Raw genomic sequence first — 100,093 nt, forward strand, 5'->3', positions numbered from 1 at the left:
TCAGTCGTTGTGGCGCTCCCATGGAGTATCTGTCCCATAGCGCATCCTTCCATTGCTGGCTGAATAATGCACCATCAAAGCCTGGGATCAAACAACTAGAGACCGGCGACTATTTTGGCTCGACCGTTGCGCTGAGCGGCATAGGCGACAGAATGGCCGTAGGTGCGCTCAGCGACGATGGTGCGGACAACAGCACTTCGACCGTCGGCGCGGTCTATCTGTTTACGTTCGATAGCGAAGATTTCGAAGGCGGTACGCTCGCAGGCATCATCGGCAAGGGTTACAGCGGCGGCAACAGCCGCGACATCACGGGGCTGGAGGCAGCCGACCTGTTCGGCCGCTCGCTGGCCCTTACAAACGACGGCAAATATCTCGTTGCGGGCGCACCGGGCGACGATGGCGCGGGAAACGCTCTTGTCGGCGCAGGCGCACTTTATCTCTTCACCTTCGCCGACACCAGTTTCACGGGAGGCGAGCACAAGGGGACGATCGGCAGCGGATACACAGGAACATTCGACACTGCTCTTGCACTGGGCGCGAGTGATCAGTTCGGCTTTTCAGCTGCGCTCAGCGCAAACGGCTACCGCCTCGCGGCGGGGACAATCGGCGACGATAGTGCAGGCGACGGCATCAGAAACGCCGGCGCCGTCTATCTGTTCGCGACCGACCTCACCGCCGCCGGCGGACTGGCCTATGCCGACCATCCGGGCGCAACCATCAACGTGTCGGCGACCTCGCTTGCGGCACTGCTCGCGGCGGGGACGAACCTGACGCTCCAGGCCTCCAACGACATCACCGTTGCCGCCGCGATCACGGTCGACAATGCATCGGGCGACGGCGGCGACCTGACGCTGCAGGCCGGGCGCAGCGTGCTCGTGAACGCGGACATCACCACCGACAACGGCGACCTCACGATCATCGCCAACGACACGCTCGCGAACGGCGTCGTCGATGCCTACCGCGATGCGGGCAGCGCCGTCGTTACGATGACGGGGGCAGCCATCGATGCGGGCGAGGGCAAGGTCACCGTCCATCTGCGCGACGATCCGGGCAAGACCAACAACGGCATCGGTCACATCACGCTTCGGGACATCACCGCCGGATCCGTGGAGGTCAGCCATGCCGGGGGCGGCGGAGATCTCAGGCTCTTCGGCGCGATCACCACCACCGGCGCGCAATCCTATGAAGCGCTGCGAAAGATCGAGGTCGCTGCGCCCGGCCACCTCACCGTTACCGGAAAGGCGACGATGCACCTAAAGGCCGGGGAGCAGATCAGCATCCTCAACGGCATTCTGGAGAACACCTATTCCGGCGACGACGAGGCGTTCGACGCCATCATCCTCGACGCGAACAGGGACGATACGCCCTTTGCGCAGCTGAACCCGTCAACCAGCAACTCGGCCCTTTATCTGGAGAACAATGCGGTCATTCGAACCGCGCTCGGCGGGCACGGCGACATCTCGCTGTGGGGCCGCGGCGGAGACGGTGCACTGAACGGCATCGGCATCCAGATCACCAAGGCCGTCATTGAATCCCTTGGCGCAGGAACGGTCACGCTGACCGGCTTCGGCGGGGACGGCACCGAAGGCGGGATCAAGTACGGCGTGCTCATCCAGGATGCCGCGACATCCACCGGATCACGCATCACCGGCAACCTCGGCGACATCAGCATCACCGGCACCGGCGGCGGCTTCACGGAAGCAGGCAGCAACAGCGGTGTTGCGCTCATCCAGGGCTCGGTCGTTGAATCGGTCGGCACCGGCGCCAACGCCGCGAAAATCACGATCACCGGCACCGGCGGCGGCACCGGCGCATCGCTCGGCAACAACGGCGTCTTTCTGGCCAATACAGGAACCGCCATCGAAAGCATCGATGGCGATATTCTTATCGAGGGCAACGGCGGCCAGCATGCCGAGGGCCACACCAACCCGGGAATACAGATCGGCGGCGGCGCACGGATCGAATCCACCGGCACCGGCGAGCATGCCGCGAGCATCGGGCTCGAAGGCACCGGCGGCGGGACGGGGGCCTCCGCCACCAACTACGGCGTCTTCATCACAGGTGCAGGCACGCAGGTTCTCAGCAACGCTGGCGACATCGCCATCACCGGATCGGGCGGAACCGACGCGGAAGGCATCAATAACCACGGCATCACGCTCACCGGGTCGGCAATCATCGAATCGAGCGGCGCCGGCGCAGACACCGGCAACATCTCGCTTTGGGGGCTGGGCGGCGGAAAGTCCGACGCGGCATCCGACAGCAATTACGGGATCTATTTCGCGGGCGGCATCCCGGTTCTGGAAACCGTCGCGGGTGATATCTTCATCACCGGGGAAGGCGGCGCAACCGCCGGCACCGCCAATCATGGCTTTATTCTGCTGACCGCAGGCACGGAGATGGCAAGCGACAGCGGTGATGTGGTCGTTGACGCCAGGAGCGGAACCGGGATGGTGGGGTCCACCAACCGGGATTTCTTCAATCAGGGCGGCGACGCGGCGATCAGCACAGGCGGGCGCTGGCTGATCTATCTGCCCACGCACACCAACAGTGTTTTCGGCGAACTCGACAGCGAGAGCCTGCCGACGTGGGGAGAGACTCTGTCGACCCTTGCGCCCGCGTCGGTGCCCGCCGGAAACCGGTATATCTTCGCCAACCAACCGACGCTTTCGGTTGCGTCCACATTCAGCGACAGCAAGACCTATGGCAGCGCCTACACGTTCGGCGCGCTCACCCTCGGCACCGACTACACGGTTTCAGGCTTCGTCACTGCGCTCACCTACGGCAGCGTCTGGACGCAGGAAACCGACGCGAACATCGGCCTCGCCGGTGCGCTCACGCTCACATCCGCAGGCACGGCAGCGGGCGCGAACGTCGCCGGGTCGCCCTATGATATCGACGCCGCCATCGGCACGCTCAGCAACACGGCAGGCTATCAGTTCACAGCACCGACATCGACGGGCACACTGACCGTCGACGCCAAGGCCCTTACGCTCTCAGGCATCAGCGCAGCGGGCCGCGCCTATGACGGCAGCACGAATGCCGCCCTCTCCGGCGGCACACTTGTCGGCATCGTCGGTAGCGACGACGTCGAATTCTCGGCGGGCACCGGCAGCTTCGGCAGCAAGAACGTCGGAACATGGACGATCACCGCCAGCGGCTACACGCTCAGCGGTAACGGCATCGGAAACTACACGCTCGTCCAGCCGACCGTCGCCGACGCGACGATCTCCGCCAAGGCGCTCACCCTCACCGGCGTCAGCGCGGCGGGCCGCGCCTATGACGGCAGCACCGATGCCGATCTCTCCGGCGGCAGCCTCGTCGGCATCGTCGGCAGCGAGGATGTTTCATTCAGCGCAGGCGCCGGCAGCTTCGGCAGCAAGAATGTCGGAACGTGGACGATCACCGCCAGCGGCTACACGCTCAGCGGTGACGACATCGGAAACTACACGCTGACCCAACCGATTGTGACGGATGCCGCGATCACGGCGAAAACACTCACACTCAGCGGTGTCCTGGCCTCCGGGAAGGACTATGACGGCAACACCAGCGCGGTATTGCACGGCGGCGCCCTGGTCGGTGTCGTCGGCAGCGATCATGTAGAGTTCACGGTCGGCACGGGCAGCTTTTCTAGCAGGAATGCCGGGACATGGGCCGTCAGCGCCTCAGGCTACGGGCTGACGGGCGGCGATGCCGGAAACTATGTGATTACGCAGCCGACGGTGGCAAATGCAACGATCGCGCCGCGCGTCCTGAATGTGGGCGTCACCGCGCTGGACAAGATCTACGACGCCACGCGCGATGCCACCCTCTCCTTCTCGGCCGATGACGTCGTGACCGGCGATGTCGTGGCGTTCAACTACGAGGCGAAGTTCGAGAACAGGAATGCCGGAACGAACAAGGCCGTCAGCCTCATCGGAGGCATAACGCTGACCGGAGCCGAGGCGGAAAACTATACGCTTGCGATCGAACCGGACGTCCTGTCCGGCCTCGCGGCGGACATTTTCGCGCGAACGCTGACGGTGGACGCGGTTGAAACGCGCGACAAGACATATGACGGCAGCACGTCTGCGGACCTTTCGTTCGCGACTGCAGACATCTTGACCGGCGACGTCGTCACATTCTCCTACGCGGCAGACTTCGACGACAAGAATGCCGGAACGGGCAAGGCGGTGTCTGCATCCGACATCTCGCTTTCCGGTATGGACGGAGGAAATTACGTTCTTGTCGTCGATCCGGCACTGCTCAGCGGACTCAGCGGCAACATTTCAAAGAAGGGCCTCGTCGTCACCGACGTGTCCACCATCGCGAAAACCTACGATGGCAGCCGCAACGCCGAACTCGATTTCGGTACGGACGATATCATCGCGGGCGATCGCATCGGCTTCGACTACGCGGCGCTGGCGGCCGATCGCAACGCCGGAACAGGCAAGGCCGTTACGGTCGGTGCCGTGTCCCTGTCCGGCGCGGACGCGGACAACTACGACCTCGTGCTGGACGACGGCCTGCTTGGCGACCTGACCGTCGATGTCGCCGCAAAGCAGCTGACCGTTGCGGTCGATGATCAGTCTCGCGCGCGTTTCCAGCCCGGCGCGGCATTCACCTATCACCTCGTCGGTCTCGCCGAGGGCGACGACGCTTCGGTGGTAAGCGGTGTGACATTCCTTACGGATGCGACGGAAAGCTCGCTCGCCGGACATTATACGATCGAAGCGACCGGGGGATCGGCGGCAAATTACAGCCTCTCCTACACGCCGGGCACGCTGACCATCACCGGTCATCTGATCCCGCCGTACGATCTGGATCGGATCCAGCATGTGCCCGGCAGCCTCAGCGGCAGCGACGGCTTCGGCGGGCTGGTGTCTATCGCGCCTCCGGCAACGCTGCACACACTCAGCGGCTACGCAGAAAGCGGGGCATCCGATGACCGAGGCCCCTTCTGTTCCGATCCCGGAAGCCGCAGGCGCGGCGCGCGCCTGCTCCCGCATCTGCAGCTCAATATGAGCGGCGGATCGCTCTATTGCCTCGGCAGCCCCTCAAAGTTTGCGCAATAGCTGTCGTAAATTGACAGTCTTAGTGTCATATTGTTGACGGCCGGGCGAAAGGGTGCTTCGGAACCAGGGGTTATCGAAACAGGAGGGGGTTGATGCGGCTGAGCAGGCTGCGGCGTTGGCTTTGGGCGGGCCTTGCTGCAATCGCAGCGACCTGCGCACCTGCTCGCGCCCAATCCGAAGCCGTTCGCCCCAATTTCGTGCTCATTCTCGTCGACGACGCGGCGCTGATGGATTTCGGCGCGTATGGGGGCGAAGCGCGCACGCCCAATATCGATCGTCTTGCCGGGGCCGGGACGCTTTTTACGCATTATCGCACCTCGCCGCTCTGCGCGCCCTCCCGCGCCATGCTGCTGACGGGGATCGACAATCACAGAAACGGCGTCGCCACCATCCCGGAGGTGCTGCCGCCGCAGCACGCGGGCAAGCCCGGCTACGCGCTGCGGCTTGCACCCGATGCGATCACGGTCGCCGAGCAGCTGCGGCGCGCGGGTTACCGCACCTACATGACAGGCAAGTGGCATCTGGGCAGCGGCAAGGGCGATCTGCCGCCCTCGCATGGTTTCGAAAGATCCTTCGCGCTCGACGCCTCGGGCGCCGACAACTGGGAACAGAAGCCCTATATCCCGTATTACGACACGGCGCCCTGGTTCGAGGACGGCAAACCGGCCACGCTTCCCGCCGATTTCTACTCGTCCGAGTTCATCGTCGATCGCATGATCGCTTATCTGGACGCCGACCGAGAGGGCGATCCGTTCTTCGCCTATGTTGCGTTTCAGGCGATCCATATTCCTGTTCAGGCCCCGCGCGCCTACACGGCGCACTACGAAAAGGTGTACGATCGCGGCTGGGACAGCGTGCGCGAAACCCGGTGGAAGCGCGCGCAGGCGATGGGCCTGATCCCGCGCGGCGCACCGCTCGCGGCCAGGCCCCCCGGCCTGCGGCAATGGGAAACACTCGCCGAGCCCGAGCGGCGCCTGCTCGCGAAGAGCATGGCCGTGAGCGCGGGCATGATCGAAGCGATGGATCACCATGTCGGCCGCCTCATCGCCTATCTCGAAAAGAGCGGCCGCCTCGCGAACACCGTCTTCGTCGTCACCTCCGACAATGGGCCGGAGCCCAACGAGCCCGTCAGTCAGCGCGGCTTTCCGCTATGGATGCGGCTGAACGGCTACGATCAGGATCTGGACCGGCTCGGCGAGAAAGGTTCCTTCGTCTCGATCGGCCCGGAATGGGCGGTGGCTGCGGCAGCGCCGCACAGCCTGTTCAAGTTCTACGCCTCCGAAGGCGGATTGCGCGTGCCGTTCATCATGTCGGGCCCCGGCATTGCCGTGCAGCCGCGTGTGTCCGCAGCCGCGTTCGTCACCGATGTCGCGCCGACGCTGCTCGACATCGCCGGTGTCGGCGGCGGCGGCGGCATGGCGATGACCGGCCGCAGCCTGCGCCCCGTCCTCAGCGGGGCTGCCGATGCTATCTATCCGCCCGATACCCCGATCGGGATGGAGGTTGCGGGAAATGCCGCGCTCTATCGCGGCGATTACAAGCTCCTGCGCAATCTGCCTCCCCACGGCGACGGCACATGGAAGCTGTACGACCTCAGCCGCGACCCCGGCGAGACGCGCGATCTCAGCGCCGCCGATCCGGCACGGGTCCGGTCGATGCTCGCGGATTACCGCGCGTACGCGAAGACCATGGGCGTGCTCGATAGTCCCGAAGGCTACGATCCGTTCCGGCAGATCACGCTCAACACCCGCATCAAGATCCTGAAGCATCATGGCTGGGCACTCGGCGGCGCCCTGCTTTCGCTCGTGGCTATCCTCGCCGTTGCCGGGCGGCTTTACATCAAACGTAAACGGAGACCCGCTTGACCGAACCACTCAGACTGCTGGGGGCGCCGGGCTCGCCCTACACGCGCAAACTGATCGCGCTGCTCCGCTACAGGCGCATTCCCTACGCGATCCTCTGGGGCAGCCACGTGCAGCCGCCCGCAGACCTTCCCGCGCCGAAGGTGAAATTGCTGCCGACGGCGTATTTCCCCCTGCCCGACGGCACGCTCGATCCTGTCGTGGATTCCTCACCGATCATCCGGCGGCTCGAAGCGGAGCACAGCGGACGGGAGGCTGTTCCCGCAAATGCCGTGTTGGCGTTCCTCAATCATCTGATCGAGGATTATGCGGACGAGTGGCTGACCAAGGCCATGTTCCACTATCGCTGGGCCTTCGCGGAGGATGCTGCAAATGCCGCCCCGCTGCTCGTCTTCTGGATGGCGCCCACGATGCCGACGGAGGCTGCGGCGCAGGCGGCGGACATGTTCGCCGACCGCCAGATCAGACGCCTCTACGTCGTCGGCTCGAACGAGGCGACCGGGGAAACGATCGAACACAGCTATCGCCGTTTCCTTGGCATCCTGGATGCGCTGATTGCGGGGCGCGGTTATGTGCTCGGCGCGCGGCCGTCTTCAGCCGATTTCGCCATCCACGGCCAGCTCGCGCAGCTTGCCGTGATCGAGCCGACCTCCACCGCGATCGCGGCGCAGACAGCGCCGCGCGTGCGCGCATGGCTCGACCGCGTCGAAGATCTTTCGGGCGTCGAGCCGGGGCCGTCGGACTGGTTTTCGCGCGCTGAAATGTCCGCGCTGCGGCCCCTGCTCAGCGAGATCGGGCGCGTCTATGCCCCGTTTCTGATGGCCAACGAAAAGGCCGTGATGGCGGGCGCCGAGACCGTGCAGACCGAAATCGACGGGCGGCCCTGGGCGCAGCCGGTTTTCCCGTATCAGGCGAAGTGCCTGCAATGGATTCGCGAGGCCTTCGCGGCGCTCGTCCCGGATGACCAGACCTTCGTGCGAAGCCTTCTCGACGGCACGGGATGCGAGCGTCTGCTGCCGTGAAACGGGGCGCGATCCTCGTCGGCGTCGCAGCCCTGGTCGTGCTCGGCACGCTCGGCTGGGTGAACCGCAAGGACGTGATCCTCTGGGTCGTCACGACGCTCGCGAAAGATCGTGACATCGCGGCGTACTCGCCGATCACGTGGCAACAGGGTCCGGCCACCGCGCCGGAGGGAGACCGGCCGCCCAACATCATCTTCATCCTCGCGGACGACCTCGGCATCAACGACATCACCGCGTTCGGCGGCGGCGTCGCGGGCGGGCGGGTACCGACACCCAGTATCGATCGACTCGCCGCCGAAGGCGCGCTGTTCACGCAGGCCTATGCCGGAACGGCCAGTTGCGCGCCCTCGCGCGCCATGATCCTCACCGGCCGTTATCCCACACGGACCGGCTTTGAATTCACGCCCACGCCCGACGGTATGGGGCGGATGGTGTCGATGTTTTCCGAAGGCGCCTCGGGCCTGCCGCCGACCGAGTGGAACAGCGATGCGGCGGGCAAAGTCCCGAGCTTCGATGAACAGGGCCTGCCGGGTTCGGAAGTGACCATTGCCGAAGTCCTGAAGACCGCAGGCTATCACACCGCCCATATCGGCAAATGGCATCTGGGCAGCGGGCCGGAATTCGGGGCGAACGCACAGGGCTTCGACGAGAGCCTGCTGATGGCGAGCGCGCTCTATTTGCCGGAGGATGACCCCGGCGTCGTCAATGCGAAGCTCGATTTCGATCCGATCGACCGCTTCCTGTGGGCGCGGATGCAGTATGCGGCGTCCTTCAACGAAGGGCCGAAGTTTGCGCCCGGCGGCTATCTCACGGATTACTGGACCGACGAAGCGGTGAAGGTGATCCGCGCCAACCGCAACCGGCCCTTCTTCCTTTATCTCGCGCACTGGGGCGTTCACACGCCGCTCCAGGCCACGCGCGCGGATTATGAAGCGGTGGGAGACATCAGGCCGCACCGGCTGCGCGTTTACGCCGCGATGGTCCGCGCGCTCGATCGCAGCGTCGGGCGCGTGCTCGCCGCGCTGAAGGACGAAGGCCTCGACGAGAACACGATCGTCGTGTTTTCAAGCGACAACGGCGGCGCCGGCTATGTCGGCCTGTCCGACATCAACGCGCCTTACCGGGGCTGGAAACTCACCATGTTCGAAGGCGGCCTGCGCGTGCCGCTGTTCATGCGCTGGCCTGCCGGGATCGCGGCGGGGACGCGCATCGAGCGACCGGCCGCGCATATCGACCTGATGCCGACATTCGCGGCGGCGGCGGGCGCGGCGCTTCCCGCCGGGGTCGCGATCGACGGCATCGACCTGCTCGCGGCCGAACCCCCGGCCCGCGCCCACGACGCGCTGTTCTGGCAGAGCGACCATTACCGGGTCGTGCGGCAGGGCGACTGGAAACTGCAGGTGACGGAGCGGCCGAAGAAGACGTGGCTGTTCAACCTTGCGCTGGACCCGACCGAGAAGACCAATCTTGCAGGCAAGGCGCCCGCGAAGGTCGCGGCGCTGACGGCGCTGCTCGACGCGCACCGCAAGGGCGGGCGGGGGCCGCTTTATCCGCATACGATCGAGGCGCCGGTGGCGATCGACAGGACACTTGCGCAGCGGGTTCGCCCGGGGGATGAATTTATCTACTGGTCCAACTGATACGGTGCGTCCTTGATGATGCGGAAGCCGACGTGGCTTGCCGAGAAGCGATCCTCCTGCGGCTGTCGCGCGGCGGGGCGGTAGCGGCGGCAGAAGTTTTCCGAACAGAGATAGGAGCCGCCCTTGATCGTGCGCGCGCCCTCGCCGTAGGGCGTGTCGGTGATTTCCCACACATTGCCGATCATGTCGTAAAGGCCGATCCGGCTCGGCGGAAAGCAGCCGACCGGCGCGCGCGCCGCGAAACCGTCTGCGGCTTTCTGCTCCTCGGGAAACAGACCCTGCCATGTGTTGGCGACGGGCCGCGCTTCCGGCCCGTAGGCGCCCGCTTCCTGATCGCCGCCCTTCGGCAGACCGAGCGAGGCGGCATATTCCCATTCGACCTCGGTGGGCAGCCGACCGCCCGCCCACGCGGCATAGGCGGCCGCATCGGCGGGAGAGACATGCACCACGGGATCGCGGCCCCGCCCGGCGATATCCGAACCCGGTCCTTCGGGCGCGCGCCATGTCGCGCCGCGCACCAGCTTCCACGGACGCGACTCCCCGCCCTCCGGCGCCGTGAACACAGCCGATCCGCCATCGGCATCGCCCGCCGTGCGCTCCGCATCGGTGACGTAACCCGCCGCCTTCACGAACGCCGCGAACTGATCGTTTGTCACCTCGTGCGCCTGAATGCGGAACGCGCCGACATGCAGCGAGAGTTCGGGGCTCTCTTCGGGGTAGCGCGGCGCCGCGCCCTTGATGAAACGCCCCTCCGGCACCTCCACGAACGTGCCGAGCGCGCCTGCGGGGATCCCGCACGCCGTCTCGTCGCTGCGCGCATCGCACGCGCCGAGCAAAGCAAGCACGAGAACAGCGCGCTTCACAGGCCGAGCACCCGTTCGACGGCGAGGCGCATCGCCGCTTCCGCTTCCTCCGGCGGCAGCTTCTGATCGTGCCGCAGACGTTGCCAGGACTGGAACCCCGTGACCATTTCGATCGCCGCAAACAGCGCCGGGTTCGACTGGACCTCCGGCGGCAGAATCGCCTGCAAGGCCGCACGTTCCATCGTGACAAAGCGCCGGTGCGCATCCATCAGATATTCGGACTGGAACCGGCGCGCGTACGCGGCAACCTTGAACGGCAACAACCGCTCGTAAATGCGCGCCCGGCGTACCACGACCTCGCGCGCCCGGCCCTGCCAGTCCAGTGCTTCGAAGGGCGTCATCACCATCGGCAGGATTTCCGCTTCGAGCGTCGCGTTCAGCTCGCGGTAGAGGCTGTCCATCTCCTCGAAATGCCGAAACACGGTACGGATCGATACACCCGCAGCTTCGGCCACGCTGGGTGCATTGGGATCCATGTCGCCGCCCTCGATCACGGCGTGCATCGCGGCGACGATCTGCGCGCGGCTGCGTTCGCTGCGCAGCCGTCGGCCATCGACCGTTTCCTCGCCGCGCGGCACCAGCCGGGAGACGTTCGCCGTGCCGTCGGTCATGCGGGCACCGCCGTGCCCCAGCTCGCGAAGCCCGCGATGCGCGGCGTCGAGGGCAGATACATGGTTTCGATCCGTTCCACGCGAAATCCCCCCGCAGCCAGCATGTCCGCAGGGCTCCGTGTGAGATGGCAGCCGCCCAGCAGGCGCTTCCACACCGGCTCGAAGCGATGCTGCCGGCGCGCGACATCGGCATCGGGCGCGAGGCCGTGTTCCGAGAAGAGCACGCGCCCACCGGGTTTCAGAACGCGGCGCACCTCGCGAAGTGCACCGCGCCAATCGGGAATCGTGCAGAGCACGAAGGTGATGACCGCAGTATCGATGCTGGCGTCTTCCATCGGCAGGTTTTCCGCACCCGTCTGGTGAAACCGCACGCGGTCCGCAACCGCGGTCTGCGCCGCCGCCGCGCGTGCGCGCGTCACCATGCCGGGCGCAGGCTCCACGGCATGAAGCCGCGTGACGCGCGAAGGGTCGTAGAAAGCGAAGTTCGTTCCCGATCCGCAACCGAGTTCAAGCACCTCTCCGGCCGCAGCGGGCACGATTTTCGCGCGCTGCCGCATGGCAGGCTTCGTCGCGCAGGCGCACGAGACGATCGCCGGTACGGCATAGCGGTTCCAAAGCCCCATTCTGATCCTCCCCGGTCCGATATTCGAACACTGCGCGTGCGGGGGCAAGTGGCATATTTCCGCAGGTCCGCAGTCCGGTTTGGGGTTTTCGCCCCCGGCCCGCTCCTGTAACCCGTTCGGACGCAGAAGAAAAAAACAACGGACGAAGCGGAATGATAAACGACCTGCAGAGGATGATGATCGAACGCCCGCGTTCCGCGCTTCGCGCGTTTCTGCGCGCCGAATCCGCAGGCGGCATCGTGCTGATGATTGCAGCCGTCGCCGCGCTCATCGTCGCCAATTCGCCGCTGTCCGACGCCTACTTCAGCGCACTGAAAACCTATATCGGGCCGCTGTCGGTCAGCCACTGGATCAACGACGGGCTGATGGCGATCTTCTTCCTGCTCGTGGGACTGGAAGTGAAGCGCGAGCTTCTCGACGGCCAGCTTTCGACGTGGGAACGGCGCATTCTTCCCGGCGCGGCGGCGGCGGGCGGCATGATCGTGCCGGCGCTTATCTTCGTCGCCTTCAATATCGGCGATGCCGAAACGGTGCGCGGCTGGGCGATCCCTTCGGCCACCGACATCGCCTTCGCGCTCGGCGTGCTGACGCTGCTGGGTTCGCGCGTGCCGGTTTCGCTCAAGGTGTTCCTCACCGCGGTCGCCATCATCGACGACCTCGGCGCCATCATCATCATCGCGCTGTTCTATACCGCCCAGCTCAATCTGGTCGCGCTTGCCGCAGCCGCAGCGCTGATCGCGGTGCTTTACGGCTTCAACCGCTTCGGCATCCGGTCGCTGTGGCCCTACATGATCGTGGGTGCGGGCGTGTGGACGGCGATGCTGCTGTCGGGCATTCATGCGACGCTCGCGGGTGTCGCTGTGGCGCTCACCATCCCGCTGACACAGACCGCCACCCATATCGACGACGAACATTCGCCGCTGCACCGGCTCGAACATGCCATCGTGGGGTGGGTCGCCTTCGCGATCGTGCCCATTTTCGGCTTCGCCAACGCCGGTCTGTCGTTTGAAAACGTCACCGCCGAAATGCTCGTGAGCCCGATCGTTCTCGGCATCGTGCTCGGCCTGTTCGTCGGCAAGCAGGTCGGCGTTTTCGGCGTGATCTGGGTGCTGAAAAAGCTCGGCCTCGCCGATTATCCGGTTCACGCCTCGGGCGCGCAGATCTACGGCGTTGCGCTGCTCTGCGGCATCGGCTTCACGATGAGCCTGTTCATCGGCGGCCTTTCATATGTCTCCGACATCTATCTCGACGAGGTGAAACTCGGCGTGCTCGGCGGATCGCTGCTGTCCGGCGCTCTTGGTGCGCTGGTGCTGACATTCGCGCGCCGCGAGCCGGTTGAAGACGCGAAAACCGAATAGCCTCAGGCGAGATCGCGCTTCCGGATCAGCCCTTCCTGCGCGACCGAGGCGACGAGAACCCCGTCCCGGTTGTAGATCAGCCCGCGATTCATGCCGCGCGCGCCCGATGCGCGCGGGCTGTCCTGCGCGTAGAGCAGCCAGTCGTCGATCCGGAACGGCGCATGAAACCACAGCGCGTGGTCGAGGCTGGCGACCTGAATCCGGTCATCCCACCCGGCGTCGTTGTGCGGCAGCAGCGAAGTCGAAAGCAGCGTCATGTCGGACGCATAGGCCAGCATGCAGGCGTGCAGCGCGGAATCGTCCGGCACCGGCGCCATCGCCTTGAACCAGATGTTCTGGCGCGGCGGACGCGGCGCGCTATTCCCCGAAACCGAAGACTCGACCCGGCGGAATTCGATCGGGCGCTCCTGCAGGAAGCGTTCGAGATGCGCTTCGGGCACCTGATCGATGAATTGACGGCGCCACTCGGCGTCGCTCATCAGCGTTTCGGGGTCCGGAACGTCGGGCATGTCGAACTGGTGCTCCAGGCCCTTTTCCTCGATCTGGAACGACGCCGCCATGTTGAAGATCGGCCGCCCGTGCTGGATCGCGATCACGCGCCGCGTCGAGAAGCTCTTGCCGTCGCGGTCGCGCTCGACCTGATAAACCACCGGAACGCTCGCATCGCCTTCGCGCATGAAATAGGCGTGCAGGCTGTGCGCCGGACGGTCCGCCGCCACGGTTCGGCTGGCCGCCACCAGCGCCTGCGCGATCACCTGCCCGCCGAACAGACGCCGAAAGCCTTCGGGCATGTTGCTGCCGCGAAACAGGTTTTCCTCGATCCGTTCGAGATCGAGCGCCGAGACGAGATCGGCGACCATCTCTTCCGGGCGCATCAGTGCGCGTCCTTCGGGGTTTCCATCAGCTCGACAAGGACACCGCCCATGTCCTTCGGGTGAATGAAGATCACCGGCGTGCCGTGCGCGCCGATGCGCGGCTCGCCGGTGCCGAGCACGGTCGCGCCCTTCGCGCGCATGTCGTCGCGCGCGGCGATGATGTCGGGCACTTCGAAGCAGACGTGATGCTGCCCGCCCGCCGGGTTCTTTTTCAGGAAACCGTGGATCGGCGAATCCTCGCCGTAGGGCTCGATCAGTTCGATCTGGCTGTTGGGGGTATCCACGAAGCAGACCCACACGCCCTGCGCGGGCAGCGCGAATTTTTCGCCGATCTTCGTGGCGCCCAGCAGATCACGGTAGACGGCGACGGCCTTGTCGATCGACGGGGTTGCGATCCCGACATGGTTCAAGCGTCCGATCATCTGGGCCTCCTTCGCCGCATGTTGCATCTGCGAAGAAGGCCCTTAGCCCTGCGTGACCGCCGGACGCAACCGGCTAGAAGCTGAAGCTGAGCGTCGCCCGCACGTCGCGGCCCGCAAGCGGCACGTAATCCTTGGTGAAGCTGGCGTGGCGGCGCGCATCGACATCGAAGATGTTGTTCGCCGAAAGCTGCAGCGTCGCGGGGCCTTCCGCGCCCAGCACGCGCCACGACACCGCGGCGTTGACGAGCGTGTGTGATCCCGTGGACGTTTCGAACGCGGCAACGCGCGTCTGCTTGTCGCTCCATTCCACCTCGACCCGGCCGGTGACGAGATCCGACTGCGCCTCGATCCCGCCGAGCACCCGCAGCGGCGGGATGCGCGGCGCCGCGCCGACCGAATCGATCTTGGCGCGCACATAATCGGCAACGCCGTCGGCAACGACGCGGAAATTGCCCGCATCGAACAGCGGCGCGGTGATTTCCGCTTCAAGCCCATAATACGTGGCGTCGCCCTGCGCGTACTGGAAGACCGGCAGTTCCTCTTCCTCGAGGCCGGTGTCGATCTCGTAGATGTAGTTCTTGAACCAGCTGGCGAACGCGCCGAGCGAGAAGCTGAACCCGCCCGACTTGCCGCGCAGGAACGCCTCCAGCCCCCAGCTCTTTTCCTTTTCGAGCGTGGGATCGCCGATCTCGAACGCCTGCGTCGCGATATGCGGCCCGTTCGAGAAGAGTTCCTCGGCGGACGGCGCGCGCACGGCGCGCGAACCGTTGATGCCGATGCTGATGTCGTCCGTCAGCTTGTAACGCGCGCCGAGCGCGGCGGAGAGCGCGTTGAACCGGCGGCTGATGCCCACGGCGTTCGAACTCACGTTCGTGCGCTCGTAGCGGCCCGACGCTTCGACGCCGAGCGCGCCGAGATCGAGTTCCTGCACGGTGAAGAGGCCAAGCTGCTCGGTTTCGTTCGGCGGCAGGAACGCCTCGGCGCCCACGGCGGAGAAATCGCGGATGTAGAACTGGCCGCCGAACGCGCCGTTCCATACGCCGCGCTTCGCCTGCACCATCTCCACGCGGCCTTCGACGCCGGTGTTGTCGAACACGGTGCCGACCTCGTCGCCTTCGAATTCGGTGTGCGTGTAATCGGCGTAGCCGACGCGCACGCGGAGCATGTCAAGGAAGCCTTCGCCGAGCTCGACCTCGCCGCGCACATCGGCGCGCCACTGCTTCAGCCCGATGCTGACATCGCCGTGGTCATGGTGCCCTTCCTCGTCGTCGTGATCGTCGTGATCGTCGTCATGGTCGTCGTCGTCGTCGTGATCGTCATGTCCGCCGACCGAGGGGCGCGAGGGCACGCCGTAGCGGCTCTCGAAATAGCCGACGGAGAAGCCGAGCATGCCGCGATCGGTAATCACCGACAATCCGCCGCCCGCCGTCTTGGTGCGCGTGAAGCTGTTCGGCAGGCGCCCGCGAATGCCGGCGGCCTCGGCCGCTTCCTCGTCGCCTTCCGCAGCCTCCTCAAGCGCATGCTCGCGCAGATCGGGGGAAAGCGCGTAGCCGCCGATGCGCAGGTTGTTCGTATCGCGCCAGCTGCCGTCCAGATGGACGACGATCTTGTCGGTGAGCGCGGCGTCGATGCCCGCCGCGACGCTCACCTCATTGGCCGCGCTCGCGACGCTGCCGATCGCATCGACGTGCACGCCGTGTTCGGGAACCGCACGCGGTATGCGCTTGTCGAGCACGTTGACGACGCCGCCGATCGCCGAGGAGCCGTAAAGCAGCGAGGCCGGGCCGCGAATGATCTCGACGCGCTGCGCGGTGATCGGATCGATCGTCACGGCGTGGTCGGCCGATGTGTTGGAAACGTCGATCGAGCCGATGCCGTCGGTCAGCACGCGGATGCGCTCGCCCTGCATGCCGCGCAGTACGGGGCGCGAGGCGCCGGGCGAGAAGCTGGTTGCGGAAACGCCGGGCTGGCGCGCGATCACCTCGCCGATCTGCGGCTGCAGCGCCTGGCGCAGGTCGCTCTCGGTCATCACCGATGTGCCCGACAGCAGGTCGGCGCGCGAGCGGGCGTAAGGTGCAGTGACGACGATATCGTCGCCGATCGCATGCAGATCGTCGCGCCTCTGCTCGCCGGACGTCTGCGCAAGCGCCGGAAGCGCAAGAACCTGAACCGCACACGCGGCGAGAAGCATCGAACGCATGACCACGAACTCCCTTTTATCTGTTGGGAGGCCGTTTAGAATGTAATGTTATATCTTGTCAATTACTGTGCAGCGATGCTTTCTGCAAAGGCGATCAGATCGCGCGCCTGCGCGGCGTGGAGGACTTCGACGAGCTTGCCGTCGAGCGTCGCGACGCCCTTCCCCTCCGCCTTCGCCGCCTCGAACGCCGCGACGATGCGGCGGGCCTGCTCGACCTCGGCAGCGGAGGGCGAGAAGACGCGATTCGCGGTTTCGATCTGCGCGGGATGGATGAGCGTCTTGCCGTCGAAGCCGAGCGCACGGCCCTGCAGCGTCACCGTCTCCAGCCCCTCCATGTCCTTGATGTCGGGATACATCGCGTCGAAAGCCCGGATGCCGGCGGCGCGCGCCGCAATGACGACGCGCTGCAGCGTATACTGGATTTCCCCGCGCGCGGGCCCGACACGGCAGCCGAGATCCTTTTCGAGATCGGCGGCGCCGACGACGAGCGCGGCGACGCCCGGCGTATCGGCGATCGCATCGACCGCCTGCACGCCGCGCGGGGTCTCGATCATCGCCCACACCGGCACACCGCCCGCAAGGCGAACCGCCTCCGCCGCCTCTGCGGCGCTGTTCACCTTGGGCACGACGACGGCGTCGGGCCGCGCGGCGGCGACCGCCTGGAAATCCGCCTCGCACCACTGCGTGCCGATGCCGTTCACGCGGATCGCGAGGGTGCGGCTTCCCCATCCGCCCGCCGTCACCGCCTCGGCGGCGGCGGCGCGGGCGCCTGCCTTCGCATCGGCCGCGACGGCGTCTTCGAGATCGAGAATCACCGCATCGGCAGCAAGCGTCCGCGCCTTCTCGACAGCGCGCGCGTTGGCGGCGGGAAGATAGAGAACGCTGCGGTAAGCACGAAAATCGGTCATGGCATTAAGATTCCCTGTGGAATTCGTGCTATGGCGGTCCAATATCGCTGTGGGCAAACGATTTATGGGGGATGGATATGGGCGGCGGGCTTTTCGTGATCTTTCTGGCGGCGCTTGCCGTCGTGTTCGTCTGGAGCGCGGTCGTCGTCGTCCGCCAGGGCTATGAGTACACGATCGAGCGCTTCGGCCGCTTCACGCAGACGGCGAAACCGGGCTTCACGCTGATCCTGCCGTTCATCGACAGGATCGGCCGCAAGGTCAACATGATGGAGCAGGTGCTCGATATCCCGGGGCAGGAGATCATCACCAAGGACAACGCCATGGTCTCGGTGGACGGCGTGGTGTTCTTCCAGGTGCTCGATGCCGCGAAGGCGGCATATGAAGTGTCCGACGTCTATGTCGCCATCCTGCAGCTCACGACGACCAATCTGCGGACCGTCATGGGCTCGATGGATCTCGACGAAACCCTGTCGCGCCGCGACGAGATCAACGCGCGACTGCTGCATGTCGTCGACGACGCGACGACATCGTGGGGCGTGAAGATCACGCGCGTCGAGGTGAAGGACATCCGCCCGCCGCAGGACATCGTGAACGCGATGGGACGGCAGATGAAGGCCGAGCGCGAGAAGCGCGCCGCGATTCTCGAAGCCGAAGGCCTGCGCGCCTCGGAAATCCTGAAGGCCGAGGGCCAGAAGCAATCGCAGATCCTGGAGGCCGAAGGCCGCCGCGAAGCCGCCTTCCGCGACGCCGAGGCGCGCGAGCGCGAGGCCGAGGCCGAAGCCAAGGCGACCGAGATGGTGTCGAACGCCATCGCCGGGGGCAACGCGCAGGCGATCAACTATTTCGTCGCGCAGAAGTACGTGGAGGCGATGCACGCCTTCGCGAACTCGCCGAACGCCAAGACGATCTTCATGCCGCTGGAAACGACGAGCCTTGTGGGCACGATCGGCGGCATCGGCGAACTGGTGAAGGCCGTGCGCGACGGCGGCGATACGCCGCCGCCGCCCGCACCAGCGCCCCGCCCGCGCCGTCCGGGTCCGTTCGAACAGGCGTGAGGAGGCGGCCATGCCGGATTTCCAGAACTTCGAGATGACCTACTGGGTCTGGTTCGCCGCCGCTGCGGTGCTCGCGATCATGGAGATCGTCGCCCCCGGCATCTTCATGATCTGGCTCGCGCTCGCCGCCGTCGCGACCGGCGTGATAACGCTCGCGATCGGCTTCGGCTGGGAATTGCAGCTTGCGGTCTTCGCCATCCTTTCGGTCGTCGCCGTGTTCGCGGGGCGGAATTTCCTGAAGCGCAATCCGGTGGAAACGACCGACAGCGGGCTCAACCGGCGCGGCGAACGCATGGTGGGGCAGAATGTGCAGGTGGTGGAAGCCATCGCAAACGGACGCGGCCGCGTGCAGGTGGGCGATTCGCCCTGGCTCGCAACCGGCCCCGACGCGCCCGCAGGCAGCATGGTCCGCATCACCGGCATCGACGGCGCGACGCTCCGCGTCGAACCCGTATAAACGGTCAGAGGGTCTGTAAGCCGGGTTCTGTACTGCCCGCAAAGGCAGCGACGACCATTCCTCTAGGACGACGCTTGCGCGCCGCCTCCAGCAACCTACCCGGGCGGTCCGGCCGGATAAGCCATGCGCCGCCCCTATTCGGTTTTGCTCCCGGTGGGGTTTGCCGTGCCGCTTCCGTTGCCGGTCGCGCGGTGCGCTCTTGCCGCACCCTTTCACCCTTGCCGTCCGGCGCAAGGCCATCGGGCGGTCTGCTCTCTGTGGCACTTTCCCTGGGGTCGCCCCCGCCGGGCGTTACCCGGCACCGTCTATCCGTGGAGCCCGGACTTTCCTCCCCGCCGTTCTTTCGAACCCTGGCGCGGCGGCCGTCCGACCCTCTGACCGCCCCGGGAGATAGGACGGCTTCGAACCATTGACAAGATCACGCCATACAGAAGACCGATACTTCAATGCAGGTCGCGCTCGACTACATCGACAACATCAACCCCGCCGGGCAGCGCTTCGTTCGTAAATTCTGCGTTCAGATGAAAGCAGCGAGTTGTCTTCCCCGTGATGCGGGGCTAGCTGCATTGCATCGCCGTGATCACAGGGATTTCGGCAGGCAGGGTTTCAGGAGGCGGTATGCGTTACGTAATGGTGGCTGCGGTGCTGCTGCTTGCAGCGTGCAATACGATCGGCGGCGTGGGCAAGGATTTGCAATCGGCCGGCGAAACGGTTTCCGACGCCGCAAACTAGGTGTTCGCGGCGCCCGAGTGCGGTAGGGCACCTGTCGTCATTTCAGGATACCGGGATGCTCGGCAAGCTGCGCCCTGACACCTTTACGATCGCGCTGGTGGCGACGGTGCTCGTCGCGACCGTGCTGCCGTGCCGTGGCGACGCCGCGATCGCCTTCGCCTGGGCGGCGAAGGCGGCGATCATGCTGCTGTTCTTCCTGCACGGCGCCAAGCTCTCGCGCGAAGCAATCGTGCGCGGCGCAGGCGCGGTGAAACTGCATGTCGCAGGGCTCAGCCTCACCTATCTCGCGTTTCCCGGTATCGGCCTGCTGATCGCGCTTTTGCCGGAAAGCCTGGTGAGCGCCGATATCAAGGCGGGGATCATGTTCCTCGCCGTGCTGCCGTCCACGGTCCAGTCGGCGATCGCCTTCACCTCGATCAGTCACGGCAATGTCGCAGGCGCGATATGCAGCGCCTCGCTTTCCAACCTTTTAGGCGTGTTTCTGACCCCCGTTCTCGCCGGGCTTCTGATCCACGCCCAGGGGACGACGGGCGCGATCGACACGCTCGCGGCGATCCGTTCGGTCGTGGTCACGGTCCTCATTCCCTTTGTCGTCGGGCACATGTCGCGGCCGCTGACCGCCGGGCTGATCGCGCGCCATGGGGCGATCATCGGCAAGGTTGACCGGGGCGCGATCCTGCTTGTGGTTTATACTGCGTTCAGCGCGGCGGTCGTGGACGGGCTCTGGTCGCGCGTATCCGGCTTCGACCTTGCCGTCGTCGCGGGTCTCAGCGTCGTGATGCTCGGCGCGATTCTGGCGCTTTCGCTGTGGATGGCACACATCACCGGCATGTCCCGCGCCGACAAGGTCGCCTTGCTGTTCTGCGGTTCGACGAAGAGCCTCGCGAGCGGGGTTCCCATCGCCGCAGCGCTTTTCGCAGCGCCGGTCGTCGGCATGCTCATGCTGCCGCTGCTCATCTACCACCAGATCCAGCTGATCGCCTGCGCCGTGATCGCACGCGTCTATGCCGATCACGAAGGTTACAAAGGTTAGACCGGGACGGCGGTCGTGTATTTGATCCGCTTGAGCGCGAAATGCGAGGCGGTTGAGGCGACAGCCGCGTGGTTCAAGAGCTTGCGCATCAGGAACGCCTCGTAGGCGCCGACGTCCGCGACGGCGACGCGCAGCTGATAGTCCCACTCGCCGGACATGGAGAGGCACTCCATGATCTCCTCGCGCGCCAGCACCCACGCCTCGAACTCCTCGCGGGCGCCGCGTTCGTGCGACTTGATGCGGACCTGGCAGACGACATCGAGCCCCTTGCCGACCGCGTCGCGGTTCACAAGGCGCACGACCGGCCCCAGCACGCCCCCGCTTTCTAGGTTGCGGATACGGCGCCAGCATGACGCCGCGGACGCGCCGACGCGTTCACCGAGCGCGGCGCTGCTGATGCCGCCGTCTTCCTGCATGATTCGGACGATCTGGCGGTCGACTTCATCCATGTGACACGTTCATTTCACAATCACCGGCAAATTCGCGATAACTCATCACATATACACGAAAACGGTTGAATATTGAAAGAAGTATTCGCCGTTTTACGCTTATCCTGTTCACACACCGTATTGGGGATGATGGGATGAGCGAAACACCGACAGCACACCAAACCGGATCGATCCTGGATGGACTTTGCGCCCAGCCCGCCGACCCGCTGCTCGCGCTAATCGGCATGTTCCGCGACGACCCCCGGCCCGGCAAAATCGATATGGGCGTCGGCGTCTACCGCGATGCGGACGGCAAGACGCCGGTGATGGCCGCCGTGAAGGCCGCCGAGGCCATCCTGCTGAAGGACCAGCAGACGAAATCGTACCTTGGCCCGGAAGGCGATGCGCGCTTTGCCGAACTGCTGACGCCCATCATTTTCGGCGACGTGGACGCCGCGCGGCTTTGCGGCGTGCAGACACCGGGCGGCACGGGCGCGCTGCGGCTGGGGGCGGAGCTTTTGGCGCGCGGCCGCGCGGGGACGCGTGTCCTCGTCGGCACGCCGACGTGGCCGAACCACGTGCCGTTGATGGAGGCGGCCGGGCTGAAGCTCGTGCCGTTCAAGCACTTCGATGTCGCCACGCAGGCGCTTTGCTTCGACGAGACGCTGGCCGCGATCAATGCCGCCGAACGGGGTGACGTGATCCTGCTGCACGGCTGCTGCCACAACCCCACGGGCGCCGACTACACGGTGGAGCAGTGGAACACGCTTGCGCCGCTGATCGCAGAACGGGGGCTGCTGCCTTTTGTCGACCTCGCCTATCAGGGCCTCGGACACGGGCTTGATGCCGATGCGGCCGGGCTGCGCGCGGTCGTTGCGCACAATCCCGAAGTGCTCGTCGCGTATAGCTGCGACAAGAATTTCGGCCTGTACAGGGAGCGTGTCGGCGCCCTGTTCGTGGTCTCGGACAGAGCGGAACTGATCCAGTCCAACCTGCTGGCGCTCGCGCGCGCCAACTGGTCGATGCCGCCCGATCACGGCGCCGCCATCGTGCGCACCATTCTCGACAGCCCCGAACTGACGGCAAGCTGGCGCGCGGAACTCGATGCGATGCGGCTGCGTATCCTCGGCGTTCGCGAAGCTGTCGCAGCGCATGACCCGGCGATCGATCTGACTCGGCAATCGGGAATGTTTTCAATGTTGTCGTTGAGCACCGAACAGATCCGCGCGCTGCGCGAAGTTCACGCTGTTTACATGGCCGGATCTGGCCGGATCAACGTGGCGGGACTGACGCCGGACGCCATCCCCGCGTTCGCCGCCGCCGTTGCTGCCGTTCGCTGAGAGGAAAACATCATGGGCCAGGCAACCGCACTCAAGGCGCCGCTCCGCAACGCACCCGACGAACGTGTCGATTGGCGGCGCGTCACCTATCTGCTGAACCTGTCGCGCGCGCTCGACGCGATGGAGGAGCAGCGGCTCGTGCCCGAGAAGAAGGTGCTCTACCAATTCTCCGCGCGCGGGCACGACATGGCGCAGATCCTGCTCGGCAGCCAACTGGAAAATCCCCGCGACGCGACCTGCGGCTACTACCGCTCGCGGCCCCTGCTGCTGGCGCTCGGCGTCGATGTGGCCGACGCGCTCGGATCGTCGATGGGCCGCGCGGGCGGCTATTCGGACGGGCGCGACATCGGCGTGGTGTTCAACTACCCGAACCCGGACGGCGCCTCGGCGCTGCCGATGTGCGGCGGCGTCGGCGCGCAGTACACACCGACCGCAGGCTGGGCGCAGGCGATCGAATACTACCGCGATGTCATCAAGGATCCCGCCTATGACGACGCGCTCGCCGTCGTGCTCGGCGGCGACGGCTCGGTCGCCTCGAACGGTTTCTGGGCAGCGCTGACCATCGCCACCACGCAGAAGCTGCCGATGCTGTTCTACATCGAGGACAACGGCTACGGCATCTCCGTGCCCTCGTCGTTTCAGACGCCGGGCGGCAACATCGCCGCCAATCTCGCGTCGTGGCAGGATCTGCGCATCATCGACGGCGACGGCACCGATCCGGCGGAAGCCGCGCGGCTGACCGAGGAAGCCGTTCGCTATGTGCGGGAAGAACGTGCCCCCGCGCTACTCCGCCTTACCGTGCCCCGCCTGCAGGGCCACAGCTTCCAGGACACGCAGACCTACAAGGATGAGAATTTCGTCGCTTCGGAATGGGCGCGCGATCCGCTGCCGAAGCTGAAGTCGTACCTCGTTCCGGCTCTGCTTTCCGAAAGCGAGTGGGCGGCGATCGAGGACGAGGCGCAGGCCGATGCCGAAGCCGCGCGCGAGCGCGCCGAGGCGCGGCCGGTGGCGGACCCGGAAACCGTGATGCGCAACGTCTTCTTCGAAGGCGACATCCAGACCGTCGGCGGACAGTGGGCACACGGCTACACGCCGCCTGCCTCCACCGACCAGCCCAGACCCGAAGGCCAGCGCATCAACATGGTGACGGCGATCCGCCGCACGCTGGAGCGCGAGCTGGAGATCAACGCGCGCGTCGTGCTGTTCGGCGAGGACATCGGCCCCAAGGGCGGCGTCCATGCCGTGACGCTGGGCCTGCAGGACCGCTTCGGCGAGGCGCGCGTGTTCGACACCAGCCTTTCGGAAGAAGGTATCATCGGCCGCGCCGTCGGCATGGCGCTCGCCGGGCTGATGCCCGTGCCGGAAATCCAGTTCCGCAAATATGCCGAGCCCGCCACCGAGCAGATCAACGACTGCGGCACGATGCGCTGGCGCACCAACAACCGCTTCGCCGCGCCGATGGTGCTGCGCATTCCCGGCGGCTTCTTCAAATGCGGCGATCCGTGGCACAGCCAGACGAACGAAGTGGCGTTCATCCACAACCCCGGCTGGAAGGTCGCGGTGCCTTCGAATGCCGAGGATGCCGTGGGGCTGCTGCGCGGCGCGCTGCGCGGCAACGACCCGGTGATCTTCTTCGAACACCGCGCGATGCTGGACCATGCGTGGGCGCGGCGGCCATATCCGGGCGACGATTTCGTGCTGGAGTTCGGCAAGGCGAAACACACGCGCGAAGGCAGCGACATCACGATCATCACGTGGGGCGCGATGGTGCAGCGCTGCGAGGAGGCAGCCGAGGGCCGCTCCGCCGACGTGATCGACCTGCGCACGTTGATGCCGTGGGACAAGGCCGCAGTGCTTGCCTCCGTGCGCCGCACCGGACGCTGCCTGATCGTGCATGAAGACCTGCAAACGGCGGGCTTCGGCGCGGAAATCGCCGCCGTGGTGGCCGACGAAGCCTTCACGCACCTCGACGCGCCGGTCGCGCGGCTGACGATGCCGGACATCCCCAGCCCGCACAATCCGGTGCTGCTCAACTGGGCGGTGCCCTCGGTCGAGCGCATCCGCGCGAAGATCGACGACATCATCGGCTTCTGAAGGACAGACCCATGATCGATATTCTCGTTCCCTACGAACAGGAGGGGACCAAGGCCATCGTACGGAGCTGGCTGAAAGCGGTCGGTGACGCCGTGAAGGAAAACGAGCCGCTCGTCGAACTCGAAACCGACAAGGTGACGCAGGAGGTGCCTGCGCCCGCCGACGGCATTCTCGGCGAAATCATGCTCGATACCGACGCGGAGGCGACGCCCGGCGCGCTGCTCGGGCGACTGCGCCCGGCGGATGAAGCCGCGCCGCCGGCGCCGGAGCCGGAGCCGGAGGTGAAAGCCGCCGAGGCGCCGAAGACCGCAGCGGATGACAATGCGCGCCCTGCCCCCGCCAACTGGCTTTCGCCATCCGTGCGCCGCGCGGTTCAGGAACATGATGTCGATCCCGTCAACGTGACCGGAACCGGGCGCGGCGGTCGCATCACACGCAACGACGTGGAGCGCCATGTCGAGGCGCGCGCCAAGGCCCCGGCGAAGACCGAAACACCCAAACCCGCCGCACCACCGCCGCCACCGGCAAAGAGCGGCGGCGTCACCAGCGTGCCGCACGACCGGATGCGTCTCGCGATCGCGCGCAACATGCTCGGCTCCGTCACCACCGCGCCGCACGTCACCGCCGTGTTCGAGTGCGACTTTTCGGCAATCATGGCGCACCGCAAGCGGAACAAGGATGCGTTCGCCGCTTCGGGCGCGAGCCTGACCTTCACCGCCTATTTCATCGCCGCGTGCGTGGAGGCGATGCGCGCCGCGCCCGCGATCAACAGCCGCTGGTTCGACGACCGGCTGGAGATCTACGACGACATCAACATCGGTGTCGGGACAGCGCTTGGCGACAAGGGCCTGATCGTGCCGGTCGTGCAGGGCGCGCAGGCGCTCTCGCTGCTCGGGATCGCACAGCGCCTCACCGACATGATCGCGCGCGCGCGTGACGGCAAGCTGACCGGCGGCGACGTTTCAGGCGGCACCTTCACGATTTCCAACCACGGCGTCTCGGGCTCGCTGCTCGCCGCGCCGATCATCATCAGCCAGCCGCAATCCGCGATCCTGGGCATCGGCAAGACCGAGAAGCGCGTCGTGGTGCGCGAGGTCGGCGGCGTGGACACGATCCAGATCCGCCCGATGGCTTACGTGTCGCTCACCATCGACCACCGCGTCGTCGACGGGCATCAGACGAACACGTGGCTGAGCAAATTCGTCGAGGTGCTGGAGAATTGGCCGCTCGCCTGAGCGTTCTCAGCCGTTCGCGAGTCGCCGCCGTGCAGCGCGCGGGCCGGAGGTTGCCGAGGGCGCGGTTGCGCAGCTGAGTTGCGGGATGCTGATCGTGCGGTTGCCGGAGAGGTCGTTGCGGCTGACGATGAGGCCGGTGCTTTCCATGTAGCCGAGAAGACGGCGGACGCGGCCGAGTGAGCTTGTGCCGTAGACGGCGGCGATCGCCGTGTCTTCGGGGCACGGCAGGCGTTCGCGGGCCGCATGCGCGATGAGCAGGAACGCACCGACCATTTCGGCGGGGAGCGTGTCGGCGAGCGCCATTGCATCGCGCCAGTCTTCATGTTCGGGGTTCGCGATGCCCGCGCGGGCACACGAGAGCCGGCGGCTGAAACCGTCGAGATCGAGCGGGGGCGAGGCGAGGCCCGCCATGCGGCAGCGGACCTGAAAATCCTGAAACAGAACGCTCGGGGTGCGGTGCTCGCTGCCCTCTTCCTCTAGCATGGCCGCGAGCACGTCCGCGATGATGGCGCCCACGGCTTGCGGGTCAGGCGGCGGGCCCTCGGGGACGGGCGCGGCCGGGCGAAGCTCCTGCGCGACGCGGCGCAGCAGCGTTTCTGCGGGAACCGGCGTGCGCGGCGGGGGCGCGGGGAGCGGCGCATCCTCGGGCACCGGCGCGAAAATGAGCCCGCGCACCTCCGCCGCATCGGTGGGCAGCGGCGCCAGAGACGGCCCGCTGCCGCGCGCCTGCGTGCGCACCGCGCCGATCTTTACGGGCACCGGACGCCGCGAAATCGCAGGGCCGAGCGCAAGGAACGAACCCCGATCGAGATCGCGGATCGCTTCGGCCTGACGCCGCTCCATACCGAGCAGATCGGCGGCGCGCGCCATGTCGATATCGAGGAAGGTGCGGCCCATCAGGAAGTTCGAGGCTTCGGCGGCGACGTTCTTGGCGAGCTTGGCCAGGCGCTGCGTCGCGATGACGCCCGCAAGACCGCGCTTGCGGCCCCGGCACATCAGGTTGGTCATGGCGGCGAGCGAGGCGCGGCGGACATCGTCGGACACGTCGCCTGCTCCTGCGGGCGCGAAGAGCTGCGCCTCATCGACGACGACGAGCACCGGATACCACTGCTCGCGCGGGGCATCGAACAGGCCCGAGAGGAAGGTGGCGGCGCAGCGCATCTGCGCCTCAACGTCCAGGTCTTCGAGATTGAGCACGACCGACGCGCGGTGCTCGCGCACGCGCGCGGCGAAATGGCCGATCTCGCGCTCGCCGTAGTCCGCCGCCTCGATCACCGAATGGCCAAACGGTTCGGCGAGCGTGACGAAATCGCCCTCGGGATCGATCACCACCTGCTGCACGCTGCCGGCGCTTTCTTCGAGCAGGCGGCGCAGCAGGTGCGACTTGCCCGAGCCCGAGTTGCCCTGAACGAGCAGGCGGGTTGCAAGCAATTCCTGGAGGTCGATCGGCACGGACTGTCCGGACCGATCGTTACCGATATCAATGGTGACCGTCATACCCTCTCTTTGGGAGAGGACACGCACCGCGTGCAAGCCCCCAAAGTCAGGAACCGCCGCCCTCGACCAGACCGCCGCCGAGCGCGACGTAGAGCGTGACGCGATTGTCGAGCACGGCGCGGCTTGCGGTGATGAGCGCCTGTTCGGCATCGAACAGGTTGCGCTCCGCGTCCAGCACTTCGAGATAGCCGACGACGCCCTCGCGGTAGCGGGTGCGGGCGAGCTGCGCGATATGGCGCTGCGCTTCGGTCGCGCGCATCTGCGCGAGCATCTGCTCGGCAAGGAAGCGGCGCCCGGCGAGCGCGTCGGCAACCTCGCGGAAGGCAAGCTGCACCGTCTGTTCGTATTGCGCAACGGCGATGTCCTCGCGCGCCTCGGCGACGGTGAGGTTGCCCTTGCGACGGCCGAAATCGAAGATCGGCAGGTTCAGTGCCGGGCCGACGCTCCAGTTGAAGCTGCCGTCATCGAAGAGCGAATCGAGCTCGTTCGACGCGAAACCAAGCGTGCCGGTGAGCGAGATCGTCGGGAAGAACGCGGCGCGCGCCGCACCGATGTTGGCGCGCGCGGCGCGGAGTGTTTCTTCGGCACCGAGGATATCGGGCCGCAGCGTCAGCAGATCCGACGGCAGGCCAGCCGCCAGACGCGGGAAGCCGTCCTGCTCGGCGAGGGCGAGCGGCGGCGGGGTTTCCGGAAGCGAACCGCCGACGAGCACGGCGAGGAAATTGGCGTTGCGGCTGCGCGACAGGCGGAGGCCTGCAAGCTCTGTTTCGGCCTGCGTGAGGAGCGATTCGGCCTGCCGGAAATCGAGCGCGGAGGTGACGCCCGCGTCGAGTCGGCGCTCTGCGATGCGGACGCCGTCCTGGCGGCTTTTCACGGTCGCCTCGGCAAGCGTGATGCGTTCTTCGGTTTCGCGCAGCGCGAACCATGTCGTTGCGACATCGCGGATCAGGCTGAGCCGGAAGGACCGTTCGGCCTGCACGGTGGCGAGATACTGCAACCGCGCCGCTTCGGAGAGGTTGCGGATACGGCCCCAGAAATCCAGCTCGAACGCCGAAACGCCGACGCCCACGGAAAAGCGGTCCTGCTCCCCCACCGCCACGCCCGCAGGCGTGACGATCTGGCCCCGGCTTCGCGTCGTATCGCCGCTCGCGGCGATCGTGGGCAGCCGGTCGGCGCGCTGGATGCGATAGAGGCCGCGCGCTTCCTCGATCCGGCCGATAGAGACGGCGAGATCCCGGTTTCGCTCGAGCGCCGTACCGATCAGCGTGCGCAGCGCGGGATCCGCGAAGAAATCACGCCAACCCACGGCCTGCGCGCGCGCGCCGTCTTCCGGGTCCGGCGACAGCGGATAGGCCGCCGCGGTCGGAAGTGCGGGGCGTTCGTGCGTGGGTGCCATCTGGCACGCGGAAACGAGAAGCGCGGACAGGATCAGCAGCTTACGCATCGGCGGCACCCCGATCGCGAAGCTCGCCGGGGGCGGGCGGGCGCCGGCGGCTGACCCAGCGGCGCACCACGTAATAGAACAGCGGGATCAGGAAGATGCCGATCAGCGTCGCCGAGATCATGCCGCCCATCACGCCGGTGCCGACCGCACGGCGGCTCGCCGCGCCTGCGCCGCTGGCGATGAACAGCGGGAACATGCCGCCGATGAACGCCAGCGAGGTCATGATGATCGGGCGCAGGCGAAGTTTCACCGCCTCCATCGTCGCATCGAGCGGCGACTTGCCCTTCGCTTCCTCCTCGATCGCGAACTCGACGATCAGAATGGCGTTCTTCGCGGCAAGGCCGATGATCGTGACGAGGCCGACGTTGAAATAGATATCCGCCGAAAGCCCGCGCATCGCCGTCAGCAGCACCGAGCCGAGGACACCGAGCGGCACGATGAGCAGAACCGACAGCGGCACCGCCCAGCTTTCATAAAGCGCCGCCAGAAGCAGGAACACGACGACGAGCGACAGGCCGAGGAGCATGCCGATCTGGCCTGCGGACTGCTTCTCCTCGTAGGAGATGCCGGTCCATTCGTAGGCGAAACCTTCGGGAAGCTGCTCGGCAAGCCTCTCCATTTCGGCCATCGCTTCGCCGGTCGAGCGGCCGGGAGCACCTGCGCCCGATATCGTCATCGACGGGTAGCCGTTGTAGCGCTGAAGCTGCTGGGGCCCTGCGGTCCATTCCACCTGCGTGAAGGCGCCGAACGGCACCATGTCGCCCGAGGCGCTGCGGACCTTGAGATCGAGTATGTCCTGCGGGGTCATCCGGAACGGTGCATCGGCCTGCAGCAACACCTGCAGCACGCGGCCGTCGCGCGTGAAGTCGTTCGCATAAGCGCTGCCGAACGAGATCGCGAGCGTATCGTTCACGTCGCCGATCGAGAGCCCGAGCGCGCGCGCCTGAATGCGATCGATGAGGACGCGAAGCTGCGGCGCTTCGGGCTGCCCATCGGGCCGCACGCCCGCCAGAATCGGGCTCTGCGCCGCGAGCCCGAGAAGCTGGCCCTGCGCGGCGGTAAGCGCCTTGTGCCCGTTGCCGCCGCGATCCTGCAGCATGAAGGTGAAACCACCCGCCGTGCCGAGTTCCTGGATCGAAGGCGGATTGAGCGCGAACACCATCGCCTGCTTGATCTGCATGAACGCGCCCATGGCGCGCCCGACAATGGCATCCGCCTTGTTCTCGACACCCTTGCGCTCGCCCCATGGTTTCAGGGTCACGAACACGATGGCGTTGCCCTGCCCCTGCCCGAAGAAGCTGAACCCGCGAACGACGAACACGTTCTGCACCTGCGGCTGCGAGGCATAGAAGGCCTTTACCTGAACAATCGCTTCCTCGGTGCGCTCGCGTGTCGCGCCCGCAGGCGCCTGAACCACGGTGATGATGCTGCCTTGATCCTCGGTGGGCAGAAATCCGCCGGGAAGCCGCGTGAACATGATCGCAGTGAGACCGAAGAGCAGCACGAACACCGCGAGCCAGCGCAGCGGCCGCGACAGAACCTTTCCGACCACGCCCTGATAGCGATCCGTCGAGCGAGCGAACCAGCGGTTGAACCGATCGAAGAATCCGTTCGTCGCCCGGGCGAACCGGCCCTGCCGATCGGCAACGTCGGTATGCGGTTTCAGGAACGTGGCGCAAAGCGCAGGCGTCAGCGTCAGCGCGAGCAGCGCGGAAAAGCCGATCGACACGATGAGCGTAACCGAGAACTGGCGATAGATCTGCCCGGTCGAACCCGGAAAGAACGCCATCGGAATGAACACCGCCATCAGCACCAGCGTGATGCCGACGATCGCCGATGTGATCTGGCTCATTGCCTTGACCGTCGCGTCGTAGGGCGACAGTTTTTCCTCGGCCATGATGCGTTCGACATTCTCGATGACGACGATGGCATCATCGACGAGAATGCCGATGGCGAGCACCATGCCGAACAGCGACAGCACGTTGATCGAAAACCCGAAGAGCCAGAGGCCGAGACACGCGCCCGCCAGCGCGATGGGAACGACAATCGTGGGAATGAGCGTCGCACGCCAGTTCTGCAGGAACAGGAACATCACGAGGAAGACGAGCACCATCGCCTCGCCGAGCGCTTTCACCACCTCCTCGATCGAGACATTGATGAACGGCGTCGTGTCGTAGGGAATCGACCAGGTGATGTCGGAAGGGAAGCTGCGCTCCAGCGCCTCCATCCGCTCGTTGATACCGCGCGCCGTGGCGAGCGCGTTCGCACCGGTCGTCATCTGCACGGCGATGCCCGCCACCGGATTTCCGTTGAGTTCGGAATCGAACAGATAGTTCTGGGCGCCGAGTTCGACACGCGCCACATCGCGCAGACGCACGGCGGACCCGTCCGGATTGGCGCGCAGGATGATCGCCGCGAACTGTTCCGGGCTCGTGAAGCGGCTTTGCGTGACGATCGTGGCGTTCAGCTCGCTGCCGTTCGCAAGCGGCCGGTCGCCGAGCGCGCCGCCGGGCGACTGGCTGTTCTGCTCCCGAACCGCAGCAAGCGCCTCCGCCGCCGAAAGGCGGTAGTTCGCGAGCTTCTGCGGATCGAGCCAGATGCGCATGGCGTAGGGCGGCGTGAACACCTGCACCTCGCCCACACCCGGTACGCGGCGCAGCTCGTCGACGACGCGGCTGTTCGCGAAATTGCCGAGATCAAGGGCCGCCGTTTCGCCGCTTTTCGATTGGAGCCCGACGATCAGCAGGAAGCCTGCGTTGGCCTCCGCAACGGATATGCCTTGCCTGCGAACCTCCTCGGGAAGCCGCTGCTCGACGCGGCGCAGACGGTTCTGCACCTCCATCTGTGCTTCGTTGATGTCGGTGCCGGTGCTGAACGTAACGGTGATCGAGGCCGTGCCGTTCGAAAGGCTCGTCGACGACATGTAGAGGAAGCCTTCGACGCCGTTCAGCTGCTGCTCGATGATCTGCGTGACGTTCTGTTCGAGCACCGCTGCATCGGCGCCGGGGTACGTCAGGCTTATGCTGAGCGAAGGCGGTGCAACCGACGGATACTGCTCGATCGGCAGCGCCCGAAGCGCGAGCACGCCCGCAAGCGTGATGCACAGCGCCAGAACCCACGAAAAGACGGGGCGATCAATGAAGAAACGCGGGGTCATTTCGAGCCGGAAGCCTTCTCGGCCGCCTTCGCGGACGCGGCGCCGGCAATGCGCACCGGCTGGCCGGGGCGAACAGCCTGCAGGCCGCTCACCACCACGCGGTCTCCCGCGCGCAGCCCGTCCTCGATCACCCAGTTTCCGCCCTGAAGACGCCCGAGCTTCACCGCGCGCACCGCAGCGGTATCCTTGGCACCCACGACGAAAACGCTGCCGCCGGCTTCGGTGACGGATACCGCCCGCTGCGGCACGAGAATTCCATCCGCGCGCGTTCCGGCACCGATCTTTGCGCGGACAAACTGACCGGGCAGCAAGGCCTGTTTCGGATTGGGAAATTCGGCGCGAAGCGCAGCGGTGCCGGTTGCCTCGTCGATCGAAAGGTCGAGGAAATCGATATGGCCGACCTGATCATACGGCGTGCCGTCCTCCAGGATCAGTTCGACATCCAGACGGCCGATATCGGGGATTTTCAGTTCGCCGCTCTCGACACCGCGGCGGACCGCGAGGAGATCGGAACTCGACTGCGCGAAGTTCACATAGATCGAATCGATCTGCTCGATCGTGGTGAGCAGCGTCCCCTGCGACGCACTGACGAGCGCGCCTTCGGTGACCTGCGCCCGGCCCGCGCGGCCCGCGATGGGCGCACGCACCGTCGCGTAGCCGAGGCTGAGACGCGCCGATTCGACCTGCGCGCGCGCCTGAGCCACATCAGCCTGCGCCGTGCCGAGCCGCGCGACGGCCGCATCATATTCCTGCTTGCTGATCGCCTGGTCCGCGATCAGCCCCTGGTAGCGTTGCAGATCCTGCGCAGCGTTCGCCGAGGTCGCCTGCGCGCGGGCGAGTGCGGCCTGCGCGGCGTTCAGCGATGCGGTCATCTCGCGCGGATCGATGGCGAACAAGGCCTGCCCGGCTTTCACATCCGTGCCTTCGCTGAAAAGGCGGCGTTCGATGATGCCGTTGACGCGCGCCCGCACCTCCGCCGTGCGAATGGCCTGCACCCGGCCCGGCAATTCGATGACGTTTGCGATCGGCTGGGGTCGGACCGTGACAACCTCGACTTCGGGCGGCGGCGGCGGCGGGGGCGCTCCGTCCGAACAGGCCGCGAGCCCTATGCAGGCGGCCAGTGCCGCTGCCGCCAGCCATCGGTTGTTACGCATGAAAACTCCGTCGCGGGGATGAAACCGGGATACCGATCTTGCCAAGGCGTGTAGTGTAACGTACATTACAGGTCAACCACCAAAGAATAGGGTCGGTACGGGGATCGTCAGGATAGCATGAATGTTGAACCAGAGCAGCTGGATGCGCCGCGCATGACGCAGGACGAACGCCGCACGATCCGGCGGCAAGCCATCCTTGACGCAGCGGAGGCGCTGTTTCTTGAAAACGGCTACCCGTTCGTCAGCCTCAGCGCGATCGTGCAGCAATCCGGGGGTTCGCTCGCCACCATCTACCAGATGTTCGGAAACAAGCAGGGCCTGCTCCGCGCCGTCGTGGATCGCAGCAGCGACGAGAGCCTGAAGGAACTCGAAACGCTCTTCACGAGCAAACAGTCGCCGCGCCGGATCCTGGAGGCGTTCGCGGTTGGTTACCTCGCGTTCGTGGCTTCGCCGCGCGCCATTGCATTCCTGCGTCTGGTGATCGCCGAAAGCCTGACGGACCCCGCGTTCGGCGCGGCCTTCGACCGTGATATGCAGACTCGCTTTGTTGCGCGCATGGCGACGCTGTTCGAACGCTGGAATACCGAGCGCCGGGCGCGCATCGACCGTCCATGGCAGGCGGCAGAACTGTATTTCGCCATCCTTATGTGCAACGTGCCGGTACGCTCTCTGCTCGGCAAGCCGCCCGGGGGAACGTCGCGAGAAGACATTATCTGGCGCCTTGCGTGTTTTCTCGATCATTTCGGCTTCGAAGATGACGCGCCCTCTGTCGGCGCTCAGTCGGCACGGTCCCAGACACGCGCGTAAAGCGCGGCCATTTCGGCTTCATCGGGAACGCGCGGATTGTTCGCGGGCGACCCCGATGCCAGCGCCTGCGCGCACATCAGCGGCACGAGATCGTTCCAGCGCGCTTCGTCGATGCCCCAGGCCGCGGGCGAGGGCACATCAAGATCGCGGTTGAGCGCGGCGAGTTCATCGAGCAGCCGCGCAACCGCAGACTGATCCCCTTCCCCCTCCCGGGCGACACCCATCGCACGCGCGCACTCGGCATAGCGGCCCATCGCGGCGGGCGCGCTCCAGGCCGTGACGGCCGGGAGCAGCATGGCGTTCGAAAGCCCGTGCGGAACGTGGAAATGCGCGCCGACGGGGCGGCTCATGCCGTGAACGAGAGCAACGGAACTGTTCGAGAACGCGATGCCGCCCTGCATGGCGCCGAGCATCATCGCCTCGCGCGCGGGCCGATCGCCGGGGTCGGCGCAGACGCGGCGAATATTGGGCGCAAGCAGGCGCATGGCGGAAAGCGCCATGCCGTCGCTGAACACGTTGGCCTTGCGCGACACATAGGCCTCTATGGCGTGCGTGAGCGAGTCGATCCCCGTGTCGGCGGTGAGCCGCCGAGGCTTGCCGAGCGTGAGTTCATAATCCACGAGCGCTGCGACCGGCAGATAGGCAAGGCCCGCGCAGAGCATCTTCTCGTCGGTCTCGGCGTCCGTGATGATGGTGAAGCGCGTCGCCTCCGACCCCGTGCCTGCGGTCGTCGGGATCGCGATCACCGGCAGGCCCGGCGCGTCCTGCAGGTGCGGCACCTTGTAATCCGCCATCGCGCCGCCGTGGACCGCGAGCATCGCGATCGCCTTGGCGCTGTCGAGCGGGCTGCCGCCCCCGAAGCCGACGACACAGTCGTGGTCGCCTTCCTGCAGGAAGGCGAGGCCCGCGTCGATCGAGGCGACAGTCGGGTCCGGCACCGTGCCGGTGAATACGCGCGCCGCTATGCCCGCTGCGACCAGCCCGCCGAGCACCTGATCGACCATGCCCTGCCCGGCCAGAAACGCGTCCGTCACGATGAGCGGCCGCGATACGCCGAGAACGCCGAGCACCTCGGCAAGCTGCTGCGAGGCGCCGCCGCCGATTCGCAGCACGCGCGGAAGCGCTATCCCCGCAATGCTCAAACTACCCTCTCCTCGCGTATCGCGGCGACAGACTCAGTCCGCCGGAAAGCCCTGGCGCTTGCCGCCCGCCTTGTGAACGACGCCGCGGCGCATGACGAACTCCACGTTTTCCATGCGGGTCACGTCTTCGATCGGGCTGCCTGCAACCGCGATGATATCGGCGTCCTTGCCCGGCGTGATCGAGCCGATGGCCGCTGACCGGCCGAGCGCCTCGGCGGCGTTCACGGTCGCGGTTTGGAGCGCAGCGGCGGGAGACATGCCTGCCTTCACCAGCAGCGCGAACTCGCGGGCGTTTTCGCCATGCTTCGAAACGCCGCTGTCGGTGCCGAACGCGACCTTCACGCCCGCCGCGAACGCCTTCTTGTGGCTGTTGAACGCAGCGGTGACGGCCTCTTCTGCCTTCGGAACCACGGCAGGAGGCAGCGCGCCCGCACGCGCCTGCTCCACGGCAGTGTTCGCCGCGAGCATCGTGGGCACGAGCCAGGTGCCGTGCGTCTTCATCAGCTTGATCGCCTCGTCGTCGAGGAACGTGCCGTGATCGACCGTATCGACACCCGCCGGAGCCGCCGCCTTGGTGCCTGCGGCATGGTGGCTGTGCGTGGCGACCTTGCGGCCGAGGCCGTGCGCCGTATCGATCACCGCCTTGATCTCCGCGTCGGTCATCGAGCGGCCGAGACCGCCCGAGACGTTGGAGAGCACGCCGCCGGTCGACATGAACTTGATGACCTGCGCGCCGAGCGCGACCTGCTGGCGCACCGCGCGGCGGCAATCGTCCGGGCCGTCGCAGGTGTTGATCTGATGCTGGTGAACAGCGTCGAAGAACGTCGCGGCAAGGCCGTTGGACGGATCGCCGTGGCCGCCCGAAACGGAGATGGGCGCGCCTGCGTTCACGATCGTCGGCCCGGCGATATCGCCGCGCTCCACGCCGTCGCGAAGCGCGCGGATGCCGCGTGCGTCGCCGCCGAGGTCGCGCACCGTGGTGAAGCCCGCATCAAGCGTGACGCGCGCGTTCGATACGGCGTACATCATGTCATCGCCGTCATCATTGGTCATTCCGGCAAGCCGTGCGCGCAGCGGATCGGCGCCGATGCCCCAGAAATGCACGTGAAGATCGATGAGGCCCGGCATCACGAAGCGATCCTTCAGATCCACCACATTCGCGCCCGCCTGCGGCTGCGCATAACCATCCCGCACCTCGGCGATCTTGCCGTCGCGGATGACGATGGTGCTCGGCCCGCGCGGCGCCTTGCCCGGCTCGGCAAGCAGGGTTCCGGCATAAACGAACGTCACGGCCCCGCCGGTGGGCGCGGGCTGCGCGGCGAGCAGCGTGGACGAGAGCATGGCGAGGGTGACGGCAGCAATACGGCGCATAAGGAAAAAGCCCCTAAATCTTGAACATGGACGATGTCATAGTCACGCTTCTTTCAGAGGATCAAGGCCGGTCCTCAGTTTGCCGGCGGCACCTTCGTCGAATGATGGAATTCGAAACGTCGATACCGAAGGCGAGCGACGTGCCGCTGCGCCGCGCGCCCTCGATCATCGCGAACAGTTCAGGCCCGGCAGTCGTGAGCATATCGGGCGCGCGGAAGCACGAGGCCGTTGCCGCGCTGCTATTCGTCCAGAAGACTTCGCACGGCCCGCGCTGCGTCGGTGTCGCCCAACGCGCTCACCGTCGCGAGCGCCATCGCGCGATAGGCCGGAAGCACCTCGGGGCAATCGATCGCGAGCGCCGCCAGATGATCGCGGATCGTGTTCGCGTCTCCGCGCAGTATCGGCCCCGAAAGCGCGCCGAACCCCTGTGCGATGCTGTTGTCGAGCGCCGCGCGCGCAAGCGGCGCGAGAACGGCTGAGGGTTCCTCGACGCCCGCAGCGCGCAGCATGCGAGACGCCCCGTCGAACATCGTGACGAGGTGGTTCGCCGCGTGACAGAGCGCCGCGTGATAAAGCGCGCGCTGCGTTTCCGCGATCTCGATGGGAGTGCCGCCCAGCGCCTCGACGATAAGTCGGGCCCGCCGGGTGGCTTCGGGGCTGGAACCGGTGATCGCGAAGCAGGCGCCCGCCATGCGCGCGACTTCAAGCTGCGGATCGCCCGTGAACGTCATCGCGGGATGGATTGCAGCCGTAAGCGCCCCGCCATTGCGCAACGGATCGAGGACGCCGGTGCCGGTGCCGCCGCTGACGTGGAAGACGAGCGAACCTTCCGCCATCCCCGCCTCCGCGATCTGCCCCGCGATCTCCGCGATCGCGTCGTCTGCAACGGCGACCGCGACGACGTCGCAGGCCTCGACCATCGCTTCAAGAGACTCGGCCGCGCTGCACCCGCCGCGTTCCGCCGCCTCCTGGCGTTTCAGCCGCGCGCGACCCCAGATCAGCGCAGGCGCCTGCGAACGAACGCCGAGACCGCGCGCAAGCGCGCGGGCAACTCTGCCTGTCCCGACAATGCCGAGTTGCCTGATAACGGGATTTTCGATCACGTTTCCCCGTTAGCGCACCCTGCCGAGCCCCTCAACGGTCAAACCGGCGCCGTGCGGCCCGGAGTCTTCGGCCGCATGCCTGCGGTCGACTGATCCGGGCCACGGGAAACGCGCTGATGCCCGCCCCCCTCGCAGCGACGCGGGGTTTGACGTGCCGCTTCAGAAGCTCGCGTTTATGCCGAATGTCACCGTGCGGCCCGTGTAGCTGGCGCCTTCGAGATAGGGCGACCCGGCACCGTAGCGTTCGTCGAGGATCGGATCCTTGCCGCTGTTCAGGATATCGACCGCGTTCACGAACAGCTTGAAGCGCCCCGCGAACTGATAGCTGAACTGGCCGTCGAGCGAGCCGTGCGCTTCCTCCACGATGCGCGTGTTGTAGCTTGAGAAGCGCGCGGTCTGCCGGTCTCGCCAACTGTAGGCGAGCGAGGCCTCGACGCCGTATTTCTGATACGTCAGCGCGCCGGTGACGATGGCTTCGGGCGCGTTGAAGAAGTCCCCCTTCGGCACGCCGTCGAGGCCCGTGTCCGCCTTGCTCTTCTGGAACGTCGCATTGGCATAAAGCCCGAGCCCGCCGAGCGCCCCCGGAAGTTCCGGGAACTGACGCACGAGGTTGAATTCGACGCCGTAGATCTCCGCACTCTTGCCGTTCGTGTAGGTGATGACGTCGTCGATCACCTTGCCGGCCAGCCTAGGATCGTTCTCGAAGCGCGCCCGGTCGGCTTCGGTTTCAGGCGCGATCTCGCTGAAGATGAAGCGGTCGATCTTCTTGTAATAGACGCCGGCCGAAAGAATGCCGATCGAGCCGAAGTAACGCTCGATGCTGAGATCGAAATTATAGGCATAAGCGGGTTTCAGACCGGGATTGCCGATCGTGACGTCCACCTCGCCGTCTTCCTCGGAAATCTCCGTGGCGCCGGAAATGTAGAGCGGCTCCGGCCGCGCGATCGAGGTGTAGAACGCGCCGCGCACGACGAAATTATCCGAGGGCCGGTAATTGATCTGGAGGCGGGGCAGCACGCTCGTGTAATCGGCTTTGCCCTTCACGCGGTTGTAGACGGGGTCTTCATCCTCCAGCTCGACGAGTTCCCAGTTCGTGGAGGAAACGCGCGTGTGGTCGATGCGCACGCCGCCCACGACGTCCCAGTTCCCCCACACGCCCTTTGCCATCACGTATCCGGCGTAGGTATCCTCGTCGCTCGTGTAACTGTCCTCGTCGATCGCGATGCCGCCATCCTCGACATATTCGTTCACGAAGTCGGGATTGCCGTCGATGAGTTCCTGCGAATATTGCCGCCAGCGCATCAGATTGCCGATGTCGAGCGACAGCCACGGCGCATAGGGCGCGCCGACCACGGACGGATCGATGAACCCACCGACCCCGAATTCCTCCATCGTCAGCGGCCCCGTCAGCTCCATGACGTTCGCCTCGAACAGCGTCCGGCGCGAGCGTTCGACCTTCACGCCTGCCTTCACCGTGCGCAGCCATGAACCCGCAGGCTCCCAGGTCACGTCGAAATTCGCGGCCCAGCGCGTGTTCTTCGAATCATCCTGATCGATATCGTTGTAGCCGAGCACATAGCCGTCCGGATCGGCGATCGCGGCGACATCGGCGGGCGTCAGGTTCGGGATCGGGAAGCGGCCGGAATAGTCGTAGCCGAGCAGGTTGCTTTGCAGTTCCTTCGTGAACGCGACCTCGTTGTCGAACGGCTCCTCGCGCTTGCCGGTCGAATAGCCGACGCCATAATCAAAGGTCACTGCGCCCGCGCGTGATTTTCCGTTCAGAACATAGGACTGCTGCGTCAGCTCCGTCTCTTCGTACTGGTTGAAGATGTTCGCGGTGCCGGGCTCCGACAGAACGAGATTGCCGTCGTCGTCATATTCGTCGGTGCCCGCCTCGAAATAGAGCGCGTGGCTCAGTTCCTTGTCGAACAGCCGGTTGTAGCTGCCCTTGAAGGTCAGTTCGGTCGCATCGCTCACCGCCCAGTTGAGCGCGAGGTTCGCGGAGATGTTCTCGCGTTCATTGTCGTATTCGGTGAGGTGGTACTGCAGCGGCGTCACACCGCTCGCGGGATCGTCTTCCACGAAGCTCAGATAGTCCTCGTCCTGATAAAAGACGAAACCGCGCGTCTTGCGCTTCGACCATGCGCCGGACACGAGGATACCGAAGCGGTCGTCCGTGCCGAAGCGCGTGGCGAGCGTGCCTTCCACCATCGGCTGCAGCCTGTCGGCAAGGTCGTGATAGAAACCGCTTGCGGTGAAATCGATCACCGGGCCGCGATAATCGAAGGCCGTCGCCGTCTCCAGCACGACGGCACCGCCGATGCCGTCGGCATCCTGATCGGGTGCCAGCGTCTTGTGGACGGTGATGCTGGACAGCGCGCTCGTCTGGATCATGTCGAGCGGGACGCGGCGGTTCTCCTTCTCCGGCTGCGCCGCGTTCATGCCGTTGATCTTGGTGTTGTTGAGCCCGCTGTCGAGGCCCCGGATCGAGACGTAACGCCCCTCGCCCGCATCGACCTCGCGCTGCACAGAAACGCCGGGCACGCGGCGCAGCGATTCGGCGGCGTTGAAATCCGGGAAGCGCCCGGCCTGATCGGCAGACACCACGTTGCGCACGTTGTCGGCGGCGCGCTGCCTGGAGAGCGCCTGCGCCTGCGCGCCGCGCTGGCCGACGACGAGGATGGTGCTTTCGTCCTCACCGAGCACGACATCGTGCGCCGCGATCATTCCGGGTGCGATCCGCACGCTTTCGGTGCGCGCGGGGTAGCCGAGATAGTCGAAGCGCAGCGTGTAAGTGCCCGCACGGAGGCCCCCGAAGCGGTAGGCGCCCTGCGCGTCGGTGGTGACGGATTGGCCGGTTTCGGCGATGCGTACGATCACGCCCGAAAGCGCCGCATCGCCGCCCGCCTGCCAGACACGTCCCGAAAGCCCCGCATCCGCTGTTTCTGCGGTCGGGGAGGTCTGGGCAAGCGCCATGGATGGCAAGGTTACGAAGGTTACGCCGCCGCAGAGCAGGCTGGTCGCTAAACGGGTGACGGAACAGAATTTTGACATGACTTCCCCCTCATGCCGACATGTGCCGGCATGGCTGATGCGGACCCTCCGCGATTGGCGATGGGCAGCCTCTAAGCCCTGGTTCGCGTTCGGTCCGGGCCCTTGGAACAGGAACCCTGAGGGTTGGACCGTGCACCGAAAGTTGCCGGCAGTCTGCGCCGTGGTCGGTAGCAATCGAGTGTTACACTTCTAGGACGACTTGACGAAGGTTCGGATCATCCCTCGGTGCCTTGGCGCTGGGGCTGCTTGCCGTTAAAGGGCTCGCCCATGCTGCGCCTTTCCGGACTCTCCTTGCCGCTCGACCATGCGGATGACGCGATGGCGCCCGCGATCTGTTCGCGGCTCGGCATCGCGCCGGAGCGGCTGCGCGGGTTCACGGTGTTTCGCCGCGGCAACGATGCGCGCCGCAAAAGTGCGATCCTGCTGACCTATACGGTCGATGCGGACGTCGCGGACGAGGCGGAGGTGCTCGCGCGCTTTGCGAAGGACCATGATGTCCGCCCGACGCCGGACATGGCCTACCGCTTTCCCGTGCGCGCGCCCGAGGGGTGGTCGGGGCTGCGGCCCGTCGTCGTCGGGGCGGGGCCTTGCGGGCTATTTGCAGGACTGATCCTGGCGCAGATGGGCTTCCGGCCGATCATCCTCGATCGCGGCAAGGTGGTCCGCGAACGCACGAAGGATACGTGGGACTTGTGGCGCCGCGCGCAGCTGCATCCGGAATCCAACGTCCAGTTCGGCGAAGGCGGCGCGGGCACGTTTTCGGACGGGAAGCTTTACTGCCGCGTGAAAGACCCGCGATTCCTCGGCCGCAAGGTGCTCGAGGAATTCGTGAAGGCCGGGGCGCCGGACGACATATTGTTCGAGGCGCATCCGCACATCGGTACGTTCCGCCTCGTCACGATGGTCGAAAGCCTGCGGAGCACGATCGAGGCGCTGGGCGGCGAATACCGATGGCAGACGCGCGTGGAGGATCTGGAACTGGATCGCGCGCCCGATGGTCGCCTGCGGATGCGCGGGCTTCACCTTGAGGACGGCGACTTCCTGGAGGCCGACCACGTCGTTCTCGCCGTGGGCCACAGCGCGCGGACGACCTTCGAGATGCTGCATCGTCGCGGCGTCCATATCGAAGCCAAGCCCTTTTCGATCGGCGTGCGTATCGAGCATCCGCAAGCGTGGATCGACGAGGCCCGCCACGGAAAGTTCGCGCGCCATCCGATCCTCGGTACGGCGGCTTACAGCCTTGCGCATCACTGCGCGAACGAACGCACCGTCTACAGCTTCTGCATGTGCCCCGGCGGGCGGGTTGTGGCGGCGGCGTCCGAGGAAGGGCGCGTCGTCACCAACGGCATGAGCCAGTATTCGCGCGCCGAGTTCAACGCCAATGCGGGGCTCGTGGTCGCCATCGATCCGGCGCGGGATTACCCGGACGGGCCGCTCGCAGGGATCGATTTTCAGCGGCACTGGGAATCGCTCGCCTATACCGCAGGCGGCTCGAACTATCATGCTCCCGGCCAGACCGTCGGCGACTTTCTGGCCCGGCGGCCCTCCACCGCGCTCGGAAGCGTGACGCCCTCCTACAAGCCGGGCGTCACCATGACGGATCTTTCCGCCTGCCTGCCCGGCTTCGCGGTGGACGCGATGCGCGAGGCGCTGCCCGTGTTCGGGCGCCAGCTCGCGCGCTACGATCATCCCGACGCGGTGATGACAGGTGTCGAGACGCGGACATCCTCGCCCGTGCGCATCACGCGCGGCAAGGACGTCCAGAGCCTGAACACCGCGCGGCTGTTCCCGGCCGGCGAAGGCGCGGGCTACGCGGGCGGCATCCTTTCCGCCGCCATCGACGGGATCAAGGCTGCGGAGGCTGTCGCCGCCAGCATCACCCGTGAACGCTGAAAGCGACGCGATCGTCCTCGGCGCGGGCGCGGCGGGGCTGATGTGCGCCGCGACGGCGGGCGCGCGGGGCAAAAAAATGCTCCTCGTCGATCATGCCGACGAACCGGGCAAGAAGATCCTGATTTCGGGCGGCGGGCGCTGCAACTTCACGAACATTCACACCGCCGCCGACCGCTATCTTTCCGGCAATCCGCATTTCGCCAAGTCGGCGCTCGGGCGCTACACGCCGCAGGATTTTCTGGGGCTCGTCGAACGCTATGGCATCGCGTGGCATGAAAAGACCTTGGGCCAGCTCTTTTGCGACGGCTCCGCGCGGCAGATTGTCGATATGCTGGTGCAGGAATGCGCAAAGGCGGGCGTCACGATGATGACGGATCACGCTGCGACCGCCATCGAACACCGTGACGGGCGGTTCGTCGCCACGATCGGAGGGCGCGAATATACGGCGCCCGCGCTTGTGCTCGCCACCGGCGGGCCTTCCATTCCGAAACTCGGCGCAACCGGCTTTGCCTACGACGTCGCGCGCCGGTTCGGGCTTTCGATCGTGCATCCGCGCCCGGCGCTGGTGCCGCTGACGCTAGGGCCCGACGATACGCTGTTCCGGTCGCTCTCCGGCGTGTCGGCGGAGGTCGAGGTGCGCTGGGAGAAGGTGCGCTTCCGCGAGGCCGCGCTGTTCACGCATCGCGGGCTTTCCGGCCCGGCCATGCTGCAGATTTCTTCGTACTGGCAGCACCGCACGCCCATCGGCGTGAACTTCCTGCCCGATGCCGCGCCGGACTGGCTGATCCGGCGGAAGCAGGAACAGCCGCGCACAGCGCTGAAACGGACCCTCGCCTCTCTTTTGCCCGCGCGTCTCGCCGACGCTCTCACCGAGCGTCTCGGACTTGAAGGCGATCTCGGCAACCTCTCCGACAAGGTGCTTCGCGCAGCGGAGGCCCGCCTTGCGGACTGGAGCTTCGCGCCCACCGGCACGGAAGGTTTCGCCAAGGCCGAGGTGACGGCAGGCGGCATATCGACGGACGGCCTCTCGTCACGCACGATGATGGCGACGCGCGTTCCCGGCCTCTACGTGATCGGCGAGGCGGTGGACGTCACCGGCTGGCTCGGCGGCTACAACTTCCAGTGGGCGTGGGCGAGCGGCAAGGCCGCAGGCGAGGCGATCTGATCCTTTCTCACCGCCTTTGAAGGGGCAGAGCGGAGGGCTTTATCCTTCAATGCCGTGCCTGGCGGAAACGCCCCTCCCCAACCCCTCCCCTGAAGGGGCGGGGCTTTTACGGGTTGCTCAATGCAGGCCGGAGCGTTCTGAAGGGGCCTCGGCAGGTTCGGCCAGGAAGGCGTGGAGGTCGCGCGCGTCGGCTTCGCTGAGCACATCGGCGAAGCCTGCCATGCCTGCGTCCGCGAACACGCCTTCGAGGACGATCGCGTTGAAGGCGTCGTGTGTTTCGGGGGCCATTTTCCAAAGGTTCGGATAGCCGCCCATCCCGTCCCTGCCGCCGTGGCAGCGGCCGCAGTAAGCGCCGTAGAGCGCGCCGCCGCGCGCGACCGCCTCGGCATCGCCGCGATACTGGGCGGGCGCATCGGTGAAGGCGATCTCCTCGCGTAGCGGCGGCAGTTCGGGCGCCTTGCCGCCGATCTTGAACACGATCAGCCGCTCGAGATTTTCGCGCTCGGCAGCGACCGCACCGGGCGGATACGCGACGTTGAGCGCGCCGCCGAAGCCCGCGTTCACGGCCACGTATTGCTCGCCGTCGATCTCGTAGGACATGGGCGCGGCCATGATGCCGGTGCCCACGTTGATCCGGTGGAGCACCTTTCCGGTAACGCCCTCGTAGACGGTGAGATAGCCGTCGGCCGAACCCTGCATGACGAGCCCGCTCGCCGTCGCCATCACGCCGCCGCTCCAGAACGGCAGTTCGCTGCTGGTCCACGCGATCTTGCCGGTCTTGGGGTTCCAGGCCGTCAGCACCGCATCGAAGCGGGGCTTGGGCTGACCGGGAAACGCGTCTTCCGAATCGGCGCCGCCCTTGCCAAACGCACCGAACGCCGGGAACGAGGCGATCGAGCCCTGAATTCCGGTGTAGGGCTTGTAGGGCTGATCGTACATCTGGAAGGTCATCGGCGCCTGCAGCACCGGGATATAAACGAGGCCGGTCTTTTCGCTGTACGCCATCGGCGGCCAGTTGTGCCCGCCCGCCTCCGACGGCCAGACGAGCTTCGTTTCCTTCGAATAGTCGGACTGCGCGGTGATGACCGGTCGCCCGGTTTTGAGATCGACGCGTTCCGCCCATGTGACGGTCGTGAACTTCTCGGCCGAAAGCAGCTCTCCGGTGACGCGGTCGAGCACATAGAAGAATCCGTTCTTCGGCGCCTGCATGATGACCTTGCGGGGCTTGCCGCCGAATTCGATGTCGGCGAGCACCATGTTCTGCGTCGCCGTATAATCCCAGCTATCCTGCGGCGTCGTCTGATAGTGCCAGACCTTGCGGCCGGTATCGGCATTCACCGCGACGATCGACGAGAGATACAGATTGTCGCCGCCGCCGGGGCTGCGCGACCACAGCGGATGCGGCATGCCGTTGCCGGTGCCGAGATAGACGATGTTCGTGTCGGGATCGTACACGATCGAATCCCACACGGTGCCGCCGCCGCCGAGATCCCAGCGCGAGTCCGGGCTCCATGTCTTGCGGGCCTCGGTGACTTCGGGATGCTCGTCCGGCCCTGCGCCGGGGACGATGAAGAAACGCCACGCGAGCTTGCCTGTCTTGCGATCGAAGGCGCTCGCATAGCCGCGCACGCCCATCTCCGCGCCGCCGTTGCCGATGACGACATTTCTGCCTGAAATGCGGGGGGCGCCTGTGATGGCGTAGCTGCGCGTGCGGTCGGTGATCGTGTCGGTCTTCCAGAGTTCCTTGCCGGTCGCGGCATCGACGGCGGCGAGATAGCCGTCGAGCGTGGCGACGTAGACGACACCGTCCGCGACATCGACGCCGCGGTTCACGGCATCGCAGCAGGTGCGGCGGGCGAACTGGCCGTCGACCTGCGGATCATACTGCCACTTCTGCGCGCCGGTCTTCGCGTCGAGCGCGTAGACGACGCTCCAGGGGCCGGTGAAATACATGGTGCCGTCCACGACGATGGGCGTCGATTCCACGCCGCGGTGCGTGCGGCCGCGCACCACGAAATCGTTGAATTCCCACGCAACACCGAGCTGGGCGGCGTTTTCGGCCGTGATCTTCGTGCCCGTGTAATAATAGGCGGTGGCGCGCTTCCAGTCGGGCGTCGAGGCTTCACCACCCGATTTCTGCGTCCCGCAGGCCGCAGCGAGGGACAGGACGGCGATCGCAGCCATCCGAACGGCAGAATTCATCATCCCGGCCGAACGAACCCATGCGGACCCGGCACGCGTGGCAATCATCACCCTGTCCCCCCCTGCAATCGCCCTCAGAACTTCTGGCGAACCTCGACCCCGATCGTGCGCGGACGCAGCGTCGTTGCCGCATCATTGCCCGCGCCGAGGTTGACGTCGAGCCAGGGCTGCGCATCCAGGAGATTATTGACGTAGAGCCGCAGCACGGTCGCGCCGTTATCCGCCGAGATCGAAGCGTTCACAACGTCGTAGCTTTCGCGGAACTCCGCCAGGTTGGGGACGAGGCCGCCCTCTGCATCCGAGAAGGTGACGGCCTGCACGCGATCGAACATCCGACGCGCGCTGCTTTGATACTGATACTCGGCGCGGACCTGCGCCCGCCAATCGGCGCCGACGTCGAAGCCGTAGCTTGCGAACGCGCTCGCCATCCATTTCGGCACGGCGAGCACCTGATCGTCGTCCTGCACGGCGGTGCCGACCGCGGCATCGGTGATCTTCGCGCTCGTGTAGGTCGCGTTGCCGCCGATCTGGAAGCCGCCCGCCACATTGACGCGCCCTTCGATCTCGGCGCCCTTCACCTCGGCGCTGCCGGCATTGCCGGTGAAGGAAAAGCCGCAGTTGATGAGATTGAGCTGCTGCTGGATCTTCTTCCAGTCCGTGAAGAACAGTGCGCCGTTCAGCGTCACGCGGCCGTCGGCGAACTGGTTCTTGGTGCCGAGTTCGTAGCTCCAGAGATTGTCGGAATCGAAGCTGTCCGGCGCGGCGGTGAGGCCGAGTCGATCGAGATCGGCCGCGCAGAGCACCGGGTTCACCTGAAAGCGGTTCGGGCCGCCCGGCCGGAAGCCCTTCGCCGCCGACGCGAAGATCATGTTTTCGGGGGTCGCCTTGTAGGAGATGCCGACCTTGGGGTTGACGCCCTTCTCGTTGCTCTTGCGGCCTTCGACGAGCGTCAGCCCGCCGTTGAAGGGGCCGTCGCCCAGGATATCGACAACCTGCTTTATCTGGAACAGGCGGACGCCGGCGGTGACATCGAGCCGGTCGGTGATCGAGAACGTCGCCTCGCCGAACGCCGCATACTGCTTCGCCTTGGTCGTCGTATCGCCGACATAGCCGACCTCGGTGCCGATGATCGGCGTTGCGCCCGGCGTACTCGCGATCTGGTAGAGGTTATCGTCCTGATGGGAATAATAGAGGCCCGCCACCCACTTGAAGCGGTCGCCGGGGCCGCCGGAAGACAGACGCAGTTCCTGACTGAACTGCGTGGTGCGGCTGCGCGACAGATTGGGGCTGGTGAAGGAATAAAGCGGCGGCACGAGCCCGCCGATGAAGAAGCTGTAATCACGCTCCCAGTTGAGCGTGCGGTCGAAATAGGCGGTCAGCGAGGCGAAATCCACGTTGCCGAGCGATTTGCCGACGTCGAGGCTGTAGATGCCCGCCTTGTCCACCGTCGACTGCGGAAGCCGGAACGACGACGTCAATTCCTCCCGGTCGCCCAGGAAGAACTGCGACGGGTTTTTCTGCTCGTAACGCTGATAGAACAGCGCCGGGCGGATCGACCATGTCGCGTCCGGTTCCCACTGAAACGACAGGCGGCCGACGAAACTGTCCGCCTTGTTGTGATTGGATACGGTGCGGCTTGAAAGCGCATCCTGCACGAGCGGCGTGTAATCGGGCGACGGCGTGCTCGAATAGTTCGAGTTCCGCACGGTGCCGGGCGCATTGTCGATGTAGCCGCCTTCGCGCCGATAGAGAAAGCCGGTCCGCATCGCCAGCGTGTCGGTGACGAGCGGGAGATTGAGGATGCCCTCGACATTGTAGGAGGGCGCGCCGTGCGCCGTCGCGGCGAAGCCGGCGGCGGCGCTGCCCGAGAGGAGCGCGGTGTCCGGGCGGGCGCTTACGTATTTGATCGCGCCGCCCATCGCACTGCCGCCGTAGAGCGTGCCCTGCGGGCCTTTCAGCACTTCGAGGCGCTCCATATCGAAGAAGATCGGATCGAAGGCGCCGCTGAACCCTGTTGCGACGGTGACCAGCGAGATGTCGTCGAGATAGATGCCGACCGTGGGCGAGGACGCGACAGTGCTGACGCCGCGAATGTTGTAGTTGCCGAGCCCGCGCTCGACGTTCGAGAACGACAGACCCGGCACATTGCGCAGGACATCCTTCACATCGACCGCGCCGTTTTCGCGAAGCTGATCGCCCGAGAGCGCGCTCACCGAGATGGGCACGTCCTGAAGCCGCTCGTTCGTCTTGCGCGCGGTCACGACGATCTCGCCCGCATCCACGAGCGGCGCGGTCGCGGCCTCCTGCGCAAGCGCCGGCGCGCCGAGCGCTACGGACGAGACACCGAGCGCGAGCATGCTGCGGCGAACGGTGATGGAAAATGCTCTGGCGTTCATATGCTTACCCCTTTTTTCTTCGCCGCCGGGCCTTTTGCCTCTGATGGGCGGAATTGAGCCGGCACCATGCAACGGGGGCGCAGCAACGTCCTTTCCATTTTCCCGAACTTTGTTTGCGCCGCCCCGAACCCGGCCTGCCGCAATGCAGATTGCCGCGCGCTCACAGATTTTTCGCGGTGCCGCAAAAGCGCGGAAACGCAACATCTTTCATGCTCGGGGAAACAGCACAAAGAGCAGGACGCCATGACCACGCCCCCTATCGACTGGCACGCCCGCGCCGCCGCGCTCAGCGTGCCCGTCCGCCCCTTCATCGACGGCCGTTTCGTCGATTCCGCCGCAGACGCGCATTTTGAATCGATCAATCCCGCGACGAACGGCGCGGTCTGCACGCTTTCCGTGGGCGCAGACGACGATGTCGACCGCGCGGTTGCCGCCGCACGCCGCGCCTTCGAGGACGGGCGCTGGGCGAAATCGACGCCGCTGCAGCGCAAGGCTGTGCTGCTGCGCATCGCCGAGCTGATCGAGGCGAACGCCGACGATCTGGCGCTGATGGACTCGCTGGAAATGGGCAAGGCGATTTCCGCCGCGCGCGCCGAGATCGCCTTCGCGTCCGGCTTCTTCCGCTATTACGGGGAAGCGACCGACAAACTTTACGGCGCGGTCGCCCCTTCGGACAGCATCACGCTGTCGCTCGGGCTGCTGGAGCCGCGCGGCGTCGTCGGCGCCATCGTGCCCTGGAACTTCCCGCTCATCAACGCGGCGCTGAAGGCCGCGCCCGCGCTCGCGGCGGGCAACAGCGTCGTCCTGAAACCCTCCGAGATCGCCTCGACCTCGGCGCTGCGGCTCGCCGAGATCGCATCGGAAGCAGACCTGCCGGGCGGCGTGTTCAATGTGGTGCCGGGACTTGGGCCTACAGTCGGGCAGGCGATCGGACGCCACGGCGACATCGACTTCATCAGCTTCACCGGCTCCACCGCGACCGGCCGCCTGTTCATGACCTACGCAGGGCAATCGAACGGCAAGCCGCTGCTGCTCGAATGCGGGGGCAAGTCGCCGCAGCTGGTCTGCGCGGACATGGCGGACGATCTGGACGCCGTCGCCGCGCGGGTCGCGCACGACGCCTTCTGGAACCAGGGCCAGTGGTGCGCCGCGAAAACGCGCCTGATCGTGGAGGACAGCTTCCACGACCGGCTGGTCGACGCCGTGATCGCGGCGGCCGCGCGGCTTGTGCCCGGCGATCCGCTCGATCCCGCGACCAATTTCGGGACGATCGCCACGCGCGGGCAACTCGAGAAGATCCGCAATTTCGTCGCCCACGCCCGCACCGAAGGCGCGACCGTCGCGTTCAACGGCGGGCCGTGGGGCGAGACATCGACCGCGCCCACGATCCTGACGGACGTGCGCGCCGACATGACCGTCGCGTGCGAGGAAGTGTTCGGGCCCGTGCTTTCGGTGATGCGTTTCCGCGATTTTGGCGAAGCGCTCGCGATCGCCAACGACACCCGCTACGGCCTTGCCGCCAGCATCTGGACGCGCGACGCCCGGCGCTCGCACGAGGCGGCGCGAGCGCTCCGCGCCGGGCGCGTGACCGTGCGCGCCAGTGCCGCGGCGGGAGAGCACTCGGGCTTTGCGCTGAGCGCCGAGCCGTGGGGCGCCTCCGGCTTCGGCGTGGAGGGCGGCATGGAAGGGCTGCGATCGTACTGCCGTTTCAAATCCGTCGAGTTCGTAAGCTGATGCTCGCGCGACACGCGCTTGCGGAAAAGGGCGGCTCTCTGGACACGCCGACGGGCAAACGTATAGTCGGGAACCTGCATTTTTCGGGGACGCGCGCGTTGAACAACAGCCTCGACACCGCCGGGACCGGCTTCGATCCCACGCTCCAGTCCGTCGTCGAAGCCATGAAGGCTCGTATCGAAAGCAGGCCGGGGCCGGTCGGCAAGGCGTTCCTGCTGCAGCCCGAAACCGAAACCGTGCGCGGCTGGTACAACGGCTTGACGATCCGGCCGGGGTTCTCGCTGGTGCTTTCAGACCTCCGCTATGCCGAGCAGTGCGTCTACCATCACGAGTGCGGCGAATACCTCAAGCTGCACTTCAAGCTGGACGGCACGAGCGTCATCGGCAGCGAGCAGGAAGAAGATGTGCCGGTGCTGCCGGGGCTGATGTCGTTTCTGGTGCAGCCCACCGACAGCGTGAAATACGAACGCATCGTGGGGGAGAGCCACGAGCGTTCGATCACGATGATCTGCAGCAAGGACTTCGTATCGGGGCTGCTTTCGCCCGGTACGCCGGACCTGCCCGCTTCGATCGCCGATTTCCTGCGCGCCCGGGCTTCGCACTTCACCTACGACAGCCTGCCGATGCACCCGCAGATGCGGCCCATCGTGGAGGACATCCTGAGCCCGCCCGATACCGGGGCGCTGGGCAATCTGATGATGGAAGCGAAAGCGCTGGAGCTGCTGTGTTTCGCGATCAAGCAGATTCTGGGCAGCTCGCGAACGACCGAGACGGTGCGTCCGCGCGACCGGCGCAAGATCGAGGAGCTTTGCCGGATCCTGGGCGACGACACGCAGGCATCTTACTCGATCGCCGACCTGTGCCGCCATCTGGCGTGGAACGAAACGCAGATGATGGAATGCTTCAAGCAGGTGACGGGCACGACCATCTCGACCTACCGCCAGCGCGTGCGCATGGACAATGCGCGGCGGCAGCTCTGCGATACCGACGCCTCGATCACCGAGGTGGCGTTCAACGCAGGCTACGAGCATCCCAGCAACTTCGCCACCGCCTTCAAACGCACGTTCGGCTATTCGCCGCGTCTGGCACGCGCGCGGCTGAACTGATGAATTCCGCCGACAGTTTCAGCGCCGATTATCGCGGCGCGCGCGCCAAATTTCTTGAGGACGCCCAGGCGGCAGGCGGATCGCTTGAAACCATCACGCACCCCGAGCGCGGACCGGACGGCGGCGAGGTTTTCACCGACGTCGCGGCGTTCGGCGTCGAGGGCGCCGAGCGCGTGCTGGTGCTGATTTCCGGCACGCACGGCGTCGAGGGTTTCTGCGGCTCGGGCGCGCAGGTCGATCTGCTGCGGCGCGGCGAGACTGCGCGCCGCCCCGAGGGCGTCGGCATCCTGATGATCCATGCGGTGAACCCCTACGGGTTCGCCTGGCTGCGCCGCGTGACGCACGAGAACATCGACCTCAACCGCAACTGGATCGATTTTTCGAAGCCCCTGCCCGCCAACCCCGGCTACGACCTGCTGCATTCCGCGATCTGCCCGCCGGTGTGGGACGACGCCGCGCAGGCGGCATCGGCGCTTGCGACCACGCGCTACGCCGACGCGCACGGCGCGCTCGCCATGCGCGCGGCGATGATGGGCGGACAATATACGCACGCCGACGGGCTGTTCTACGGCGGCACCGCGCCGAGCTGGTCGCGCACCACGCAGAGCGCGATCCTGACGCACTATCTGGCGAACGCCGCCAAGATCGGCATCATCGATTACCACACGGGCCTCGGCCCCTGGGGCTTTGCCGAGCAGATCATCGTGAGCGCGCGGGAGAGCGACGGTTTCCGCCGCGCGGCGCGCTGGTACGGCGCCGCGCTCGCTTCGGTCGCGGACGGCCAGTCCGCATCCGTGCGGATCGAAGGCGACGGGCTGAGCGCCGCCCCCGCGCTGCTGCCCGGCGCGGACGTGACGAGCATGGCGATCGAGGTCGGCACGCATCCCACCGACCATATCCTTGCCGCGCTGCAGGCGGATTGCCGTCTCCACGCGCACGGCGACCCGGCCTCCCCCGACGCGAAACCGATCAAGGACGCGATCCGGAACGCCTTCTACGGTGACGCCGACGACTGGAAGGGCATGGTCGCGGGCCAGTCGCTGCTTGCCGTACGGCAGGCGCTCGCCGGACTGTCCGCCGACTGACCCCTTTTCTGCCTCTGGCGCAGCGCGCGCAAAGATGAGATGCACGCGCAAACAGAGTGTGGCGGGGAGGTAAGATGCGTCATTTGCCGTGGATCGTATTTGCGCTGACGGGCGCGTTTGCACTGGCAGTGATCGCGACGCAGCGGGGGGAGCCGATCAACGCGCTGTGGATCGTGACGGCGGCGGTCTGCCTGTTCATCGTCGCCTACCGCTATTACGCGCTCTACATCGCCAAGCATGTGATGCGGCTCGACCCCGGCCGGCCAACGCCTGCGGTGCGCCGCGCCGACGGGCTCGACTATGTGGCGACCGAAAAGACCGTTCTCTTCGGGCATCACTTCGCCGCGATCGCGGGCGCGGGGCCGCTCGTGGGGCCGGTGCTCGCCGCGCAGATGGGCTATCTGCCCGGCACGCTGTGGATTCTCGCGGGCGTCGTCGTGGCGGGCGCGGTGCAGGACTTCATGGTGCTGTTCATCTCGATGCGCCGCGACGGGCGTTCGCTCGGCGAACTCGTGCGCATGGAAATGGGCGCGGTTGCAGGCACGATCGCGCTGTTCGGCACGCTGATGATCATGATCATCCTGCTCGCCGTGCTGGCGCTGATCGTCGTGAAGGCGCTCGCCGAAAGCCCGTGGGGCATGTTCACCGTGGCCGCGACCGTGCCGCTTGCGATGGCGATGGGCGTCTATACGCGCTGGATCCGGCCGGGGCGCGTGGGCGAGGTGTCGCTGATCGGCTTCGTGGGGCTTATCCTCGCGATCATCTACGGTCAGCAGATCGCGGCATCGCCAGTGTGGGGCCCGTTTTTCACCTTCACGCCCGAGCAGCTCTGCTGGCTGCTGATCGGCTACGGCGCGGTCGCGTCCGTGCTGCCGGTGTGGCTGCTGCTCGCGCCGCGCGACTATCTTTCCACCTTCCTGAAGATCGGCGCGATCGCCGCGCTCGCCGTCTGCATCGTCATCATGGCGCCGCCGCTGCGCATGCCCGCGCTGACGCAGTTCGTGGACGGCAGCGGGCCGGTGTGGTCGGGAACGCTGTTTCCGTTCCTGTTCATCACCATCGCCTGCGGCGCGGTTTCCGGCTTCCACGCACTGATCGCCAGCGGCACGACGCCGAAACTGATCGCAAACGAAGCGCACGCGCCGCTGATCGGCTACGGCGCGATGCTGATGGAGGCGTTCGTTGCGATCATGGCGCTCGTGGGCGCATCCATCCTCGATCCGGGCATCTACTTTGCCATGAACAGCCCCGCCGCCGTGCTCGGCCCGGACGCGGCAAGCGCCGCCGCCGCCGTGACCAACATGGGCTTCCCGATCACGGCCGACGCGCTGACGCAGGCCGCGAAGGACGTTGGCGAAACGACGATCATCTCGCGCACGGGCGGCGCACCGACGCTTGCCGTCGCGATGGCGGAAATCTTCAGCCACGTGATCGGCGGGCCGGGCATGAAGGCCTTCTGGTATCATTTCGCGATCCTGTTCGAGGCGCTGTTCATCCTCACCGCCGTCGATGCCGGAACGCGCGCCGGGCGCTTCATGATCCAGGATCTGATCGGCCTTGCCGCGCCGCGCTTTCGCGACACGAAGGCGCTGCTGCCGGGCCTTATCGCCACGGGGCTCTGCGTTTCGGGCTGGGGCTTCTTCCTCTATCAGGGCGTCACCGATCCGCTCGGCGGCGTCAACACGCTGTGGCCGGTGTTCGGCATATCGAACCAGATGCTGGCGGCGATGGCGCTGATGTTCTGCACCGCCGTGCTGTTCCGCATGAAGCGGGAGCGCTATGCGTGGGTGACGGCGGTGCCCACCGCATGGCTGCTGATCTGCACGATCAGCGCGGGTTCGCTGAAGCTGTTCTCACCCGATCCCAAAATCGGCTTCCTGTCGCACGCCGCGGTATTTTCGGAAGCCGCCGCACGCGGCGAGGTGCTTGCGCCCGCGAAATCCATGGCGGAGATGAACCGCATCATCTTCAACGACCGCATCGATGCCGCGCTCTGCGCGCTGTTCCTCGCGGTGGTCCTCGCGCTGCTCTACTTCGCGGTGAAGACGTGCATCGCGGCGCGGCGCAGCAACGAACCCACCGCGCGCGAAATCCCTCCATCTGCGGTGCCCGCCGAATGACCGGCTTCCTCGCACGCCTGCGCGAGACCGCGCACCTGATGGTCGGCCTGCCCAGCTATGACGCCTATCTGAGCCACATGACCGCGCGTCACCCGGATCAGAAACCGATGAACGAGGCCGAGTTCTTCCGCAACCGACAGGAAGCCCGGTACGGAGGCAGGAACGGCGGCCGCTGCTGCTGAACGCGCCGCCGGCATCACCATCACATGGCCCGGTCGCGTTCCCTGACCCCCGACGCGACAAGGCGCGGCAGGACATCGCGCGCAAGCCGGTGCAGGGCATCGACATAGTCGATCGCGCTGAAAATAACGCCATCGATACCGGCGGCGGCCATGCTCGCGAGTTTTGCGGCAACTGCCTCCGCATCACCGACAACGGGCATCCCCGAGCCGAGCGCCACCGTGCGGCGCATGAAGCGCATCTGATCCGAATCCTCCGCCACGTTGTTTTCGCGTGCCAACGTGGAAATGAACCCGTCGATCGCCGCGTGATCGGCGCGGTCTTCGGAATAGTGGCGCAGATAGTCCGCGGCTTCCCTGTCCGTATCTTTCAGCACGAGCTGAGCATTCGTCCAGACCTGAATATCCCGCCCGAATTCATCGCGCGCGAGCGCCTTGTATTTCGCGACCTGAGCCTGCCACTGATCCGTACTTTCACCGAAAATGCCGATGAGGCCCATGTTCGAATGGCGCGCGGCAAAACGCATGCCCGTGTCGGAAAAACCGGCGTTCATGATCGGCACGCCGTCGCCCCGGATCGGCTGCGGGCGCGAGAGCGCGCCCTTCATGGAGAACCAGCGGCTTTCGAAATCGAACTCACGCGTTTCAGACCAGAGGCGACGGATCAGCGCCAACCATTCGGCGAGATATTGATAACGCTCCTCATGGCCGAGCATTTCGATTCCGAACATCTCGAATTCGCGGCGGTTCCAGCCGCCGACCACGTTCATGCCGAAGCGCCCGCCGGAAATGGCGTCGATCGTCGCGGCCTGTTTCGCGACGATCAGCGGGTGCACGGTGGGCGCATGCGTGGTGGCGAAAACGCCGATACGGCGCGTGGCCTGCGCGATCGCGGCGGCATAGGTGAACGGTTCGATGACATCGTGCGAGGCATGGTGAAAGTCGCCATCGACATAGCCCTTCCACCGCGCGATGGGCACGATCGCTTCAAGCCCGGCGTCGTCCGCCATCTGCGCGATCCGCAGACATTCGGTCCAGTTCGGGGAGAAAAGCTCCGGCACCGTCGTCAGCGCCGGCATGGTGTTGGCGCAGAAGACACCGAGCTTGAGGCGGTTTGCCGAATAGACGGGATGCGCTGTGTGCGCGGTCATTGCGTCAGAGACTCGCGGCGAACGCGCATGCCCGCCTTTTCGCGATCCCAGGTGTCCACCGTCACGCCCTCTTTCCGGAGATCCCCCTTCAGGACTTTCGCTGACGGCGTCTTGGGCAACTCGCTCATCACCCGTATGTAGCGCGGCACCATGAAATAGGGCATGCGGGCGACAAGAAATTCTGTCAGCGCGACCATATCGAGGGTGGCGCCGGGAACGGGCGCCACAACCACCATGACCTCGTCTTCGGAATATTCGCTCGGCACGCCGATGGCCGCGCACTCGCGCACGGCAGCATAGGCGCAGACCTCTGCCTCGACCTCGAAAGACGAGATGTTTTCGCCGCGGCGGCGGATGGCATCCTTCATCCGGTCGACGAAATAGAAATAGCCGTCCTCGTCCATGCGGAAGGCATCGCCGGTATGGAACCAGCCGTTGCGCCACGCCTCCGCCGTTGCGACCGGATTGGCATTGTAGCCGCTGTTCATGCCCCAGGGCCGATCGGTACGCACGATCATCTCGCCGACTTCGCCGACGGGAACCTCGCAATCGTTGCGATCGACAAGGCGGACATCGACGCCGGGGCGCGGGCGGCCGCAGGTGCCCCGCTTCACCGGGTTTGCTTCCGACACGATCGGAGAGGAAATCTCCGTCATGTTGAAAATCGTGTAGATATCGATGCCGAAGCGCGCCTTGAACGCCGGCGCATCATCGGTGAACGGCACCATGAAGGCCAGCTTCACCTTGTGATCGCGGTCGCGGTCCGAAGGGGGCTGTTTGATGAGAAACGTCGCCATCACGCCGAGCAGGAAAACCACGGTCGTTTCCGTTTTGCGCACGACATCCCAGAACGTGTCCGTCGAATAGCTGTTCACCACCGCGACCGACGCGCCGCGCGCGAGCATGACGAACGGCGGGCCCATGCCGCCGATGTGGAAGATGGGCGCGACGGTCATGTAGCGGTCGTCCTGCGTCACCATCGGCCAGCTTTCGGGCCCGGCGTTGGAGAACATGTGGAGATACGACGACAGCACGCCCTTCGAAGGGCCGGTGGTACCCGAGGTGTAGATGATAGACTGGATATCCCACGGATCGATCGGCCGATCGAGCGGAAGCAGTTCGGCCTCGGTGCCCGAGAGATCCTCGAAACGCGACGTGGAAAGACCGAAATCCGGCACTTCAAGCCGGGTCGTGAGCACCGCGTGCGTGAGACCCGCGTTTTCGATTTCCGAAAGCCTCGGCGCGAGTTCTGGGTGAACGATAATAACCCGGGCGCCGGAATTCGCGACGACATGCGCCAGCAGGGCGCCCCGGTAGGCCGTGTTGAACGGCACGAAAACGGCGCCGATATAATTGATCGCGTAGAACGCCAGCAAGGCATCCGGCCCGTTTGGAAGCCACAGCGCGACATGATCGCCCTGCCGGATGCCGAGCTTCTGTAGACCGGCCGCCTTCTCGATCACGCGCCTGCGCAGATCGAGGAAGCTCCATTCCTCTCCGTCCTCGAAGATCACATGGGTTTTTGCCGGGCGCTCCACCGCCCACCGATCAACCAGATAACGCAGGACACACTGGTTCCTGTCGGGAATGCGCGGATCGTGAAAATCGCGCGCGGCGCCCTTGCCGTCAGCCATCGCAAAAACTCCCCTCGTACAATGCTCGTCGTTGCGGCCCGAGACAGCTCCGGCCGATGTGCACGCATCACCCGCGCGGGCCCTGACCTCAGTCGAGGCCGATCAAGCGCATGCAGGCATGGACCACCTGCTCGATGACATCGCTCCTCCGGCGACGGCTCCCGCGCCAGTAGCAGTTCGGAATCCAGGACAGCAGGCCGCCCATCCACACCGACATCGCTGCGGCATCGTGCAGGGTGACGAGCCCGTCGGCGCGGCACTGCTCGACCAGGCGCGCGATCCTGAGATCGAACTCATGCCTCAGGCGCAGGATCTGCTGGGCATCGATATTTGTGAGGTTCTTCATCTCGCGCTGGTAGACGACGATATATTCCATGCGATCGATGATGATCGCAGCCACTTCCCTCAGCGCGACCCGAAGCTGCTCGACCGAATTGCCCGGCGCCGCCGCAGCGCGGTCGAGCGCATCCAGCGATTCCGTGACACCGACAGCGCAGACCGACGCCAGTATCTCCGCCTTGTTCTTGTAGTAGGTATAGAGATACGGCTTGGTGACGTTAAGCTCGTCGGCCACCATGTCGAGCGTCGCGATCTCGTAACCCTTTTCGTGGAACAGGCGGCTCGCAACCTCAAGGATGCCCTGCCGCTTCAGGGCGACGACATCGGGTTTCGACATGCGCCGACCGCGCGGCCGCGTCTGACGCGAGACGGTCGCCGGAACGGCTTCGGTCGGTTTGCTTCGCGTTGCTTTCTTCATGCAGCCCTTCTCAGGATCTCCAGTATATCGGCTGGCGACCGTACCGGACGTGGATTGGTCCGCCCCCAGATATCAAGCATGGTATATTCAGCAACCTGTTGGAAGCGGTCTTCACCGACACCGACTTCAGAGAGCGTGCGCGGCATGCCGAGCTTGCGGATGAACCTGTCGAGCGCGTCCGAGGCCGTGCTGTCGGGTTCGCCGAGGCAGGCGCTGATACGCTTTTGCCGAGCGGCATCATATTCAGCATTCCACGCCAGAACATACGGAGACATGACGCAAGACGTGTAGCCGTGCGGCACATCGCAGGTGCCGCCGAGGATGTGCCCGATCGCGTGGCTCGCCCCCATCGGCACCCCGCCGATGATCGAGATCATCGACTGCCAGGCGCCGACTTGACACTTCAGGCGCCCCTCGATGTCCCCGAAATCCTGCCTCACGCGGCTCAGCCCCTCGACAAGGAGACGCAGCGCGCTGTCTGCAAGGCCATCGGCGAAATCATTGGACTCGTAGGACGCCAGCGTTTCGACGGCGTGATCGACCGACCGCACGCCGGTCGAGAACCACAGCCATTCGGGTGTGTGCAGGGTCAGTTCGGGATCCAGAACAACCGCGACGGGGGCCATGTTACGGTGCTCGTACCCCTGCTTGTGCATCAGCGCCTCGTCGGTCGCGCCTGACAGAGCGTTGAACTCGCCGCCCGAAAGCGTCGTCGGTACGCAGATCACCCGAACATCAGGGCCTACGGTGATGGGATTGATGACCTGGCCGTCGTCGGTGACATAGGTTCTGAGTGGCTCGAACGCCTCGACGGTCCGCACGTCGTGCTTCAGCAGCAGCGCGATGATCTTGCCCGCGTCGGTGACCGATCCGCCGCCGATCGTGACGATAAGATCGGCGCCTGCAGCGCGCGCCGCGTTCGCACCCGCCAGCACGCCCGACCTGGGCGCGTGCGGCTGGATGCCGGTCCACGTCGCCGCATGACGGTTCCCGAGCGCCGCCTCGACGTTCCGCACGGCGTCGGTTGTATCGGCAAGCGTCGTTCCGGCCAGGATGAACACACGCTCCGCGCCCAGAAGCGCGGCCTGCTCGGCGATCGCCTCCGCAGCGGGCCGACCGATAATCACGCGCTCGGTCGACGTGAACCCCATTGTCGTTCCAGCCATGTCATCCTCCATATTTCCGCTGATGCTGACACAACAAATTTCTACTGTCCAGTATATTCAAGCCCCACGCGCGCGTCGGCGACGATCCGGACCTTGACTAATATTATACTCATGAGTAGGCGTGGACGAGCAGCCTTTCGGATCCTTTTGGGGAGTACGCAGTCGTGGATGTGCGGAACGACAAGCGCGATGCAGGGCCCCTGTCCGGCATCCGCATCGTGGAATTTGCCGGCCTCGGCCCGACACCCTTTGCCGCAATGCTGCTCGCCGATTATGGCGCGGACGTACTTCGCATCGATCGAAAAGGCCAGCCCGGCCTCTCTCCGGGCGATGGCCGCCAGGACTTTCTGTGCCGCAGCCGAAGCTCGATCGCGCTCGATATAAAATCGCCCGAGGGACTTGCGCTCGCGAAACAGTTGATCGGCGAGGCGGACATCCTGCTCGAAGGCTATCGGCCCGGTGTCATGGAACGGCTCCAGCTCGGTCCGGACGTGGCTTTCGCGCTCAACCCCCGGCTGATCTATGCGCGGATGACGGGATGGGGGCAAACCGGCCCGCTGGCGCACAAGGCCGGACACGACATCAATTATGTCGCGCTGACCGGCGGGCTGCACATGATGGGCAGCGCGGACGCACCGCCGCCGCCGCCGCTCAACGTCGTGGGCGATTTCGGCGGCGGCGGCATGCTGATGGTTTCCGGCATTCTGGCGGCACTCGTGGAGCGGCAATCCAGTGGACGCGGCCAGATCGTCGACGCTGCCATGATCGACGGCGCGGCCCTGCTGCTGACCCAGCTTTACGCCTGGCGGGCCATGGGGTTCTGGTCCTCCGAGCGATCCGCAAACCTTCTCGACGGCGGCGCCTATTTCTACAGATGCTATGAAACTGCGGCCGGCTATGTGGCTGTCGGTGCGATCGAACCCCAGTTCCACGCCGCGCTGATCGCGGGGCTGGGCCTCGACCTCGAAGACTTCCCCGACCACATGAACAGGGCATTCTGGCCCGCACGAACAAAGCAACTGGAAACCCTGTTCAAAACGCGGACGCGCGACGACTGGGTTGCTGCATTCGAGCCGTTCGACGCCTGTGTTTCACCCGTGCTGACGCAGGACGAGGCCATCACCCACCCCGCGAACACCGCGCGCGATGTCTTTACGCACAGCGGCGACGCGCAGCCCAACCCTGCGCCGCGCTTCTCGCGCACACCCGCGCAGATCAGGCGCCCGCCGACATTGCCGGGCGAAGGCGGCCGCGACGCGCTGAGCGCATGGGGCATCGCGGAGGCGGAAATCGAGGCTCTCGTGTCTCGCGGTGTCCTTGTGGTTGAATGATTGCCGGCAAGCAAGCCGAGCGGGGACATCTTTTTCGCGCAGAAACCGGCCCTCACTTTTCCGCGGGATACCCTACCAGCTGAGCTGAAGCTCGGTCAGCCCCCGGAAGTGAACCCCGCGCCAGTGCGGATCGCGTGTTTCCACGCGCACATTCGGCAGGCGCCGCGCAAGCGTTGCGAGCCCGATTTCGCCTTCAAGCCGCGCCAGCTCCGCGCCCACGCAGAAATGAATACCGCCGCCGAAGGTCAGATGCCGGGGCCCATCGCGTGTAATATCGAACACATCGGGATCGGAAAAAACTCGGGGATCGCGATTGCCCGCGCCAAGCATCGCCATGACGCGCTGGCCCGCGGCGATCGTGTGCCCGCCGAGCACCGTATCGGCAAAGGCCTTGCGATAGGTCATGGTCAGCGAACTTTCGAAACGCAGAATTTCTTCCGACGCCGAAAGCGCGAGCGCCGGATCGTTCACAAGCTTTTCCCACTGTTCGGGATGCCGGTGCAGAGTGAAAAGCCCGTTTCCGAGCATGTGAGCCGTGGTTTCGAACCCCGCGCCGAACAAGGCGATCGCGACCGTGGTCATTTCCCACTCGGTGAGCCCGCTTCCGCCGTCGCGCGCATTGAGCAGCGCCGTTGCGAGATCATCGCGAGGCGCGCTGCGCCTGCGATCGAATATGGTTTTGAAGAAGCGTTCGAGGAACAGGATCTGATCGTTGGCACGTTTCAGATCGGCTTCAGGAAGCGGCCGCATTTCCAGAACGAGGAAACTGTCTTGTATCGCCTTGTTGAGCGCGGCGAGCAGATCGTCGTCGGCTTCATCCGCATCGATACCAAGCATGTCGCACATGACCGCAGTGGGCAGCTTGTAGGCGAATTCATGGATGAACTCCATGCGCCCGTTTGCGATGACATTGTCGATCAGGCGATCGGTGATTTCCTGGATTCGCGGGCGCATGGACTGGACGCGGCGCGCCGTGAGCGCCTGCGTGACCAGCCCGCGAAGCCGCGTATGCCTGGGGGGATCCTGAAACACGAAGACGTCGGCAAGCCACCGATAGGCGGGATGCGAGAGAACATCGAAATCATCACCGTAGAGAAGCCGGATGTTGCGTTCGAAATCGCCCTGGCCGAAATTCTGACGGTCCATAACGATCGCGCGGATATCATCGTAGCGCGTGACCACCCAGTAACCATGCCCCGACCAATGCACGGGATCGCGCTCGCGCAAGATGGCGAAGGCGCGATAGGGATCGGCAAGCAGATCAGCATCGCCGGGATCCATCGCGAAATCGCGAAGCCAGCGCTCGGGTGCGGCATCCGCCGTCATGAAAGTCTTTCCGGGTGATAAATGGGCCTGAACCTTCCTGCTTCCCGAGCGATGCGAACGGCATGAACGCCGCCGAAATGCGCGGGCACCAGAAGCGCGCCGCGCTGCGCCGCTTCCTGCAACACCGAATAACGGCTTTCACGCGCCGTATCCTGATCCTCGCAGAACTGGCTGTTCCAATCCGGGTTGTGAATCTGAATGGGGTGGTGAAGCACATCGCCAACGAACAACGCCGCATCATCCTTCGCCAGAACGCGCATGGCGAGGTGCCCCGGCGTGTGCCCAGCCACCGCGAACAGATCGATACCGGGCCGGACTTCGAAGCCGCTCTCCGCCCACACGACACGATCCTGATCGATCAGCGGCCGGACACTGTCTTCAAACACGCCGGCATTCACCGCCTTGCCCACGGCGGAAGGTTCGGCGGTCTCATCTTCGGGATCCCAGCAGGCGCGATCGCCGAGCGGCAGGACATAGCGCGCATTGGGGAACGTCGCCTTCCAGCCTCCCTCGTCGCGAACCGTGTTCCAGCCAACGTGATCGATATGCAGATGCGAACACACAACCGTGTCGATATCGCCCGGTTCAAAACCCGCCGCCCGAAGCCGGCTCAGGAAATCGGTCTGCAGCCCCCCGAAGATCGGAATGCCCGGCCGTTCCTTGTCATTGCCCGCGCCGGTATCGAACAGGATTTTTTCGGTTCCCGTATCGATCAGCCAGCTTTGCAGGAAGCCGTAGATCAACCCGGTTTCGGCCTGGTGATAATCCGGCACGAGTTCATGTTCATGCGGTTGCCAGCGCGACTCCTCGAAGCCCCGAAACATCTTCGAGGGCGGCGCGAAACCGCCCTGCCACTCCTCGATGCGGTGGAGCGTCATGTCCCCTACGCGAAACCTGTCCATTCCCTGCACCTCAGATGCTTTCCGGGTGCCGGGAGCCGGAGCCTCCGGCACCCGGACCACGCTGACGCGATCAGAACGTGTAGCCGAGCGTGAACCCGTAAGTGCGCGGCGGGATCACCGAACCGACGCGCACCAGCGCGAATGTCGGCGCTGTCACGATATTGTTCGAAATGGCGAACTTGTCGGTAAGGTTGCGCGCCCACAGGCTCGCGGACAGCCCGCTTTCGTGCTTGTAGGTGAGGTTTGCGTTGATGAGCGCGTATCCGCTCTGCTCGGCATCGCTGTTGTTGAACTCGGTGAAGTAGACCTTGCTTTGATAGCTCATGTCTGCCCCGAGCGTCAGGTCGCCCGAACCGACCTCGACGGTATAATCGAATCCGGCACCGAACGAGAACTTCGGCGCGTTCGGCAGGCGCTTGCCGTCGAGATCCGCAAGCGCAGGATCGGACGGACATGCATCGTAGGAAATGCCCGGACGGCTGACCGCAGCGCCGTAGTAGCCGTTGCAGAAATCCTGGAACTTGGCATTCAGATAGGCGGCATAGGCATTGAGCGTGAGATTTTCGTTCACGCGGCCGCTCAGTTCAAGCTCCGCGCCATAGTTCTTCGCCGCACCGGCATTGATCGTTTCGACAATGCTCTGCGCATTCACGAAGCCGACCTGCAGATCGGTGTAATCGTAATAGAACACGGCGCCGCTGAGCAGAAGCCGATTGTCTGCAAGCTGCTGCTTGAAGCCCGCCTCGTAATTCCACACGAATTCGGGATCGATGACCGAGTTCGCGCTGCCCACATTGATGACGCCGGATTTGAAGCCGCGGGTGACGGTGCCGTAGATCAGCGTCTCATCGCCCGGACGCCATTCCACGAGCAGTTTTGGTGTGATCGCTCCCCAACCCTTTGACCTATCAGTGGGAATGTCGATTCCGGCGGCTTCGAAGCTGAATCGCCCGACACCCTTGCGCCGCTCGTAGCTGTAGCGCGCGCCGGCCGTGACGCGCAGCTGCGGGGTCAGGTCGAACGCGGCCTGCGCGAAGACGCCGTAGGACTTTGTATCCACCGTGCCGCGCTGGAAATAATTGCCGTCGTTAAACGTATCAGCGGGCAGGCCGAACAGAAGGCCGAGATTGATGGTGGGAACCTTGACCTCGCCGTACAACTCTTCTTCGAAATACATGGCGCCGGCAAGGATATCGAGCCCGCCGCTCTTGTAGTTCAGAAGCACTTCCTGGCTGAACGAGCTGGCGTCTTCGATATAATTGTTCTGGCCGAACATCCAGACATCGGACACATCGAGGTCGGTCCTGTTGAACCGGTAGAAATCGCGGTAGGCGGTGATCGACTTGAAATTGAAATTGCCCGAATCCCATTCGACGAGGGCCGTGTAATTCTCGCCATTGCGGATGTTTATGGGGTCTTCATCGGAATATACGTTGCGCAGGTTCGGCTTTTCGCCGCGCGCGGTATAATAATCGAAGATCGTTTCGCCGCCCAGCAGCTTGTGCGGAAGCCCCTCGGCCGGAACGATCGTCGGGCCGAAATAATGGAAGGCATAATTGTTGTCGTCTTCCTCATAATGCTCGACGATCAGCGAGGCGGTGAGTTCGGAAGACAGGCGCGCTTCGAGGATACCGCGCACGGCAAAGGCATCGCGGTCATCGACGTCGGAGCCCGTGAACAGGTTTTTGCCGAAGCCGTTGCGCGTTTCCTTTTTGCCCGCGACCCTGAAGAGCAGCTTGTCCGCCACGATCGGTCCGCCGACGGCACCTTCCAGCGTTACGGCATCGTAATTTGCGTATGTGCCACGAATGTAGCCCGAGAAGTCTTCCGTCGGCTTCGCGGTTACGAGATTGATCGCACCGCCGGTGGCGCCGCGCCCGTAGAGCGTGCCCTGCGGGCCGCGCAGCACCTCGATCTGCGCAAGGTCATAGAAGCCCGCCAGCTGCGCCGCCGGCCGCGAGATCATGGCGCCGTCCTGAAGGAACGCGACGGCACCGTCGGCACCAAGATCGATGCTTGTCATGCCGATGCCGCGAATGAAGGTGCGGTTCACGCCGAACTGGTCGCCGATCGAGACATTGGGAACCGACGACTGCAGGTCGCCGATATCCTGGATGCCGCCCGGGCCGAGATCCTGCGAGGAAATGGCGGATACGGCCGCAGCAGTGTCGGCAAGCGACGTGTTCTGGCGTGTGGCGGTGATAACGATTTCGGCGCCCTGCGCGGCGTCTGCGCCGTCCGTGTCGGCAGCTTGCTGCGCCCAGGCCATGCCGGAAAACGATGCCGTCGCCAGAAGGCCGACCCCAAACGCAAAAACACAAGAGTTCCGTCGCATTTCAGCACCTCCCCGATTGTTTATGACTTATTCCGCAATGAATATACTTGCGAGTAGTTTTTTAAGCAAGAAACTTTCGATCTGCCATACTGACTGGTACGCACTTGTTGGTCAGGAATTTACAGTGTGCTTGAACAGAAAGTCGGCGGGATCGGCCTTTCGCGTCATGCGCCAGAAGGCATCGTTCCGCCACGGTGTGATCGCAACGATGCGCCCGCGCGTGTTGCGATACCAGTTTTCCGTGCCGGGATGCGTCCACACCAGCTTTTCGTGGGCCGCGTCCACCCGATCCGAATAGTCCGCGTAGACCTGCTCCTTCACTTCAACTGCGGCCGCGTTCTGCCGGATCATCTCCTCGACGATGCGCAGCGCATAATGTGTCTGGTTTTCGATCGACCGGATCATGCTGCCGCCGTGACCCGCCCCGACATTGGGGCCGAGCAGAATGAAGAAGTTCGGAAAGCCGGCGACAACCGTACCAAGATAGGCGGCGGCATTGTCGCCGTCCCAAAAATCGCTGAGCACGCGCCCGCCGCGCCCCACAACCTCGTAGGAGCCGAGGACGTTCGCGGCCTGGAATCCCGTTGCAAGGATCAGGATATCTGCTGAAACACCTTCGCCGCTGTCTGCGACGAGCCTGTCTCCCTGAATTTCGGCAAGCCGCTCGGGGATCAGACGGACATTGTCCCGCCGAAGCGTGCGATACCAGCCGTTGTCGAGCAGCATGCGCTTCGCGAACGGTGGATAATCGGGCAGAACATGCGGGAGCAGATCCTGCCGGTCGCCAAGCTCATCCATCACATAGCGGGTGAAATACTCGCGGTGACCGTCGTTGATCGCGTTCACCGCACGCGCGGGATCGTGCCAATCGGGGTCTCTGAACAGCGTTCCGTGCACCCTGTCGTTGAACGTCCACGACAGCCGCTGTTCGTACCACGCCCTGTAGAGCGGCACGACCTGAAGGAGATAGCGCACCCCCTCCGGAACCGGCTTCCTGAACTGCGGAAACGGCGCGGCCCACTGCTTCGAGCGCGCAAAAATCGTGAGTTCCGCGACGCTCCCGGCGATGGCGGGGACCACCTGCATGGCCGACGCGCCATTGCCGACCACCGCGACGCGCTTGCCCGATACATCCAGATCTTCCGGCCAGTCCGACGTGTGAACCACGCGGCCCGTGAACCCCTCCAGCCCCGGAATCTTCGGAACGAGCGGCGTGTTCAGAATGCCCACGGCGCTGAAGATGATGTCCGCGTGGTGATATTCGGTCTGCCCGCCCTTGTTGGTGACGGTGACCTTCCAGCGGTTCTCGCTTTCGATCCATTCAGCTTTCTGCACCGACGTTTCGAAACTGACGCGGCCTTCGAGGCCGTGCTCCCGCGCCGTATCGACGAGATAGGACGAAATCTCGTCGCGAAGCGGAAAATACTTGGACCAGTCGGCGCCGCGAAATGAAAATGTGTAAGTGAGGTTCGGCGTGTCGACGCCGCAGCCGGGATACCGGTTTTCCCACCATGTGCCGCCGAACTGCGTGTTTTTTTCGAAGATCCGGCAGTCTATGCCCATCGCAGCGAGATTGATCGCCGCGCATATTCCCGATACGCCCGCGCCGATGACAATCGCGCTCAGCGGCCTCGGCGGCACGGGCGCCGGCATTTCGTCTTCCAGCCGCATCGCCGAAGCGACGACGTCACCATATTCGGGCGGAACATCTTCGACCATCGCAATGCTCAGCATGCGCGCGAGTTCGGCATTTCCCGGACGCGGCAAGACGAAGTCCCGCCCGTTCAACCACCCGACTATCGCATCGTAGGCGGCATCCCGAATCTGCTGTTGAATGTCTTCAGGCAGCCCGGCCGAATCATTATCGTCGAGACCCTTGCCACGCCTCGGCACAAACGGCTCAGCCAGCCACTTCGCCTCTCCTGTCATCTGGTAAAGGCACATGAGGAGCGACGGAATATTGCCTTGATCGACGCCCGCGCGAAGCCGGACGAGATCGACGGCTGTGTCCGCTGAAGGCCTGTCGGTGATCTTTTCCAATCTCGCGTTCTCCCACTGCACGGCACCACGATCCCGCACATGATTTTATCTACTCTTGAGTATAACAATGTGTCAATGCTGAACACGAGGCGGACGGCCGCACGTGTAAAATTATATACTTTACAGTATAATCTTGCCCCGAATGAACCGGGTGCGCCGCGCACCTTCAAGGCGTCGGCAACCGTCGATTGTTGGAGAACTTGCCTACCGGCCCGGGGCGAGCATCGTTTCGGGGCGGACGAGGGCGCGGAAGCGTTTTTCGTCGATGAGGCCGAGCGCTGTTGCGGCTTCCAGCAGGGTCAGCCCGTGCGTGTGCGCGTGCTTGGCGATGGCGGCGGCATTGTCGTAGCCGATCTCCGGCGCGAGCGCCGTCACCAGCATCAGCGAGCGATCGACGAGATCGGCGATGCGGTCGCGGTTCGGTTCGATCCCGGCCACGCAGCGATCGGCGAAGCTGACGGACGCGTCGGCGATGAGGCGAATGGACTGCAGCACGTTGTACGCGATCACGGGCTTGAAGACGTTCAGCTCCAGATGCCCCTGCGCGCCGCCCACCGTGACGGCGACGTGATTGCCCATCACCTGCGCGGCAACCATCGTCAGCGCCTCGGCCTGCGTGGGGTTGACCTTTCCCGGCATGATCGAGCTGCCGGGCTCGTTTTCCGGGAGTGCAAGCTCGCCGAGCCCCGAACGCGGGCCCGAGCCGAGCAGGCGGATGTCGCTGGCGATCTTGTTGAGGCTGACCGCAAGCACGTTGAGCGCGCCCGACAGCTCCACCATCGTATCGTGCGTGGCGAGCGCTTCGAACCTGTTGGGCGCAGGCTCGAAGGGCAGCCCCGAAAGCCGCGCGAGTTCCTTTGCAACGGCCTGCGCGAACCCTTCCGGGCTGTTGAGCCCGGTGCCGACCGCCGTGCCGCCCTGCGCCAGCCGGTAGAGCCGCGGCAGCACCGCCTCCACGCGCGCGATGCCGTCTGTCAGCTGCTGCGCGTAGCCGGAAAATTCCTGCCCCAGCGTGACCGGTGTCGCATCCTGAAGATGCGTGCGGCCGATCTTCACGATATCGGCGAACGCCTCCGCCTTCGCCGCGAGCGCCGCCTGCAGGTGCGCAAGCGCCGGGATCAGGCGTTCGTTCACCTCGCGCGCGGCGGCAACGTGCATCGCGGTGGGGAACGTGTCGTTGGAGCTTTGCGAGGCGTTGACGTGATCGTTGGGGTGGATCGGCACCTTGCCGCCGCGCGTGCCCGTGAGAATCTCGTTGGCGCGGCCGGCAATGACCTCGTTGGCGTTCATGTTGCTCTGCGTGCCGGAGCCGGTCTGCCAGACGACGAGCGGAAACTGATCGTCGCGCGTGCCTGCCGCGACCTCGGCGGCGGCCTCCATGATCGCGGGGGCGAGATTGTTGTCGAGCGCGCCGAGTTCGGCGTTCACGAAGGCTGCGGCCTGCTTGATGAGCCCGAGTGCGCGCACCAGCGGCACGGGCATGCGCTCGCCGCCGATGGGGAAATTGCCGATGGAGCGCTGCGTCTGCGCGCCCCAGTAGGCGGACGCGGGCACCTCGATCGGCCCGAAACTGTCTGTTTCCAGGCGCGTGCCGGTCATTTCTTCCGGAAGGCGTCGAGCGTCACCACGTTCGAACCGTCGCCGCTCTCGGGCGGCGCCGCGTCGGGTTCGGGCTCCGGCGCGGGCGGCGTGACGCCGTCGGGCGTCGGGAACTGCAGCGCGAACTCGACGGAGGGATCGTGAAAGCCGGTGATCGCCGAATAGGGTATCGAAAGTTTGGTCGGCACCTGGTTGAACGAGAGGCCGATTTCGAAGTGCTCGCGGCCGATGTTCAGATCCCAGTAGCGGTGCTGGATGACGATCGTCATCTCGTCGGGATAACGCTGGCGAAGGTGCGCAGGGATTTCCACCCCCGGCGCAGTCGTTTTGAAGGCGATGTAGAAGTGATGGTTGCCGGGCAGGCCGCCATCGGCCTCCACCCGCTTCAGAACGCCGTACACCACGCCGCGCAGGGCATCCTGCACGATCTCGTCGTACGGGATCAGGCTTTCGGGAGTTTCGGCGTTCATGCGGCCCTCTTCGTCACAAGGGCACTTGGTGGCGCGGCGCCGCGGCGCGGTCAAGCCCGAGCTTGCGGGAACGTGAAAGTGGGGAGCTTCTGTTGCCCGGCGCTCCCCGTGCCGCTGGTGTCCGCTTCTGTTGCCCGGTGCGGCCCGAACCGCGCTAAGCCTTGTAACCTGTTCCCCGAAGGGCTTCAGTTACGCAGCGATCGCGAATGCCTCGTTATCGTTGGCATTTGTAGGTTTTGAACGGTTTTGCGGCGCATTCAGGCCGGGCAAAGAAAACCGTCTTTCAGCACACGTCGATCCTAGTTCGGCCCCATGTCCGGACAGGCTGGTTATGCCTGCCCGGTGAATTGGTGGAGCCGCCGGGTACCGCCCCCGGGTCCGCTGTACCTATTTCACGGCATCATTTATCGCCATAGCCGTCCGAAGACGGCAACACCCATATAGACGCTATCGCCGCGCTTTTGAAGAGTGCCGTGCAACAATCGTGCGATAGCGCTGCAAAAGGGCACCGTTGATCGTGTCCCAGTCGAAACGTCTGCTGATTTCCCGCCCCGCATTTCCGGCAGCGATGCGCGCCTGCGGGTGCGCGATGTAGTGGGCAAGCGCATCCGCCGATTCGTGCACGTCGTCGGGCGTGGTGAGGCGTCCGTTGAGGCCGTGCGTGACGAGGCTGAGGCTTCCGGTCGCGCGCGCGGCGACGACGGGAAGCCCGCTCGCCATCGCTTCGAGCGTCACATTGCCGAAGGTCTCGGTGGACGACGGGTTGAACATGACGTCCGCCGAGGCATAAGCGCGCGCGAGCGCCTCGCCCGCCTGAAACCCGAGAAAAATGCCCTGCGGCGCCTGCACCTCGATCCAGGGCCGCGCAGGGCCGTCTCCGACGAACAGCGCCTTGTAGGGCACGCCGCGCGCATCGAGTTCCGAAAGCGTCGCCGCGAACGTGTCGAGGCCTTTTTCAAGCACCAGACGGCCCACGAACAGAATCACCGCCTCTTCGTCGGCGATGCCGAGACTGCGGCGCCAGTCCGTATCGCGGCGGTCCGGGCGGTAGATTTCGCCGTCGATGCCCCGGCTCCAGATATGCACATTGCGGCTCATGCGCTGGTCCGTCAGCACCGCCGCCATGCTTTCCGAAGGCGCGTAGATTTCGACGCAGCGACGGTAGAGACGGCGGAGCAGCGTTTCGATCACCGTCTGCATCCAGTGCATGCGGTAGTACCGGAAATAAGTCTCGAAGCGTGTGTGGACCGACGCCACCGCCGGCTTGCCGCGCGCGCGCGCCCACGCAACCGCGCGATGCCCGATGATATCGGGTGAGGCGATGTGAACGATGTGCGGATCGAAGGCCTTCAGATCCGCCTTCACGCCGCCGATGCCGAAACCCAGCCGATATTCGCCGCGCCCCGGAATCGGCACGGACGGAATCGAAACCAGATCGCCGGTGGGCTCGAACGCCGGGTTTTCGATGGTCGGCGCATAGATTCGCACCGCGACCCCCTGCCGCAGCAGATAGCCGACCAGGCGGTTCAGCGCCTGATTGGCGCCGTCCCTCACATAATTGTAGTTGCCCGAAAACAGGGCGACCCTGAGATCGCTGCTAGGCAATATGTCGCTCCGCATCGTGAACGTGCCGGACGTTAGTCGATCCGCGGAGCAAATTCCAACAAAGGCACATGAATTTCAGCAGGCTCCGTGTTCGCCCGCCTTTCAGCCCTTGGGCGCCGTGATGCAACCCCGAAAGTCACATCGGACCGGCAGGTGAGGGATGCAGGCAACAGTGCGCCGTTCAATCCCTGCGGTCGCTGTTCTCGTCGCTGTCTTGGGCGTCTTCACTGAAATCGATACGGTTCAGCGAGCGCTTGCCCGGCGCCGGCGGGGCCAGCAAGGCGACGAAGAGCAGCGCGCCGACTGCGCCCGCGACCCACCAGAGCATAGCCCGACCTCCAAATCCCCGTGTCCCATGATGAGACACGCACGGATCGTGCCATCCTGACCGCAGGGCGGAAATCCGACCTTCCCGCTCCGCCCGGCCAGGCGTTGCCGGAGGCGGTGTAAAGCACGCCGACGTATCCGCCCTGAAACGACAAGGGCCCCGCCGGTTTCCCGGCGAGGCCCTTGTTCATCAAACAGGCTTCAGGCCCTAGACGGTCGCCGCCTCGGCAGCAGCGGCCGCAGCCTCTGCGGACTGCGCCGCATCGAGCGCCCGCTTCTGCCGCGCCCGGATCTGCGCATCGCGGCTCGATGCCGCAATGCGGGCACGGGAGAGCGCCGCGCCGGTTCCGGCCGGGATCAGGCGGCCCACGATCACGTTCTCCTTGAGACCGATCAGCGTATCCGACTTGCCCTGCACCGAAGCCTCGGTGAGCACGCGCGTCGTTTCCTGGAACGAGGCTGCCGAGATGAACGAACGCGTCTGCAGCGACGCCTTGGTGATGCCGAGCAGGATGGGCTTGCCCACCGCCGGATCACGACGTTCCTTCGTCGCCTTGATGTTCTCCTCGTTCAGCTCCTCGATGTCGATCTGTTCGCCGACGAGCAGCGTGGTGCCGCCCGAATCGGTGATTTCGACCTTCTGCAGCATCTGGCGGACAATCACCTCGATGTGCTTGTCGTTGATCTTCACGCCCTGGAGACGATAGACCTCCTGAATCTCCCAGACGAGATATTCGGCCAGCGCTTCCACGCCGAGCACGTCGAGAATGTCGTGCGGATCGGGATTGCCGTCGAGCAGATAGTCGCCGCGCCGCACGAAGTCGCCTTCCTGCACCGAGATGTGCTTGCCCTTCGGGATCATGTACTCGGCCGGATCCGAACCATCTTCCGGGTGGATGATGATGCGGCGCTTGGTCTTGTAGTCCTTGCCGAACTCGATGCGACCGTCGCAGCGCGCGATGACGGCATTGTCCTTCGGCTTGCGCGCCTCGAACAGCTCGGCGACACGCGGCAGACCGCCGGTGATGTCGCGGGTCTTCGCCGCCTCGCGCGGAATACGCGCGATGACGTCGCCGGCCTCGACCTTCTGCCCCTCGTTCACCGAGAGAATGGCATCGACCGACAGCATGTAGCGGCCGGCCTCTCCCGAGGTCTCGTCGAGCAGCGTGATGCGCGGACGCAGATCGCCGGACTTCGGCTGGCTGCGCCAGTCGACCACCATCTTGTTGGTGATGCCGGTGGCCTCGTCGACGTTCTCGGTCAGCGAGATGCCCTCGATCAGATCCTGGTACTTCACCGTACCCGTTTTGTCGGTGATGACCGGCAGCGTGTAGGGATCCCACTCGGCCAGACGATCGCCCTTCGACACGATGTGCCCCGGCGCGTTCGCGAGGATCGAGCCGTACGGGATGCGGTGCGTCGAACGCTCGCGTCCGTCCATGTCCATGATCGCGAGTTCACCGTTGCGGCTCATCGCGATGTGACGGCCACGGCTGTCGGTGATCGTGTCGAGGTTGCGGTGCTCGATCGTGCCGTCGAAGCTGGATTCCAGCGTCGACTGCTCGGAGACCTGCGCCGCGCCACCGATGTGGAAGGTCCGCATCGTAAGCTGCGTGCCCGGCTCGCCGATCGACTGCGCCGCGATGACACCCACGGCCTCGCCGATGTTGACCGGTGTACCGCGCGCGAGATCGCGGCCGTAGCAGGCGCCGCAGACGCCCTGGCGCGTCTCGCAGACCAGCGGCGAACGGATCAGCACCGACTGCGGCGCCGCCGCCTCGACGATCGCCGTTTCGGCTTCGGTCAGCAGCGTGCCGGACGGCATGACGACTTCGTTCGTCTTGTGATCGACGACATCCGCAGCCAGCGTGCGGCCGAGGATGCGTTCGCCGAGCGAGACGATGGTGGTGCCGCCCTCGACGATGGCCTTGATGGTCAGCGCGTTCTCGGTGCCGCAATCGTCCTCGATCACCACGCAATCCTGGCTGACGTCGACGAGACGGCGGGTCAGGTAGCCCGAGTTCGCCGTCTTGAGCGCGGTGTCGGCCAGACCCTTGCGGGCGCCGTGCGTGGAGTTGAAGTATTCAAGGACGGTGAGGCCTTCCTTGAAGTTCGAGATGATCGGCGTTTCGATGATCTCGCCCGACGGCTTGGCCATCAGGCCGCGCATGCCCGCGAGCTGCTTCATCTGCGCCTGCGAACCACGCGCGCCGGAGTGCGCCATCATGTAGATCGAGTTGATCTGCATTTCACGGCCGTTCTCGTCGACCGGACGCGCGGAAATGCGCGCCATCATCGCGTCGGCGACACGGTCTCCGCAACGTGCCCACGCATCGACGACCTTGTTGTACTTCTCGCCCTGCGTGATCAGACCGTCCTGATACTGCTGCTCGAAGTCCTTCACGAGGCCGCGCGTCTCATCGACCATCGCTTCCTTCTCGTCGGGGATGACCATGTCGTCCTTGCCGAAGCTGATGCCGGCCATGCAGGCGTGGCGGAAGCCGAGCCCCATGATCGCATCGGCGAACAGCACCGTCTCCTTCTGACCGCACTCGCGGTAGACGGTGTCGATGACGTCCGCGATCTCCTTCTTGGTGAGGAGGCGGTTGACGATTTCGAACGGCGCCTTGTGGTTTTTCGGCAGACACTCGCCGAGCAGCATGCGGCCCGCCGTGGTTTCGACCCGCTTCATGTAGGTCTTGCCGTCCTCGGAGGTCTGCGGAACGCGGCTGATGATCTTCGAGTGCAGCGTGACCGCCTTGGCGTTCAGCGCCTGGTGCACTTCCGACATGTCGGAGATCAGCATGCCCTCGCCCGGCTCGCCCTTGCGCTCCATCGACAGGTAGTAAAGGCCGAGAATCATGTCCTGCGAAGGCACGATGATCGGCTTGCCGTTGGCAGGCGACAGGATGTTGTTCGTGGACATCATCAGGACGCGGCATTCCAGCTGCGCCTCGAGGCTCAGCGGAACGTGCACGGCCATCTGATCGCCGTCGAAGTCGGCGTTGAACGCGGAGCAGACCAGCGGGTGAAGCTGGATCGCCTTGCCCTCGATGAGCACGGGTTCGAACGCCTGGATGCCGAGACGGTGAAGCGTCGGCGCGCGGTTCAGGAGGACGGGGTGCTCGCGGATGACTTCATCCAGAATGTCCCAGACTTCCTTGCGTTCCTTCTCGACCCACTTCTTCGCCTGCTTCAGGGTCATGGACAGACCCTTGGCGTCGAGGCGCGAGTAGATGAAGGGCTTGAACAGTTCGAGCGCCATCTTCTTGGGCAGGCCGCACTGATGCAGCTTCAGCTCCGGACCCGTGACGATGACCGAACGGCCCGAATAGTCGACGCGCTTGCCGAGCAGGTTCTGGCGGAAGCGGCCCTGCTTGCCCTTCAGCATGTCGGACAGCGACTTCAGCGGACGCTTGTTGGCGCCGGTGATGACACGGCCGCGGCGGCCGTTGTCGAACAGCGCATCGACGGCTTCCTGAAGCATGCGCTTTTCGTTGCGGACGATGATGTCCGGCGCGCGCAGTTCGATGAGCCGCTTGAGGCGGTTGTTGCGGTTGATGACGCGGCGATAGAGATCGTTCAGATCCGACGTCGCGAAGCGGCCGCCGTCCAGCGGGACGAGCGGACGCAGCTCGGGCGGGATCACCGGAACGACGTTCAGGATCATCCACTCCGGGCGGTTGCCGGATTCCAGGAAGCTCTCGATGACCTTCAGGCGCTTGATGATCTTCTTGGGCTTCAGCTCGGACTTCGTAACCGCGAGCTCTTCGAGAAGGATCTTCTTCTCGCCTTCGAGATCGAGGCTTTCGAGCAGCTTCTGGATAGCCTCTGCGCCGATGCCGGCGGTGAAGGCGTCTTCGCCGTGCTCGTCCTGCGCGGCGAGAAGCTCATCCTCGGTGAGGAGCTGATACTTCTCGAGCGGCGTGAGGCCGGGCTCGATGACGATGAACTGTTCGAAATAAAGCACGCGCTCCAGCTGCTTGAGCTGGATGTCGAGCAGCATGCCGATGCGGCTCGGCAGCGACTTCAGGAACCAGATGTGCGCGACCGGCGCGGCCAGCTCGATGTGGCCCATGCGCTCGCGGCGCACCTTGGAGACGGTGACCTCGACGCCGCACTTCTCGCAGACGATGCCCTTGTACTTCATGCGCTTGTACTTGCCGCACAGGCACTCGTAGTCCTTGATCGGACCGAAGATGCGGGCGCAGAACAGGCCGTCGCGCTCCGGCTTGAAGGTCCGGTAGTTGATCGTCTCCGGCTTCTTGATCTCGCCGAACGACCACGAGCGGATGCGCTCCGGGCTCGCGAGCCCGATGCGGATCTGGTCGAAAGTCTCCGGCTTCGCCGCCGGGTTGTAGAAGTTCATCAGTTCGTGGTTCATACCGCCTCCGAATTTCTGCCCCGCGCCAATCGGCGCAGGCGGATGAGGAAACCGCTTCCGGCCCTCACGACCCTCCCCCGCAAGCGGGAGAGGGAGAGATCATTCATTCCGCCGCGATGGCTTTCGCCTCGGCTTCGTCGTCCTCGCTGTTGCGCAGCTCGACGTTGAGGCCGAGCGAACGCATTTCCTTAACGAGCACGTTGAAGCTTTCGGGGATGCCGGCCTCGAACGTGTCGTCACCCTTGACGATCGACTCGTAGACCTTGGTGCGGCCGGCAACGTCGTCCGACTTCACCGTCAGCATTTCCTGAAGCGTGTACGCAGCGCCGTAAGCCTGCAGCGCCCATACTTCCATCTCACCGAAGCGCTGACCGCCGAACTGCGCCTTGCCGCCCAGCGGCTGCTGGGTGACGAGGCTGTACGGCCCGATCGAACGCGCGTGGATCTTGTCGTCCACAAGGTGATGCAGCTTCAGCATGTAGATGTAGCCGACCGTGACCTTGCGATCGAACATCTCGCCGGTGCGGCCGTCGTACAGCTCCACCTGGCCCGACCGGTCGAGACCGGCGAGTTCCAGCATGTCCGACACGTCCGCTTCGCGGGCGCCGTCGAACACCGGCGTCGCCATCGGCACGCCCGACGCGAGGTTGGAGGCAAGCTCCAGGATCTCGGGATCGGACTGGCCGTCGATTTCCGTGTTGTACTGCTGGCCGTAGATGGCTTTCAGCTTCTCGCGGATATGTTTGGCATCGCCGCCGCCGAGCCCCTTTGCCTGAATGTCGTCGAGCAGCGCGCCGATCTGCTTGCCGAGACCGCGTGCGGCCCAGCCCAGATGCGTCTCGAAGATCTGACCGACGTTCATGCGCGAAGGCACGCCGAGCGGGTTGAGCACGATGTCCGCATGCGTGCCGTCGTCGAGGAACGGCATGTCCTCGATCGGCAGGATGCGGCTGATGACGCCCTTGTTGCCGTGACGGCCGGCCATCTTGTCGCCCGGCTGCAGCTTGCGCTTCACCGCCACGAAGACCTTCACCATCTTCAGCACGCCCGGCAGCATCTCGTCGCCGCGCTGCAGCTTGTCGACCTTCTCGGCGAAGCGGCGGTCGAGACTCTTGAGCGCCTCTTCCCAGGTTGCCTTCATCGCTTCGAGATCGGCCTGCCGCTTGTCGTCCTCGACAGCGAACTTCCACCATTCGCGGCGCGGCTGCTCGGCGAGAATCGCGTCGTCGATCACGGTGCCCTTCTTGAGGCCCTTGGGCGCCGCAGTCACGGCCTGGCCGATCAGCATGTCCTTCAGACGCGTGTAGGTCGCGCGGTCGAGAATGGCGCGTTCGTCGTCGCGATCCTTCTCGAGACGCTCGATCTCCTCGCGTTCGATCTGGAGCGCGCGCTCGTCCTTGTCGATGCCGTGGCGGTTGAAGACGCGGACCTCGACCACCGTACCGGCAACGCCCGGCGGCAGCTTCAGCGAGGTGTCGCGAACGTCGCTGGCCTTCTCGCCGAAGATGGCGCGAAGCAGCTTTTCTTCCGGCGTCATCGGGCTTTCGCCCTTCGGCGTGATCTTGCCGACCAGGATGTCACCCGGCTCGACCTCTGCGCCGATGTAGACGATCCCCGCCTCGTCGAGGTTGCGCAGGGCTTCCTCGCCGACATTGGGGATGTCGCGCGTGATGTCCTCCGGCCCGAGCTTGGTGTCGCGGGCCATCACCTCGAACTCTTCAATGTGGATCGAGGTGAAGACGTCGTCCTTCACGATCCGCTCGGAGATGAGGATCGAGTCCTCGTAGTTGTAGCCGTTCCAGGGCATGAACGCGACGAGCACGTTGCGCCCGAGAGCGAGTTCGCCCAGCTGCGTCGAGGGACCGTCGGCGATGATGTCGCCGCGGCCGACGATGTCGCCGACCTTCACCAGCGGGCGCTGGTTGATGCAGGTGTTCTGGTTCGAACGCTGGAACTTGTGCAGCGTGTAGATGTCGACGCCGGACTTGCCGGCATCTTCCTCTTCCGTGGCGCGGATGACGATACGGGTCGCATCGACCTGATCGATGATACCCGTGCGCCGCGCGGCGATCGCAGCGCCCGAATCGCGCGCCACGGTGCCTTCCATGCCGGTGCCGACGAACGGCGCCTCGGCGCGGAGCAGCGGCACCGCCTGACGCTGCATGTTCGATCCCATGAGCGCGCGGTTCGCGTCATCGTTTTCAAGGAACGGAATGAGCGACGCGGCGACCGACACGAGCTGCTTGGGGCTGACGTCCATCAGCGTGATGTGCGCCTTGGGCGCCATCAGGAACTCGCCCGCTTCACGCGCGGAGACGAGATCTTCGGCCAGGCGGCCTTCGCCGTCGAGCCCTGCGTTCGCCTGCGCGATCGTGTGCTTGGCCTCTTCCATCGCCGACAGATAGATGACGTCGTTCGTCACCTTGCAGTCGAGAACCTTGCGGTACGGCGTTTCGATGAAGCCGTACTTGTTGATGCGGCTGAAGGTCGCGAGGCTGTTGATGAGACCGATGTTCGGGCCTTCCGGCGTCTCGATCGGGCAGATACGGCCGTAGTGCGTCGGGTGAACGTCGCGGACTTCGAAACCCGCGCGCTCGCGGGTGAGACCGCCCGGTCCGAGTGCCGAAACGCGGCGCTTGTGCGTCACTTCGGACAGCGGATTCGTCTGGTCCATGAACTGCGAGAGCTGCGAGGAGCCGAAGAACTCACGCACCGCCGCAACAGCCGGCTTCGCGTTGATGAGGTCGTTGGGCATCGTCGTTTCGATATCGACCGACGACATGCGCTCCTTCACGGCGCGCTCCATGCGGAGCAGGCCGACGCGGTACTGGTTTTCCAGCAGCTCGCCGACCGAACGCACGCGGCGGTTGCCGAGATTGTCGATGTCGTCGATGTCGCCCTTGCCGTCCTTCAGCTCCACGAGCGTCTTCACCACCGCAAGAATGTCTTCGTTGCGGAGCGTCGTCACCGTGTCTTCGGCATCGAGATCGAGGCGCATGTTCATCTTCACGCGGCCCACGGCCGAGAGGTCATAGCGCTCCGGATCGAAGAACAGACCGGCGAACATGCCTTCGGCGGTTTCGCGCGTCGGCGGCTCGCCGGGGCGCATGACGCGATAGATTTCGGCAAGCGCGTGATCGCGCTCCTCGACCTTGTCGGCCATCAGCGTGTTGCGCATCCATGCGCCGATATTGACGTGGTCAATGTCGAGCAGGGCGATGTCCGTGATGTTCGCGCCGTCGAGCTTGGCGAGATTCTCTTCCGTCACTTCGTCGCCGGCTTCGATATAAATCTCGCCGGTCTTGTCGTTGACGAGATCGAACGCCGAATAACGGCCGAAAATCTCCTCGGTGGGGATCAGCAGCTCGGAGAGACCATCGTTTTCCGCCTTCTTGGCGGCGCGCGGGGTGATCTTCTTGCCCTGCTCGAACACGATTTCGCCGGACTTGCCGTCGACGATGTCGAACATCGGCTTGTTGCCGCGCCACTGGTCGGCGAGGAACGGAACCTTCCAGCCGCCTTCGGCGCGCTTGTAGGTCACGCGGCCATAGAACTGGTTGAGGATGTCCTCGCTGTTCATGCCGAGCGCATAAAGCAGCGTCGTCACCGGCAGCTTGCGCTTGCGGTCGATACGGACGTTGACGATATCCTTGGCGTCGAACTCGAAATCGAGCCACGAACCGCGGTACGGGATCACCCGCGCGGCGAACAGGAACTTCCCCGAAGAGTGCGTCTTGCCGCGATCGTGATCGAAGAACACGCCCGGCGAACGGTGCATCTGCGAAACGATGACGCGCTCGGTGCCGTTCACGATGAACGTGCCGTTCTCGGTCATGAGCGGCATGTCGCCCATGTAGACGTCCTGCTCCTTGATATCGAGCACCGAGCGGCTTTCCGTATCGGGATCGATTTCGAACACGATCAGGCGCAGCGTCACGCGCATCGGCGCCGCGTAGGTCATCCCGCGCTGGCGGCACTCGTCGGTGTCGTACTTCGGCGCTTCAAGCTCGTAGTTGACGAAATCCAGCTCGGCGGTGCCGGCGAAGTCGCGGATCGGAAACACCGACCGCAGCGTCTTTTCAAGGCCCGAGACGTAACCGCGCGACGGATCGGAGCGCAGGAACTGCTCATACGATTCGCGCTGCACCTCGATGAGGTTCGGCATCTGCACGACTTCGGTAATATGCCCGAAGACCTTGCGGATACGCTTTTTACCGGTGAAGGATTTCGCCTGGGTGGCCATGCTGTTTGTCGCCCTTGCTCTTCAAATGTCGTCAGGCGCTGACACGAAAAAAGCCGCAGGCTCTCCCACATTCGAGAGAACCGCAGCTTTCCGCATCAAGCCGCAGCCGATCCATTCGTACGATGCGCTGCGCGAAGGCACATCATTTCCCGAAAGGCTGTGGAAGGAAGCGGGATATAGGAGCCGCAGGCGGCGCTGTCAAACCCTGTCGTGCGAACCCGCTTCGTCAGGCAGACGTCCAGCCCGACCTGCGGCCCGCCGCGACGATTTCCCACACGGCCATGAACAGCGCGGCGATCACCGGGCCGATGACGATGCCGTTGAGCCCGAACAGCTCGATGCCGCCGAGCGTCGAGATCAGCACGATATAGTCGGGCATCCGCGCATCGCGCCCGACAAGGATGGGGCGCAGGATATTGTCGATGAGGCCGATGACGAAAATGCCGCAGAACACAAGCACGACGCCCTGCCAGACCGCCCCGGTGACGAACAGATAGATCGCCACCGGCACCCAGACGAGCCCCGTTCCGACCGCCGGCAGCAGCGACAGGAAGCCCATCAGCACGCCCCAGAGAACTGCCGCCTGGATGCCCAGGCTCCAGAAGACCACGCCGCCCACCGCGCCCTGCACGATCGCGACGATGATGCTGCCCTTCACCGTCGCGCGGATGACGGTGACGAACTTGGTCATCAGCGCATTGCGCTGCGCGGGGTGCAGCGGCATCGAACCCCGCAGCTTTTCAACGATGGCATCGCCGTCGCGCAGCAGGAAGAAGGTCAGGTACAGCATCACGCCGAGCCCGACGAGGAAACCGAACGTGCGCTGGCCGATCACCACGGTTTGCGCGGCCAGCACCTGAAAGCTGTCGGCGATGCCGTCGGCCGCCTTTTCGCGAATGGCGCTGATATTGCCGAGGCCGAGGCGGCGGAGCATGGAGATCGCCCAATCCGGCAGCAGCGCCTGCACCTGCCGGAAATAGCCGCTCACGTCGATCTGCCCGCTTTCGATGTGGGTGTAGATCGCCGTGGCTTCCTGCAGCAGGAAAATGCCGAGCGTGATCGCGGGCAGGATGACCATGGCCAGGATCACGAGCAGCGTAAGCAGCGCGGTGAAGTTCGGACGCCCCGGAAACTTCGCCAGCAGCCGCCGGTTCAGCGGCTCGAAGAGAATGGCGGCGATGAGCGCCCACAAAATCGCGCCGAAGAACGGCAGCAGCACCCAGGCGAACGCCAGCGATACGATAACGATGAGAGCGAGAAATGTTCTGTCTTCGATCTTGCGCATGGCTGCCCGCCCGGTCCCTGTTATCCCAACATACATTAAACGCGCCGTTTGGGAATCGGACGCCTCCGCCGCACGAAAAAGGGCGGCCCCTTTCGGAACCGCCCCTTTTTGTTCGAAAAGCCTTGAGGCTTACTTGATCTCGACGGTCGCGCCGGCTTCTTCAAGCTGCTTCTTGATCTTCTCGGCTTCTTCCTTGTTCACGCCTTCCTTCACCGGCTTCGGAGCGCCTTCGACAAGCGCCTTGGCTTCGCCGAGGCCGAGGTTGGTGATGACGCGGACTTCCTTGATGACGTTGATCTTCTTGCCACCGTCGCCGGTGAGGATCACGTCGAACTCGGTCTTCTCTTCGACCGCCGGGCCGGCGTCGCCGCCGCCGGGGGCTGCCGCAACCGCAACAGCGGCGGCCGCCGAAACGCCCCACTTCTCTTCGAGGAGCTTCGCGAGATCCGCGGCTTCGAGAACGGTGAGGGCCGAAAGGTCGTCTACAATCTTCTGAAGGTCTGCCATTTTAAGTCTCCATGCGGGCCACGCGGCCCAATGTTTCTGTATTGGTCGAGAACAGCTGTCCGGATTGGCTTACGCAGCGTCTTTCACGGCGTAGGCACCCATGACACGCGCAAGCTGAGCAGCAGGCGCCTGAACGATCTGAACAACCTTGGTCGCCGGCGCATTGAGAAGGCCGATGATCTTGGCGCGCAGTTCGTCAAGCGACGGCAGCGATGCCAGTTGCTTGATGCCATTTGCATCGAGGATGGTATCCCCCATGGCACCGCCGACGATTTCCAACTTCTCGTTGGTCTTCGCGAAATCGACGGCAGCCTTGGCGGCGGCAACGGGATCACTCGACGTTGCCATCGCCGTCGGACCGACCAGCATGTCGCTGATCGCTGCGTACGGCGTACCTTCCAGTGCAATCCGGGCGAGCTTGTTTTTCGCGACTTTATAGCCCGCGCCCGCCTCGCGCATCTTGCCGCGGAGAGCCGTCACCTGGGCGACGGTAAGGCCGTGGTTGCGCGTAATGACGACAACCCCGGTCTCCGAGAAGACACGGTTGAGCGATGCGACGAGCGCCTTTTTTTCAGCGCGATCCATGCTTCACTCCTGGTTTGTCCCTCAGGCGATCACTCGCCTTCGGAACGGTTGAGCCGAAATCCCGGACCATTCCGGGGGTCTCGGCCCGTCCGCGGGGTCGTCGACTGCGTGCCGGGCATGGAGCCCTTCGGCAGACCCGGTTCGCCATCGCACAGCGGAAGCCGGTAAAACTTGTCCCCGTCTCATGCAGGCTGGCGTTTTGAGTTCCCTCTCAGGAACGCCTGCAATCTCGGACGGTATCTTGAGGCGGCCCGTTTCCGGCCCGCCCCGCGATGCTGTTCAGGCGGCCGCGCCTGCGGTCGCCGTATCGATCTTCACGCCCGGCCCCATCGTGGAGCTGATGGCGATCTTGCGAACATACTTGCCCTTGGCGCCCGACGGCTTCGCCTTGACGATGGCATCGACGAAAGCGTCGAAGTTCGCCCGGAGCGCCGCGTCGTCAAAGCTCGCCTTGCCGATGCCGCTGTGGATGATGCCGGCCTTTTCGACGCGGAATTCCACCTGGCCGCCCTTGGCCGCTTCCACGGCTTCGGCGACGTTCGGCGTGACGGTGCCGAGCTTCGGGTTCGGCATCAGGCCCTTGGGGCCGAGCACCTTGCCGAGGCGTCCGACGACACCCATCATGTCGGGGGTCGCGATGACGCGGTCGAAATCGCTGCGACCGTTCTGGATTTCTTCCATCAGGTCTTCGGCGCCCACGACTTCGGCGCCCGCCTTGCGCGCATCCTCGGCCTTGTCGCCGCGCGCGAACACCGCGACGCGAACGTCCTTGCCCGTGCCGCTCGGCAGGCGGACGACGCCGCGCACCATCTGGTCGGCATGGCGGGGATCGACGCCGAGATTGAGCGCGACTTCGACGGTCTCGTCGAACTTGGAGCTTGCGAGGCTCTTCACCAGCGCGATGGCTTCGTCGATGCCGTAGAGCTTCTCACGGTCGACCTTGCCGGCCAGCGCCTTGGCCTTTTTCGTCAGCTTGGCCATGTTCAGCCCTCCACCACTTCGAGGCCCATCGAGCGCGCGGAGCCCTCGATGATCTTCATTGCCGCGTCGATGTCGTTCGCCGACAGATCGACCATCTTCACCTGTGCGATCTCGCGGACGGCGGAACGCTTGATGGTTCCCGCGCTGTCCTTGCCCGGCGTCTTGGAGCCGGACTTGAGGTTCGCAGCCTTCTTCAGAAGGAAGGTGGCAGGCGGCGTCTTGGTGACGAAGGAGAAGCTGCGGTCGGCATAGACGGTGATGACCGTCGGCACCGGAGCACCCTTTTCCATTTCCTGCGTCTGGGCGTTGAACGCCTTGCAGAATTCCATGATGTTGACGCCGCGCTGACCGAGCGCCGGCCCGAGGGGCGGCGACGGGGTGGCGGCGGCAGCCGGCACCTGCAGCTTGATATAGCCCGTAATCTTCTTGGCCATCGTTCTCACTCTCTTTCAAGTTTAGCGGTTCAGACGGCCACCCGAAGGCAGCCTCCCGCAGGCAACGCCCCTCCCCTTAACAGCGAGGGGTAAAAAACTACTTCGTGCGCTCGACCTGCTCGAAATCGAGTTCCACGGGCGTCGCGCGCCCGAAGATCGACACCGAAACCTTCACGCGGGCGCGATCGTAATCGATCTCTTCCACGAGGCCGTTGAAGCTGGCGAACGGACCGTCGAGCACGCGAACCTCGTCGCCGATCTCGAAGTTCACCTTCATCTTCGCCTTCGGCGCCTCGATGTGGTGACCCTTCGTCGAAAGGATGCGCGCGGCTTCCGCCTCGCTGATCGGCGAGGGCTTGCCGCTCGCGCCGAGGAAACCCGTCACCTTCGGCGTGTTCTTCACGAGGTGGAACACGTCGTCGGTCATGTGCAGCTTCGCCAGCACATAGCCGGGGAAATACTTCCGCTCGGCCTGCACCTTCTTGCCGCGGCGGATTTCCGTGACGGTCTCGGTCGGAACCTCGACCTCCTCGACAAGCGCCTCAAGACCCAGGCGCTTCGCTTCGTCGAGGATCGAATCGCGGACCTTGTTCTCGAAGTTCGAGTAGGCGTGAATGATGTACCAGCGCGCGGCCATGCCCGTTTCGAACCTTCCCGTTATTTCGCGAAGTCGAGCAGGAACTGGACGATTCGGCCCAGCACCTGATCAACGCCCAGGAAGAACAGCGACAGAATGGTGGTCATAATGAGCACCATGATGGTGGTCACGATCGTCTCGCGGCGCGTCGGCCAGGTGACCTTGGCGGTCTCCTGACGCACCTGCCGCACCAACGTACCCGGATTGGTCATCTTAGCCATCTAACGCGCTCAATTCCCAAACAAAAACAGCCGACCGGCCGCGCCCTTTTCTTCCGGGCGGCGCCGGTTGACTGGTGAACCTCTACTCGCTCCCGAGCCTCCAAATCCGCCCTTTTCAGGAGAAACTGGCAGGAGTGGAGGGACTCGAACCCACGGCCCTCGGTTTTGGAGACCGATGCTCTACCAACTGAGCTACACTCCTAGAGCCCGGGAGCCGCGTCTATAATCGGCGGGCTTTGGCGGTGCAAGTCCTATCGTTCGGGGGACGCGCGGGGTTGATCCGACCTCCCGCATGTGGGCACAAGGCGCGGAACCAGAGGCAGGCAGGAGACGTTCTTATCGGACATCGCATGGGCACCGGCTCTCTCCGAAACGCGAATCCTTCGCATGCGGCGTCGCTGCCGCCACCGCTGGCGGCGATCGAACGCCCCGCGCTCTTTCTCGATTTCGACGGAACACTCGTCGATCTGGCGCCGCAGCCCGGCGCCATACGCCTTGCCCCGCACCTCATGCCGCTGCTGGAAGCCCTCGGCCGGCGCCTTGAAGGGCGCCTTGCCATCGTGAGCGGGCGCGCACTTGCCGATCTCGCCGGCCATCTCCCCGCCCCCGCGCTCACGCTCTCCGGCTCTCATGGCGGGGAACTCCGCCTCGCGGCGGTTCCGGCGGACGCGGCGGGATCAGCCTTCCCCGAGGCCGCTCATCTGGAAGCGCTTGCCTTCGCCGCCGCGCACGGCCTCTTCGTCGAAGCCAAACCGCTCGGTTTCGCAATGCACTATCGGCAAGCGCCGGACGCCGAACGTGCGGTGCAGGTTTTTGCCGACGCACTCGGCGGACGCCACGGCCTCGCCGTCAAGGCCGGCAAGATGGTGACCGAACTGATGCCGCCGGGCATCGACAAAGGAAAGATCGTCGCAACGCTTATGGCCATGCCCGCATTCCGCAGTTCCACCCCCGTTTTCATCGGCGACGACGTGACCGACGAAGACGGCTTCAGTGCCGCCGCCGCCGCGCGAGGTTTCGGCGTGCTCGTCGGCGCGCCCCGCCCCACCGCCGCCGCCGCCCGCCTTGCCGATGTCGAGGCGGTGCATGCCTGGCTGGGCGCGCTGTGAGTTCGCTCGAACTCTGGCCGATCGGCAACTGTCAGGTGAGCGGCCTTGTCGATGCCGACGCCCGCCTCGTCTGGGGCTGCGCGCCGCGTGTCGACGGCGATCCCGTGTTCTGCGCGCTGCTGAACAACGACGACGGCGGCGCGGCGCCCGGCGCGTGGATGTTCTCGCTCGAAGGCCAGATCTCGGCGCGTCAGGCCTATCGCCGCAACACGCCCATCCTCGTCACCCGGCTGGAGGACGCGGAGGGCGGCGCTGTCGATGTCATCGACTTCTGCCCGCGCTTCGAGCGGTCCGGCCGCATGTATCGCCCGGTGGCGTGGGTGCGCATCGTGCAGCCCGTCTCCGGCTCGCCGCGCCTGCGCGTCCGCCTCGCGCCGATGCGCGGTTACGGCCGCGAGGCCGCGCCGCGCACGAGCGGCACCAACCACATCCGCTTCCTGCTCGGCGACCAGACGCTGCGGCTCACCACCGATGCGCCCGTCGGCAATATCCTCGACAGCCGCCCGTTCCGGCTGGAGCGCCCCGCGCATTTCTTCCTCGGCCCCGACGAGCCCTTTGCCGGCAACGTCTCGCGCGAGGTCGCCACCATGCTCGAACGCACGGAGAGCTATTGGCAGCACTGGGTGCGCGGGCTTGCGACGCCGCTCGAATGGCAGGACCATGTGATCCGCGCGGCCATCACATTGAAGCTCTGCCAGCACGAGGAAACCGGCGCCATCGTCGCGGCGCTCACCACCTCGATCCCCGAGTCCGCCGGTTCGGGACGGAACTGGGACTATCGCTACTGCTGGATCCGCGACGCCTATTACACCGTGCAGGCACTGAACCGGCTCGGCGCGCTCGACGTGCTCGAAAAATATCTCTCATACCTGCGCAATATCGTCGATGACGCGCAGGGCAGCCTGCAGCCGCTCTATGCCGTTTCGGGAGAGCGCGTCCTTGAGGAATCCGTGGCGGACGGGCTCGCGGGGTATCGCGGCATGGGCCCCGTGCGCGTCGGCAACGCCGCCTACCTTCAGGTGCAGCACGACGTCTACGGCCAGATCGTGCTGCCGAACATCCAGGCGTTTATCGACCGGCGCCTGCTTCGCATGGCCAACCTCGACGACTTCCACAGCCTGGAAGCGATCGGCGAGATGGCGTGGCGCATGCACGATACGCCCGACGCGGGGCTGTGGGAGTTCCGCACCCGCACCGCCGTCCACACCTACAGCGCGGTCATGAGTTGGGCCGCGTGCGACCGTCTGGAAAACGCCGCCCGCATCCTCGGCCTGGAAGCGCGCGAGCGCTACTGGGCCGGACGCGCCGCAGCCATCCGCGAGGCGATCGAAACCCGCGCGTGGTCGGAGGACGCCGGCCATTTCGGCGCGTCCTTCGGCGGGCAGGAGCTGGACGCCAGCCTGCTCCAGCTCGTCGACCTGCGCTTCCTGCCCGCAGACGACCCGCGCATGGTCGCCACCTTCGCGGCCGTGGAGAAGGCGCTGCGGCGCGGCGAGCACATGCTGCGCTACGCCAGCGAAGACGATTTCGGACGGCCCGAAACCGCCTTCAACATCTGCACCTTCTGGCTGATCGAGGCGCTGCACGTCGCCGGGCGCGGCGAGGAAGCCCGCGCGCTGTTCGAACGCATGCTCGGCCACGCGACGCAGGCGGGGCTGCTTTCGGAGGACATGGATTTCGAAACGGGCGAGCTGTGGGGCAATTACCCGCAAACCTACTCGCTCGTCGGGATCATTAACTGTGCCGGTTTGTTATCCCGTTCGTGGAGCACGATTCGATGAGCCGGCTGATTGTTATCTCGAACCGGGTTTCGGTTCCGAAGACGGAAAATGCAAGCGGGGCGCAGGGCGGACTTGCCGTTGCGCTCGGTGCCGCGCTGCGCGAGCATCGCGGCATCTGGTTCGGCTGGTCGGGACAGGAAACCGACAGCTTCACCGGCCATCTCGATCTGCAGCGACAGCACGGTGTGACCACCGCAACGATCGATCTGGAATCGCAGGACATCGACGAATATTACAACGGCTACGCCAACCGCACGCTGTGGCCGCTGTTCCACCACCGCGTCGATCTCACCGAATACGAACGCAGCTTCGGCGAAGGTTATGAGCGCGTGAACGGGCGTTTCGCCGACAGCGTCGCGCCGCTGATCGAGCCGGGCGACCTTGTCTGGGTTCACGATTACCACCTGCTGCCGCTCGGCAAGTTCCTGCAGGATCGGGGCATCCGCAACCGCATCGGCCTGTTTCTGCACATCCCCTGGCCGCCGACGCGGCTGTTCGTGTCGCTGCCCTTCCACGAGCGGCTGGTCGAGCACATGCTCCACTACGACGTCATCGGCTTCCAGTCGGAGGAGTGGCACGAATCCTTCTGTCATTATGTCGAAAAGGAGCTTGGCGGTCGGGTCGCGGCGGACGGCGGCACCATCGAATGGCAGGGCCGCAGCATCGTCACGCGCGCCTTTCCCATCGGTATCGATTATGCGGAGTTCGTGGAGGCCGGAGCCACCGAGGTGGCGCACCGCGCGCACGACCGCCTCCGCGCAAGCGCCGACGGCAAGAAGGTCATCATCGGCGTCGACCGCCTCGATTATTCGAAAGGCCTTGTCGAGCGTTTCGATTCCTATCACCGCTTCCTCACCGACCATCCCGAGGCGGCGAAAGACGTCGTGCTGCTTCAGATCGCGCCGCCCTCGCGCGAGGACGTGCATACCTATCAGGATATCCGAAACACGCTGGAACGATCGGCCGGGCACATCAACGGCGCCCACGCGGACATCGACTGGGTGCCGATCCGCTATGTGAACCAGGGCTATTCGCGCGCCGAGCTGGCGGGCTTCTACCGCGCCGCGCGCGTGGGCCTCGTCACCCCGCTGCGGGACGGCATGAACCTCGTCGCCAAGGAGTATGTCGCGGCGCAGGATCCAGACGATCCGGGCGTTCTCATCCTGTCGCGCTTCGCGGGCGCGGCGCTGCAGCTGCCCGATGCGCTGCTCGTCAACCCGCACAGCAGCGAGGAGGTCGGCGAAGCGATCGCCACCGCGCTCGCCATGCCGAAGGAAGAACGCATCCGCCGCTGGCAGGGCATGATCGGCTCCGTCCGCGACGAAGACGTCATCGCCTGGCGCGACGATTTCGTCGCGGCGCTGAGCGGCCCGGCAGCGCGCGCCGCCGCATGAAAAAAGGGCCGGAGGCGAACCTCCGGCCCTTCGTTTTCAGTCCTCCGGTTCAGGCGGCGTTGCGCACGCCCTCGATGACCGGCTGAGAGTCGTCGGCGCCGATCACGACCTTGCGCGGCTTCTTCGCTTCGGGGATTTCGCGAACGAGATCGATATTCAGAAGCCCGTTCGCATAGCTCGCGCCCGTCACCTTGATGATGTCGGCAAGCTGGAAGCGGCGTTCGAAGGCGCGCTTGGCGATGCCGCGATGAATGAATTCGCGGCCTTCGCCGTCCGTCTCGGCGCTCTTGCCGATCACGGTCAGGGTGTTTTCCTGTACCGTGATGTCAAGCTCGTCCTCGGCGAAGCCTGCGACCGCCATCGCGATGCGATACGCGTTTTCGCCGGTCTTCTCGATATTATAAGGGGGGTATCCGCCGCCTTCATCGCCGCGCGCGGCGAATTCCGCCAGTCGGCTGAGGTTCTCGAAGCCGATCGACGAGCGAAGCAGCGGGGAAAGATCGAAAGTACGCATAGCCATATCCTTCTCTGTTCAAAGCAATATGTGGTTCCTCGGCCCACCATGTGGCTGGACCTTGCCGGACAATCGGACCCCGAAACCGGGCATCCCTTCGCCGACGACGGTGAGGTGGTTGTTAACCCCTCTTGTTTCAAGATGGGCGTTGACCGGGGACCAATGAGGCGCGATGCAGTCGCGACCATGACGATGAACGAACACACGCTGATAACGCCCAAGCTGGTGGCCGCGCTGTATACGGAAGCGATGCTGCTGGCCGACGAGGCCCGCGGCTATTTCGATACCGAAGGCCAGATGGAGCGCGCCGCGCTCGATCCGGTGCTGCGCGTCGCCTATTCGTGCGAGTCGCTGCGCGTCACGACGCGGTTGATGCACGTCGTTTCATGGCTGCTGGTCCGCAAGGCCGTGGCGGCGGGCGAAATGACCGAAGCTGAAGGCGAGGCGCCGGAACGCCGCCTCGGCCGCGCGGGGGATACGGAACTCGATTCGCTGCGTCTGGGCCAGCTTCCGCCGCGCGCCCGCGAAATCATCGATGCAAGCCGCGACCTCTACGAGCGCGTCAAGCGCCTCGACGACCAGTTCGCCACCGAAGTCCCCCTCTCCCCCGCTCGCGCGCTCCTCGGCAGGCTGGAGCGCTCGTTCTAGGGGTCCAGAACGACCAGCCGACCGGCTGGCAAGATATCACTGAAGCCTTAGCGGCGCGTCGCCCGGTCGCCACGGATCGAAGCGAAGCATGATCGCGGCGAACAGTGCCGATGCGAGATGACCGCGGAGCCATGCCTGAAGGCGGGGAAGCGGCTGCGCGTCGAACCAGGCGCGATCGGTTTCGGCAAACTGCCGCACGAAGGGGAAGATCGCAACATCGGTCATGCCGCGCGCGTCTCCACAGAGATGAGCCTGCCCGGCGAGCCGCGCTTCGAGCACCCCGAGCAGCGCCAATCCCGCCGCGCGATGCTCGGCCGGGTCCGAGATGTGGCGATCGGGATATTTGTAGCGATCGAGGTGGTGCTTGAACGGGCCGTCATTGGCTTCGATCAGCGCGCGGTCCTCGCGCTCCAGCCAGCCTTCGGGATCGTTGCGTTCCAGCGACCAGCGCATGATTTCGATGCTTTCCTCGATCACGCCATCGGCGTGCACGATCACCGGGACGGTCGCCTTGGGCGACGCGGCGATCAGTGCCTCGGGCTTGCGCGAGAGCTTCACTTCGCGGATTTCGCAGACGGTGCCGCTGACCAGCAGCGCCATGCGGGCGCGCATGGCGTAGGGGCAGCGCCGGAAGCTGTAGAGGATCGGACTATCGCTCACGCTGATCGGCCAGGCGGGCGCCGATATGCGCGGTGCCGCGCAGTTTGGCGAGCTGCTCCTGCCGGTCGCGTTCGGCATAACCGGCGCGCTGAGCGTCACTTCGCGCCGCGTGGCAGGCAGAACAGCTCACGCCGACAGTGTAAAGCGGTGAAGCGCGATCCAGGGAGCTGACCGGCCGTCGACAACCATGACACAGCACGTGGGTGCCGGCTTCGAGGCCATGGCCGACCGCGACGCGCTGGTCGAACACGAAGCATTCCCCTTCCCAAAGGCTCTCGTCGGCCGGAACAGTCTCCAGATATTTGAGGATGCCGCCCTGGAGGTGATAGACATCCTCGATGCCTTCGGCCTTCAGGAAGGCGGTCGATTTCTCGCAGCGAATGCCGCCGGTGCAGAACATCGCGACCTTCGGTCGATCGACGGTGCCGAGCAACCGTTCACGTTCGGCGCGGAACCAGGCAGGAAAATCGCGGAAGCTGGCGGTCTTCGGATCGATAGCACCGGCAAAACTGCCGATCGCGACCTCGTAGTCGTTGCGCGTATCGATCACGATGGTGCCGGGCTCGCTGATCAGCGCGTTCCAGTCCTGCGGCGAGACATAGTGCCCCGTCCCGGCGAGCGGATCAACGTGTTCTTGCCCCATCGTGACGATCTCGCGCTTCACGCGCACTTTCATGCGGCGGAACGGCATCGTCTCGGCGGCCGAATACTTCACCTCAAGATCGGCGAAGCCCGGCAGGCTACGGATGAACGCCAGGACGTTTTCGATCGCATGGTCCGATCCGGCGATCGTGCCGTTCACTCCTTCACCGGCGAGCAGCAGCGTACCTTTGATGCCGGCGGCACAACACAGTCTTGCCAGTTCGCGGCGAACGGCGTCGCAATCATCCAGCCGAGCAAACTTGTAGAGCGCGGCGACGCGAACGGGAGAAGGTGAATCGGTCAAAAGAGCAGTCCGTCAACGCTGTTTCTTGGCGATGGTCGCTGTGAAATCGGGATCCTTGTTCTTCACCCAATCGACGAATTTGCGAACGCCGGGATCGGCCAGCAAGGCTTCGACGTCCATGCCGTGACGCTGCAGTTCGGCATTGGTGAAATTGGCGATCAGCGTCTGCTGGCAAATGGCATGCATCGGCACGACATCGCGCCCGCCGCGACTTTTCGGCACCGGGTGATGCCACACAATGGTCTTGCCGCTCGGCCGGCTGCAAAGCCAGCACGTCACCGGCTCCGCCGAGGACTCCTCTTCACTCGGCGGGTCTTCATACGAGCCGTGTTTGGAATGTTTGCGCGCCATAATCCTGCTTAAAGTGCCACGCGTCGGCAGTCCATCTATCGAAATCGACCCGGCATGGCCATGCCAAGCGAGGTCAGGCCTGCGTCCTCAGACGACGCGGCGGATTTCGCTGTACGCGCCTTCGGTACGCAGGGTGATGGTCACGGGTCTTCCCGAGCGGTTGCGCCAGAACCAGCCATGTGTGCCGTTGAAAGCGGCGACGAGTTCGCCCTTCTCGCCGGTCGACTCACGGCCCTTGCCGTAGCCGTGATAGAAACCGCGCGGTGCATTTTCAGGATCGCCGTGCGTGTCGAAATTGACATGACCGCCTTCCACCGACCAGTCGAAGGCAAGGCGCGCACCGTTCGCCATTTTCGCTTTGATCTCGGCGCCCTGGCCGGGCTCAAGGCTAAGCGTCATCGTGTCTGACCGCTGCGCAGCGGCGGTTGCGGCTTCGACCACATCCGGCGCGGCCGTGGTCGCGGGCGCGATGGTTTCGGACACGGCATCACGCGACGCTTCTTCCGCGAGTTGGGCCTTGATCTCGCCCATCTTCGTCAGGCCGAGCTGTCGTCCGATGCCGGTCGGGTCGATCGCATATTCGCCGGGAAGAACGATCGCGACCAGAATCGCACCGGCACCGACGATGGCGAGGCCCGTTGCGCGAAGGAGCTGGCGGGTGGTCGGCAAATCTTCGAGGCGGGGGCGCTGGGAATTGAACATTGGAGTTCCTTTGAATTAGCTGATTGCGTAGCCGGCGAGCTGGTAACCGACGAGCACGAAGCCCGCAGTCATCAGCAGCACATTGGCGGCGAAGGCGTGGCGCATGAAACTCGAGGTCCGGCGCCAGTAGCCCATGAGGATGAGAATTGCGGCGAGCGCAAGCAATTGCCCGATCTCGACCCCGATGTTGAACGCAATGAGGTTCGGGATCAGCCCTTCGTCGGCGATTTGGAATTCGATGATCTTCGTTGCCAGGCCGAAGCCATGAAAGAATCCGAAGATCAATGTCGCAGCCCTGGTATCCGGCTGAGAGCCGAACCAGCGCTGAAAGGCGCCGAGATTGTCGAGCGCCTTGTAGACGACCGACAGGCCTATGATCGCATCGATGATATAGGCGTTGGCGCTGATGCCGCTCAGGACGCCGAACAGCATCGTCGTCGAATGGCCGATCGCGAACAGCGTCACGTAGAGGCCGATGTCCTTCATCCGGTAAAGGAAGAAGATGACCCCGAAGAGGAAGAGCAGATGGTCGTAGCCGGTGACCATATGCTTGGCGCCGAGATAGACGAAGGGCCAGAAGAGAAAGCCGGTGCTTTCCTGAATATAGCCCTTGTCGCCCTCGGCGACATTATGCGCCCAGGCCTCCGCGCCCGCAGCGAGGGTGAGGAGGATCAAACTGACGGCGAGCAGGAGTCTCCGGGTGGAGATCCACGGGGGTGCGATCGTGCGAGTGAACATGCAATAATCTCCTGAATTACTGAAAGGACCGCGCTGGCTCGATCGGTGGGACCGCTTCCTTCCTGGGAGCGCGGCCGTGCACCATGCGGTAGAGTGCGGGCAGCACGAGCAGCGTCAGGATCGTCGAGGAGACGATCCCGCCGATCACGACCGTCGCCAGCGGCCGCTGCACCTCCGCACCCGCGCCGACGTTGAAGGCCATCGGCACGAAGCCGAGGCTGGCAACAAGCGCGGTCATCAGCACCGGACGCAGACGGGTGAGCGCGCCTTCGCGGATCGCTTCCTCCAGCCCTGCACCGCTTTCACGGAGCTGGCGGATGAAGCTCAGCATCACGACGCCGTTCAGCACCGCAACGCCCGAGAGGGCGATGAAGCCCACACCGGCCGAGATCGACAACGGCATGTCGCGGACGAGCAGCGCGGCAACGCCGCCGGTGAGTGCCAGCGGCACCCCCGAGAAGACGATCGCGGCATCCCTGCCCGAACGGAACAACGCATAGAGCAGGCCGAAGATCAGCAGCATTGCAGCCGGCACCACGATTTGGAGGCGCTTCGCAGCCGAGATGAGCTGCTCGAACGTGCCGCCATAGCTGATCCAGTAGCCGGAAGGCACCTCGACCTCGGCGCCGACCTTCGCCTGCAGTTCCTCGACGAAAGAGCCGAGATCGCGGCCGCGGACATTGGCCGTCACCACGACACGGCGCTTGCCGTCCTCACGGCTGATCTGGTTGGGGCCGATGACGACCTCCACCTTCGCCACATCCGCAAGCGGCACGAAGCCGCGCAGCCCCGTATCGGAGGCCGCGCCCATCGTCTCCGCCGCAGAGGCGCCGACGGCAGGCAGCGGAATGCGCAGACGGCCGATCTCGTCGATCCGCTCCCGCGCTTCCTCCGGCAGACGCACGATGATCGGGAAACGCCGGTCGCCCTCGAATATCTGTCCGGCCTCGACGCCGCCGATGGAGATGGCGACGACGTCCTGGATATCGGCGACATTGAGACCGAAGCGTGCGAGCGCCGCGCGGTCGGGCGTGATCTGCAGCACCGGCAGACCCGTGACCTGCTCGACGCTGACATCCTGCGCCCCTTCGATGCCCGACGCGACGCCCTCGATCTGCTGGCCGACTTCGAGCAGCGTATCGAGATCGTCTCCGAACACCTTGACCGCGACATCGGCCCGAACACCCGAGAGCAGTTCGTTGAAGCGCATCTGGATCGGCTGCGTGAACTCGTAGTTGTTTCCCGGGATTTCGGCGACGGCCGCCTGCAGTTCGCGGACGAACTCCGCCTTGGGCTTGCGCGGATCGGGCCAATCCTTCCGGTCCTTCAGGAAGATGAAGGTGTCGGCAACCGACGGCGGCATCGGATCGGTTGCGACTTCCGCCGTGCCGATCTTCGCCACCACCCGGTCGACCTCCGGAAACTGCTTGATGCGTGCCTCGAGAGCGGTCTGCATACTGATCGCCTGGCTGAGACTGGTGCCGGGGATGCGCAGGGCATGAAGCGCGATATCGCCTTCGTCGAGGTTCGGCACGAACTCCGACCCCATACGGCTCGCGGCGAGGCCCGAGATGAGCACGAGCCCGACCGCGCCCGCCACGAAAAGCGTGCGCAGACGCATCGCCCTGTCGAGCGAGGGCGCATAGAGACGCCGCGCCCAAACCATCAGCCGGCTTTCCTTCTCCTCGACCCTGCCCGTGACGAACAGCGCGACCGCCGCCGGCACGAAGGTGAGCGAAAGAATGAGCGCGGCGCTCAGCGCCATCACGACGGTGATCGCCATCGGATGGAACATTTTCCCTTCGACGCCCGTCAGCGCGAAGATCGGTACATAGACGAGTGCGATGATCAGTACGCCGAAGAGCGACGGACGAATGACCTCCGACGTTGCCGAAGCCGCGAGGCGGAAGCGCTCTTCCCGATCAAGCAGGCGACCGAGCCGGTGTTGCGCCTCGCCGAAGCGCCTGAGACAATTCTCGACGATGATCACCGCCCCGTCGACGATGAGGCCGAAGTCGAGGGCTCCGAGGCTCATGAGGTTTCCGGACACGCCTCCACGGACCATGCCGGTGATCGTCATCAGCATGGTGATCGGGATAACCGCCGCCGTGATGAGCGCCGCGCGGACATTGCCGAGCAGCAGGAAGAGCACGACGATGACGAGCAGCGCGCCCTCGAGAAGGTTTTTCTCCACGGTCCAGATCGCGCGCTCGACGAGATCGGTGCGATCGTAGATCGGTACGGCTTTCACGCCGCCCGGAAGCGCCTTTGCGGCATCCTCAAGCCGCTGTGCCGCAGCGCGCGCGACGATGCGGCTGTTCTCGCCCGCGAGCATGAAGACCGTACCGAGCACGACTTCCTTGCCGTTCTCGGTCGCGGCGCCGGTACGCAGTTCCTCGCCGAGATTGATGTCCGCCACGTCGGCGATGCGGATCGGCACGCCGCCGCGATTGCTGACGACGATCATCCCGAGGTCGTCGATACCTGCGGCCTGGCCGGGCGTGCGGACGAGATATTGCTCGCCGTAGCGCTCGACATAACCTGCCCCGCGATTGTCGTTGTTGCGCTCCAGGGCGCGAACGACATCACCCAGCGTCAACCCATAGGCGGACAGTCGTGCGGGAAGCGGGGTCACATGATACTGGCGTTCGTAGCCGCCGATGCTGTTCACCTCGGTCACGCCGGGCGTGCTGCGAAGCTGCGGCCGGATCACCCAGTCCTGCAACGTCCGCAAATCCTCGGGCGTATAGGCGGTGCCGTCGGGTTTTTTCGCGCCCGGCTCGGCTTCGAGCGTGTACATGAAAATCTCGCCGAGACCGGTCGCGATTGGCCCCATTTCCGGCGCTACGCCGGGCGGGAGCTGTTCGCGTGCCGATTGCAGCCGCTCATTGATGAGCTGACGGGCAAAATAGATGCTCGTGCCGTCCTCGAAAACCGCAGTGACCTGGCTAAGCCCATAGCGCGAGACCGACCTTGTATATTGCAGCCCCGGCAGACCGGCGATTGCCGTCTCGACCGGGAAGGTCACGCGCTGCTCGGCTTCGAGCGGAGAGAAACCCGGCGCCTCGCTGTTGATCTGCACCTGGACATTGGTGATGTCGGGCGTGGCGTCGATGGGCAGCCGCTGGAAGCTCCAGACGCCGATTGCGCAAAGCAGCACGACGACCGCAAGAATCGCCCAGCGAAACCGGATCGCAGCGGTGATCATCCGCTCGAGCAAGGGCGTTTTTCCCTGCAGCGGCTCTGTCTCAATGGTCATGGCTCGCCCCCGATTTCTCGATGTCGGCGCGGATCAGGAAGGCGCCGTCGACGACATAAACCTCGCCCGGTTCAAGCCCGCCGAGCACTTCGGTCCACTCAGGCGTGCGCCGCCCGATTTCGAGCATCCGCACCTCGTAGGTGTTGCCGACCTTCGCGAAGACCACCTCGAAGTCGCGGAAGCGCTGGATCGCCTTCGTCCGCACCGCGAGCGGCACGTTCGATTGCGCCACGGCAAAGCTGCCCTCGACGCCCATGCCGGGGCGGAACACACGCGAGGCCGATGGCGGCAGATGCACATGGGCCATCATCGTCTGGCTCGCGACGTCGGCCGTCGGCAGGATCGCCTCGACCTCGCCTTCGAAGCGCGCCTCGCCCGACAGGCTGCGGAGGTTCACCGGCTGACCGACGCGGATCCTTTCCGCATCCCTTGGATAGACGAAGAATTCGGCATGCAGACTGGTCGGATCCGCGACGACGAATAGCGCACGGTCCCCGGTCGTATCGCCGACGTTGACGTTCTTCTCCACGATCGTGCCGCTGATCGGGGCGGTGATCGCGTAGGTCTGGAGCGAATGACTCGACTCCACCCGCGCCAGCACGTGGCCCCGCGACACTTGCTGCCCAAGCTTGCCGCTGAGCGAGACGATGAGGCCCGGCAGGCGCGCGCGCACTTCGCCCTTGCCCTCGGGCGTGATCTCGATCCGCCCCCCCATGTCGACAAGATCACTGACCGTTGCAGGCCCCGCCGCTTCGGTCTTGATGCCTCCGGCCTCGGCGGCCTCCGGAGTGATGATGGTCCGCCCTTCATAGGAGGGGTAGGACCATTTGTGATCGCGCCCGCCCTCCGACGCCTGCACGCGGACGTCGAAGCTGTGCGGTTCGGTGACGACACCGCTACCCCGCAGAAAGTCTTCCTGCGGGGTGAAGCTGAAGCGATCGGTCTTATTGCCGAGACGGCCGAGTTCGATCGTCAGCTCGACATCCGACGGCTTGATCGGCTCGTCGTTCCGATAGGCATAGACGCGGAACTCGGGATCGACGCCGTCTTCGAAGATGGTGATCTCGAGCGCAAGATCACCGTCGCGAAGCATCCGGCCCCGATGCGGGCCGCGTTCATATTCGCCGGCGGCGACCGCCGCTTTTTCGTTGTTTTCCTCAGTCGGCGCGCCGTCGCTGCACGACGCCAGCAGCACGGCCGCCACGAGGGGCAGCGCCCTCAACAGGTGTTTCGTGTTCATCGAACCGTCTCCAGGGTTGCAAGCAGGGGCGCATGACGGCCGGCCAGCCGGTCGAGGCGCACGCTCAGAAGATGAAAGCGCCGAAGCAGATCGACGCGACGCGCGCGCGCGTCGTGGGCCACGGTCTGGGCCTGACTGAACTCAAGGAAGGTGAAGGCCGTGCCCCCGCGCGCGAGGCCGTCTCGGATCAGCCGCACCGCGCGTTCGGCGCTGGGAAGCACGTCGGCGTCGATACGCCCGACCTCGGCGGCGATCAGCCCGCGGTCGGCGGCGAGCTTGTCGATCTCCCGACCGATCTCGACGCGCGTCACGGCGATATCCGCTTCCAGCGCGCGTCGCTCTGCCTCGGCCCGCATGACATTGCCGCGATTGGCACGTTTGGCGCCGATCGGTATCGAGCCGCCGATCATCACGGCGACATCATTGCCATCGCCGAAATGGCGCAGCCCGATGCGACCGTTCGGGTCGGAGACATTACCGGTCTCGGCGAGCTTCACCTTCGCGTCCGCTGCCGCGCGTTCCGCGAGGAGAGACGCGATATCGGCGGACTCCCTGCGAGGCGGGAGAGGAACGTCCAGCGCCTGGAATGTTGCCGGATCAAGTTTGAAGTCGCTCGAACCGCCCCACCAGGCCGCGAGGCTCGCGCGAGCGATCTGCGCTGTTTCACGCGCCTGTTCCAGCGCGATCTCGGCTTGTGCAACATTGGTCCGCGCCCGCTCGGCCGCGAACTTTGGATCAAGCGCCCCCCGCACGCGCTGCGCCACATCGCGTTCGACGTGCTGAAGGTCGGCCAGGCGGGCTTCGGCCACGGGTATCGCCGCTTCGGCCGCCAGCGCCTCGACCCAGGCCGCCTGCACGCGCGCGAGGCGATCGAGCAGGCGGACGCTGTTCTGCTGCGCCACGACTTCGACATCGGCACGCGCCGCGCCGATGCGCGCTTCCCGCTTGCCCCCGCGCTCCCAGGTCCGCTCGTACCAGCCCGTCGTTTGCGACCGGTCGAGCGACGAATAGGCACCGGTGCCTGCAAAATCCTCGAAATCGACGCCGATCACGTCGCGCGGGCGGACGTCGGCCTGCAAGATGCCGGCATCCACGGCTTCGAGTCTCGCTGCGTTGGCAGCAACCGCAGGGTCGCTGCTTGTGACCCGGGAGAGAATCTCGTCCAGAGTTAAGGTCTGCGCCCATGCGGGCTGCGGCGCGGCGGCCAACAGAATGGCCCCGCAGAGCAGCGCTCTACGGACGGCACGCGCGCCGGAGCACGCTCGATATCGGAAAAACATGAGATAACGGCCTCGCTGAAAGGCGTGGAAACAGCCCACGCCTCACGAAGCGGCGCGGGAACTCAGGCGTTCAGCAGGGTTCTGGGAGGGCGCTCTTGTCCAAGCGCGCCAAGGCCGGCGATTGGTCGATCCGTGTGGAGACCGTGCATTTTTCCCGAATAATCAATATCCAGATGGCGAGCGAGGCTTGGGAATATCAGACTGGAGCCGTTGTCGCCGTGATGATGGTGATGCCCACCGGCAAGATGATCACCGGGCTGGTCACGCCCTGCCTCGCCACCGTGATCATGGTGTGCGTCATGGTCTTCATGAACGGCATCGAATGAAAGCGCGCCAGGCGCCGCATGCTCATGGCCGATCGTGGCAGACGACGCATGCTGGATGTCATTCAGCGCTTTTGCAGGAAGCGCACCGGCGTACAGCAGCATGAGCGCTGCACAGAGTGCGGCGACAAGGCGATGCGCGCGAGAGGCGAACAGTTCAAGCACGATTGCCGTTTACCCAGAGCATCTCAAATTGACAAGCCACGGAACACGGCCACGGGCCAGCGCGACAGGCGGATCAGGTCCGCGCATGCACCATGTGAGTGAGAACATGTTTCAGGAGCGTGCCGTCAGGGCGAACAAGCGCGTCAAGAATGGACAGGTGATCAGCCGGCACGTGAAGCACCTGCTCCGAGGTCGGTCTGCAGAGCGCCTTCACCATATCATCAAGCTGATCGTGAAACCCCGCAGGGTCATTACTGGCGACGGCCAATGTGACGGGCACCTCGGTGGGCCGGACATGGAGAAGCGGGCTCAGGCGTACCGCGTCGCTTTCAGAGAGGTCAAGATGCGACTGCACATAGCTCGCGCGCAAAGGGCGAAGATCATAGAGGCCACTAATCGACAAGACGCTTTTTATGACATCCTCCGGCAGCCCGTAGCTGCCCACCCAATCGGTAAACAAAAGCTCCATGGCGAGATGTCCGCCAGCGGAATGACCGGAAAGAGAAATTCGCTCGGGATCGCCGCCGTAGCGCGCGATATTATCCCTTACCTGTTTAGTCCCTCGTTTTGATGGTGCGGTTCTCTGATAAACCGTTTTGGCTGCTCGGACCATATTTTGCAGACATATTCATATGGGGTGAGGCC

At 65.0% G+C, this 100,093-nt stretch carries 75 protein-coding genes, 1 tRNA gene and 2 other RNA genes; 26 read left to right on the forward strand and 52 right to left on the reverse strand.

Going from position 1 to position 100,093, the window contains the following annotated elements; translation table 11 throughout:
* The first annotated feature begins 20 nt into the window (after positions 1–20).
* From GGQ98_RS05065 to GGQ98_RS05080, 4 genes are all read left to right on the forward strand, one after another.
* Positions 21–5,051 carry a beta strand repeat-containing protein gene (locus GGQ98_RS05065; protein WP_184066093.1) on the forward strand — a complete coding sequence of 1,677 codons (5,031 nt, stop codon included), beginning with the start codon at positions 21–23 and terminating at the stop codon, positions 5,049–5,051.
* Between the two features lie 92 nt (positions 5,052–5,143).
* On the forward strand, positions 5,144–6,916 hold the full coding sequence (locus GGQ98_RS05070; protein ID WP_184066095.1) for an arylsulfatase: 1,773 nt from the start codon (positions 5,144–5,146) through the stop codon (positions 6,914–6,916).
* On the forward strand, positions 6,913–7,935 hold the full coding sequence (locus GGQ98_RS05075; RefSeq protein WP_184066097.1) for a glutathione S-transferase family protein: 1,023 nt from the start codon (positions 6,913–6,915) through the stop codon (positions 7,933–7,935). Before GGQ98_RS05070 ends, GGQ98_RS05075 begins: the two co-directional genes overlap by 4 nt.
* Positions 7,932–9,575, forward strand: a complete 1,644-nt coding sequence (locus tag GGQ98_RS05080) for a sulfatase-like hydrolase/transferase (RefSeq protein ID WP_341534140.1) — start codon at positions 7,932–7,934, stop codon at positions 9,573–9,575. Before GGQ98_RS05075 ends, GGQ98_RS05080 begins: the two co-directional genes overlap by 4 nt.
* On the opposite strand, the gene GGQ98_RS05085 is transcribed toward GGQ98_RS05080, so the two are convergent.
* The 3 genes from GGQ98_RS05085 to GGQ98_RS05095 are packed head-to-tail and all read right to left on the reverse strand — an operon-like array spanning position 9,560 to position 11,672.
* Entirely contained in the window at positions 9,560–10,438 is an 879-nt protein-coding gene (locus GGQ98_RS05085; protein WP_341534141.1) for an SUMF1/EgtB/PvdO family nonheme iron enzyme, read from the reverse strand. The genes GGQ98_RS05080 and GGQ98_RS05085 overlap by 16 nt on opposite strands.
* Positions 10,435–11,049 carry a TetR/AcrR family transcriptional regulator gene (locus GGQ98_RS05090; RefSeq protein WP_184066101.1) on the reverse strand — a complete coding sequence of 205 codons (615 nt, stop codon included), beginning with the start codon at positions 11,047–11,049 and terminating at the stop codon, positions 10,435–10,437. Before GGQ98_RS05090 ends, GGQ98_RS05085 begins: the two co-directional genes overlap by 4 nt.
* Complete coding sequence (locus GGQ98_RS05095; RefSeq protein WP_184066103.1) at positions 11,046–11,672, reverse strand: class I SAM-dependent methyltransferase; 627 nt, start codon at positions 11,670–11,672, stop codon at positions 11,046–11,048. The genes GGQ98_RS05090 and GGQ98_RS05095 overlap by 4 nt, the downstream gene beginning before the upstream one ends.
* 176 nt (positions 11,673–11,848) lie before the next feature.
* Between GGQ98_RS05095 and nhaA the strand changes: the two genes are divergently transcribed.
* Complete coding sequence (nhaA, locus tag GGQ98_RS05100; RefSeq protein ID WP_424141347.1) at positions 11,849–13,030, forward strand: Na+/H+ antiporter NhaA; 1,182 nt, start codon at positions 11,849–11,851, stop codon at positions 13,028–13,030.
* Positions 13,031–13,032: 2 nt separating this feature from the next.
* On the opposite strand, the gene tesB is transcribed toward nhaA, so the two are convergent.
* The 4 genes from tesB to GGQ98_RS05120 all read right to left on the reverse strand — a co-directional run bounded on the left by tesB (position 13,033) and on the right by GGQ98_RS05120 (position 17,435).
* The gene (gene tesB, locus GGQ98_RS05105) at positions 13,033–13,905 is read right to left on the reverse strand and encodes an acyl-CoA thioesterase II (RefSeq protein WP_184066105.1); all 873 of its coding nucleotides are present in this window, start codon (positions 13,903–13,905) and stop codon (positions 13,033–13,035) included.
* A complete protein-coding gene (gene mce / locus GGQ98_RS05110) occupies positions 13,905–14,327 on the reverse strand; it encodes a methylmalonyl-CoA epimerase (protein WP_184066107.1) in 423 nt (140 codons plus the stop codon). The genes tesB and mce overlap by 1 nt, the downstream gene beginning before the upstream one ends.
* 73 nt (positions 14,328–14,400) lie before the next feature.
* Positions 14,401–16,527 carry a TonB-dependent receptor gene (locus GGQ98_RS05115; protein WP_184066110.1) on the reverse strand — a complete coding sequence of 709 codons (2,127 nt, stop codon included), beginning with the start codon at positions 16,525–16,527 and terminating at the stop codon, positions 14,401–14,403.
* Between the two features lie 62 nt (positions 16,528–16,589).
* Entirely contained in the window at positions 16,590–17,435 is an 846-nt protein-coding gene (locus tag GGQ98_RS05120; protein WP_184066113.1) for an HpcH/HpaI aldolase/citrate lyase family protein, read from the reverse strand.
* A 77-nt stretch (positions 17,436–17,512) separates the two neighbouring features.
* On the opposite strand from GGQ98_RS05120, the gene GGQ98_RS05125 reads away from it, so the two are divergent.
* Both GGQ98_RS05125 and GGQ98_RS05130 read left to right on the forward strand, forming a co-directional pair.
* Positions 17,513–18,490 (forward strand): SPFH domain-containing protein, encoded by a 978-nt coding sequence (locus GGQ98_RS05125; protein ID WP_424141348.1) that lies wholly within the window; start codon positions 17,513–17,515, stop codon positions 18,488–18,490.
* A gap of 10 nt (positions 18,491–18,500) precedes the next feature.
* A complete protein-coding gene (locus tag GGQ98_RS05130) occupies positions 18,501–18,947 on the forward strand; it encodes an NfeD family protein (protein WP_184066119.1) in 447 nt (148 codons plus the stop codon).
* Here the strand turns inward: GGQ98_RS05130 and rnpB are convergent.
* Positions 18,948–19,325: RNase P RNA component class A (gene rnpB / locus GGQ98_RS05135), an RNA gene on the reverse strand. It lies immediately after the preceding gene.
* A gap of 240 nt (positions 19,326–19,565) precedes the next feature.
* On the opposite strand from rnpB, the gene GGQ98_RS05140 reads away from it, so the two are divergent.
* Positions 19,566–19,679, forward strand: a complete 114-nt coding sequence (locus GGQ98_RS05140; RefSeq protein ID WP_184066122.1) for an entericidin A/B family lipoprotein — start codon at positions 19,566–19,568, stop codon at positions 19,677–19,679.
* A 55-nt stretch (positions 19,680–19,734) separates the two neighbouring features.
* Entirely contained in the window at positions 19,735–20,712 is a 978-nt protein-coding gene (locus tag GGQ98_RS05145; protein ID WP_184066125.1) for a bile acid:sodium symporter family protein, read from the forward strand.
* Here the strand turns inward: GGQ98_RS05145 and GGQ98_RS05150 are convergent.
* Positions 20,709–21,161: an Lrp/AsnC family transcriptional regulator gene (locus GGQ98_RS05150; protein ID WP_184066128.1), complete on the reverse strand. Its 453-nt coding sequence runs from the start codon at positions 21,159–21,161 to the stop codon at positions 20,709–20,711. The genes GGQ98_RS05145 and GGQ98_RS05150 overlap by 4 nt on opposite strands.
* A 134-nt stretch (positions 21,162–21,295) precedes the next feature.
* Here GGQ98_RS05150 and GGQ98_RS05155 point away from each other — a divergent pair, with 134 nt between their 5' ends.
* From GGQ98_RS05155 to GGQ98_RS05165, 3 genes are read left to right on the forward strand one after another with little or no spacing between them, the layout of a single operon-like run.
* On the forward strand, positions 21,296–22,480 hold the full coding sequence (locus GGQ98_RS05155) for an amino acid aminotransferase (RefSeq protein WP_184066131.1): 1,185 nt from the start codon (positions 21,296–21,298) through the stop codon (positions 22,478–22,480).
* 12 nt (positions 22,481–22,492) lie between these two features.
* Positions 22,493–24,574 (forward strand): alpha-ketoacid dehydrogenase subunit alpha/beta, encoded by a 2,082-nt coding sequence (locus GGQ98_RS05160; protein ID WP_184066134.1) that lies wholly within the window; start codon positions 22,493–22,495, stop codon positions 24,572–24,574.
* An 11-nt stretch (positions 24,575–24,585) separates the two neighbouring features.
* Positions 24,586–25,809 (forward strand): dihydrolipoamide acetyltransferase family protein, encoded by a 1,224-nt coding sequence (locus GGQ98_RS05165; RefSeq protein ID WP_184066138.1) that lies wholly within the window; start codon positions 24,586–24,588, stop codon positions 25,807–25,809.
* A gap of 6 nt (positions 25,810–25,815) precedes the next feature.
* On the opposite strand, the gene GGQ98_RS05170 is transcribed toward GGQ98_RS05165, so the two are convergent.
* The 4 genes from GGQ98_RS05170 to GGQ98_RS05185 are packed head-to-tail and all read right to left on the reverse strand — an operon-like array spanning position 25,816 to position 33,061.
* Positions 25,816–27,306 carry an ATP-binding protein gene (locus GGQ98_RS05170; protein WP_184066140.1) on the reverse strand — a complete coding sequence of 497 codons (1,491 nt, stop codon included), beginning with the start codon at positions 27,304–27,306 and terminating at the stop codon, positions 25,816–25,818.
* Between the two features lie 46 nt (positions 27,307–27,352).
* Positions 27,353–28,750 (reverse strand): efflux transporter outer membrane subunit, encoded by a 1,398-nt coding sequence (locus tag GGQ98_RS05175; RefSeq protein WP_184066143.1) that lies wholly within the window; start codon positions 28,748–28,750, stop codon positions 27,353–27,355.
* Entirely contained in the window at positions 28,743–31,907 is a 3,165-nt protein-coding gene (locus GGQ98_RS05180; protein WP_184066146.1) for an efflux RND transporter permease subunit, read from the reverse strand. The genes GGQ98_RS05175 and GGQ98_RS05180 overlap by 8 nt, the downstream gene beginning before the upstream one ends.
* Positions 31,904–33,061: an efflux RND transporter periplasmic adaptor subunit gene (locus GGQ98_RS05185; RefSeq protein WP_184066149.1), complete on the reverse strand. Its 1,158-nt coding sequence runs from the start codon at positions 33,059–33,061 to the stop codon at positions 31,904–31,906. The genes GGQ98_RS05180 and GGQ98_RS05185 overlap by 4 nt, the downstream gene beginning before the upstream one ends.
* A 117-nt stretch (positions 33,062–33,178) precedes the next feature.
* On the opposite strand from GGQ98_RS05185, the gene GGQ98_RS05190 reads away from it, so the two are divergent.
* Complete coding sequence (locus GGQ98_RS05190) at positions 33,179–33,868, forward strand: TetR/AcrR family transcriptional regulator (protein ID WP_184066153.1); 690 nt, start codon at positions 33,179–33,181, stop codon at positions 33,866–33,868.
* On the opposite strand, the gene GGQ98_RS05195 is transcribed toward GGQ98_RS05190, so the two are convergent.
* The 4 genes from GGQ98_RS05195 to GGQ98_RS05210 form a co-directional block, all read right to left on the reverse strand.
* Positions 33,838–35,010 carry an iron-containing alcohol dehydrogenase gene (locus GGQ98_RS05195; protein ID WP_207791267.1) on the reverse strand — a complete coding sequence of 391 codons (1,173 nt, stop codon included), beginning with the start codon at positions 35,008–35,010 and terminating at the stop codon, positions 33,838–33,840. The two genes, GGQ98_RS05190 and GGQ98_RS05195, sit on opposite strands and share 31 nt — an antisense overlap.
* Positions 35,011–35,043: 33 nt before the next feature.
* Positions 35,044–36,381, reverse strand: a complete 1,338-nt coding sequence (locus GGQ98_RS05200) for a metal-dependent hydrolase family protein (RefSeq protein WP_184066156.1) — start codon at positions 36,379–36,381, stop codon at positions 35,044–35,046.
* Between the two features lie 239 nt (positions 36,382–36,620).
* A complete protein-coding gene (locus tag GGQ98_RS05205; RefSeq protein ID WP_184066159.1) occupies positions 36,621–37,484 on the reverse strand; it encodes a DUF2520 domain-containing protein in 864 nt (287 codons plus the stop codon).
* Between the two features lie 159 nt (positions 37,485–37,643).
* The gene (locus GGQ98_RS05210) at positions 37,644–40,538 is read right to left on the reverse strand and encodes a TonB-dependent receptor (protein WP_184066162.1); all 2,895 of its coding nucleotides are present in this window, start codon (positions 40,536–40,538) and stop codon (positions 37,644–37,646) included.
* Positions 40,539–40,805: 267 nt separating this feature from the next.
* Here GGQ98_RS05210 and GGQ98_RS05215 point away from each other — a divergent pair, with 267 nt between their 5' ends.
* Together GGQ98_RS05215 and GGQ98_RS05220 are read left to right on the forward strand one after the other, a co-directional pair.
* Positions 40,806–42,431, forward strand: a complete 1,626-nt coding sequence (locus tag GGQ98_RS05215) for an NAD(P)/FAD-dependent oxidoreductase (protein WP_184066165.1) — start codon at positions 40,806–40,808, stop codon at positions 42,429–42,431.
* Positions 42,421–43,596 (forward strand): aminoacetone oxidase family FAD-binding enzyme, encoded by a 1,176-nt coding sequence (locus tag GGQ98_RS05220; protein ID WP_184066168.1) that lies wholly within the window; start codon positions 42,421–42,423, stop codon positions 43,594–43,596. Before GGQ98_RS05215 ends, GGQ98_RS05220 begins: the two co-directional genes overlap by 11 nt.
* A 117-nt stretch (positions 43,597–43,713) precedes the next feature.
* Here GGQ98_RS05220 and GGQ98_RS05225 read toward each other — a convergent pair whose 3' ends face one another.
* Entirely contained in the window at positions 43,714–45,798 is a 2,085-nt protein-coding gene (locus GGQ98_RS05225; protein WP_243451714.1) for a PQQ-dependent dehydrogenase, methanol/ethanol family, read from the reverse strand.
* A gap of 74 nt (positions 45,799–45,872) precedes the next feature.
* Positions 45,873–48,194 (reverse strand): TonB-dependent receptor, encoded by a 2,322-nt coding sequence (locus GGQ98_RS05230; RefSeq protein WP_184066174.1) that lies wholly within the window; start codon positions 48,192–48,194, stop codon positions 45,873–45,875.
* A gap of 243 nt (positions 48,195–48,437) precedes the next feature.
* Between GGQ98_RS05230 and GGQ98_RS05235 the strand changes: the two genes are divergently transcribed.
* The 5 genes from GGQ98_RS05235 (at position 48,438) to GGQ98_RS05255 (ending at position 54,421) form a co-directional block, all read left to right on the forward strand.
* A complete protein-coding gene (locus GGQ98_RS05235) occupies positions 48,438–49,928 on the forward strand; it encodes an aldehyde dehydrogenase family protein (protein WP_184066176.1) in 1,491 nt (496 codons plus the stop codon).
* Positions 49,928–51,034: a helix-turn-helix transcriptional regulator gene (locus GGQ98_RS05240; RefSeq protein WP_184066179.1), complete on the forward strand. Its 1,107-nt coding sequence runs from the start codon at positions 49,928–49,930 to the stop codon at positions 51,032–51,034. Before GGQ98_RS05235 ends, GGQ98_RS05240 begins: the two co-directional genes overlap by 1 nt.
* Positions 51,034–52,119 (forward strand): M14 family metallopeptidase, encoded by a 1,086-nt coding sequence (locus GGQ98_RS05245; RefSeq protein ID WP_207791268.1) that lies wholly within the window; start codon positions 51,034–51,036, stop codon positions 52,117–52,119. The genes GGQ98_RS05240 and GGQ98_RS05245 overlap by 1 nt, the downstream gene beginning before the upstream one ends.
* A gap of 74 nt (positions 52,120–52,193) precedes the next feature.
* Entirely contained in the window at positions 52,194–54,239 is a 2,046-nt protein-coding gene (locus GGQ98_RS05250) for a carbon starvation CstA family protein (RefSeq protein ID WP_184066182.1), read from the forward strand.
* Positions 54,236–54,421: a YbdD/YjiX family protein gene (locus GGQ98_RS05255; protein ID WP_184066185.1), complete on the forward strand. Its 186-nt coding sequence runs from the start codon at positions 54,236–54,238 to the stop codon at positions 54,419–54,421. Before GGQ98_RS05250 ends, GGQ98_RS05255 begins: the two co-directional genes overlap by 4 nt.
* 20 nt (positions 54,422–54,441) lie before the next feature.
* Here the strand turns inward: GGQ98_RS05255 and GGQ98_RS05260 are convergent, their stop codons facing one another.
* From GGQ98_RS05260 to GGQ98_RS05275, 4 genes are all read right to left on the reverse strand, one after another.
* The gene (locus GGQ98_RS05260) at positions 54,442–55,569 is read right to left on the reverse strand and encodes an LLM class flavin-dependent oxidoreductase (protein WP_184066188.1); all 1,128 of its coding nucleotides are present in this window, start codon (positions 55,567–55,569) and stop codon (positions 54,442–54,444) included.
* The gene (locus GGQ98_RS05265; protein ID WP_184066190.1) at positions 55,566–57,203 is read right to left on the reverse strand and encodes an AMP-binding protein; all 1,638 of its coding nucleotides are present in this window, start codon (positions 57,201–57,203) and stop codon (positions 55,566–55,568) included. The genes GGQ98_RS05260 and GGQ98_RS05265 overlap by 4 nt, the downstream gene beginning before the upstream one ends.
* An 88-nt stretch (positions 57,204–57,291) precedes the next feature.
* A complete protein-coding gene (locus GGQ98_RS05270) occupies positions 57,292–57,960 on the reverse strand; it encodes a TetR/AcrR family transcriptional regulator (protein WP_184066193.1) in 669 nt (222 codons plus the stop codon).
* Positions 57,957–59,126 carry an iron-containing alcohol dehydrogenase gene (locus GGQ98_RS05275; protein WP_184066196.1) on the reverse strand — a complete coding sequence of 390 codons (1,170 nt, stop codon included), beginning with the start codon at positions 59,124–59,126 and terminating at the stop codon, positions 57,957–57,959. Before GGQ98_RS05275 ends, GGQ98_RS05270 begins: the two co-directional genes overlap by 4 nt.
* Positions 59,127–59,290: 164 nt before the next feature.
* On the opposite strand from GGQ98_RS05275, the gene GGQ98_RS05280 reads away from it, so the two are divergent.
* On the forward strand, positions 59,291–60,457 hold the full coding sequence (locus GGQ98_RS05280) for a CaiB/BaiF CoA transferase family protein (RefSeq protein ID WP_341534144.1): 1,167 nt from the start codon (positions 59,291–59,293) through the stop codon (positions 60,455–60,457).
* 72 nt (positions 60,458–60,529) lie between these two features.
* On the opposite strand, the gene GGQ98_RS05285 is transcribed toward GGQ98_RS05280, so the two are convergent.
* The 19 genes from GGQ98_RS05285 to GGQ98_RS05375 all read right to left on the reverse strand — a co-directional run bounded on the left by GGQ98_RS05285 (position 60,530) and on the right by GGQ98_RS05375 (position 84,540).
* Positions 60,530–61,783 (reverse strand): cytochrome P450, encoded by a 1,254-nt coding sequence (locus GGQ98_RS05285; RefSeq protein ID WP_184066198.1) that lies wholly within the window; start codon positions 61,781–61,783, stop codon positions 60,530–60,532.
* Positions 61,780–62,685, reverse strand: coding sequence for an MBL fold metallo-hydrolase (locus GGQ98_RS05290; RefSeq protein WP_184066201.1), 906 nt, complete (start codon positions 62,683–62,685; stop codon positions 61,780–61,782). Before GGQ98_RS05290 ends, GGQ98_RS05285 begins: the two co-directional genes overlap by 4 nt.
* A 70-nt stretch (positions 62,686–62,755) precedes the next feature.
* On the reverse strand, positions 62,756–65,020 hold the full coding sequence (locus GGQ98_RS05295; protein WP_184066204.1) for a TonB-dependent receptor: 2,265 nt from the start codon (positions 65,018–65,020) through the stop codon (positions 62,756–62,758).
* 111 nt (positions 65,021–65,131) lie between these two features.
* Positions 65,132–67,060: a flavin-containing monooxygenase gene (locus GGQ98_RS05300; RefSeq protein WP_243451715.1), complete on the reverse strand. Its 1,929-nt coding sequence runs from the start codon at positions 67,058–67,060 to the stop codon at positions 65,132–65,134.
* 204 nt (positions 67,061–67,264) lie between these two features.
* Positions 67,265–68,659, reverse strand: coding sequence for a class II fumarate hydratase (gene fumC / locus GGQ98_RS05305; RefSeq protein WP_184066207.1), 1,395 nt, complete (start codon positions 68,657–68,659; stop codon positions 67,265–67,267).
* Complete coding sequence (locus GGQ98_RS05310) at positions 68,656–69,129, reverse strand: SspB family protein (RefSeq protein ID WP_184066210.1); 474 nt, start codon at positions 69,127–69,129, stop codon at positions 68,656–68,658. Before GGQ98_RS05310 ends, fumC begins: the two co-directional genes overlap by 4 nt.
* Before the next feature lie 116 nt (positions 69,130–69,245).
* Positions 69,246–69,599, reverse strand: a transfer-messenger RNA (tmRNA) gene (ssrA, locus tag GGQ98_RS05315).
* On the reverse strand, positions 69,577–70,734 hold the full coding sequence (locus GGQ98_RS05320; protein ID WP_184066213.1) for a glycosyltransferase family 4 protein: 1,158 nt from the start codon (positions 70,732–70,734) through the stop codon (positions 69,577–69,579). The genes ssrA and GGQ98_RS05320 overlap by 23 nt, the downstream gene beginning before the upstream one ends.
* A gap of 181 nt (positions 70,735–70,915) precedes the next feature.
* Complete coding sequence (locus GGQ98_RS05325) at positions 70,916–71,062, reverse strand: hypothetical protein (RefSeq protein ID WP_184066216.1); 147 nt, start codon at positions 71,060–71,062, stop codon at positions 70,916–70,918.
* 207 nt (positions 71,063–71,269) lie between these two features.
* Positions 71,270–75,445: a DNA-directed RNA polymerase subunit beta' gene (gene rpoC / locus GGQ98_RS05330; RefSeq protein ID WP_184066219.1), complete on the reverse strand. Its 4,176-nt coding sequence runs from the start codon at positions 75,443–75,445 to the stop codon at positions 71,270–71,272.
* A 103-nt stretch (positions 75,446–75,548) separates the two neighbouring features.
* On the reverse strand, positions 75,549–79,688 hold the full coding sequence (gene rpoB, locus GGQ98_RS05335) for a DNA-directed RNA polymerase subunit beta (protein WP_184066222.1): 4,140 nt from the start codon (positions 79,686–79,688) through the stop codon (positions 75,549–75,551).
* A gap of 226 nt (positions 79,689–79,914) precedes the next feature.
* Positions 79,915–80,973 carry an AI-2E family transporter gene (locus tag GGQ98_RS05340; protein WP_184066225.1) on the reverse strand — a complete coding sequence of 353 codons (1,059 nt, stop codon included), beginning with the start codon at positions 80,971–80,973 and terminating at the stop codon, positions 79,915–79,917.
* A 129-nt stretch (positions 80,974–81,102) separates the two neighbouring features.
* Positions 81,103–81,480 carry a 50S ribosomal protein L7/L12 gene (gene rplL / locus GGQ98_RS05345; protein WP_184066228.1) on the reverse strand — a complete coding sequence of 126 codons (378 nt, stop codon included), beginning with the start codon at positions 81,478–81,480 and terminating at the stop codon, positions 81,103–81,105.
* Positions 81,481–81,549: 69 nt separating this feature from the next.
* The gene (gene rplJ, locus GGQ98_RS05350; RefSeq protein ID WP_184066231.1) at positions 81,550–82,065 is read right to left on the reverse strand and encodes a 50S ribosomal protein L10; all 516 of its coding nucleotides are present in this window, start codon (positions 82,063–82,065) and stop codon (positions 81,550–81,552) included.
* Positions 82,066–82,344: 279 nt separating this feature from the next.
* On the reverse strand, positions 82,345–83,046 hold the full coding sequence (gene rplA, locus GGQ98_RS05355) for a 50S ribosomal protein L1 (RefSeq protein WP_184066234.1): 702 nt from the start codon (positions 83,044–83,046) through the stop codon (positions 82,345–82,347).
* A gap of 2 nt (positions 83,047–83,048) precedes the next feature.
* Positions 83,049–83,480 (reverse strand): 50S ribosomal protein L11, encoded by a 432-nt coding sequence (rplK, locus tag GGQ98_RS05360; protein WP_184066236.1) that lies wholly within the window; start codon positions 83,478–83,480, stop codon positions 83,049–83,051.
* Between the two features lie 97 nt (positions 83,481–83,577).
* The gene (gene nusG, locus GGQ98_RS05365; RefSeq protein ID WP_184066239.1) at positions 83,578–84,117 is read right to left on the reverse strand and encodes a transcription termination/antitermination protein NusG; all 540 of its coding nucleotides are present in this window, start codon (positions 84,115–84,117) and stop codon (positions 83,578–83,580) included.
* A gap of 20 nt (positions 84,118–84,137) precedes the next feature.
* Complete coding sequence (gene secE / locus GGQ98_RS05370) at positions 84,138–84,338, reverse strand: preprotein translocase subunit SecE (RefSeq protein WP_184066242.1); 201 nt, start codon at positions 84,336–84,338, stop codon at positions 84,138–84,140.
* A gap of 126 nt (positions 84,339–84,464) precedes the next feature.
* Positions 84,465–84,540 (reverse strand) — tRNA-Trp (locus tag GGQ98_RS05375).
* A gap of 148 nt (positions 84,541–84,688) precedes the next feature.
* On the opposite strand from GGQ98_RS05375, the gene otsB reads away from it, so the two are divergent.
* From otsB to GGQ98_RS05390, 3 genes are read left to right on the forward strand one after another with little or no spacing between them, the layout of a single operon-like run.
* Positions 84,689–85,447 (forward strand): trehalose-phosphatase, encoded by a 759-nt coding sequence (gene otsB, locus GGQ98_RS05380; protein ID WP_184066245.1) that lies wholly within the window; start codon positions 84,689–84,691, stop codon positions 85,445–85,447.
* Positions 85,444–87,228, forward strand: coding sequence for a glycoside hydrolase family 15 protein (locus tag GGQ98_RS05385; protein WP_184066248.1), 1,785 nt, complete (start codon positions 85,444–85,446; stop codon positions 87,226–87,228). Before otsB ends, GGQ98_RS05385 begins: the two co-directional genes overlap by 4 nt.
* On the forward strand, positions 87,225–88,622 hold the full coding sequence (locus tag GGQ98_RS05390) for an alpha,alpha-trehalose-phosphate synthase (UDP-forming) (RefSeq protein ID WP_184066251.1): 1,398 nt from the start codon (positions 87,225–87,227) through the stop codon (positions 88,620–88,622). The genes GGQ98_RS05385 and GGQ98_RS05390 overlap by 4 nt, the downstream gene beginning before the upstream one ends.
* Before the next feature lie 49 nt (positions 88,623–88,671).
* On the opposite strand, the gene GGQ98_RS05395 is transcribed toward GGQ98_RS05390, so the two are convergent.
* Complete coding sequence (locus GGQ98_RS05395; protein WP_184066254.1) at positions 88,672–89,136, reverse strand: Hsp20 family protein; 465 nt, start codon at positions 89,134–89,136, stop codon at positions 88,672–88,674.
* 186 nt (positions 89,137–89,322) lie between these two features.
* Here GGQ98_RS05395 and GGQ98_RS05400 point away from each other — a divergent pair, with 186 nt between their 5' ends.
* The gene (locus tag GGQ98_RS05400) at positions 89,323–89,784 is read left to right on the forward strand and encodes a DUF1465 family protein (protein ID WP_184066257.1); all 462 of its coding nucleotides are present in this window, start codon (positions 89,323–89,325) and stop codon (positions 89,782–89,784) included.
* 36 nt (positions 89,785–89,820) lie between these two features.
* On the opposite strand, the gene GGQ98_RS05405 is transcribed toward GGQ98_RS05400, so the two are convergent.
* The 8 genes from GGQ98_RS05405 to GGQ98_RS05440 form a co-directional block, all read right to left on the reverse strand.
* The gene (locus tag GGQ98_RS05405) at positions 89,821–90,444 is read right to left on the reverse strand and encodes a glutathione S-transferase (RefSeq protein ID WP_341534146.1); all 624 of its coding nucleotides are present in this window, start codon (positions 90,442–90,444) and stop codon (positions 89,821–89,823) included.
* Positions 90,434–91,390, reverse strand: coding sequence for an oxygen-dependent tRNA uridine(34) hydroxylase TrhO (gene trhO, locus GGQ98_RS05410; RefSeq protein ID WP_184066263.1), 957 nt, complete (start codon positions 91,388–91,390; stop codon positions 90,434–90,436). Before trhO ends, GGQ98_RS05405 begins: the two co-directional genes overlap by 11 nt.
* Positions 91,391–91,402: 12 nt before the next feature.
* Entirely contained in the window at positions 91,403–91,741 is a 339-nt protein-coding gene (locus tag GGQ98_RS05415) for a hypothetical protein (RefSeq protein WP_184066266.1), read from the reverse strand.
* 87 nt (positions 91,742–91,828) lie between these two features.
* Positions 91,829–92,443 carry a transmembrane anchor protein gene (locus tag GGQ98_RS05420; RefSeq protein ID WP_184066270.1) on the reverse strand — a complete coding sequence of 205 codons (615 nt, stop codon included), beginning with the start codon at positions 92,441–92,443 and terminating at the stop codon, positions 91,829–91,831.
* A gap of 15 nt (positions 92,444–92,458) precedes the next feature.
* Positions 92,459–93,181 carry a HupE/UreJ family protein gene (locus GGQ98_RS05425; RefSeq protein WP_184066273.1) on the reverse strand — a complete coding sequence of 241 codons (723 nt, stop codon included), beginning with the start codon at positions 93,179–93,181 and terminating at the stop codon, positions 92,459–92,461.
* Positions 93,182–93,197: 16 nt separating this feature from the next.
* On the reverse strand, positions 93,198–96,440 hold the full coding sequence (locus tag GGQ98_RS05430) for a CusA/CzcA family heavy metal efflux RND transporter (RefSeq protein WP_279380218.1): 3,243 nt from the start codon (positions 96,438–96,440) through the stop codon (positions 93,198–93,200).
* Complete coding sequence (locus GGQ98_RS05435) at positions 96,430–97,680, reverse strand: efflux RND transporter periplasmic adaptor subunit (RefSeq protein WP_184066276.1); 1,251 nt, start codon at positions 97,678–97,680, stop codon at positions 96,430–96,432. Before GGQ98_RS05435 ends, GGQ98_RS05430 begins: the two co-directional genes overlap by 11 nt.
* Positions 97,677–98,888, reverse strand: a complete 1,212-nt coding sequence (locus tag GGQ98_RS05440) for a TolC family protein (RefSeq protein ID WP_243451716.1) — start codon at positions 98,886–98,888, stop codon at positions 97,677–97,679. Before GGQ98_RS05440 ends, GGQ98_RS05435 begins: the two co-directional genes overlap by 4 nt.
* 167 nt (positions 98,889–99,055) lie before the next feature.
* Here GGQ98_RS05440 and GGQ98_RS05445 point away from each other — a divergent pair, with 167 nt between their 5' ends.
* On the forward strand, positions 99,056–99,286 hold the full coding sequence (locus tag GGQ98_RS05445; RefSeq protein WP_184066279.1) for a hypothetical protein: 231 nt from the start codon (positions 99,056–99,058) through the stop codon (positions 99,284–99,286).
* Positions 99,287–99,521: 235 nt separating this feature from the next.
* On the opposite strand, the gene GGQ98_RS05450 is transcribed toward GGQ98_RS05445, so the two are convergent.
* Entirely contained in the window at positions 99,522–99,986 is a 465-nt protein-coding gene (locus GGQ98_RS05450; RefSeq protein WP_341534147.1) for an alpha/beta hydrolase, read from the reverse strand.
* Between the last annotated feature and the right edge of the window lie 107 nt (positions 99,987–100,093).

Origin of the sequence: Sphingosinicella soli, from assembly GCF_014199685.1 — a bacterium.
Taxonomy (GTDB): domain Bacteria; phylum Pseudomonadota; class Alphaproteobacteria; order Sphingomonadales; family Sphingomonadaceae; genus Sphingosinicella; species Sphingosinicella soli.

What these genes read in the sequence shown, in the direction of transcription:
- rpoC (WP_184066219.1), bottom strand. Translation starts at nt 75,445, where the DNA reads ATGAACCACGAACTGATGAACTTCTACAACCCGGCGGCGAAGCCGGAG.
- GGQ98_RS05145 (WP_184066125.1), top strand. Translation starts at nt 19,735, where the DNA reads ATGCTCGGCAAGCTGCGCCCTGACACCTTTACGATCGCGCTGGTGGCG.
- GGQ98_RS05275 (WP_184066196.1), bottom strand. Translation starts at nt 59,126, where the DNA reads ATGGCTGGAACGACAATGGGGTTCACGTCGACCGAGCGCGTGATTATC.
- GGQ98_RS05065 (WP_184066093.1), top strand. Translation starts at nt 21, where the DNA reads ATGGAGTATCTGTCCCATAGCGCATCCTTCCATTGCTGGCTGAATAAT.
- GGQ98_RS05175 (WP_184066143.1), bottom strand. Translation starts at nt 28,750, where the DNA reads ATGCGTAAGCTGCTGATCCTGTCCGCGCTTCTCGTTTCCGCGTGCCAG.
- GGQ98_RS05225 (WP_243451714.1), bottom strand. Translation starts at nt 45,798, where the DNA reads ATGAATTCTGCCGTTCGGATGGCTGCGATCGCCGTCCTGTCCCTCGCT.
- otsB (WP_184066245.1), top strand. Translation starts at nt 84,689, where the DNA reads ATGGGCACCGGCTCTCTCCGAAACGCGAATCCTTCGCATGCGGCGTCG.
- GGQ98_RS05400 (WP_184066257.1), top strand. Translation starts at nt 89,323, where the DNA reads ATGACGATGAACGAACACACGCTGATAACGCCCAAGCTGGTGGCCGCG.
- secE (WP_184066242.1), bottom strand. Translation starts at nt 84,338, where the DNA reads ATGGCTAAGATGACCAATCCGGGTACGTTGGTGCGGCAGGTGCGTCAG.
- GGQ98_RS05285 (WP_184066198.1), bottom strand. Translation starts at nt 61,783, where the DNA reads ATGACGGCGGATGCCGCACCCGAGCGCTGGCTTCGCGATTTCGCGATG.
- GGQ98_RS05270 (WP_184066193.1), bottom strand. Translation starts at nt 57,960, where the DNA reads ATGAAGAAAGCAACGCGAAGCAAACCGACCGAAGCCGTTCCGGCGACC.
- nhaA (WP_424141347.1), top strand. Translation starts at nt 11,849, where the DNA reads ATGATCGAACGCCCGCGTTCCGCGCTTCGCGCGTTTCTGCGCGCCGAA.
- GGQ98_RS05070 (WP_184066095.1), top strand. Translation starts at nt 5,144, where the DNA reads ATGCGGCTGAGCAGGCTGCGGCGTTGGCTTTGGGCGGGCCTTGCTGCA.
- GGQ98_RS05240 (WP_184066179.1), top strand. Translation starts at nt 49,928, where the DNA reads ATGCTCGCGCGACACGCGCTTGCGGAAAAGGGCGGCTCTCTGGACACG.
- GGQ98_RS05415 (WP_184066266.1), bottom strand. Translation starts at nt 91,741, where the DNA reads ATGGCGCGCAAACATTCCAAACACGGCTCGTATGAAGACCCGCCGAGT.
- GGQ98_RS05140 (WP_184066122.1), top strand. Translation starts at nt 19,566, where the DNA reads ATGCGTTACGTAATGGTGGCTGCGGTGCTGCTGCTTGCAGCGTGCAAT.
- tesB (WP_184066105.1), bottom strand. Translation starts at nt 13,905, where the DNA reads ATGCGCCCGGAAGAGATGGTCGCCGATCTCGTCTCGGCGCTCGATCTC.
- GGQ98_RS05250 (WP_184066182.1), top strand. Translation starts at nt 52,194, where the DNA reads ATGCGTCATTTGCCGTGGATCGTATTTGCGCTGACGGGCGCGTTTGCA.
- GGQ98_RS05435 (WP_184066276.1), bottom strand. Translation starts at nt 97,680, where the DNA reads ATGAACACGAAACACCTGTTGAGGGCGCTGCCCCTCGTGGCGGCCGTG.
- GGQ98_RS05165 (WP_184066138.1), top strand. Translation starts at nt 24,586, where the DNA reads ATGATCGATATTCTCGTTCCCTACGAACAGGAGGGGACCAAGGCCATC.
- GGQ98_RS05155 (WP_184066131.1), top strand. Translation starts at nt 21,296, where the DNA reads ATGAGCGAAACACCGACAGCACACCAAACCGGATCGATCCTGGATGGA.
- rpoB (WP_184066222.1), bottom strand. Translation starts at nt 79,688, where the DNA reads ATGGCCACCCAGGCGAAATCCTTCACCGGTAAAAAGCGTATCCGCAAG.
- rplA (WP_184066234.1), bottom strand. Translation starts at nt 83,046, where the DNA reads ATGGCCAAGCTGACGAAAAAGGCCAAGGCGCTGGCCGGCAAGGTCGAC.
- GGQ98_RS05290 (WP_184066201.1), bottom strand. Translation starts at nt 62,685, where the DNA reads ATGGACAGGTTTCGCGTAGGGGACATGACGCTCCACCGCATCGAGGAG.
- GGQ98_RS05395 (WP_184066254.1), bottom strand. Translation starts at nt 89,136, where the DNA reads ATGCGTACTTTCGATCTTTCCCCGCTGCTTCGCTCGTCGATCGGCTTC.
- GGQ98_RS05160 (WP_184066134.1), top strand. Translation starts at nt 22,493, where the DNA reads ATGGGCCAGGCAACCGCACTCAAGGCGCCGCTCCGCAACGCACCCGAC.
- GGQ98_RS05390 (WP_184066251.1), top strand. Translation starts at nt 87,225, where the DNA reads ATGAGCCGGCTGATTGTTATCTCGAACCGGGTTTCGGTTCCGAAGACG.
- GGQ98_RS05150 (WP_184066128.1), bottom strand. Translation starts at nt 21,161, where the DNA reads ATGGATGAAGTCGACCGCCAGATCGTCCGAATCATGCAGGAAGACGGC.
- GGQ98_RS05340 (WP_184066225.1), bottom strand. Translation starts at nt 80,973, where the DNA reads ATGCGCAAGATCGAAGACAGAACATTTCTCGCTCTCATCGTTATCGTA.
- GGQ98_RS05260 (WP_184066188.1), bottom strand. Translation starts at nt 55,569, where the DNA reads ATGACCGCGCACACAGCGCATCCCGTCTATTCGGCAAACCGCCTCAAG.
- GGQ98_RS05090 (WP_184066101.1), bottom strand. Translation starts at nt 11,049, where the DNA reads ATGACCGACGGCACGGCGAACGTCTCCCGGCTGGTGCCGCGCGGCGAG.
- GGQ98_RS05210 (WP_184066162.1), bottom strand. Translation starts at nt 40,538, where the DNA reads ATGTCAAAATTCTGTTCCGTCACCCGTTTAGCGACCAGCCTGCTCTGC.
- rplJ (WP_184066231.1), bottom strand. Translation starts at nt 82,065, where the DNA reads ATGGATCGCGCTGAAAAAAAGGCGCTCGTCGCATCGCTCAACCGTGTC.
- GGQ98_RS05265 (WP_184066190.1), bottom strand. Translation starts at nt 57,203, where the DNA reads ATGGCTGACGGCAAGGGCGCCGCGCGCGATTTTCACGATCCGCGCATT.
- fumC (WP_184066207.1), bottom strand. Translation starts at nt 68,659, where the DNA reads ATGACCGGCACGCGCCTGGAAACAGACAGTTTCGGGCCGATCGAGGTG.
- GGQ98_RS05215 (WP_184066165.1), top strand. Translation starts at nt 40,806, where the DNA reads ATGCTGCGCCTTTCCGGACTCTCCTTGCCGCTCGACCATGCGGATGAC.
- GGQ98_RS05255 (WP_184066185.1), top strand. Translation starts at nt 54,236, where the DNA reads ATGACCGGCTTCCTCGCACGCCTGCGCGAGACCGCGCACCTGATGGTC.
- rplL (WP_184066228.1), bottom strand. Translation starts at nt 81,480, where the DNA reads ATGGCAGACCTTCAGAAGATTGTAGACGACCTTTCGGCCCTCACCGTT.
- mce (WP_184066107.1), bottom strand. Translation starts at nt 14,327, where the DNA reads ATGATCGGACGCTTGAACCATGTCGGGATCGCAACCCCGTCGATCGAC.
- GGQ98_RS05245 (WP_207791268.1), top strand. Translation starts at nt 51,034, where the DNA reads ATGAATTCCGCCGACAGTTTCAGCGCCGATTATCGCGGCGCGCGCGCC.
- GGQ98_RS05295 (WP_184066204.1), bottom strand. Translation starts at nt 65,020, where the DNA reads ATGCGACGGAACTCTTGTGTTTTTGCGTTTGGGGTCGGCCTTCTGGCG.
- GGQ98_RS05420 (WP_184066270.1), bottom strand. Translation starts at nt 92,443, where the DNA reads ATGTTCAATTCCCAGCGCCCCCGCCTCGAAGATTTGCCGACCACCCGC.
- GGQ98_RS05095 (WP_184066103.1), bottom strand. Translation starts at nt 11,672, where the DNA reads ATGGGGCTTTGGAACCGCTATGCCGTACCGGCGATCGTCTCGTGCGCC.
- GGQ98_RS05325 (WP_184066216.1), bottom strand. Translation starts at nt 71,062, where the DNA reads ATGCTCTGGTGGGTCGCGGGCGCAGTCGGCGCGCTGCTCTTCGTCGCC.
- GGQ98_RS05200 (WP_184066156.1), bottom strand. Translation starts at nt 36,381, where the DNA reads ATGCGCCGTATTGCTGCCGTCACCCTCGCCATGCTCTCGTCCACGCTG.
- GGQ98_RS05185 (WP_184066149.1), bottom strand. Translation starts at nt 33,061, where the DNA reads ATGCGTAACAACCGATGGCTGGCGGCAGCGGCACTGGCCGCCTGCATA.
- rplK (WP_184066236.1), bottom strand. Translation starts at nt 83,480, where the DNA reads ATGGCCAAGAAGATTACGGGCTATATCAAGCTGCAGGTGCCGGCTGCC.
- GGQ98_RS05125 (WP_424141348.1), top strand. Translation starts at nt 17,513, where the DNA reads ATGGGCGGCGGGCTTTTCGTGATCTTTCTGGCGGCGCTTGCCGTCGTG.
- nusG (WP_184066239.1), bottom strand. Translation starts at nt 84,117, where the DNA reads ATGGCCGCGCGCTGGTACATCATTCACGCCTACTCGAACTTCGAGAAC.
- GGQ98_RS05425 (WP_184066273.1), bottom strand. Translation starts at nt 93,181, where the DNA reads ATGTTCACTCGCACGATCGCACCCCCGTGGATCTCCACCCGGAGACTC.
- GGQ98_RS05130 (WP_184066119.1), top strand. Translation starts at nt 18,501, where the DNA reads ATGCCGGATTTCCAGAACTTCGAGATGACCTACTGGGTCTGGTTCGCC.
- GGQ98_RS05310 (WP_184066210.1), bottom strand. Translation starts at nt 69,129, where the DNA reads ATGAACGCCGAAACTCCCGAAAGCCTGATCCCGTACGACGAGATCGTG.
- GGQ98_RS05190 (WP_184066153.1), top strand. Translation starts at nt 33,179, where the DNA reads ATGAATGTTGAACCAGAGCAGCTGGATGCGCCGCGCATGACGCAGGAC.
- GGQ98_RS05430 (WP_279380218.1), bottom strand. Translation starts at nt 96,440, where the DNA reads ATGACCATTGAGACAGAGCCGCTGCAGGGAAAAACGCCCTTGCTCGAG.
- GGQ98_RS05180 (WP_184066146.1), bottom strand. Translation starts at nt 31,907, where the DNA reads ATGACCCCGCGTTTCTTCATTGATCGCCCCGTCTTTTCGTGGGTTCTG.
- GGQ98_RS05235 (WP_184066176.1), top strand. Translation starts at nt 48,438, where the DNA reads ATGACCACGCCCCCTATCGACTGGCACGCCCGCGCCGCCGCGCTCAGC.
- GGQ98_RS05230 (WP_184066174.1), bottom strand. Translation starts at nt 48,194, where the DNA reads ATGAACGCCAGAGCATTTTCCATCACCGTTCGCCGCAGCATGCTCGCG.
- GGQ98_RS05120 (WP_184066113.1), bottom strand. Translation starts at nt 17,435, where the DNA reads ATGACCGATTTTCGTGCTTACCGCAGCGTTCTCTATCTTCCCGCCGCC.
- GGQ98_RS05170 (WP_184066140.1), bottom strand. Translation starts at nt 27,306, where the DNA reads ATGACGGTCACCATTGATATCGGTAACGATCGGTCCGGACAGTCCGTG.
- GGQ98_RS05115 (WP_184066110.1), bottom strand. Translation starts at nt 16,527, where the DNA reads ATGCGTTCGATGCTTCTCGCCGCGTGTGCGGTTCAGGTTCTTGCGCTT.